The following is a 115,343-nucleotide window of genomic DNA, read 5'->3' on the forward strand; positions in this document are numbered from 1 at the left end:
AGCCCTACACGACCCTGGTCACCGCCGACTACTCGCAGATCGAGATGGGGATCGCGGCGCACCTGTCCGGCGACCCCGGGCTCATCCAGGCCTTCAACGAGGGCGAGGACCTGCACCGCTTCGTGGGCGCGCGGTGTTCTCGGTCGAGCCGGCCGACGTCACGCCCGAGATGCGCACCAAGGTCAAGGCGATGTCGTACGGCCTGGCGTACGGCCTCAGCCCGTTCGGGCTCTCGAAGCAGCTCCGCATCGAGCAGTCCGAGGCCCGGACCCTCATGAACGAGTACTTCGCCCGCTTCGGCGCGGTCCGCGACTACCTCCGCGGGGTGGTCGAGCAGGCGCGCGAGGACGGCTACACCGAGACGATCTTCGGTCGGCGTCGCCCCTTCCCGGACCTCAAGAGCCCGAACCGCGTGCTGCGGGAGAACGCCGAGCGCGCCGCGCTCAACGCGCCGATCCAGGGCTCGGCGGCCGACATCATGAAGATCGCGATGCTCGGCGTCGCCGAGGACCTCCGCGAGGGCGACCTGGCGTCGCACCTGCTCCTGCAGGTCCACGACGAGCCCATCCTCGAGGTCGCACCCGGCGAGCAGGACCGGGTCGAGGACATCCTCCGCACCCGGATGGGTGCTGCCGCCGAGCTGACCGTGCCGCTGGACGTGTCCGTCGGCGTCGGAGCGAACTGGAGGTCGCCGCGCACTGACGCGGGCCGGGGCCGGACAGGAGGCGCGCCTCCCGTCCGCCCCGTCCGGCACGTCCGCCGGTGGCATGGTCTCCGGACCGTCGTCGCGACCACCGGTCGGGTCACGGCTCGGTAGGGTCGAGAGCATGACCGAAGACCGTCCCGTCCGCCAGCCGTCCGCCGTCGACCGCGTCGCCGAGGGCTGGGTGTCCACCCTTGTCGACCTCGACCCGACCGTCGCCACGTACATCGGCGTCCCCGGGCGCACGGGCGAGTACGGCGACACGTCGCCCGCCGGCGCAGCCGCGATGGCCGACGCCGCGCGGGCCACGAAGCGCGCGCTCGACGCCGCCGAGCCGGTGGACGCCGTCGACCGCGTTACGAAGACCGACCTCGGCGCCGAGCTCGACCTCGTCCAGGAGTCCTTCGACCGCAAGCTCCACCTGCGCGACCTCAACGTCATCGCGAGCCCCGCGCAGGCCGTCCGCGAGGTCCTCGACCTCATGCCGACCGCGGGGGAGTCCGACTGGCAGGACATCGCGAGCCGGCTCCACGCCCTGCCCGACGCGCTCGAGGGCATCCGCGAGACGCTGCTCGAGGGGCACCCGCGAGGACGTCACGCCGGCGAAGCGCCAGGTCGAGCTCATCGCCGAGCAGGCCGCCCGCAACGGCGCCGAGGACGGCGTCTTCCGCCAGCTCGCCGAGGGTGCCGCGTTCGACGACGGCGCGCAGGTGCCCGACGCGCTCCGTGCCGAACTCGCCCGCGGGGCCGAGGATCGCTGCGGCGGCGTACCGGTCGTTCGGCCAGTTCCTCCAGCACGAGCTGCTGCCCCTCGCGACCCCGGTCGACGCGGTCGGCCGTGACGCCTACGAGCTGCACCTGCGCCGGTTCCTCGGCGCCGTCGTCGACCTCGACGAGACGTACGAGTGGGGCATCGAGGAGCTCGCGCGGATGCGTGACGAGCAGGAGCGCATCGCGGACCGCATCGAGTCCGGCGCGAGCGTCGCCCGTGCGATCGAGGTGCTCGACGCCGACCCGGCCCGGGTCCTGCACGGCACCGACGCGCTGCAGCGGTGGATGCAGGAGACCAGCGACGAGTCGATCCGTGAGATGGACGGCAGGTACTTCGACATCCCGGACCCGATCAAGCGCCTGGAGTGCCGGATCGCCCCCACGCAGGAGGGCGGCATCTACTACACCGGCCCGTCCGACGACTTCTCGCGCGCCGGCCGCATGTGGTGGTCCGTGCCGCAGGGCGTCACCGAGTTCGGCACCTGGCGCGAGAAGACGACGGTCTACCACGAGGGTGTCCCCGGGCACCACCTGCAGATCAGCCAGGGCGTCTACAACCGCGGCGAGCTGAACACCCGGCGCCGCCAGCTGTCCGGGTCCTCCGGCCACGTCGAGGGCTAAGGCTCTACGCCGAGCGGCTGATGGAGCAGCTCGGGTTCCTCGACGACGACGGCGACCGGCTCGAGATGCTCGACGGACAGCGGATGCGTGCCGCCCGGGTCGTCCTCGACATCGGCGTGCACCTGCAGAAGACGAACCCGGACGGCGGCGGGTGGACGTGGAGTACGCCCTCGACTTCATGCGCCAGAACGTGAACATGTCCGACGCCTTCGTCCGGTTCGAGGTCGCGCGGTACCGGGTGGCCCGGGCAGGCGCCGTCGTACAAGGTGGGGCAGCGCGTCTGGGAGTCCATCCGCGACGAGGTCGCCGCGCGCGAGGGCTCGGCGTTCGACCTCAAGGCGTTCCACCACCGTGCCCTGGCCCTCGGCAGCATCGGCCTCGACACCCTGCGCACGGCGCTGCTCGACTAGCCGGACGTGGCGGGGCCACTGGGTCCCGCCACGCCCGACACACCGGTTGTGGGCCCTCGCTCACTCCGGCTAGACTTGTGCGGCGCAATCCGCGTCACACACTCAACCGCTGCGGCGGCGTCCACGGGGGCTCGAACCCTCTGCCGCCACGGCCCGACTCATGTCCGTTCGGAGCAATCTCTACATGACAACCACTACGACCAAGGCTCCTAAGCAGGTCGCCATCAACGACATCGGTTCGGCTGATGACTTCCTGGCCGAGGTCGAGAAGACCCTGAAGTTCTTCAACGACGGTGATCTCATCTCCGGCACCGTCGTGAAGATCGACCGCGACGAGGTCCTCCTCGACGTCGGTTACAAGACCGAGGGTGTCATCCCCTCGCGCGAGCTCTCGATCAAGCACGACGTCGACCCCAACGAGGTCGTCGAGGTCGGCGACGAGGTCGAGGCCCTGGTCCTCCAGAAGGAGGACAAGGAAGGCCGCCTGATCCTGTCGAAGAAGCGTGCGCAGTACGAGCGTGCGGGGCGACGTCGAGAAGATCAAGGAGTCCGACGGCGTCGTGACCGGCACGGTCATCGAGGTCGTCAAGGGCGGGCTCATCGTCGACATCGGCCTCCGTGGGTTCCTCCCGGCCTCGCTCATCGAGCTGCGCCGCGTCCGCGACCTCACGCCGTACCTCGGCCAGGAACTCGAGGCGAAGATCCTCGAGCTCGACAAGAACCGCAACAACGTGGTCCTGTCGCGCCGCGCCCTGCCCGAGCAGACGCAGTCCGAGTCGCGCACCACCTTCCTCAACAACCTCCACAAGGGCCAGGTCCGCAAGGGCATCGTGTCGTCGATCGTCAACTTCGGTGCGTTCGTCGACCTGGGTGGCGTCGACGGTCTCGTCCACGTCTCCGAGCTCAGCTGGAAGCACATCGAGCACGCCAGCGAGGTCGTCGAGGTCGGTCAGGAAGTCACCGTCGAGATCCTCGAGGTGGACCTGGACCGCGAGCGCGTGTCGCTCTCGCTCAAGGCCACGCAGGAAGACCCGTGGCAGGTCTTCGCCCGCACCCACGCGATCGGCCAGATCGCACCGGGCAAGGTCACGAAGCTCGTGCCGTTCGGTGCGTTCGTCCGTGTCGCCGACGGCATCGAGGGCCTCGTGCACATCTCGGAGCTCTCGAACAAGCACGTCGAGCTCGCCGAGCAGGTCGTCTCGGTCAACGACGAGGTCTTCGTCAAGATCATCGACATCGACCTCGACCGTCGTCGCATCTCGCTCAGCCTCAAGCAGGCGAACGAGGGCGTCGACCCGGAGAGCACCGAGTTCGACCCGGCGCTCTACGGCATGCCGACCGAGTACGACGACAAGGGTGACTACAAGTACCCCGAGGGCTTCGACCCGGAGACGAACGAGTGGCTCGAGGGCTACGACACCCAGCGCACCGAGTGGGAGGGCCAGTACGCGGCCGCCCAGGCGCGTTGGGAAGCCCACAAGGCCCAGGTCGCGAAGACCATCGCCGACGAGGCGCAGGGTGGCTTCGACCTCCCGGCCAGCGCGTCCACCTCGGCGTCGTTCACGAGCGAGGCGACCGGCCCGGGCACCCTGGCCGACGACGCGTCGCTCGCGGCACTCCGCGAGGAAGCTCAGCTCGACCAACTGATCGAGCGGCTCGTCCGCGCCTGGAAGCCCGGCATCCCTGAGAAGGGGTGCCGGGCTTCCGGCCGTTCCGGCGGAGGTGCTCGCTACGCTGGACACCGTGCGCATCATCGGTCTCTACGGGCGGCATCGCCGCGGGCAAGTCGACGGTCTCCGCTCGGTGGGCGGAGCACGGGGCCGTCGTGGTGGACGCGGACCGGCTCGCCCGTGACGCCGTCGCTCCGGGCAGTCCGGGGCTCGAGCGGGTCGCGGAGCGCTTCGGTCCCGGCGTCATCGCGGCCGACGGGTCGCTCGACCGGCCGGCGCTCGGTGCGATCGTGTTCTCCGACCCGGCTGCGCGCAAGGACCTCGAGGCGATCACCCACCCGGAGGTCTGGCGGCTCGCGCAACAGGCGTTCGATGCCGCCGAGGCCGCCGATCCCGAGGCCGTCGTCGTGTACGACGTCCCTGCTCGCCGAGGCACGGGGAGCTGACCGCTGCAGTTCGACGCCGTCGTGGTCGTGGACGCTCCGGCAGCGCAGCGGACCGAACGGCTCGTGGCGCACCGCGGCATGCCCGCGCGACGAGGCTGAGCGCCGCGTGGCCGCGCAGGCGAGCGACGCCGAGCGCCTCGCCCTGGCCGACCACGTCGTCGACGCCACCGGCACCCTCGACGACACGCTCCGTTCGGCCGATGCGGTGTGGGAACGCCTCACCCGATGAAGCACCGGGTGCTCCTCGTCCTCGCGGCCGTCCTGCTGATCGCGATCGGCGCCGCGAGCCTCGTCGCCGCGAACGTGCTCGGCGGACAGCGTGTCGAGCAGCACGGCCGCGTGGCCGCCGCCGACCGACCGCACGGCGACGAGCACGGGCCGGAGGGGAGTTCCAATCGGTTCCGGCTCGGCACGATCAACGGCCAGCGGCTCGAACCGAACCGCGACGACTTCGCCGCCCGCACGGACGCCCAGGGCCCGCTGCTGCTCTTCCTGCCCGCGACCCGGGCCAAGCCCGCCGACTACCAACTGTTCCTCAGCACCGCGCTGCAGGACGGGTACCACGTCCTCGGACTCGACTACTGGAACCTCGGCAAGACCCTCTCCGGCACGTGCGAGGCCGATCCGCACTGCTACGGGCAGGTGCAGCGCAACCGGTTCGACGGCAGTCGTCCGTCGTCGTTCAGCTCGGTGCGGCCCTCGGGGTCGATCGTGTCCCGGTTCCGTGACGCCGTCGCCTACCTCGAGGACCACGACCCCGACGGCGGCTGGGGCCGCTTCGTGGACGACGACCGCGACATCGCGTGGAGCGACATCGTCGTCGCCGGCCACTCGCAGGGCGGCGGCGAAGCGGCCTACATCTCCCACATCCGCTCGGTCCGCGGGGCGCTGATGTTCTCGTCACCGGTGGAGTCGCTCGGCGCGGAGCACGCCGCGTGGATGGACCGGCCGGGGCGGACCCGGTCGACCGGATGTACGCCATCGACGACGTGCGGGACGTCTTCGGGCCGCGGATCCGCGGGTCGTGGACCGTGCTCGGCCTCGACGGCCAGAACGGACCCTTCCGCACCGACACCGCGCCGCCGGGCACCGACGGCGACCCGCACGCGATCCTGACCGACATCCGGGTGGGGACACCGTCGGAGTCGCACTCGCGGATCATCAAGGACTCGACACCGCTCGGACCGGACGGCACACCCCGGATGCTGCCGCTCTGGCAGTGGCTGCTCAGCCGGTTCCCCGCCGAGCCGAGCAGCGCGGCGACCCCGGCCGCCGCGACGCCCGCGCCGGCCACCGCGGCGCCCGCGCCCGCCACGACGACCGCGCCTGCCGCGCCTGCCGTGCCGGCCGCGCCGTGAGTCCTGCTCGGAGCGGACATAGGAAGGAGCAATACCCTGAGTCCGTGCAGCGAGCAGGCGAAGAACGACCCGACCTGCGCTCGATCATCAGCGCCCGTGCGGCGCAGGACGGCGGGCGCACCTACCTGGAGGACGCGCGCAGTGACCGCGTCCTGACCTACCGCGCCCTCGACGACGCCGTCACCGCGTGGTCCGCCACCTTCGACGCGATCGGCGTCGCCCCGTCCGGCGCGGTCCTCGTCGACCTGGGCGACCCCCTCGCCTTCGCCGTCGTGCACCTCGCCGCCGTCGCCTCCGGCCGCCGTGCGGTCCCCGTCGACACCGGCCAGCCGACCACCGAGCCCGGCCGTCTCGCCGACCTGATCGGCGGGGCCTCGATCGTGGTGTCGGACCGCGCGGTGGACGCGACCGTCCCCGGGGCGCCCGCCAGCGGGATCGACGCGGCCACGTTCCTCCCGGCCGGCGTCCGTGACGGCGACCTGCCGTCGGAGAGTCCGGACGCACCGGGCGAGGGATCCGTCGTGCTCTTCACCTCCGGGTCGACCGGCACGCCGAAGGGCGTCGAGCTGCCGGAGTCGCAGCTGCTGTTCGTGGCGCGCGCCGTCGCGCGGCACAACGCGCTGACGCCGGCGGATCGCGGCTTCAACTCCCTGCCCCTCTTCCACGTCAACGCCGAGGTCGTCGGCCTGCTGGCGACCCTCGTCGCCGGCGCGACGCTCGTGCTCGACCGTCGGTTCAGCCGGACCGGGTTCTGGGAGCTGTTGGCCGAGCGGCGGATCACCTGGCTCAACGCGGTGCCGGCGATCCTCGCCGTGCTGGCGAAGACCGGTCCGTTGGCGTTCCCGCCCGGCCTGCGCTTCGTGCGGAGCGCCTCCGCGCCGCTGCCGGACCCGGTCCGCGCCGCGCTCGGCGACGTGCCGCTCGTGGTGAGCTGGGGCATGACCGAGGGCGCCTCGCAGATCACCGCGACGCCGCTCGGCGCGTCGGCACGGGTCGGCACCGTCGGTGTGCCCGTCGGCTCCGAGGTGCAGGTCCGCGGCGAGGACGGCACCGTCCTGCCCGCGGGCGAGGTCGGGGCCCTGTGGGTGCGCGGCGAGGGCATCGTGCACCGGTACCTGTTCGGGCGCGCCGCCGAGCGCTTCGACGCCGACGGGTGGTTGAGCACGGGCGACGTCGGGTCCGTCGCGGAGGACGGCTGGGTCTCGCTCGCCGGCCGCTCCGACGACGTCATCAACCGGGGCGGCGAGAAGGTCTACCCGTCCGAGGTCGAGGACGTGCTGCTCGGGGACGACCGGGTGCTCGAGGCGGTGGTCGTCGGCCGTCCGCACGACGTCCTCGGCGCGGTGCCGGTCGCGTACGTCATCCCGCAGCCGACCGAGCCGGGCGAGTCGGTCGACGCGGATGCCCTCGTCGCCGACCTCACCGCGCGTGCCGAGGCCCGGCTGACGCGCTTCCGCCGTCCGGTCGAGATCGTCGTCGTGCCGGACCTGCCGCGCGCGCCGACCGGCAAGGTCCAGCGGGCGAAGGTGCGCACCATGGCGGAGCACGCGTGAGCGGCGCCACCGCCTCCGGCGAGCAGACCCCGACCCGTACCGCCGAGGGGAAGCCCCGGCACCTGTACGAGGTCGACGTCCTCCGCATCCTGACCTTCGCGTGCGTGATCGGCGTCCACACCACGAGCCACACCGTGGCCAGCGACGACGTGCCGCTGAACGCCCTGCTCGGCCTGCTGCACTTCACACGCCTGGTGTTCTTCTCGCTGACCGCGTTCGTCCTCGTCTACAGCTACACGCTCCGCCCGCGTCCGGATGGCGCAGTTCTGGCCGAAGCGGTTCCTGCTCGTCGGCGTGCCGTACCTGGCGTGGTCGTTCGTCTACGTCGGGTCGTCGTGGCTGCTCGACGCCACCCGCCGCGGTGACGTCCCCGACCTCGTGCGGACCTTCGCCGAGGGGGTGGTCACCGGCACCTCGTGGTACCACCTCTACTTCCTGCTCGTGACGATGCAGGTGTACCTGCTGCTGCCCGTGATCGCCTGGCTCGTCCGGGAGACCCGCGGGCACCACGTGACGGTCCTCGTCGTGTCGCTCGTGCTGCAGCTCGTGGTCTTCGCCGGGTACAAGTACTTCCCTGCCAGCGACGCGTGGATGCAGGGGTACCAGAAGCAGTTCTTCTTCTCGTACGTGTTCTTCATCGTGTCCGGCGCGATCGCCGCCGACCACGCCGACGGGTTCCTCCGGTTCATCCGGGTGCACCGGACCGCGGTCCTCTGGGGCTTCGCCGGCACCGGCGCGCTCACCCTCGGCGTCTGGGCGCTGCAGGTCGGCCTCGGGCAGTCGCTCTACGCCGCCGGCACCCCGCTCCAGCCGGTCCAAGTGGTCTGGAGCACCGCCGTCTTCGTCGGCTTCCTGGCGATCGGCGCGCGCTGGGCCGACCGTCGTCGTCCCGGCAGCCCCCTCGCGCGCGTGGTCGACTACGGCTCGGACCGGTCGTTCGGCATCTTCCTGAGCCACCCGTTCATGATCTGGATCCCGCTGTACGGCGACAGCTGGCTCGAGCGCGTCGTGCCGAAGCCGTGGCTCACCCTGGTGACGTACCTGCTCGTGCTCGTCCTGTCCGTCGCGGTCACGGAGCTGTTCCGCTGGACCCCGCTTAGCGTGCCGCTGACGGGGCGGCCGTCGCTGGCGTCCCGTGGGCAGCGCGAGGCGCGGGCCGGAAGCGTGCCGCGGTCGCCGGGCGTGCGGCGCCGGTCGTGCAACGGTCACCGGAGCCGGTGGAGCCGGACGACGCACCTCGTCGGCGAGACCGACGACGTGGGGCGGCGCGCGACGCGCTGAGCTCTGCCCGCCCGGCGATCCCGGGCGTACTCGGCAGGAACGGGCGTACCCGGTCGGTTCTTCCGACCCGGTACGCCCGATTGCACAAGGCACCCGCCCGTCGCGTGGGCCGTCGTGGTGCCGGACGGGAGGCGCGGGCGGCCTGGCACCGCGCCTCCCGTCCGTCACGGGGTGCGTCCGCGCGCTCAGGCGGACTGCTGCTCCGCCTTCGGGGTGCCGATCTCGAGGACGCCGTCGGTCATCGTGAGGCGCTGCGGCTTCATGAACCACGCGACCACGGCGGCGGCCCCGAGCAGGACGCAGGAGAGCGCGAAGGGGATCTGCCAACCGGTCGTGTCGATGAGGAAGCCGAACACGATCGGCGACACGACGCCCGCGACGCCGAAGCCGGTGTTCATGAAGCCGGACGCGGTGCCGGACCACTGCGGCGCGACGTCCATCGGGATCGCCCAGAGGTTCGCGTTGCAGAGCTCCAGGAAGAAGAACGACAGCGCGAGCGAGATCGTCGCGACGACGAGTCCTTGCCCGATGACGAGCGGGACGAGGCAGACGAGCGAGCCGCCCAGCCCGATGACGAGGACGAGACGGCGGGCGTTGCGGGTGTTCCCACCGCGGTGGATGAGCCGGTCGCTGAGCATGCCACCCACGGTGTCGCCGACGACCCCGGCGAGCAGCACGAGCGTCGTGAAGAGGGCGAACTGGCTGATCGGCAGGCCGAAGGTCGAACTGAGGAACGTCGGGATCCAGGGTGAGGAACACCCAGAGCACCCAGCCGTAGCCGAAGTCGACGAAGGTGACCGGCAGGATCTGCCGGGCGAGGGAGCGCCACGGGACCGGCGGCCGGGTCGCGCGGGTCTCGACCGGCGGGAGTTCGTCGAGTTCGACCTGCCGGATGCCGGCGGTGTCCTCGGGCTTGTCCCGGAACCAGACGAACCAGACGATCGCCCACGCGATGGACAGCACCGCGGTCGCGAAGAACGCCCAGCGCCAGCTGCCGGTCGCGCCGATCACCCAGGCGACCAGGAGCGGCGCCAGCGCGTTGCCGAGTCGCGCCGCGGAGTGCACGACGCCCTGCGCGAAGCCGTTCCGGTCGCGGGGGATCCAGCGGCTCATCGCCTGCGTGGCCGCCGGGAAGGCGGCCGCCTCGCTGAGGCCGAGGAGCGCCGCGCGGCGAACAGGGTCCAGAAGCCGACCGAGAAGCCGGTCCACAGGGTGGCGACGCCCCAGACGACCGTGATGACGAAGAGCGCCTTCCGCGGTCCGAACTTCTCGGCGATGGTGCCGCCGAAGACCTGGCAGGGCGTAGGGGAGTGCGAACGCGGAGACGATGAGTCCCGCGGTCGTCTCGTTGAAGCCGAAGTCCTCGGTGATGTGGGGGAGCGCGGTCGAGATGTTGGTGCGGTCGATGTACGAGATCGCGTACATGAAGCACAGCAGGACGAGCACCCGCCCGCGGATGCGGCCGCGGAACGGGGTGCCCTTCGTCGGTGCGGCGGGGGTCGCCGTCGTCATGGGGGCCTCTTCGGGGGAGTGAGAACGATTCGGGTTGCTGAACGGATCGGAGGCTATTCCGCGTCGCTATCAGCCGACTCGGAAGGTGCTTGGCGTGGACGATACGCCGAGGGCGAGCACGCGGCTCCGGTGTCGGCGGTCCCGACTACCGTTGAGGCCATGGCAGTGTCAATCGAGCCCACCCGCGCGGTCCGCCCGTTCGAGGTCATCAGCGAGTACACGCCGAGCGGTGACCAGCCCGCCGCGATCGCCGAACTCGCGGGCCGGATCAACGCGGGTGAGACCGACGTCGTACTGCTCGGCGCCACCGGTACGGGCAAGTCCGCGACCACGGCGTGGCTCATCGAGCAGGTGCAGCGCCCGACCCTCGTGCTCGCGCACAACAAGACCCTGGCGGCACAGCTCGCGAACGAGTTCCGCAGCCTGCTGCCGAACAACGCCGTCGAGTACTTCGTCTCGTACTACGACTACTACCAGCCCGAGGCGTACGTCCCGCAGACGGACACCTTCATCGAGAAGGACTCCTCGGTCAACGCCGAAGTCGAGCGGCTCCGGCACTCGACGACGAACTCGCTGCTCAGCCGACGCGACGTCATCGTGGTCTCGACGGTGTCCTGCATCTACGGCCTCGGGACGCCGGAGCAGTACATGAACGCCTCGGTGGCGCTGCACGTCGGGCAGACGATCACCCGCGACCAGCTCGTCCGCAAGTTCGTGGCGATGCAATACCAGCGCAACGACGTCGACTTCGCGCGCGGCACCTTCCGGGTCCGTGGCGACACCATCGAGATCATCCCCATGTACGAGGAGCACGCGATCCGCATCGAGATGTTCGGTGACGAGGTCGAGGCGCTGTCGTCGCTGCACCTGCTCACCGGCAACGTCATCGACGACCTGCCCGCGGTGTCGATCTTCCCCGCGTCACACTACGTGGCCGACACCGACGTGATGCACCGGGCGATCGCGGACATCAAGGTCGAACTGGCCGAGCGGCTCGCCGAGCTCGAGGGGCAGGGCAAGCTGCTCGAGGCCCAGCGCCTCCGGATGCGCACCACGTTCGACATCGAGATGATGGAGCAGATCGGTTTCTGCTCGGGCATCGAGAACTACTCGCGGCACATGGACGGCCGTGCCGCGGGCGAGGCACCGCACTGCCTCATCGACTACTTCCCGGACGACTTCCTCATCGTCATCGACGAGTCGCACGTCACCGTGCCGCAGATCGGCGCGATGTACGAGGGCGACGCCTCCCGCAAGCGGACCCTCGTCGAGCACGGGTTCCGCCTGCCGAGCGCCCTCGACAACCGACCCCTGACGTGGGAGGAGTTCCTCGACCGCGTCGGGCAGAAGGTCTACCTGTCGGCCACGCCGGGCAAGTACGAGCTCGGCGTCACCGACAGCGTGGTCGAGCAGATCATCCGTCCGACCGGCCTGGTCGACCCCGAGATCGTCGTCAAGCCGAGCGACGGCCAGATCGACGACCTGCTCGAGGAGATCAAGCAGCGCGTCGAGAAGGACGAGCGCGTCCTCGTGACGACGCTGACGAAGCGCATGGCCGAGGAGCTCACCGACTTCCTCGGGAACGCCGGGGTCCGGGTGCGCTACCTGCACTCCGACGTCGACACCCTGAAGCGCGTCGAGCTGCTCACCGAGCTCCGCCAGGGCGTCTACGACGTGCTGGTCGGCATCAACCTGCTGCGTGAGGGCCTCGACCTGCCGGAGGTCTCGCTGGTGGCGATCCTCGACGCCGACAAGGAGGGCTTCCTCCGCTCGTCGACGTCGCTCATCCAGACGATCGGTCGTGCTGCCCGCAACGTGTCGGGCCAGGTGCTCATGTACGCCGACAAGATGACCGACTCGATGAAGTTCGCGATCGAGGAGACCGACCGGCGTCGCGAGAAGCAGGTCGCGTACAACACCGAGCGCGGCATCGACCCGCAGCCCCTCCGCAAGAAGATCGCCGACATCACCGAGATCCTCGCGCGCGAGAACGACGACACGAAGGCGCTGCTCGAGGGCCGTCCGGGCGCCGACGGGCGTCGTTCGCCGACGCCGAACCTGAAGCGCGGTGGCATCGCGGGCGAGGGCGCCACCCAGCTCGAGGCGACCATCGGCGACCTGAACGACCAGATGCTGCAGGCCGCGGCCGAGTTGAAGTTCGAGCTGGCCGCGCGGCTCCGCGACGAGGTGCAGGACCTCAAGAAGGCGCTGCGCCAGATGGAGTCCGCCGGGCATGTCCAGTAGGGCCGAGCGCCGGACCGTCGTCGTCACGGGCGCCAGCGCCGGCCTGGGGTACCACGCGGCCGAGCAGCTCGCGGCGGCCGGACACCGCGTGGTGCTCGCCACCCGCGACGCCGGCCGCGCGGCTGCTGCCGAGCGGAGCATCCGTCGCCACGTGGACGGTGCCGACCTCACGCACCTGCACCTCGACCTGGCCGACCTCGACAGCGTGCGTGCGGCGTCCGAGGAACTCGCGCGGACCGAGTCGGACGGAGTCGACGCGATCGTCAACAACGCCGGCGTCGTCGGCGCGGCCGACCTGCGGACCACCGCGCAGGGGACCGAACTGCAGATCGGCACGAACCACCTCGGGCACTTCGCGTGGACGGCCCGACCCTGCCGCTGCTCGAGCGCCGCGGGGGTCGCGTCGTGCACCTCGGGTCGATCGCGCACCGGTGGGCCCGACTCGACCGGCGCGATCCGCTCGGCGCCGATCACTACTCGAGCCACCGCCAGTACGGCCGGAGCAAGCTCGCCGTCATGCTGTTCGGGTTCGAGCTGGCGGAACGCCTCGCCGACGCGGGGTCGTCGGTGTCGAGCGTCGTCGCGCACCCGGGACTCCGCTCGACATGCTCGCCCCCGAGCGTCCGGAGATCGCGCCGTCACGCTCCGAGCCGGTGTGGATGCGCCCGGTGCAGTCCCTCCCCGCGCGGCGCTCGTTCGTGCAGGGCAAGGACGCCGGTGCCGAACCGCTCGTGCACGCGGCGGTCGCTCCCGGCGTGCGGTCGGGGGGAGTACTGGGGGCCCGGGGCTGGATGCAGCTGCGCGGCCCCGCGACCGTGGTCCGCGCCGAACCGCGCGCGCACGACCGCACCGAGGCGGCCCGGCTCTGGACCGCCAGCGAGCGGGCCGCCGGCGTCGCGTTCGCTCTCGACGCACTCGTCTGACCGTCCATCACGGCCGAATGTCGGTCCCGCTTCGTAGAATCGACGACGATGACCATCACCTCTGACCGCGGTACCTCGACGTCGGGCCGGAACGCCTTCGGTGAGCCCGCAGACCTCCACATCCCCGGCGGCACGGCGCCCCACAGCACCTCGACGCTCAGCGTGCGCGGCGCCCGCGTGCACAACCTGCGGGACGTCGACCTCGAGATCCCGCGCGACTCCCTCGTCGTGTTCACCGGCCTGTCCGGTTCGGGCAAGTCCTCGCTCGCGTTCGACACGATCTTCGCCGAGGGGCAGCGCCGCTACGTCGAGTCGCTGTCCGCGTACGCGCGCCAGTTCCTCGGGCAGGTCGACCGTCCGGACGTCGACTTCATCGAGGGGCTGTCGCCCGCGGTGTCGATCGACCAGAAGTCGACGAACCGGAACCCCCGGTCGACGGTGGGCACCATCACCGAGGTCTACGACTACATGCGCCTGCTCTGGGCGCGCATCGGCGTCCCGCACTGCCCCGTCTGCGGCGAGGTGATCAGCAAGCAGAGCGTGCAGCAGATCGCCGACCAGCTCATGGAGTTCGAGTCGGGGACCCGCTTCCAGGTCCTCGCGCCGGTGATCTCGAAGAAGAAGGGCGAGTTCGTCGACCTCTTCCAAGAGCTCGCGGCGTCCGGCTACGCCCGCGCGATCGTCGACGGGGAGCGCATCCAGCTCAGCGACCCGCCCAAGCTCAAGAAGCAGGTCAAGCACGACATCTCGGTGATCGTCGACCGTCTCGTCGCGAACGACGACATCCTCGGCCGCCTCACCGACTCCCTCGAGACGGCGCTGCGCCTGACCGACGGCACGGTGGCGATCGACCTCGTCGACGCCGAGGGGCCCGGCGCCGTCCGGACCTACTCCGAGAACCTGTCCTGCCCGAACAACCACCCGCTGGCACTGACCGAGATCGAGCCCCGCACGTTCTCGTTCAACGCGCCGTTCGGTGCCTGCCCGGAGTGCTCCGGCCTCGGCACGCGCATGTCGGTCGACCCGGACCTCGTGCTCGGCGACCCCGAAGCCTCCCTCCGCGACGGCGTCCTGCTGCCGTGGACCGGCACGAGCGGGCTGTACTCGTACTTCGAGAAGCTGCTCGCCGGGCTCGGCAAGGAGCTCGGGTTCGACCTCGACACCCCGTGGAACCGGCTCGACCCGTCGGTGCAGGCCGCGATCCTCACCGGCAAGGACTTCCAGGTCTCGGTGTCGTGGCGCAACCGGTTCGGCCGCGAGATGCGGTACACGAGCGGGTTCGAGGGCGTCATGCCCTACATCGAGCGCAAGTTCGCCGAGGCCGAGTCGGACTCGCAGCGGCAGCGCTTCCAGGGGTACCTGCGCGAGGTGCCCTGCCCGGTGTGCGACGGCACGCGCCTGAAGCCCGAGGTGCTGGGGGTCACGGTCGCCGACCGCAGCATCGCCGACGTCACGAACCTCTCCCTCGACGACGCGTACGCCTTCATGGACGGCCTGTCGCTCACCGACCGCGAAGCGCACATCGCCGCCGCGGTCCTCCGCGAGATCCGTGCCCGGCTCGAGTTCCTGCTCGAGGTCGGCCTCAACTACCTGACGCTCGCGCGCGGTGCCGGCGGGCTCTCCGGTGGCGAGGCGCAGCGCATCCGTCTGGCGACCCAGATCGGTTCCGGCCTGACCGGCGTGCTCTACGTGCTCGACGAGCCGAGCATCGGCCTGCACCAGCGCGACAACCGGCGGCTCATCGACACCCTGGTGAAGCTCAAGGACCTCGGCAACACCCTCATCGTCGTCGAGCACGACGAGGACACCATCCGCACGGCCGACTGGGTGGTCGACATCGGCCCGGGCGCCGGCGTCAACGGCGGCAACGTCGTGCATTCCGGGTCGTACGAGGGGATCATCGAGAACCGCGAGTCGATCACCGGGGACTACCTCGCCGGTCGTCGCGCGATCGAGGTGCCCGCCGAGCGGCGCAAGGTCAACCTCAAGCGCACGATCAGTGTGCAGGGCGCCCGCGCGAACAACCTCAAGACGATCGACGCCGACTTCCCGCTCGGCGTCTTCACCGCGGTCACCGGGGTGAGCGGTTCGGGCAAGTCGACGCTGGTCAACGACATCCTCTACAAGGTGCTCGCCAACCAGCTCAACGGCGCTCGGCACATCGCCGGCAAGCACACCCGCGTGAAGGGCCTCGACCAGCTCGACAAGGTCGTGCACGTCGACCAGGCGCCGATCGGCCGCACCCCGCGGTCCAACCCGGCGACCTACACCGGCGTCTTCGACCGGATCCGTCAGCTGTTCGCCGAGACCACCGAGGCGAAGGCACGCGGGTACCAGCCCGGTCGCTTCAGCTTCAACGTCAAGGGCGGCCGGTGCGAGAACTGCTCCGGTGACGGCACGATCAAGATCGAGATGAACTTCCTGCCCGACGTCTACGTCGCGTGCGAGGTCTGCGGTGGCGCGCGGTACAACCGCGAGACGCTGCAGGTGCACTACAAGGGCAAGAACATCTCCGAGGTCCTCGACATGCCGATCAGCGAGGCGGCCGAGTTCTTCGAGCCGATCTCCGCGATCCACCGCTACATGGCGACCCTGGTCGACGTGGGACTCGGCTACGTCCGGCTCGGGCAGAGCGCGACGACCCTCTCCGGTGGCGAGGCGCAGCGCGTGAAGCTCGCGACCGAGCTGCAGCGCCGGTCGAACGGCCGCACGGTCTACGTGCTCGACGAGCCGACGACGGGTCTGCACTTCGAGGACGTCCGGAAGCTGCTCCTCGTGCTGCAGAGCCTGGTCGACAAGGGCAACACCGTCATCACGATCGAGCACAACCTCGACGTCATCAAGTCGGCCGACTGGCTGATCGACATGGGTCCCGAGGGTGGCTCGGGCGGTGGCACGATCCTGGCGACCGGCACCCCGGAGCACGTCGCGAACGTGCCCGAGAGCCACACCGGCGTCTTCCTGCAGGAGATCTTCGACGCGCAGGACGCCCGAGTCGGCAAGGAGCAGGCCGTCGGCGCCCGGCAGGTCTCGTCGAAGCGACAGGACGGCAAGCAGCGGCAGGGCGGCAAGCAGAAGGCGGGTGCTCGGTAGGTGGCGGACACCGTCTCGTGGCGTCCGAAGGCGGGGAGATCCCGACCGACCCGGGCGTCTACCGGTGGCGTGACGAAGCCGGTCGGGTGCTCTACGTCGGCAAGGCGAAGAACCTCCGCGCACGGCTGAGCAACTACTTCGCACCGCTGCCGACGCTGCACGAGCGCACCCGGCGCATGGTCCTGACGGCACGCAGCGTCGAGTGGACCACCGTCGGCTCCGAGATCGAGGCGCTGCAGCTTGAGTACACGTGGATCAAGGAGTTCGATCCGCCGTTCAACGTCAAGTTCCGCGACGACAAGTCGTACCCGTACATGGCGATCACCCTGGGCGAGGAGAGCCCTCGGGTGATGGTGACGCGGAACCGGAAGATCAAGGGCGCGAAGTACTTCGGGCCGTACCCGAAGATCTGGGCGGTGCACGACACCATCGACCTGATGATCAAGGTGTTCCCGATCCGCACCTGCTCGGACTCGTCGTACAAGAAGGCGATGCAGACGGGCAAGCCCTGCTTCCCCGGGCAGATCGGCAAGTGCGGCGGCCCGTGCTCGCAGAAGGTCACGATCGCCGAGCACCGGGTGCTGGTCGAGGAGTTCGTCCGCTTCATGGCGAGCTACGACCGCCGCGTGATCACGCAGCTGCGGCAGCGGATGGCCGCCTCGGCCGACGCCATGCAGTACGAGCAGGCCGCGAAGTTCCGCGACCAGGTCGGCGCGCTCGAGGCCGTGCTCGAGAAGTCGGCCGTCGTCCTCCGCGACTCCGTCGACCTCGACCTGTTCGGCATCGCCGAGGACGAGCTCGCCGCGGCCGTGCAGCTGTTCTCGGTGCGCGGTGGCCGCATCCGCGGTGTCCGCGGGTGGGTCGTCGACAAGGAACTCGACATCTCGACGGGCGACCTCGTCGAGCAGATCGTCCAGGGGCAGTACGCCACCACCGAGGAGCCCCCGCGCGAGGTGGTGGTGCCGGAGCTCCCTCGAGGACGCCGACGCGCTGCAGCAGTGGCTCAGCGAGCGTCGCGGCGGCCGCGGCACGAAGCTCAGCACCGCCCAGCGCGGCGACCGTGCGGGCCTCGCGCGCACCGCGGCCCAGAACGCGGCGCAGGCGCTCATGCTCTACAAGACCAAGCGCTCGGCCGACTACACGACGCGGTCCGCCGCCCTGGCCGACATCCAGGACGCCCTCGGCATGACCGAGGCGCCGCTCCGGATGGAGTGCTACGACATCTCGCACCTGCAGGGCACCAACGTCGTGGCGTCGATGGTGGTCTTCGAGGACGGACTGCCCCGCAAGGACCAGTACCGGCGGTACACCATTGCCGAGACCACGGACGACACGGACAGCATGTACCAGGTGCTGTCACGACGGCTGGCACGTCTCGACGAGGACGCCGCGGCGCCGGACGTCCCCGACGTCACGAGCGACGAGGTCGTCGAGGGGTCCAAGCCGACCAAGCGCTTCGCGTACCGCCCGCAGCTGCTCATCGTCGACGGGGGTCAGCCGCAGGTGCAGGCGGCGAAGCGGGCGATGGACGAGGCCGGCGTGCGCGACATCGCCCTCGTCGGCATCGCGAAGCGTCTCGAGGAGCTCTGGCTGCCGGACGACGACTTCCCGGTGATCCTGCCCCGCAACTCCGAGGCGCTGTTCCTGATCCAGCGCATCCGCGACGAGGCCCACCGGTTCGCGATCACCCACCAGCGCACCCGTCGGAAGCGCGACGTCCGCTCGCAGCTCTCCGAGATCCCGGGGCTCGGGCCGAGCCGGGTGAACGCGCTCCTGAAGCACTTCGGGTCGGTCAGCACGGCTGCGCGAGGCGACGGCGGACGAGATCGGCGAGGTCCCCGGCGTCGGTCCCGCGACCGCCGCGGCGGTCGTCACGAAGCTGCAGCAGACCCCGACGAGCGCGCCGGTCGGCCCCACCCCGGTCAGCCCGGCCGACGCGGCCGTCGCGCCCACCAGGGGCACCCGAGGCCGTCGCGAGCCCGCAGGAAGCCGAGTCCCTTCCAGAAGGTGCAGTGCGGCTCCCACAGGTGACCCCGGACGGACCGCACCTCCCGTCATGACGCAAACCGTGCCTCCCGTCCGCCACCGGGCGATACCCTTGACCGCAGCCGCGACCTCCCGCATCCGAGACCTCCCCGGGCGACGCGCCCGGGCCGCCACGACGGAGCCCACTCCCAGATGACCGACACCGCCCGATGACCGACAGCGACCTATGACCGACAGCGACCTATGACCGACAGCGACCAGGCATCGACCCGATCGCCGCAGCAGCACGACATCCTCATCGTCACCGGCATGTCCGGGGCCGGGCGTTCGACCGTCGGCAAGGCGCTCGAGGACCTCGGCTGGTACGTGGTCGACAACCTGCCGACCCAGATGCTCGCGCCGCTGACCGAGCTCGCCGACCGTGCGGGCGAGAAGATCCCGAAGATCGCCACGGTGGTCGACGTCCGCGGTGGCCGCTTCTTCACCGACCCCGAGCAGGCGGTCGAGCAGGTCCGGTCGACGACCTCGGCCCGCGTCCGCGTGCTCTTCCTCGAGGCAACCGACGCCGTGCTCGTGCGACGGTTCGAGCAGGTCCGGCGACCGCACCCGCTGCAGGGCGAGGACACGCTGCTCGACGGGATCGCCCGTGAGCGCGCTCGGCTCTCCGGCGCTGCGCGAGGCGTCCGACCTCGTCATCGACACCTCGGACCTGAACATCCACCAGCTCGCGAACGCCGTGACCGACCGGTTCGCCGACGACCACTTCGTCGGCGTCCAGGTGACGCTGATGAGCTTCGGCTTCAAGTACGGACTGCCCGCCGACGCCGACATGGTCGCCGACGTGCGGTTCCTGCCGAACCCCTACTGGGTACCGGAACTGCGCCCCCACACCGGCCTCGACAAGCCCGTCTCGGACTACGTGCTCGCCCAGCAGGAGCCCGTCCGTTCGTCGACCGCTACGCCTCCGTGCTCGAGCCGGTCTTCGAGGGGTACCAGCGCGAGAACAAAAGACACGCTACGATCGCCATCGGCTGTACCGGCGGCAAGCACCGCTCGGTCGCCATCGTCGCCGAGTTGGCGAACATCCTCCGCGGGATGCCAGGCGTCGCCGTGCTGTGAAGAACCGAGATCTCGGCCGGGAGTGACCGTCCCTCCGGCCGCTCCACACGACGTGCGCCGGGTACGCGGACCCCACCAGAAGAAACGTTAGGAATGATGCTGTGCCGTTGACTGCCGAGGTCAAGGACGAACTGGCCCGGGTCGTCGTGAACCGCAACACGGTCCGCGCCGCCGAACTGGCGACCATCCTGCGGTTCGCGGGCGGCCTGCACGTCATCTCGGGCAGGATCGCCGTCGAGGTCGAGCTCGACACCCGGATCATCGTCCACCGCGTGCGGAAGGACCTCGCCGAGCTGTACGGCGTGCGGAGCGAGGCGTCGGTGGGGTCGTCCGCGTCCGCCCGTCGTGGCACCCGGTACCTGGTGCGCGTGCTCGAGGCGGGGGAGACCCTCGCCCGGCAGACCGGCCTGATGGACGCCCGTCGCCGTCCGGTCCGCGGGCTGCCGAACCGGCTCACCACCGGCAACCGCGAGGACCTCGCCGCGATCTGGCGCGGGGCGTTCCTCGCCGCCGGCACCCTGACCGACCCCGGTCGTGCCGCTGCGCTCGAGGTCACCTGCCCCGGCAACGAGGCCGCCATGGCCCTCGTCGGAGCCGCCTCCCGTCTCGGCATCGCCGCGAAGGGCCGTGAGGTCCGCGGCGTGCACCGCGTGGTCATCCGCGACGGCGAAGGCGATCGGTCAGATGCTCACCGTGATGGGCGCCGCCCGCACCACCGCCGAGTGGGAGGAGATGCGCCAGCGCCGCGAGGTCCGTGCCACCGCCAACCGCCTGGTCAACTTCGACGACGCGAACCTCCGCCGCTCCGCCCAGGCCGCCGTCGCCGCGTGCGCGCGGGTCGAGCGTGCGCTCGAGATCCTCGGCGACGAGGTCCCCGACCACCTGCAGGTACGCCGGCTCGCTCCGTCTGCAGCACCGCGACGCGTCGCTCGACGAGCTCGGCCAGCACGCCGACCCGCCCATGACGAAGGACGCCATCGCCGGACGCATCCGCCGCCTGCTCGCGATGGCGGACAAGCGCGCGTCCGACCTCGGCATCCCCGGGACGGAAGCGAGCGTCCCCGAGGAGCTCGAGGGCGTCTGGAGACGGGTCGTCCGACCTGCTTGACGGGAGGCGCGGTGCCAGCTGGCACCGCGCCTCCCGTCCGTCTGGGTAGCGTCCGCGGGCCGCACCGACGTCTGCTCGGACGTCACGGACGACCGTCCGGACGGACCGTCACACCGCACTGGCTGGCAGGGTCCGACTGCTAGGGTCGTTACGGCGACGTTGCGGGGCGTATCGTCCACCACACGTGGGTCCGCAGGGCCTGCGCCTCCGAAAGCAGCGCCCCCTGGGCGCTCCACACCCACCAGGAGATCCATTGACCGTCAAGATCGGTATCAACGGCTTCGGCCGCATCGGCCGTAACTTCTTCCGGGCCGCACTGGCCAAGGGCAGCGACTCTCGAGATCGTGGCGGTGAACGACCTCACCGACAACGCGTCGCTCGCGAACCTGCTGAAGTTCGACTCCATCACCGGCAAGCTCCCGGCAACGGTCGAGCTCGACGGCGACAACATCGTCGTCGACGGCAAGGCGATCAAGGTCCTCGCGGAGCGCGACCCCGCCAACCTCCCCCTGGGGCGAGCTGGGCGTCGACATCGTCATCGAGTCGACCGGGTTCTTCACGAAGGCCGCCGACGCGCAGAAGCACATCGACGCCGGCGCGAAGAAGGTCATCATCTCCGCCCCGGCCTCGGGTGACGACGTCACCATCGTGCTCGGTGTGAACGAGGGCCAGTACGACCCCCGCGAACCACCACATCATCCTCGAACGCGTCCTGCACCACGAACAGCCTCGCGCCGCTCGCCAAGGTGTGCTCCTACGACAAGTTCGGCATCGAGCGTGGTCCTCATGACGACGGTGCACGCCTACACCGCCGACCAGAACCTGCAGGACGGCCCGCACAAGGACCCGCGTCGTGCCCGCGCCGCCGCCCCGCAACATCGTCCTCGACCTCCACCGGTGCGGCGAAGGCCATCGGCCCCGTCCTGCGGGAGCTCGCCGGCAAGCTCGACGGCTTCAAGCGCCCGCGTGCCGGTCCCGACCGGGTCGATCACCGACCTCACCCTCGAGACCAAGTCCGAGGTCATCGTCGACAGCGAGATCAACGCCGCCTACAAGGAGGCAGCCGAGGGTCCGCTCAAGGGCATCCTGCTCTACAGCGAGGACCCGCTGGTGTCGACCGACATCACCACGGACCCGCACTCCTCGATCTACGACTCCGGCCTGACCAAGGTCATCGGCGGCCTCGTGAAGATCACCCTGCGTGGTACGACAACGAGTGGGGCTACCCGAACCGTCTCGTCGACCTGACCGAGTACGTGGGCGAGCGGCTCTAACACATGGCCCTCCGCACCCTCGAGGACCTCGGCTATCTCGCCGGCAAGCGCGTCGTCGTCCGCTAGTGACCTGAACGTCCCGCTCAAGGACGGCACGATCACCGACGACGGCCGCGTCCGCGCATCGCCGACGACCCTCAACACCCTCATCACCGCCGGCGACACGCGTCATCGTGGATTCTCCCACCTGGGCCGCCCCGACGGCGAGCCCAAGCCGGAGTTCTCGCTCGCACCGGTGGGTCAGCTGGCTCTCCGAGCGGCTCGGCAAAGAGGTCACGTTCGTCGGCGAGACCGTCGGCGACGAGGCGACCGCGGCCGCCGAGGCCTTCCTCGAGGACGGCGACGTCCTGCTGCTCGAGAACGCCGGTTCAACCCGGAGGAGACCTCGAAGGACGCCGCCACGCGCGGTGCCTTCGCGGACCGCATCGCCGCCCTCGGGGATGCGTTCGTGTCCGACGGCTTCGGTGTCGTCCACCGCAAGCAGGCCTCGGTGTACGAGCTCGCGTCGGCCCTGCCGAGCGCGGCCGGCTCGCTCATCGAGACCGAGCTGCGGGTGCTCGAGCGACTGACGAAGGACCCGGAGCGCCCCTACACGGTGGTGCTCGGCGGTTCGAAGGTCAGCGACAAGCTCGGCGTGATCGACCACATCCTGCCCAAGGTCGACACCCTGTGCATCGGCGGCGGCATGCTCTTCACGTTCCTCGCGGCCCAGGGCCACGGGGTCGCGAAGTCGCTGCTCGAGGCAGACCAGCTCGACGTCGTGCGCGAGTACCTCTCGCGGGCGAAGGAGCTCGGCGTCACCATCGACCTGCCGACCGACGTCGTGGTGGCCTCGGCCTTCGCGGCGGACGCCGACCACGAGACCGTGCCGGCCGACGCGATCGAGTCGTCGTCGTTCGGCGCCGACGGCATCGGGCTCGACATCGGCCCGGAGACCGCGGCACGGTTCGCCTCCGCGGTGTCCGGTTCGAAGACGGTGTTCTGGAACGGCCCGATGGGCGTGTTCGAGTTCCCGCGTTCGCGGCCGGTACGAAGACCGTCGCGCAGGCGCTCACCGAGGTCGACGGCCTCGGCGTCGTCGGCGGTGGCGACTCCGCCGCTGCCGTGCGCTCGCTCGGCTTCTCGGACGACCAGTTCGGGCACATCTCGACCGGTGGCGGTGGAGCCTCGAGTTCCTCGAGGGCAAGTCGCTGCCCGGTCTCGAAGCACTGGGGTGGACCGCATGACCCGGACGCCACTCATCGCCGGCAACTGGAAGATGAACCTGGACCACCTCCAGGCCATCGCCACGGTGCAGAAGCTCGCGTGGACCCTGAAGGACGCGCGCCACGACTTCGACGACGTCGAGGTCGTGGTGTTCCCGCCCTTCACCGACCTGCGGAGCGTGCAGACGCTCATCTCGGCCGACAAGCTGCCGATCCACTTCGGTGCGCAGGACCTGTCGCAGTTCGACTCCGGTGCCTACACCGGTGACGTCTCCGGCGCGTTCCTCGCGGCACTCGACGCCCAGTACGTCATCGTCGGCCACTCCGAGCGGCGCACGCTGCACGGGGAGACCGACGAGGTCGTCGCAGCGAAGACCGCAGCGGCCGTCAAGCACGGCCTCGTGCCCGTCGTCTGCGTCGGCGAGACCGGTGCGCAGCGCGAGGAGCGCGGCGCCGGCGTCGTGCCCGTCGAGCAGTTGCAGGTCGTGCTCGACGCGGTGAAGCCGTCCGAGATCGTCGTGGCGTACGAGCCCGTCTGGGCAATCGGCTCCGGCCAGGCCGCCACCGCCGAGCAGGCCCAGGACGAATGCGCGGCCCTGCGTCGCGGCATCGCTGCGGCCTGGGGCGACGAGGCCGCTGCGGCGACCCGTGTGCTCTACGGCGGCTCGGTGAAGTCCGGCAACATCGCGGGCTTCCTCCGCGAACCCGACATCGACGGCGCGCTCGTCGGTGGCGCCTCCCTCGACGTGCAGGAGTTCGCGGCCATCGCGCGCTTCCGGCAGCACGTCGGACTCTGATCCACCGGTCACAGGCCGGTCGCCACGTGCGGCCGGCCTCGTGCCACGCCCAGCCCGGGGAACCTCGGCCGACCACCTGGCCGGTATACTCGGATGGCTGACTGACACGAAAGGTACGTCGTGGCGATTCTCTCCGTCGTGCTGCAGGTCCTGCTCGCAATCACGAGCCTCCTGCTCACGCTCCTCATCCTGCTGCACAAGGGCCGCGGTGGCGGCCTCTCCGACATGTTCGGCGGCGGCGTGACGAGCAACCTCGGGGCGTCCGGCGTCGCCGAGCGAAACCTCAACCGCATCACGGTGATCCTCGGTCTGGTCTGGATCGTCTCCATCATCGTGCTCGGTCTCATCAACAAGTTCACGGCGGGGAGCTGATCCATGGCAAGCGGAGGCAGTGCAATCCGGGGCTCGCGCGTTGGCGCAGGTCCGATGGGGGAGCAGGACCGCGGGGTCCAGGCCGAGCGGGTGGCGATCTCCTACTGGGACGCCCTCGGCAACGAGGTCGTGCGGTACTTCGCCGCCGGCCTTCCTGACGAAGAGATCCCGGAGACGGTGGATTCGCCGTCGACCGGGCTCCCGGCTGGCCGCGACAAGGAGAACCCTCCCGTGGTCTCCAAGACGGAGCCCTACAAGACGCACCTCGCGTACGTGAAGGAGCGTCGCACCGAGGAAGAGGCAGCGCAGCTCCTCGAGGACGCGCTCCAGCAGCTCCGGCAGCGTCGCGGAACCGCGAAGTAGCGGCCGACGTCACGAAGGCCCCCGCACCGTCAGGTGCGGGGCTCTCGTCGTGTGCGCGCCGCAGGCGTTCCGCCGAGATCGCACTTTGTGCGCCGACACGACGGTTCGTGGCCGCCGAAGTGCGATCTCGACGGTCAGCGCGGCTCGACTCGCGGCGCCGAGCGTGACGTTGTGCACCCGCTCGGTGCGGCCCGAGACCAGACCGCGAACGGACGGGAGGCGCGGTGCCAGCTGGCACCGCGCCTCCCGTCCGGAGAGCAGTCGCGTTTAGTAGGTCGACGCGATGAGGTTCTCGGGGACGTCACGAGCGGCGTCCTGGTCGACGAAGAACACGGTGCGCTTGCGCCCCTGGACGCCTCCGACCGGGACCTCGTCGACGGCGGCACCCGCGAGCGCGAGCCCGAGGACGGACGCCTTCTCGGCACCGGAGAGGATGACCCACACCCGCTGCGACGCGTTGATCACGGGGAAGGTGAGCGTCAGGCGCTGCGGCGGCGGCTTGGGGGAGTCGTCGACCGACAGGACGGCACGGTCGGTGACGTCGAGCTGCGGGAACTCCGGGAACAGCGACGCGGTGTGGCCGTCCGGGCCGACGCCGAGCAACGTGATGTCGAACCGCGGAGCGAGCGCACCCTCGGGAGCGGCATCCCGCAGCTCGCGCTCGTACTGCGCGGCGGCCTCGTCGATGCTGATGCCGGCGTCGGACGCGGCGATCGGGTGGATGTTCGACTCCGGGATGTCGACGTGGTCGAAGAAGTCCGTCTGCGTGCCGGTGATGTTGCGGTCGGCGTCACCCGCCGGGACCCAGCGCTCGTCGACCCACCACACGTGTACCTTCGACCAGTCGACGCTCTCGCGAGCCTGCGACTGGCCGATCGCGGCGAGGACGAGCGACGACACCGAGCCACCGCTGATCGCGATGTCCGCGCGCTCCTGCTCGTCGAGCACGTCGATGATCTTGGTGATGAAGCGTGCGGCGACCGAAGCGCCGAGGGCCTGCTTGTCCGGTGTGCACCAGCACCGCCGTTCGTTGGTCACGTGACTCCCGTGTTCGTGGCGGCCCATCGGTGCGAGGACCGCTCTTCGGTCCGACCGGCCGGTCCTGGTGCTCGGGCGAGCGGACCGGCCGGTCGTGTGGGGCTGGTTCAGCCGGCGATCGACTCGCGCAGCTGTGGTACCCCGTGCTTGACGACGTCTCCGAAGAGGACGTCCGGGTCGAGTCTACGGAGTTCCTCGGCCAGGCAGTCGCGCAGGCTGCGGCGCGGCAGCGACAGGTCGTGCGTCGGCTGCCCGGGCATCGAAGCGTCGCGACGTCCACCAGGGACCGCTCGAGCTCGATGGTGCCGGACTCGCGCACGAGCTTCACGCCGTGGATGCCGCTCGACCCGGTCGCGCGGGGCGACGTGACGACCGACACCGGCACCTCGAGCTGCAGCTGCAGCCACGCGGCGAGGAGGATCGTCGACGGGCTGTCGTACGCACCCGAGACCTCGACCGCGGTGACCGGCTCGTACGGCGGCTGGTCGAGCGCCGCGGCGAGCTGGTTCCGCCACAGGGTGAGACGGGTCCACGCGAAGTCGGTGTCGCCCGGCACGTACGAGGCACCGAGGGCCTCGATCGCGCCGTTCAGGCCCGCTGCGCGGCCGCGTCGGTGATGCGGCGCTGCGCGACCGGCCCAGCGCCGAAGCGGACGGCTGCTCGGGCGCGGTCTGCGGCCACCAGGCGACGACGGGCGCGTCCGGCAGCAGGAGGCCCGTGACCAGGCTCTCCTCGTCGGTCGCGGTCTCGCCGTACGCACGGAGGACGATGACCTCGCTCTCGCACCCGCGTCGCTGCCCACGCGGATCTGCGCGTCGAGGCGACCCGGCGACTTCCGTGTCACCGTCGTTCTTCGACACGATGATCACCCGCATCGGGTGCTCGCGCGAGGCCTCGTTCGCGGCCTCGATCGCCTCTTCCTCGTGGCCCAGGGCCGTCGAGATGATGAGGGTCAGGACGCGACCGAGGGCGACGGCGCCGGCCCTCCTCGCGGATGTGGACGAGCTTCTTCTGGATCTTCGAGACCGTGGTGTTCGGCATGTCGATCTTCGTGGACGCCCTCCAGGTCCGGCCGTCACGGGCGAGCAGGGCAATCGGCGGACGCCGGACCCCACGTGCCGGGACGGTACTGCTCGGGCTGGCCCCTGCGTGGCCCAGAACTCCTCGATCGGGTCGAGGATCTTCCAGGACAGCTCCACCTCTTGGTGCCGGGGAACAGGGGCGGGTCGCCGAGGAGCACGTCGAGGATGAGTCGCTCGTACGCCTCGGGGGACGCTTCGGTGAACGCTGCTGGCCGTAGCCGAAGTCCATCGTCACGTCGCGCACCTGGGTGCCGACGCCGGGGACCTTCGAGCCGAACCGGAGCGTGACGCCCTCGTCCGGCTGCACGCGGATGACGAGCGCGTTCTGACCGAGGGCGACTGCGTGTTGCCGTAGACGTCCTCGGGGACGCGCTTGAACACGATCGCGATCTCGGTGACGCGACGGCCGAGACGCTTGCCGGCACGCAGGTAGAACGGGACGCCCTGCCAGCGCCGGGTGGCGATGTCGAGCTTGATCGCCGCGTACGTCTCGGTGCCGGATTCGGGGTTCATGCCGGCCTCGTCGAGGAAGCCGAGCACCTTCTCGCCGCCCTGCCAGCCGCCGGCGTACTGCCCGCGGGCGGTCGACGTCGCCAGGTCGGCCGGGAGCCGCACCGCCGACAGGACCTTCTCCTTCTCGGCGCGGAGGTCCGCGGCCTTGAACGAGACGGGCTCTTCCATCGCGGTGAGCGCGAGGAGCTGCACGCAGGTGGTTCTGGATGACGTCGCGCGCCGCGCCGATGCCGTCGTAGTACGCGGCACGTCCGGCGACGCCGATGTCCTCGGCCATCGTGATCTGCACGTGGTCCACGTAGTTCGAGTTCCAGATGGGTTCGTACATCTGGTTCGCGGAACCGGAGCGTCAGCAGGTTCTGGACGGTCTCCTTGCCGAGGTAGTGGTCGATGCGGAACACGTCGTCCGGAGCGAAGACGCTCTCGACGATCGCGTTGAGCTCGCGCGCGGTGCGGAGGTCGGAGCCGAAGGGCTTCTCGACGACCACGCGGCTCCAGGACCCGTCGCGCTTCTCGGTCAGGCCGGACAGCTTCAGCTGCTCGGTGACGACCGGGAACATCTTCGGCGGGATCGACAGGTAGAACGCGTGGTTGCCGAGCGTGCCGCGCTCCGTGTCGAGGTCGTCGACGGTGCGCTTGAGCTCGCGGAACGCCTCGGGGTCGTCGAACGAACCCTGGACGAAGCGGATGCCCTGTTCGAGCTGACGCCAGACGTCCTCGTCGAACGGGGTGCGGGAGTGCTCCTTGACGGCGTCGTGGACGAGCTGGGAGAAGTCTTGGTCCTCCCAGTCACGCCGAGCGAACCCGACGAGGGGCGAACCCGGGGGCAGGAGCCCCCGGTTCGCCGGGGTCGTAGACCGCGGGCATCAGCTTCTTGCGGGACAGGTCGCCCGTCACGCCGAAGATGATGAGGGTGCTGGGTCCCGCGATCCGGTTCAGGTCGACGATCCGTCGGCAGCCGGAGCGGGTTGTGCTCCGGGGTGATTGCCACCGGTGACATGGTCGGTGAACTCCTTCGAGAGTCAGAGGGTGACGGCGGACGCGAGTGCTGCTGTGGCAGCGGCGACGTCCGACGTCGTGAGGGTCAGGACCGGTCGGCCGTGCTGCGCGAGGACACTCGCGTCGCCGGACGCCTGGGCCTGGATGAGCTGCCCGAACGTGAACGGACGGCCCGGGATCGCCAGGTCGTCGGGTTCGTCGGCCACGATCTGCAGGAACACGCCGTTCGCGGGCCCGCCCTTGTGGTACTGGCCGGTCGAGTGCAGGAACCGCGGGCCGTAGCCGAAGGTGACCGGACGGCCGGTGCGCGCCGCCAGGGCGTCGCGCAGGGCTTGAGCTCGCGGTTCGCGGTGCGGTCCACGTACGCCTGGACCGACACGTACCCCGTGGGGTCGAGTGCGGACAGGAGGCCCGACACGGCTTCCGCGAGCGTCGTCCCGACCGTCAGTCCGGGCGTCGCGCGGACGGCGATGCCGTCCTCGGAGAACGCCGGCTCCGCCGACGCGGGGCGGTCGTCGAGCAGCGCACGCGTCGCGACCTTGGCGGCCTCGACGTCGGGCTGGTCGAACGGGTCCGATGCCGAGCAGGCGCCCGGCGACGGCGACGGCGTACTCCCACACGAGGAGCTGCCCGCCGAGCGTGCCGGTGATCTCGACCTCGCCGTCGGCGACGTGGCGTTCTTCCTACGCGAGCCGACCAGGCGGATGATCTGCAGGTCGGGGAGACCGGCGGTGACCTCGGGGGAGTCCACGTCGAGGACCACCGGGAGCAGGCCGCGGCCGCTCTTGCCGGTGGACTCGGCGATCAGCTGTTCCACCCAGTCGCCGAAGCCGACGATGTGGGTGCCGTCGGGGACGATGCCGATCTTGTCGCGCAGCGGGCTGGTGCCGCCGAGGACCGCACCGAGCACGAGGCCCGGGTTCTCGTCGATGTCCACGGAGAGGAGCGCCGAGATGGCGTCGGCCTCGTCGAGGAGCTCGGCGATGTCCACGCCGGCGAGGCCGGACGGCACGAGGCCGAAGGCGGTCAGCGCCGAGTAGCGGCCGCCGACGGTCAGGTCGGCGGTGAAGACGCGGTAGCCGGCAGCCGTCGCCTCGGCCTCGAGCGGGGAGCCCGGGTCGGTGACGACGACGATGCGGCCCGCCGGGTCGAGGCCGGCGTCGCGGAAGGCCTGCTCGTACACCCGGCGCTGCGAGTCGGTCTCGAGGGTCGAACCCGACTTCGAGGACACGACGAGCACCGTGCGCGCCAGCTCGTGCTCGACGGCGGCGCGGACCTGTGCCGGGTTCGTCGAGTCGAGGACCGTGAGCGGCACGCCGGAGGTCCGGGTGATGACCTCGGGCGCGAGCGAGGACCCGCCCATGCCGGCGAGGACGACGTGGTCGATCCCCTCGGCACGCAGGCTCTCGCGCAGGGCGACCACCTCGTCGACGAGCGGGCGGGAGACCGAGACGGCCTCCACCCAGCCGAGGCGCTCGGACGCCTCGGCCTCGGCGTCGGGACCCCAGAGCTCGGGGTCCTGGGCGGTGATGCCCGAGGCCACCAGGTCGGTGACGAGGCGCAGGACCACCGAGTCGATGGCCCGCGCCGCGTCACCGCTGGCAGCGATGGAGACGGTCACTACTTGGCGCCCTCGAGTGCTGCCTTGACCGTGTCGACGAGCTCGCCCCACGAGACGTTGAACTTGTCGACGCCCTCCTTCTCGAGCAGCGCCACGACGTCGTCGTAGTCGATGCCCTGCGCGGCGAGCTGGTCGAGCACACCACTGTGCGGCGTCGAACGTGCCGGCGATGGCGTCACCGTGGATCTCACCGTGGTCGAACGTCGCGTCGAGCGTCTTGCCCGGCATGGTGTTCACGGTGTTCGGGGCGGCGAGCTCGGTCACGTAGAGCGTGTCGGGGAGCGACGGGTCCTTGACACCGGTCGAGGCCCAGAGCGGACGCTGCGTGTTCGCACCGGACTCGAGCAGGCCGAGGGCGCGCTCGGAGGCGAACGCCTCGGTCCAGACCCTGGTAGGCGAGCTGCGCGTTGGCGATGCCGGCCTTCGACTTCAGGGCCTTCGCCCTCGTCGGTGCCGACGGCGTCCAGGCGCTTGTCGATCTCGGAGTCGACACGCGACACGAAGAACGAGGCGACCGAGTGGATCTTCGAGAGGTCGTGGCCGGCGGCCTTGGCCTTCTCGAGCCCACCGAGGTAGGCGTCGATGACGGCGCGGTAGCGCTCGAGCGAGAAGATCAGGGTGACGTTCACCGAGATGCCGGCGCCGATGACCTCGGTGATCGCCTCGAGGCCCTCGATCGTGGCGGGGATCTTGATGAGGACGTTCTCGCGGCCGACCTTGTCGAACAGGAACTTCGCCTGCTCGATGGTCTTCGCGGTGTCGTGGGCGAGGCCCGGCTCGACCTCGATCGAGACACGGCCGTCGAAGCCCTTGGTCTCGTCGTAGATCGGCTTGAAGACGTCGGAGGCGTTCGCGACGTCCTGCGTGGTGATCTCGAAGATCGCGTTGGTCACGGTCGGTGCCGGCCGCGGCCAGTTCCTTGACCTGCGCGTCGTAGCGCTCGCCCTTGGCGAGGGCCGAGGCGAAGATCGTCGGGTTGGTGGTGACGCCGACGACGTTCTTCTGCTCGATGAGCTCGGTGAGCTTGCCGGTCTCGAGGAGCTCGCGGGAGAGGTCGTCGAGCCAGATGCTCACGCCGACCGCGGAGAGGGCGGCGGTGGGGGTGTTCTCAGCCATGTGTTTCTCTTCTTCTTTCATCGACTGGTCCGGTGGGACCGTGAAGTCGGGGTCTGGGGACCGGGAGGCGCGTGGCGGGGCCGAGCCGCGCCTCCCGGAAGAAGGGCCGGATCCGGCGAACCGGACCCGGCCCCAGCGGGTCAGGAAGCCGCGAGCGATTCCTTCGCGGCGGCCACGACGTGTTCCGTCGTGAAGCCGAACTCCTTGAACAGCGTCTGGTAGTCGGCCGAGGCACCGAAGTGCTCGATCGAGACGCTGCGGCCCTTGTCGCCGACGATGTCGCGCCAGCTCATGGCGATGCCGGCCTCGACCGACACGCGGGCGGTGACGGTCTTCGGGAGGACCTGGTCCTGGTAGTTCTCCGACTGCGCGCGGAACCACTCGAGGGACGGGGCGCTCACGACGCGGGCGTTGATGCCCTCGGCCTTGAGCTGCTCGCGGGCGTCGACCGCGATCTGGACCTCGGAGCCGGTCGCGATGATGATCACGTCCGGGGTGCCGTTTGGCGCCTCGGCCAGGATGTACGCGCCCTTCGAGACGTTCTTCGCCGAGGCGAAGACGTCGCCGGAGGCCTCGCCCTCGCCGCGCTCGAACACGGGGAGGTTCTGGCGGCTCAGCGCGATGCCGGCCGGGCGGTCCTTGTGCTTGAGCATCTCGAGCCAGGCGTAGGCGACCTCGTTCGCGTCGGCCGGGCGGACGATGTCCAGACCCGGGATGGCGCGGAGGGCGCTGATCTGCTCGATCGGCTGGTGCGTCGGGCCGTCCTCGCCGAGGGCGATGGAGTCGTGCGTCCACACGTAGATCGCCGGCGCCTTCCATGAGCGCGGCGAGACGGACGGCCGGGCGCATGTAGTCGCTGAAGATGAGGAAGGTGCCGCCGAAGGGGCGGGTGTTCCCGTGCAGGACGATGCCGTTGAGGATCGAGCCCATCGCGGTGCTCGCGGATGCCGAAGTGCAGCACGCGGCCGTACGGGTCGGTGCTCCACGTCTTCGTCGAGGCCTCGGCCGGACCGAAGGACTTCGCGCCCTCGATCGTGGTCAGGTTCGACTCGGCGAGGTCGGCGGAGCCGCCCCAGAACTCGGGCATGAGCGGCGCGATGGCGTTGATGACCTTGCCGGACGCGGCGCGGGTCGAGACGGCCTTCTCGGTCGGGAAGACCGGCAGCGCCTCCTCGAGGCCCTCGGGCAGCTCGCCGGAGTTGATGCGGTCGAGCATCGCCTTCTTCTCCGGGTTGGCCGCGGCCCACGCGTCGAAGGTCTTCTGCCACTCGGCGTGCTGCGCCTGGCCCTTGGCGACGGCGCCACGGGTGTACTCGAGCACCGCGGGGTCGACGTGGAAGGTCTGCTCGGGGTCGAAGCCGAGGACTTCCTTGAGGCCCTTGAGCTCCTCGGCGCCGAGGGCGGAGCCGTGGATCTTGCCGGAGTTCTGCTTGGTCGGGGACGGCCAGCCGATGATCGTCTTGAGGACGATGAGCGACGGCTTGTTCGTCACGGCCTTGGCGGCCTCGACCGCGCGGTAGAGCTCCTCGACGTCCTCGGAGTACTCGCCGGTCTTCTTCCAGTCGACGTGCTGGACGTGCCAGCCGAGCGCCTCGTAGCGAGCCGCGACGTCCTCGGAGAAGGCGATGTCGGTGTCGTCCTCGATCGAGATCTGGTTCGAGTCGTAGAAGACGACCAGGCGACCGAGCTGCTGGCGGCCGGCGAGGCTGGCGGCCTCGTTCGTGACGCCTTCCTGCATGTCGCCGTCACCGGCGATCACGTAGGTGAAGTGGTCGAAGGGCGACTCGCCGTCGGCGGCCTCCGGGTCGAACAGGCCGCGCTCGAAGCGCTGCGCGTAGCCGAAGCCGACGGAGGACGCGAGGCCCTGGCCGAGCGGGCCGGTGGTGATCTCGACGCCGTCGGTGTGGCCGTACTCCGGGTGACCCGGGTCTTCGAGCCCCACTTGCGGAGCTGCTGGAGGTCCTCGAGCTCGAGGCCGTAGCCGTGCAGGTAGAACTGCACGTACTGCAGGATCGAGGCGTGACCGGCCGACAGGATGAAGCGGTCGCGGCCGATCCAGGTGGAGTCGCTCGGGTCGCGACGCATCACCTTCTGGAAGAGCAGGTGTGCGAGCGGTGCGAGGCTCATCGCGGTGCCGGGGTGACCGTTGCCAGCGGCCTCGACCGAGTCGGCGGCGAGTACGCGGGCCGTGTCGACGGCCTTCCGGTCGATGGCGTCCCAGGTGAATTCAGCCACTTGGATGTTGACCCTTCTTGATGCGACATGTGCGAGGGCTCGTGCCATCGCACGGACATGATCGCCATCCCGGGGCCTACGTCGTGTCGCCGTCTCGCGGCCACCGACCGGCTCTTCGCGGCCGACGTCATCGGGGCACGCACTGCGGGAGGGCGTCTCCAGCATAGTGACCATGCACTCAGAAGGGGTTCAGGTGACGCGAGTTGTGCACTCGGCATCGTCGTCGCACCAGCTGGGCCGGGCGTGTCGATCGAGAGCGGGGCACCTTCGCGGCGCTTCGATCACGTAAACTGTTCGAGACCCGTGGACATTCCGGGTCAGCGCATGCCCGGACGCCGCCGCAGTCGTCCACCGAGTGTGCGAGCTGATGCGAACAGACTGAGGTTCCCTTGCCGACTGCCACCGTGACCCGGCCCGACACCGATCGACCCCGGTCGGCGCTGTCCCGCAAGGTCCGTGCGTACGTCTCCCTGACGAAGCCGCGGGTCATGGAGCTCCTCCTGGTCACCACGGCGCCGACGATGTTCCTGGCGGAACGCGGCGTGCCGGACCTCTGGCTCGGTGTTCTGGACGATGCTCGGCGGCGCGATGTCGGCCGGGTCGGCCTCGGCCTTCAACTGCTACATCGACCGTGACATCGACCGGCTGATGAAGCGGACGAGCACCCGTCCGCTGGTGACCGGTGAGCTCTCCGACCGCGAGGCCCTGGTGTTCTCGTGGGTGCTCGGCGTCCTGTCGACCGCGGTGCTGGGCTTCCTGGTGAACTGGCTCGCCGCCGCGCTGAGCGTCATCGCGATCCTCATCTACGTGTTCGTCTACACACTGTGGCTCAAGCGCCGCACCCCGCAGAACATCGTCTGGGGTGGCTCCGCCGGCTGCATGCCCGTGCTCATCGGCTGGGCGGGCGTCACCGGGTCGCTGACCTGGGCGCCGGTCATCCTCTTCATGGTGATCTTCCTCTGGACGCCGCCGCACTACTGGCCGCTCTCGATGAAGTACCGCGACGACTACGACCGCGCCGACGTCCCGATGCTCGCGGTGGTCCGTGGGCGCACCGTCGTCGGGCTGCAAGGTCGTCCTGTACGCCTGGGCGACGCTGGTCTGCTCGCTGCTGCTGATCCCGGTCGCACACATGGGGCCGCTCTACACGGTCGTCGCGCTGGCCGGCGGCATCTGGTTCGTCGTGGAGTCGCACCGCCTGTACTCGCGGGCGATCCAGCACGTCGAGCACGTGCAGCCGATGCGGGTCTTCCACAGCTCGATCACGTACCTGACGCTGCTCTTCATCGCGGTGGGCATCGACCCGCTGCTGCCGCAGGTCTTCACCTTCTAGCGCGGAGCGCTGGCGCTGGCGCTGGCGCTGGCGCTGGCGCTGGCGCGGGCGCGCAGCGCCGCGCAGCGGTCGCGCGACGGGTCAGGCGTGCATTCGTGGCCGACCGCGCACGGGGCGCGCGGCTGACCGGCGGTCGCGCACCGGCGCGGTGGACGGCACGAAGTCGACGGCCTGGAGGCGCGTGGCGGGGCCGCACCGTGCCTCCAGGCCCGCCGCTGGTCGCGTCCTGCACTGCGCTGCCGACGCATGCGCATGCTGCGACGTCGCACGCGTCGATCGACGGGTGGGGAGTCGGACGATGCGCGCGCATCCGATGCGTCCGCAACGGACGACACCCCACGAGTCGATCGACTCGTGGGGTGTCGGGCGTGGGCGGATCAGGCGGCGGTGAGCGGCTCCCGGACCGCCTGGCGACCAGCGGAGCCGCGCGTGGCGAGCACGACGACCGTGACGGTGGCGACCAGCAGTCCCGCGAGGACCATGTGCGTGCCGACCAGGCCGACCGGCAGGTGCATGCGCGCCTGGGTCAGGCCGACGGCGATCTGCACGAACTCGACGACGAGCAGGACGAGCGCCCACTTGCTCGACAGGCGCAGGCGGACCGCTCCGACGACGAGCACCAGGGTGAGCGCGAAGAGGGCGTAGGCCGGCACGGCGTGCACGTGCTGCAGGATGCCCGGATCGAAGCCGGTGCGGTGCAGGCGTCCACCGTCGACGGCCGCCGAGGCGCCGGCGTGCGGGCCGCTGCCGGTGGTGAGGATGCCGAGCAGCACGGTGACGGCTGCGGCGACGACCGTGCCGCGGACGACGCCGGTGTACCAGCCGGGCACGAGACGCGGGCCGGTGCGCGGGCCGCTCACCGAGCGGTAGACGAGGGTCGCCGTGATGCTCGTGAGGAGCGTCGACACGACGAAGTGCAGCCCGACGACGTAGGGGTTGAGGTTCGTCAACACGCTGAGACCGCCGATGACCGCCTGCACCGGGATCGCTGCGCCCTGGGCGAACGCGAGCCAGAAGAGTTCGGGGCGCGTGCGGCGCATCCGGACCACGAGCAGGAACATCGCGATGGCCACGACGACGAGCACGAAGGTGAGGAGTCGGTTGCCGAACTCGATGATCCCGTGCACGCCCATCTCCGGCGTCGACACGAGCGAATCCGCCGTGCACTTGGGCCAGGTGGGGCATCCGAGGCCGGACGCGGTGAGGCGCACGAGGCCGCCGGTGCCGATCAGGACGACCTCGACGACGAACGACGCCCAGGCGAGCACGACCACGCGCTGGTCGACGATCCGGGGAGGGACCACCACCGCGGGGTCCGGACGTCCTGGTCGACGGGGGAGACGACGCGAGTCACGAGGGTGGTGCCTTCCTGTTGTTCCGTGCAGTGAACCTGTAGGATTCGAGGGTTCAGCAGCAGTCAAGTCTAGGCAGGCGCCGGCTCCGAATGGGCCGAGATCGCCGGTGGAACCCAGGACTGCGTGGAACCATCGACGTTGCGAGGAGCAACACCGTGCCCGCCGTGCACAGAACAGCGTGTCGGCGGTCTGCGGTGGAATGGCGTCCAGACGCCACGGGTTGACACCCGAAGACGCTGCCCCGCGAGAAGGAAACGAGGAGACCATGTCCGACGTGCTCATCGACCGTCCCGAGCTCGAGGGGCTCGGCCAATACGAGTTCGGCTGGTCCGACTCCGACACGGCCGGGGCCTCTGCCCGTCGTGGCATCTCGGAAGAGGTCGTCACCGACATCTCGAACCTCAAGAACGAGCCCGAGTGGATGCTCAAGAACCGGCTGAAGGGCCTGTCGCTCTTCGGCCGCAAGCCGATGCCGACGTGGGGTGCCGACCTGACGGGCATCGACTTCGACAACATCAAGTACTTCGTCCGCTCCACCGAGAAGCAGGCGCAGTCGTGGGAGGACCTCCCCGAGGACATCCGCGCGACCTACGAGAAGCTCGGCATCCCGGAGGCCGAGCGCCAGCGCCTCGTCGCCGGTGTCGCCGCACAGTACGAGTCCGAGGTCGTGTACCACCAGATCCGCGAGGACCTGGAGCAGCAGGGCGTCATCTTCATGGACACCGACACCGCGCTCCGTGAGCACCCCGAGATCTTCGAGGAGTACTTCGGCACCGTGATCCCGGCCGGCGACAACAAGTTCGCCGCGCTGAACACGGCGGTCCTGGTCGGCGGCTCGTTCGTCTACGTCCCGAAGGGCGTCCACGTCGAGATCCCGCTGCAGGCCTACTTCCGGATCAACACCGAGAACATGGGCCAGTTCGAGCGGACGCTGATCATCGCCGACGAGGACTCCTACGTCCACTACATCGAGGGCTGCACCGCCCCGATCTACAAGTCGGACTCGCTGCACTCGGCCGTCGTCGAGATCATCGTGAAGAAGAACGCCCGCGTTCGCTACACGACGATCCAGAACTGGTCGAACAACGTCTACAACCTCGTCACCAAGCGTGCGATCGCGCACGAGGGCGCGACGATGGAGTGGATCGACGGCAACATCGGCTCCAAGGTCACGATGAAGTACCCGTCGATCTACCTCGCCGGTGAGCACGCCAAGGGCGAGACGCTCTCCGTCGCCTTCGCCGGTCCGGGTCAGCACCAGGACGCCGGCGCGAAGATGATCCACATGGCGCCGTACACGACGTCGTCGATCGTCTCGAAGTCGATCGCTCGTGGTGGTGGCCGTGCGGGCTACCGCGGCGAGGTCCGGGTCGACCCGAACGCGCACCACGCGGCGAACACCGTCCGCTGCGATGCGCTGCTGGTGGACACGATCTCGCGATCCGACACGTACCCGGCGATCGACATCCGCGTCGACGACGTCCAGCTCGGGCACGAGGCCACGGTCTCCCGCGTGAGCGAGGAGCAGCTGTTCTACCTGATGTCGCGCGGCATGCCCGAGGACGAGGCGATGGCGATGATCGTGCGCGGCTTCATCGAGCCGATCGCCCGCGAGCTCCCGATGGAGTACGCACTCGAACTCAACAAGCTCATCGAGATGAGCATGGAAGGATCCGTCGGCTAGATGTCCAGCTCCACCCCTCCCCACATCGACCAGCCGATCGCTCCGGCCGAGTCCGCGCAGCCGTCTGCGGCCACCCCGGCGCAGCACGGTGCCGGCGCGCACTCGGACGGCGGCTGGGACGCCCCCGAAGGAAAAGGACATCCCCGTCCAGACCCGTTCGGAGCGCCCGCAGTCCGGCGACATCGACGCCTTCCCGACGGTCACCGGGCGTGAGGTGAACTGGAAGTTCGCACCGCTCGCGAAGCTCCAGCCGCTCCTCGCCGGTGGGCTCGACGGCTCCGCCTACCCCTTCCTCGCCCGGCAGTCCGACGGCGCCGACGTCGAGTGGGGCCGCAGCGACGACCCCCGCGTCGGCACGGCCGGCCTGCCCGAGGACCGCGCCGCTGCGGCCGCCTGGACCGCGCGTGACGCGGTGCTCGCGATCACCGTGAAGGCGACCGAGGCGCACGAGTTCATCACGCTGACCCGTTCGGACTTCGGCACGCAGCCCCGCGCGGCGCACACGGTCATCACGGCCGAGGCGCACGCGCAGGGCATCGTCGTGCTCGACAACCGCGGCAAGGCGCTCCTCAGCGAGAACGTCGAGATCGTCGTCCGCGACGGCGCCCGCCTCACGGTGGTCAGCCTGCAGGACTGGGACGACGACGCCGTGCACGTGTCGACGCACTTCGCCGAGGTCGGCCGCGACGCCTTCCTGAAGCACGTCGTGGTCTCGCTCGGCGGCGACGTCGTGCGGGTCAACCCTCGACGCACCTCGGTGCGCAGGGCGCGGACACCGAGATGTACGGCGTGTACTTCGCCGACGCCGGGCAGTACATCGAGCAGCAGGTCTACGTGAACCACGACGCGCCGAACACGCGCGGTCGGGTCAACTACAAGGGCGCGCTGCAGGCCAGGGCGCACACACCGTCTGGATCGGCGACGTCCTCATCGGCCGCGCCGGCGACGGCACCGACTCGTACGAGCAGAACCGCAACCTCGTCCTGACCGACGGCACGCGCGCGGACAGCATCCCGAACCTCGAGATCGAGACGGGCAACATCGAGGGCGCCGGCCACGCGAGTGCCACCGGTCGCTTCGACGACGAGCAGCTGTTCTACCTGCAGTCTCGCGGCATCTCCGAGGAAGAAGCACGTCGACTGGTCGTGCTCGGCTTCCTGGTCGAGGTCATCCAGAAGATCGGCGCGCCCGAGCTCGAGGAACGCCTCATCGCCGCCGTCGAGCAGGAGCTCCTCGAAGGGCGCACGGTCCTCGCCGCGCCCGAGACGGAAGCAGCCACGGCCTGATGTCGACGAAGGTCTGCGCCGAGGCGGACATCGCGGTGGACAGCCCGATGCGCGCCGTGGTCGACGGCACCGCGGTCGCCATCGTGAAGGACTCTGCGGGCACCGTGCACGCCATCGGCGACACGTGCACCCACGGCGACATCTCCCTGGCGGAGGGGTTCGTCGAGGGCGACACGCTCGAGTGCTGGGCGCACGGCTCCCGGTTCGCCCTGGCGACCGGCAAGCCGCAGAACTTCCCGGCGTACGAGCCCGTCCCGGTCTTCCGGGTGGAGGTCCGCGACGGCGACGTCTACGTCGACGTGCAGGACCCGTCCCGGTCGACTGAGCACCTCCAACACTTCCCGCGGCTGACGCCGCACCACAGCTGCAATCGAAGGAACGCAATGTCCACTCTCGAAATCCGCGACCTGCAGGTCTCGATCGACACCGACCAGGGTGTCAAGGAGATCCTCAAGGGCGTCGACCTCACGATCAACGAGGGCGAGATCCACGCGATCATGGGGCCGAACGGCTCCGGCAAGTCCACCCTCGCGTACACGATCGCCGGCCACCCGCGCTACAACGTCGTCGGCGGCTCGATCACCCTCGACGGTGAAGACGTCCTCACGATGAGCGTCGACGAGCGTGCCCGCGCCGGCATGTTCCTCGCCATGCAGTACCCGGTCGAGATCCCCGGCGTCACGGTGTCGAACTTCCTCCGCACCGCGAAGACCGCGATCGACGGCGAGGCTCCCGCGCTCCGCAGCTGGGTGAAGGACCTCCGCCAGTCGATGGCCGACCTCAAGATGGACTCGGCCTTCGCCGAGCGCAACGTCAACGAGGGCTTCTCCGGTGGCGAGAAGAAGCGCCACGAGATCATGCAGCTCGAGCTCCTCAAGCCGAAGTTCGCCGTGCTCGACGAGACCGACTCCGGCCTCGACGTCGACGCGCTGAAGATCGTGTCCGAGGGCGTCAACCGCGCCAAGGCCGCCACGGGCCTCGGCGTCCTGCTCATCACGCACTACACGCGCATCCTCCGGTACATCAAGCCGGACTTCGTGCACGTGTTCGTCGCGGGCAAGGTCGCCGAGCAGGGCGGTCCCGAGCTCGCCGAGCGCCTCGAGAACGAGGGCTACGACCGCTACGTGCAGGCCGCGGCCGCAGCGGCGGGGAACTGATGATCACCGCACTCGCACCCGACAAGTTCGACGAGGTCGTCGAGGGCCTGAAAGAGGTGCAGGACCCGGAGCTCGGCGTCAACATCGTCGACCTCGGGCTCATCTACGACCTCGCCTGGGACGACGAGGCGACCGCTCTCGTGATCAGCATGACGCTGACGAGCGCGGGCTGCCCGCTGACCGACGTCATCGAGGGTGACACCGCGAACGCGCTCGACGGCATCGTCGACGCGTTCCGCATCAACTGGGTCTGGATGCCGCCGTGGGGTCCGGAGCGGATCACCGACGACGGGCGCGAGATGATGCGCGCGCTCGGGTTCTCGATCTAGACGCCACCACATGAACGGACGGGAGGCGCGGTGCCAGCTGGCACCGCGCCTCCCGTCCGTCTGTGCGCACCCCGCGCCGGGGGCGACGCTGCGGGTGCCGAGATCGCAAAAAGTGCCGCCTGTCCGGAGACAAAGCGGCACTTCTTGCGATCTCGGCGACTCGCACGCGGCGTGTCGTGCGACCTCGACAGCCGGCCGAGACGCCCGGCCGGGACGTCCCGGGTCAGCGGCGGCCGACGGCCTTCCACGCGAGCGGCAGGATGCCGGCGGCGATGAGGGCCTTCGCGACGCCGCCCACGATGAACGGGTACAGGCCGGCGGCGAGCACCGACTGCAGGTCGTTGGGCGCGCCGAGCTGCCCGAGCACGACGGCCAGGTAGGGCAGGCCGGTCACGAACGGGATCGCGCTCGCGAGCGTGAACGCCACCGCAGCGCGGCCGACGTGGCGGTCCCAGTTGCGGCGAGCGAGCCAGCCGACGACGCCCGCGGCCGGGATGAAGCCGATGACGTACCCGAAGCTCGGGACGGCGAGGGCCTGCAGGCCGCCCGTCATCTCGGCGAAGAACGGCGCACCGGCCAGGCCCGCGACGGCGTAGACGAGCAGCGAGAGCATGCCGCGCCGGGCGCCGAGGGTGGCGCCGACGAGCACGACGGCCAGGGTCTGCCCGGTGATCGGCACCGGCCACATCGGGACCTGCACCTGCGCCATGGCGGCGGTGAACAGCGCGCCTCCGGCGATCAGGGCGGCGTCGGTGGCCAGGCCGTGGGTGCGCAGACGGTCGGCGAGGACTGCGCGGGGAGCGAACCCGGTGGCGTTCGTCATGGATTCTCCTAGAATGGACTGCTGGTCCTCTTCAGGACCATCGGTCCCGTCAGCGTAGCGGTGCACCTCCCGCACACACCGTTGTGCAAACCCACCAACTGATTGGACGTCCACTGTGCTTGCCGTGCACGAACTCGAGATCCGCGTCGGGGCTCGCCTCCTCATGGAGGATGTCTCCTTCCGCGTCGAGAAGGGCGACAAGATCGGACTCGTCGGCCGCAACGGCGCGGGGGAAGACGACGATGACGAAGGCCCTCGCGGGCGAGACCCAGCCCACCGGCGGCAAGATCGACCGCGGAGGCGAGATCGGGTACCTCCCGCAGGACCCCCCGCTCCGGTGACCCGGAGGAGACGGCGCGGAAGCGCATCCTCGACGCTCGTGGCCTCGGTGAGCTGGTGGAGGGTATCCGCCTCGCGACGCTCGACATGGCGAGCGACGACCCCGCCGTGGCCGAGAAGGCGATGCGCCGGTACAGCCGGCTCGACGACCAGTTCAACGCGCTCGGCGGCTACGCGGCCGAGGCCGAGGCGGCGTCGATCGCGTCGAACCTCAAGCTGCCGGACCGCATCCTCGACCAGCAGCTCAAGACACTGTCCGGTGGCCAGCGCCGCCGCATCGAGCTCGCCCGGATCCTGTTCTCGGACGCCGAGACGATGATCCTCGACGAGCCGACGAACCACCTCGACGCCGACTCGGTCGTGTGGCTCCGCGAGCACCTGAAGACCTACCCCGGTGGCGTCATCATCATCTCCCACGACGTCGAGCTCGTCGACGAGGTCGTGAACCGCGTCTTCTACCTCGACGCCAACCGCCAGACCATCGACATCTACAACATGGGCTGGAAGCTGTACCAGCGGCAGCGCGTCGCCGACGAGGAGCGCCGCCGCAAGGAGCGTGCGGGCGCCGAGAAGAAGGCCGCCACGCTCAAGGACCAGGCCGCCCGCTTCGGCGCCAAGGCCTCGAAGGCCGCGGCCGCCCACCAGATGGTCGCGCGTGCCGACAAGCTGCTCGCCGGCCTCGAGGACGAGCGCGTCGCCGACCGGGTCGCGAAGATCCGCTTCCCCACCCCGGCCCCGTGCGGCCGAACGCCGCTGATGGCCGAGGGGCTGTCGAAATCGTACGGGTCGGCTCGAGATCTTCGCGGGCGTCGACCTGGCGATCGACCGCGGTTCGCGCGTGGTCATCCTCGGCTTCAACGGTGCGGGCAAGACGACGCTGCTGCGCATCCTGGCGGGTGCGGACCAGCCCGACACCGGCGAGATCCAGCCCGGCCACGGTCTGCGCATCGGCTACTACGCGCAGGAGCACGAGAACATCGACATCAACCGCACGGTGATCGAGAACATGGTCTCGGCGTCGACCGACCTCAACGAGACCGAGGCCCGTCGGGTGCTCGGGTCGTTCCTGTTCACCGGCGACGACGGCTACAAGAAGGCCGGCGTCCTGTCCGGTGGTGAGAAGACCCGCCTGTCGCTCGCGATGATCGTGGTCTCCGGTGCGAACGTCCTGCTGCTCGACGAGCCGACGAACAACCTGGACCCGGCTTCGCGCGAGGAGATCCTGAACGCCCTCGCCGGCTTCGAGGGCGCCGTCGTCCTGGTGTCCCACGACGCCGGTGCGGTCGAGGCGCTCAACCCCGAGCGCGTGCTGCTGCTGCCGGACGGCACCGAGGACCACTGGAACAAGGACTACGCGGAGCTCATCGAGCTCGCGTGACGCGCGTGGTGCGCTGGAGGCGGACAGGAGGCACGTGGCGGGCCCGCCGACCGTGCCTCCGGTCCGTCAGCGGCCGGACCGCAGCAGCTCGTCCTCGATCTCGGCGTCGGTCTTGGGCTTGGCGTCCTTGCGGCGCTGGCGCTCGAGGGCGCGCTCGCGCTCTTCCGGGTCGTCCTGGTTGAGGTTCCGGTACTCCTGCACCATCAGGTAGGCGAGGAACCCGAAGCCGCCGGCCGCGAACATGAACCACTGGATGAAGTAGCTGAGGTGCAGCCCGGTGTCGGCGGTCGGCCGGTCCCAGCCGAGCGGACGCGCCTCCGTCGGGGCCGGTGACCTCGGACGCGAGTTGCCCGTACGCACCCGTCCAGATCGGTCTGTCGACCTTCTTCGCGACGTCGGACAGCGTCACCGACTGCACCTGGTCGGTGTGGGCGGGATCGGTACGGCCCGGGATGCGTGGCTCGCTCTGCTGGAGTCGGACGATCGCCGTGACCTCGCCGGTGGGAGGAGCCGGCACGTGGTCCGGGGCGTCCTGCTCGTTGCCGGTGGGGACCCAGCCGCGGTCGACCATGAACGCGCGGCCGTCGTCGGTGACGAGGGGCGTCAGGACCTCGAACCCGGGTTGCCCGTTGTGCACGCGGTTGCGGACGAGCAGTTGGTCGTCGACGTCGTAGCGCCCGGTGGCGGTGACACGCAGCCAGGTCTGCGAGTCGTCCCAGCTGCCGGCCCGGGGGAGTGCCTGGTCGAGCGGCACCGGCGTGTGCTCGTAGTTCTGCGCGACCTGCTCGTTCTGGCGGACGGCCTCGTTGCGGCGGTCCCACTGCCACATGCCGAACAGGGTGCAGACGATCGCGAACGCCACGGCGATGGCGAAGTAGCCGAGCCACCGGCGGCTTCTGCACGAAGCGCCAGCCGACGAAGGGCTCGTCCGGGTCACGCGCCGTTCGGTCACGGTCAGCTGCCGCGGCCCGCTCGATCTTCTGGGCGTGCCGACGGCCGTACCGGGAGCCCGGGTCGAATCGGTCCGTCACCGACGCTCACCGGCCGCACGCGCACCGACGTCGTTCTTCGGGGCGTCGGCCGGGTCGCGCTCGTCGTCGAGACGGTCCACGTCCTCGTGCATGCCGGTCACCCGGACGGGGAAGGACCGGGAGCGCAGGTAGTCCGCGAGGAAGTCGCGGTGCTCGTCGCACGCCGCCCAGATCTTGACGCGGTCGGTCGCGTGGATCCGGGGTTGCGCCAGTTGGATGCGCCAGGCAGCGGTCGACACGCAGCCGGCGCGCGAGCGCCACCGGGGTCGAGCCGGGTTCGGTGAAGAGGTCGAAGGTCGCGCCCATCAGCGACGACCCCAGACACGGAGCGGTCGCCGTTGCGCTGCCACTCTTCCTGTGCGTGCTGTGCCTGTTCGCGCAGCCGGTCCTGCTCGGCGCGGTAGGCCTCGGCACGGGCGTCCTCCTGCTGTTCGCGGAGGCCCGGGTCGACGGCGTCGTACAGCTCGATCGACCCGGCGGGGGAGACCATGTCGCTCTCGGTGTGGTTGCCGGCGTTCGCGATGACCACGGCGACCCAGGGGATGACACCGGCGAGGACGATCGGGATGACGGCGAGCCAGGTGTGCCACACGGACCACACCAGCACCGCGCCGACGAAGAACACCACACGGACCGCCATCTGCCAGACGTAACGGGACAGCCGGTGTGCGCGGTCCTGCTCCGGTGAGTCCGGGAGGGACGTGATGCTGTTGGTCTGCTTCATCCGATGTTCTTTCCTCTGCCCTGGTCCAGCCTAAGCCCGACCACTGACAGATGTGGGCAGCTCCCGGGGGACAGGTGCGGGTATCGGCTCCGGTACGCTCGTCCGGGCGTGTCCGACCGGCCCCGGTCCCGGCGCGCCGAGCACCCCACCCCGAACGGAGCGACCATGAGCACCCCCCGTACCGTCCTCGTCACCGGCGGCAACCGCGGCATCGGCCACGCCCTCGCCGAACGGTTCGTCGCCGCCGGACACCGCGTCGCCGTGACCTCCCGCAGCGGGCAGGGCGGCCCCGAGGGTGCGCTCACGGTGCAGGCCGACATCACCGACACCGCCTCGGTGGACGCCGCCTTCACGCAGGTCGAGGCCGAGCTCGGGCCGATCGAGGTCCTGGTGGCGAACGCCGGCATCACGAACGACCAGCTCTTGCTCCGGATGTCCGAAGAGGACTTCACGAGCGTCATCGACACCAACCTGACCGGCACCTTCCGGGTCGTCAAGCGAGCCACCAAGGGCATGATGAAGGCGAAGTTCGGCCGCATCGTCCTGATGTCGAGCGTCGTCGGCGCCTACGGCCAGGTCGGGCAGGTCAACTACGCGTCGTCGAAGGCCGCCCTCGTCGGCATGGCCCGCTCGATCACCCGTGAGCTCGGCTCGCGCGGCATCACCGCGAACGTCGTCGCCCCCGGCTTCATCCAGACCGACATGACGGCGGCGCTGCCCGAGGAACTGCAGGCCGAGTTCAAGAAGCAGATCCCGGCCGCGCGCTACGGCACGGTCGACGACGTCGCGGACGCCACGCTGTTCCTCGCCGGCGACGCGGTGCCGGGTACATCTCCGGCGCGGTCATCCCGGTCGACGGCGGCCTCGGCAGGGGGCACTAGCCAGCGCCTGCGCGCCGTTTCGTGCCCAGTGACAGTTTTCACGGGTGCTCGCGCGCGTGGCGTGTCGCTGAGCGCGAAGAACCGGACGGTCCGCTCAGCCGCGCAGGCCCAGCGTCGCGAGCACCGCGGACAGGTCGCGGTCGACGATCGCCACGTCCGCCTGCTCGCGCACCCGCGGCTTCGCGTCGAACGCCACCGACAGCGCGGCGACGCGCATCATCCCGAGGTCGTTCGCGCCGTCGCCGACCGCCACGGTCCGCGCTGCGTCCACGCCGTCGGCCGCGGCCCACTCCCGCAGCGCCACGGCCTTGGCGTGCGCGTCGACGACGTCGCCGAGCACGCGCCCGGTGAGGACTCCGTCGGTCACCTCGAGCCGGTTCGCCCGGCAGTGGTCGAGCCCGAGTCGTTCGGCGAACGGGTCGAGGACCTCGTGGAACCCGCCGGACACCACCCCCACGGTGCCGCCGGCGGCGTGCACACCCCGGACGAGTTCGTCGGCTCCGCGCGTCACACGGACCGCGTCCTGCGCACGGCGGAAGACGTCGGCCTGGAGGCCCGCCAGGGTCGCGACACGCTGCCGGAGGCTCTCGGCGAAGTCGATCTCGCCGCGCATGGCGCGCTCCGTGACCGCCTCGACCTGTGTCCGGGTCCCGGCGCTGTCGGCCAGCAGCTCGATGACCTCGTCCTCGAGGAGCGTGGAATCGGCATCGAGGACGACGAGGAAGCGGGCACGCACCAGCGGTACCGACTGCCGGAGGGGCGGCTCGTCCGTGTGACGTGCGCCGCGCCTCCAGGCAGTGTGCTGGTGCGTGTCTACGCGTCGACGCGGACGCCCTTGCCGACCACGGTGATGCCGGATTCGGTGACGGTGAAGCCGCGGGCTTCGTCCGCCTCGCGGTCGACGCCCACCTGCGCACCCGGTGCGATGACGACGTCCTTGTCGAGGATCGCGCGGTTCACGACGGAACCGGCGCCGATCGACGCGCGCTCGAAGACGATCGAGTCGAGCACCTTCGCACCGGAGTCGATCCCGCACCACGGGCCGATCATGCTGCGTTCGACCTGCGCGCCGGAGACGAGGTAGCCGAGCGACACTGAGCGAGTCCACCGTCGAGCCGGTGTTGCCGTTCGCGTCGCGGACGAACTTCGCCGGGGGCAGGTTCGTCTGCTGGTTGAAGATCGGCCAGTCCTGGTTGTAGAGGTTGAACACCGGCACCGGGGCGATCAGGTCCATGTGAGCGTCGTAGAACGAGTCGATCGTCCCCACGTCGCGCCAGTAGTACCGGTCGCGCTCGTTCGAGCCGGGCACGTCGTTGCGCTTGAGGTCGCCACGCCGGCGTCGCCGCGGTTCACGAAGTCCGGGACGATGTCGCCGCCCATGTCGTGGTCCGAGGTCTCGATCTGTCCGTCGCGGAGGACCGCGTCGACCAGGGCGTCGGCGTTGAAGACGTAGTTGCTCATCGACGTTGAGGATCTCGCCGCGGGTCGGCGAGCTCGACGGCGTCCTCGGCTTCTCGAGGAAGGCGTCGATCTTCGTCGGGTCGTCGGCGGCGACCTGGATGACGCCGAACTGGTCGGCGAGTCCGATCGGCTGCCGTATCGCGGCGACGGTCGCGCTGCGGCCGGAGGCGATGTGCGCCTCGACCATCTGGTGGAAGTCCATCCGGTACACGTGGTCCGCGCCGACCACGACGACGATGTCGGGTCGTTCGTCACGGAGCAGGTTGAGCGACTGCAGGATCGCGTCCGCCGAGCCGGCGAACCAGCGCTTGCCGAGTCGCTGCTGCGCCGGCACCGAGGCGACGTACGAGCCGAGGATGCCCTCCATGCGCCAGGTCTCAGCGACGTGGCGGTCCAGGCTGTGGGACTTGTACTGCGTCAGGACGACGATCTTCTGCAGCCCGGAGTTCACCAGGTTCGAGAGCGCGAAGTCGATGAGACGGAAGTTCCCGCCGAACGGGACAGCGGGTTTCGCGCGGTCGGCCGTGAGCGGCATGAGCCGCTTTCCCTCGCCTCCGGCGAGCACGATGCCGAATACCTTCTTTGGTGCCATGCCGATCACAGTAGGCGTCAGCACTGGGAACCCGTTACGTTGAACGCGTGCGAGTCGATCTGCTGACCAGGAGTATCCGCCGGAGGTCTACGGCGGTGCGGGTGTCCACGTGGCCGAACTGACCGCGGCGCTGCGGTCCGGGACGGACACCGAGGTGCGGTGTCCGCGCCTTCCGGGGCGTTCCGTGACGAGGCCGACGTGTGGGCCTACCGGACCCCCGACGGCCTCGAGCAGGCCAACGGGGCGCTGCAGGCGCTCGGCACCGACGTCGCCATCGCGGCGGACGTCGAGGGTGCCGACGTCGTGCACTCGCACACCTGGTACGCGAACTCGGCGGGCCGGATCGCGCAGCTGACCTACGGCATCCCGCACGTCGTCACGGCGCTACAGCCTCGAGCCGCTCCGTCCCTGGAAGGCCGAGCAGCTCGGCGGCGGCTACCGCCTGTCGAGCTGGATGGAGCGCGAGGCGTTCGAGCAGGCCGACGGCGTGATCGCGGTGTCGAAGGCCATGCGCGCCGACATCCTCCGCTCGTACCCGTCGATCGACCCGGCGAAGGTGCACGTCGTCTACAACGGCATCGACATCGAGGAGTGGAAGCCGACCGTCGACGAGGACGCCGTGCGCGGCCTCGGGATCGACCCGTCGCGCCGCTCCGTCGTGTTCGTCGGTCGCATCACCCGGCAGAAGGGCCTGCCCTACCTGCTGCGCGCCGTCGCGTCGCTGCCGTCGGACGTCCAGATCGTCCTCTGCGCGGGTGCGCCGGACACCCCCGAGATCATGGCCGAGGTCACCGGGCTGGTCGAGTCACTGCGCGAACAGCGTGACGGCGTGGTCTGGATCGACCGGATGCTCTCCCACCAGGAGATCGTGAACGTGCTGTCCTCCGGCACGGTGTTCGTCTGCCCGTCGGTCTACGAGCCGCTCGGGATCGTCAACCTCGAGGCGATGGCGTGCGGCATCCCCGTCGTCGGCACCGGCACCGGCGGCATCCCCGAGGTCGTCGCCGACGGCCTCACCGGGCGCATCGTGCCGATCGACCAGGTGCAGGACGGCACCGGCACGCCGACCGACCCGGACCGCTTCGTGGCCGACCTGGCGGCGACCCTCGAAGAGGTCCTCGCCGACGAGGGGCTGGCGAAGCTCATGGGCCGCGCCGGACGCCTCCGCGTCGAGACCGAGTTCACCTGGGACGCGATCGCCCAGCGGACACGGCAGGTCTACGACGAGGTGCTCGGCCAGAACCCGTAGGCTTGTCGCATGCCCTCGGTCGTGCGCTTGTCAGACGTCTCCGTGGTCCGCAACGGGGCCACCATCCTCGACGAGATCTCGTGGGAGGTGCAGGACGACGAACGCTGGGTCGTGCTCGGTGCCAACGGTGCGGGCAAGACCACGCTGCTGCAGGTCGCGGGCGCCCAGACCTTCCCGACCTCGGGTGAGGTCGAGGTGCTCGGCACGGAGCTCGGCGGGGCCGACCTGTTCGAGCTCCGCCCCCGCATCGGCTTCGCGTCGACCGCCCTGGCGCGCCGGATCCCGGTGACCGAGAAGGTCATCGACGTGGTGCTCACCGCCGCGTACTCGGTCACGGGTCGCTGGAACGAGGAGTACGAGGAGCTCGACGTCCGCCGTGCGCAGCGCGTGCTCGACGAGTGGGGCCTCGGCGCCTTCACGGACCGGACGTTCGGCGAGCTGAGCGACGGCGAGCAGAAGCGCGTCCAGATCGCCCGCGCCGTGATGACGGACCCCGAGATCCTGTTCCTCGACGAGCCGGCGGCGTCGCTCGACCTCGGTGCGCGCGAGAGCCTCGTCCGCACCCTCGGCGGCTACGCCCAGAGCGACGACTCGCCCGCGATCGTCATCGTCACCCACCACGTCGAGGAGATCCCGGCCGGGTTCACCCATGCGCTGGTGCTCGCCGACGGCCACGTGCAGGCAGCGGGCCCGATCGACGAGGTCCTGACCGCCGAGACGCTGACCGAGGCGTTCGGCATCGAGCTGACCGTCACGAAGGACGCCGGCCGGTACACGGCACGCGCGGCCTGACTCCTGCTCCGTTGCGGCTCGCTGTCTGGTAACGTAGACGGCTGGCGCAAGCCGCAGACTTCGGCGCTCTTCGCGCACTTCCATCACCGCTATCCGAGGAATCTCCATGAAGACCGACACCCACCCCGAGTACCGCGCCATCGTCTTCCGCGACCTGGCTTCCGGTGAGACGTTCCTGACGCGTTCGACCGCGAACAGCGACAAGACCATCGAGCTCGACGGTGCCACCTACCCGGTCATCGACGTCGAGATCTCGTCCGCATCGCACCCGTTCTACACGGGCAAGCAGCGCATCCTCGACTCGGCCGGTCGCGTCGAGAAGTTCAACCAGCGCTTCAAGGGCTTCGGCAAGTAAGCAGCCGTTCCCTCCGCAACGGGCGGTCCTCCTTCGGGAGGGCCGCCCGTTTCGTCGTGCGGGCGCGGGTGGCGTGGCGGCGGCGCGGCGGTGTCGCCGGCGGTGGCGCGGCGGCGGGACGCGTCTGCGTTTGCACCCCCGTGCGGGAGGTTGCGCCCCGGTGTGTGCGGGTGCGACGTGCGTGCGGGGGGGTGCGACTCGTGCGGGGTCGGCGCCGCAGGTCCGGATCGCGGCATGCGTGGCACGCACGGCGCGCCCCGGGGGCTGCGGGGCACGCTGCGGGGTGCTGCACGCTGCGGGGCGCGGCTGAGCGCGGTGCATCAGCGACTGCACCCGCATGTGGACGTTGCGCCCCGGTGTGTGCGGGTGCGACGTGCGTGCCGGGGTGCGACTCGTGCGGGGCTGGTGCGCGCGGCGGCCCCGCGCGGCGGCGACGGCCCGGGTCGAACCGCGCAAACGACATCGAACCGGGTGCGTGACCCGGTTCGATGTCGTTTCCGTGGTTCGGCGCGGCCGGGTACGCGCGGCCGACGCAGCGCCACGGCAGCGCCCGCGCGTCAGCCGGCGTTGCGGTGCGGCCAGCGACCGTCGGCAGTGAAGGACGGGTCGCGCTTCTTCCGCATGTAGTCCTGGAACGAGGTGGCCTGCTCGGCGCACCAGCCGACCTGCTTGCGGTGGAGCTCCTCGGCGGAGACACCGAGCTCCTGCGGGAACTTCGCCGCGATGGCCTGCGCGACACGCCCGGCAGCGATGGCGTCCGCCCCGGCGTCGTGGGCGTCGTCGAGGGTGACGCCGTACAGCTCCGACGCGGCCTCGAGCGTGCGCTTGCCCTTCCGGAAGGTGTCGAGCGCCTTGTCGATCACGAGCGGGTCGACGACGTTGCCGATGACCGGGGAGGCGATGCCGTGGCGCTTTTGCTTCGCGGTCGAGGACGGTCAGGTCGTACGGGGCGTTGTAGATCACCAGCGGGATGCCGCGCGCGAACACGGCTTCGACCGCGGCGATGATCTCGGCCACGACCTCGCCCGCGGGACGGCCGTCGGCGCGAGCGCGCTCGGTGGTGATGCCGTGCACCGCGGCGGCGCCCTCGGGGATCTCGACGCCGGGGTCGGCGAGCCAGGCCCCTTCGACGATGGAGCGCCCGGTCATGTCGATCAGGCCGACGTGCGCGGTGACGATCCGGGCGGTCTCGACGTCGACCCCGGTAGTCTCGAGGTCGAACACCCCGAGCGCGTGCCACCAGGGGCGCCCGGCGAGGTCCTGCGGCGCGCCGGGTTCGGCGGCGGGCGTGTCGAGCGCGGTTGCGGAGTACGTCACGTCACGAGGCTAACGGCGCGCACCGACACGACCGACGCGACCCGCCCGACGGGGGCGAGCCGCGCCTCCAGGCCGGGACGGTCCCGTGCGGGGTGGGACGCAGTCGAGGGGGCAGGAATCGTCGGGCCGGGCGTCGCCACCCGACGATTTCTGCTCCCTCGACCGGGGCGCGTCGCGCAGCGCCCCGCCAGGCCGCGCCCGCCGACTACTGGACCGGCGCGCCGACGTGCAGCCAGTAGAACGACTGCGTGCCCATGGTGAGGGTGACCTCGCCCGAGGCGTCGAACGACGGGAAGGAGCCGCCACCGAACAGGTCGTAGAGCGGGCGACCGGCGTACTCCGGTGCCGAGATCGTCACCGAGGTCGGGTTGGTCGCGAACGAGAAGACGCAGAGGACGTCCTCGGCGGAGGGGCCGAACTGCTGCCCGGAGCCCTCCCACGAGCGGACGAAGGCGAGCACCGAGTCGTTCGTGGTCTCCTGCACCTGCAGCGTGCCGAGGCCGAACACCGGGTGCGCCTTCCGCACGTGGATCACGTTCCGGACCCAGTGCAGCAGCGACCGCGACTGCGCGAGCTGCGCCTCCACGTTGACCTGCGCGTAGTTGTAGACGAGGGACTGCACGACGGGCAGGTACAGCTTGCCCGGGTCGGCGGTCGAGAAGCCCGCGTTGCGGTCCGGCGTCCACTGCATCGGCGTGCGCGAGGAGTCGCGGTCCGGCAGCCAGATGTTGTCGCCCATCCCGATCTCGTCGCCGTAGTACAGGAACGGGGACCCGGGCAGCGAGAACAGCAGCGCGTGGATGGCGCTCGAGCTCGGCGCGGGAGTTGTCGAGCAGGGGAGCGAGGCGTCGGCGGATGCCGATGTTCGAGCGCATCCGCGGGTCGTAGCCGTACCAGCCGTACATCGCCTGCCGGTACTCCTCGCTGACCATCTCGAGGGTGAGCTCGTCGTGGTTCCGGAGGAAGACACCCCACGCGGCACTGGCCGGCACGTCGAGGGTCTCCGAGAGGATCGCCTTGAGCTCGGCGGCGTGCTGCGCGCGGAGCGAGTAGAAGATGCGCGGCATCACCGGGAAGTCGAACGCCATGTGGCACTCGGGCTCCTCGTCGGTGCCGAAGAACGCGGCGGTCTCGCGCGGCCACTGGTTCGCCTCGGCGAGGAGGACGCGCCCGGGGTACTCGTCGTCGACCATCGCGCGGAGCTTCTTGATGAACTCGTGGGTCTCCGGTTCGCCCTCGCCGTTGCCCTCCTCCGACTCGAAGAGGTACGGGATGGCGTCGAGCCGCAGCCCGTCGACGCCGAGGTCGAGCCAGTGCCGGACGACGTCGTACACCGCCTCCACCACCGCCGGGTTCTCGAAGTTGAGGTCGGGCTGGTGCGAGAAGAAGCGGTGGAAGAAGAACTGCCGGCGGACCGGGTCGAACGTCCAGTTCGACTCCTCGGTGTCGACGAAGATGATGCGGATGTTCTCGTACTCGGTGTCCGTGTCGCGCCAGACGTAGAAGTCGCCGTAGGGGCCGTCCGGGTCCTCGCGGGACTGCTGGAACCACTCGTGCTGGTCGCTGGTGTGGTTGATCACCATGTCGATGACGATGCGCATGTTGCGCTCGTGCGACTTCGTGACGAGCTCACGGAAGTCGTCGAGGGTGCCGAACTCGGGGAGGATCGACTTGTAGTCGGCGATGTCGTACCCGCCGTCGCGCATCGGCGACTTGAAGAACGGCGGCAGCCACAGGGCGTCGACACCGAGCCAACTGCAGGTAGTCGAGCTTGCCGATGACGCCCTGGAGATCACCGATCCCGTCGCCGTTGGAGTCGACGAAGGAGCGGATCATGCACTCGTAGAAGACCGAGCGCTTGTACCACTGCGGGTCCAGTGTCAGGCCGGGGAGCTGGATCGGGGCGGTGAACGTCACCCTGGACACGCTAGGCCGCCACGGGTCCGGTTGTCCGCAGAAAGGCCGGAGTGCAGGGCGGACGGACGGGAGGCGCGGCTCGTCCTCCACAGGCGGCTCACGTCGACGGGTCGTCCACGTTCTCCCGCGGGGTGCGGGGATCGCGCGGGTGCGCGTTCGTAGACTGACGGGGATGCAACCGCCCGTCCTCTCCCCGTACCAGTCGCTGATGGCCGCCACCCCGGTCGTGCACCGTTCCGTGCCGGTCGACGGCCGCACCACGCACTACTGGGTCTACGGCCCGGAGGACGCCGCCCGCACCGTGCTCGCCGTGCACGGGTTCCGCGGGGACCACCACGGGCTCGAGACGATCGCGGCCCACCTGCAGGGCGTCCGGGTGATCGTGCCCGACCTACCCGGGTTCGGCGTGTCGGACCCGCTGCCGGTCTCCGACATCGACTCGTACGTCGGCTGGCTCACCGGGTTCCACGCCGCGCTCGGGCTCGGACGCGACACCGTCGTCCTCGGGCACTCGTTCGGCTCGATCGTCGTCGCCGCGACGGTGGCCGCCGGCCTCGACACGCGGTTGCTCGTCCTGGTGAACCCGATCGCGGCCCCCGCCCTGCAGGGACCACGGGCGATCGGCACCGGCATCGCGATCGGCTACTACCGCGCCGGCGCCGTGCTGCCGAAGCCGCTCGGGCTCGGGCTGCTGCGGAACCCGGCGATCGTCCGGGTGATGAGCATCGCGATGCTGAAGTCGCACGACCGCGACCTCCGCCGCTGGGTGCACGACCAGCACGACCGGTTCTTCTCCGCGTTCGCGAACCGCACGAGCGTGCTCGAGGCGTTCCGCACCTCCGTCACGCACGACGTCTCCGAGTACGCCGACCGCATCACGGTGCCGGTGCTCATGATCGCGGCCGAGCACGACGACATCACCGCAGTCCCCGAGCAGCGGGCGTTGGCCGCGCGGCTGTCAAACGCCGAGCTCGTCGTGATCCCCGAGGTCGGGCACCTGGTCCACTACGAGACGCCGGACGTGGCGGCCGAGGCGGTGCTGCGGCGGATGGCAGACGCGCCCGTGCGCGCGAAGCGGGACGGGTCGGACCAAGGCGAGCCGTGCCTCCAGGCGGGCGGCGACCGACGGAGCGAGCACCGATTCGAGCACTGACGCGCGCACTGACGCTCGCACTGACGCGGCCACCGGTGACGCGACCGACGGGGGGTGCCGCGTGACGCGCCTCCGGGTCGGCATCGACTGCCGGTACGTCCGCATCGGGCGGCACGACGGCATCAGCCGGTTCACCGCCGGCGTCGTCGCGCACCTGCCGGACCGCCACGACTACACGCTGCTCGTGCACGACGAGCGCCAGCTCGAGTCCCTGCCGGAGGGCATGCCCTGGGCACTCCTGCCCGCACCGACCGAACCGGGGGAGCCGCTCGTCGCCCGGAAGGTGAACCGGCTCGGCCTCGACGCGGTGTTCTCGCTGATGCAGACCATGGGCTCCCGCGGTCGTGACTACGCGCTCGTGCTGACCCTGCACGACCTCATCTACTACCGGAACCGGACGCCCCCGCGGGAGTTCTCGTGGCCGCTCCGGCTCGGCTGGCGGGCGTTCCACCCAGCTGGGTGCCGCAGCGGGTGCTGCTGAACGGTGCCGACGGTGTCGTGACGGTGTCCGAGACCACCGCGGGCCTCATCGCGGAGCACCGACTGACGAAGCGCCCGGTGACGGTGGCCTACAACGCCGCCGACCCCGCCGCCCGTCGACCGGCAGACGGCGCCCGGGAGAAGACCCTCGTCTACATGGGGTCGTTCATGCCGTACAAGAACGTCGAGACCCTGGCGGCGGCTCTGCCGCTCCTCGGTGCCGACTGGGTGCTGCACTGCATGTCGCGCGTGTCGGACGCCGACCGTGCGCGGCTGAGCGGCCTCGCGCCGTCGGGCTCGATCGTGTTCCACGACGGTGCCACCGACGACGAGTACCTGTCGGTGCTGCGGGTCGGCGACGGCGCTGGCCACGGCGTCGTACGACGAGGGCTTCGGCATCCCCCTGGTCGAGGCGATGGGCGTCGGGACGCCGGTGGTCGTCAGCGACGTGCCGATCTTCCGCGAGATCGGGGGGCGGGGCCGCGGAGTACTTCGACCCGTCGTCGCCGTCCGCCGTCGCGGCTGCGGTGCGCCGACTGGAGGCGCGGTGGGACGCCGCCTCGGAAGCCTCGGTCGTGCAGGCGGCCCGGTTCCGATGGGACGACTCGGCGGAGCAGGTCGTGCGCGCGGTCGAGCGGGCGGTCGCGGAGCGCGCGGCGCGCTGACGCGCGGCGGGCGCCGGGCGCCGGGCTGCGGGTGGCGGCGCGGCGGCGCGGCGGACCCCGAGTTTCGGGCTCAGCGACAGGTCTCGCGGCGCGCGGCACGAGAAGTGTCGCTGGGCGCGAAAGCGACAGGGCTGCGCGGACGGACGCGGGATGAGCCGCGAAAGCGACAGAAGGGCGCCGAAGTCCGGTGGCGAACTGTCGCTTTCGCGGGGACGCGGGACGGGGCGGGACGGGACGGGCGCCGCGCGTCAGGACGCCGGCGCGGCCGACTCGAGCGTCGCGCCGGGGAACACGGCGTGGGCCTCCTGCGTGGCCTTCGCCATGATGGCGCCGAGCGCGTTCCCGGTGCCGTGCGTCTCGACCGTGATCGTCTGCGCCGCCGCCTCGTCCGAGGGGGCGTCGTCGCTCCACGAGCACCGCACGCCCGTCACCCCGCCGATGGCGTCGAGCTGGCGGGCGAGTGCCAGGCGCTTGCCGGTGGCCTCGCCGTCGGCGGAGACGCCGACCTCGAGCACGCCGAGGTCCGCCACCGCGAACACCCGCACGCCGTTGCCGCTCGCGTCGTCCGCCGCGTCGCTGAGGGCGTCGACGACGGCGGTGCGCTCGGCGTCGGACAGGGTCGGGGCCACGGCGACGGTGGACTGCACGTCGTAGCTGGCGAACGAGGTCTTCGTGGGCTCGTCGTCCCGCACGCGCTGCACGCCGTCGACCTCGCCCGCCACCGAGCCGAAGCGGTCGAGCGCGGCCTGCGGGCGGGGGAACACACCACCGACGCCGTTCTGCACGCTGCCGATGATGGTGACGAGCACGACGGCGATGACCCCGGCCGTGACGACCACGCCGATCGCGATGAGGGCCCCGCGGCCGAGGCGCTGCCGCGGCGTGCGGACGGCGACCGACTCGGTGCCCGGTCCGAAGGCGCGGTCGAGGTCGTCTGCCTCGGTGGACTGTGGCCACCCCGGCCGGCACCACCGGTGCCTGGTTCGTCGACGGTCAGTGTCAGCCCCCTCACGCGCACGGGTCTGCGAGTCCCTCGGAGCCTAGTACGGCGGGTCCGACATCGGTCCGGGGGTGACCGGATCGTGCCTCAACCGCGACGTTCGAGCGGGTTCTGGTACTCGAACGCGTACCGTCCCGGCCCGTCCGACACGTCGTCGATCGGGTCGTCGAAGCGGACGAGCTCGGCGTGGAAGCGCTCGGGGTCCCACCGGAAGGAGTGCACGGAGCCGTTCCGGATCGGCGTCTGGTGCCGGTCGGCGGTGCCCGGCGCTGCGGCGTTCACGATGCTCCGGATGACGGCGCCGTGCGTGGCGACCACCACGGAGCCGGCGTCGTAGCGCACGGCGATCTCGGCGAGGGTCTCGGTGACCCGGGCGAGGAGCGCGCTGCGGGACTCCCGCCCGGGGATGTCGTCGTGCGGGTACCGCTCGAGGACCTCGTCGTTGGTGAGCCCCTCGGCTTCGCCGTAGGAGCGCTCGGCCAGCCCGGGGCGGTCGCCGGCGCCGCGAGCCCGAGGTGGTCGGCGATGATCGAGCCGGTCTCGAAGGCGCGGGACAGCGGCGAGGCCACGACGGCGTCGAAGCGTCGGCGTTCGAGCAGGACGGCGGTCGCGGCGGCCTGGGCGCGTCCGGTCGCGTTGAGGGGGATGTCCGTCGAGCCCTGGATGCGTCGTTGCGCGTTCCAGTCGGTCTCGCCGTGCCGGACCAGGTACAGGAGCGTCGTCACCGCTCGATCATCGCAGACGGGTCGAGCCGTTCCGCCAGGGCCTGCAGCGTCTCGGTGGTGCCGGCGTCGAGCTTCACCGCTGCCCGACGGTCGCTGCGGGTCTCGCCGCGGTTCACGATGACGACCGGGAGCTTCCGCCGCGTGGCGTGGTCGACGAGCCGGACGCCGGAGTTCACGGTGAGCGAGGAGCCGACGACGACGAGCGCCTCGGCCTCGGCGACGATGGACACGGCCTCGCGGAACTTCTCGGCGGGCACGAACTCGCCGAAGAACACCACGTCGGGCTTCAGCACGCCGCCGCACACCGAGCAGTCGGGCACGCGGAACCGCTCGACGTCGGTGATCTCGACGTCGCCGTCCGGTTGGAGCTGCACCGACCCGGGCTCGTCGATCCACGGGTTCTCGCGGTCGAGCACGGTCGCGAGGTCCGCGCGGGAGAACACCTGCCCGCAGGCCAGGCACACGGCGCGGTCCATCGAGCCGTGCACCTCGACGACGCGGCGGGAGCCGGCGCGGAGATGCAGTCCGTCGACGTTCTGGGTGATGACGCCGGTGACGATGCCGTCGCGTTCGAGTCCGGCGAGCGCGCGGTGTCCGGGGTTCGGCCGTGCGGCGGCGAAGGTGCGCCAGCCGAGGTGCGATCCGGCCCAGTAGCGCTGGCGCTTCGCCGGGTCGGCGCGGAACTCCTGGAAGGTCATCGGCTTCCGCACGACCCGGCCCGCACCGCGGTAGTCGGGGATGCCGGAGTCGGTGCTCAGGCCGGCGCCGGACAGCACCGCGATCCGCTTGCCGGCGAGCAGCTCCACCGCGCGGTCGAGATCCGCGTCCGCGGTGCTGGGCTGTTCGCTCGTGGCCATCGTGTTCACGGTACCCTCAACAGCCGACCGTCCCGGTCACTTCCCAGCACGCACCGCACCCACTTCCCAGCACGCACCACACCGAAACGAGCCCCGTGCACGCCGTCCGCATCGACTCCCTCGACGACCCCCGCCTCGACGACTTCGCCCGGCTGACGGACGTCGCGCTCCGCCGGGTCAGCGAGGTCGAGGGCGGCCTCTACATCGCCGAGTCGAACACGGTCATCGAGCGCGCGGTCCGCGCCGGGCACGTGCCCCGCAGCGTACTGGTGCAGGAGAAGTGGCTCGACAGCGTGCTGCCGCTCGTCGCCGAGCACGACGGCCTCGGTGTTCGTCGGCCCCGACGCCCTGCTCGAGGACCTCACCGGCTTCCGCATGCACCGCGGCGCCCTCGCGGCGATGCAGCGCCCGGCGCTGCCGGACGTCGCGGACGTGGTGCGGGACGCGAAGCTCGTCGTGGTGCTCGAGGACATCGTCGACCACACGAACGTCGGAGCCGTGTTCCGGAGCGTCGCCGGGCTCGGTGCGGACGCCGTCCTGGTCAGCCCGCGGTGCGCCGACCCGCTGTACCGCCGGAGCGTCCGGGTCAGCATGGGCACGGTCCTGCAGGTCCCGTGGACACGCATCGGCGAGTGGCCGGCCGCGGGCGAGGAACTCCGCGCGCAGGGCTTCCACCTGGCCGCGATGGCGCTCACCGACCGCTCCGTCGACCTCGACGCGTTCGTCGCGGACGTGCCGGAGAAGGTCGCCCTGGTGATGGGCACCGAGGGGCAGGGCCTCACCGATGCGGCGGTCGCCTCGGCGGACACCACGGTCCGCATCCCGATGTCGCACGGCGTCGACTCGCTCAACGTCGCCGCGGCGAGCGCCGTGGGACTGTGGGCGGTCGCCCACGCGCAGCGGTCGCGTTAGCCGGCTGCGACTGCCTGGAGGCCCGGCTCGCCTCCGTCCCGCAGCATCCGTGCGGCGGTGCGCACGACGGCACGATCGGTCCCCACGGCCCCGACCAGGCAGATCCCGACGGGAGCGCCCTCGACGGTCAGCGCCGGCGCGCTGACGGCGGGCAGTCCGCCGACACTGGCGAGGGCCGTCATCGCCGTGGTGGCGGTCCGGGTGCGTTCGAGTGTTTCGGCGTCGGCGGCGAGCGAGGGCGCTGGTCCCGGAGCGGTGGGGAACAGGAACACGCGGCCGACGGCGGCGTGGCGGATCGTCGCGCGCAGTGCCGCGAGCCGTGCGACGGCGTCGGCGACCTGGTCGGTCGGGTTCGCGGCCGCGGCGGCGAACCGGTCACCGACGACGGCGCTGAGTGCTCCGGGGTGCGCGGCGATCCACGGCCCGTGGGCAGCGGTGGCCTCGGCGGCCTGCACGAGGCGCATCGTCTCGCGGAGCTCCTCGAGCGGTGGGATCCGGAGCTCGGTGAGCGTGACCTCGGCGAGGTCGGTGCCGACGAACGCGCGGAAGGCCTCGCGGGTGGCCGGCTCGGCGGCGTCGACGAGGTCGGTGACGACGGTCAGGACCGCGGGCGCGTCGTCGTCGGTCGACCGGGATGTCGGCACCGAGGCGTCGAGCACCCGGCCGAGCAGGGCCGGGTCGCGCGTGAGCCACCCGACGGTGTCGAACGACGGCGCGAGCGGCAGGAGTCCCTGGCGGGAGACGGCGTCGTGGGTCGTCCGGAGGCCCCACAGCCCCTGGTACGAGGCGGGGATCCGCACCGATCCCGCGGTGTCGGTGCCGAGTCCGATGTCGGCCATCCCGTGGCTGACGGCCGATGCGGAGCCGCTGGACGAGCCTCCCGGCAGTGTGGTCGGGACCGCCCCGTTGGGCGGGGTGCCGTGGTGCTCGTTCCGCCCCGTCAGGTTGTAGGCGAACTCGTCGGTCCGGGCGATCCCGCGGATCGATGCGCCGGCGTCGCGGAGCGCTGCGACGGCCGCTGCCGGGACGGTCTGGGGCGTGGACTCGACCAGGTGGGTCGGGTTGCCGGCGCCGACCGGGTGGCCGGGGACGGCGTAGAGGTCCTTCACGGCGACGGTCGTGCCGTCGAGCGGGCCGGTCCCCGTCGCGGGGAGCAGCGGGTCGCCGACCGTGCGCCAGATCGTCGGGTCGAACGCGCGGGGGCGTCCGGTGACGTGGGCGGCCGCTATGCGCCACGTGCCGTCGGTGCGTCGCCACAGCTGGGTCTGCAGGCCGTTGCCGCCCGCGGTGAAGCCGGAGACCGAGACGACGAGGGCGAGGTCGTCGTCGAGGGTCCGGACCTCGACCCGCGTGAGGGTGCGCTCGGGCACCCCGCCGCGGGCGCCGCGGAAGGCGCTGATCGTGTCGTGGCCGACGAGGAGCCCGCGGTCGTCCCCGCGCAGCGTGTCCGAGGCGCGGACGAAGGCGTCGTCGAGCGCGTCGAGGTCGTTCGCCATCAGGGCGGCCTCGTAGGCGTCGAGGGCCTCGGAGGAGCCCGTCGGGTGCGTGCTCGGCGGGGCTCATCGTGCTCCCTCGAAGTCGCTCTTGCGGATGCGGGCGTGGGCACCGGTCACGAGGTCGACCACCTGCGAGATGTTGAAGTCGGTGGCTGCGCTGAGGTAGGCGTACGCCAGGTGTGGTTCCATGCCGTAACGGGCGCCGAGGATCGCGACGGCGTGCCGGACACATGCCCGGACGGCCTCGTCGAGGTCCGGGTCGAGGCCGGTCGGCACGAGGTGCTCGTGCGTCTCGACGAGCGGCCACACGAGGTCGCCGAAGCGCGCCGCCGCCTCGCCGGCCGGCGTGAGGTCGAACCGGACGGTCGCGCGGAGGGACGCCTCCATCGCGGTGAGCGCGACCTCGCCGTCGCCCTGCGCGAAGTGCGGGTCGCCGACGTAGGCGAGCGCCCCCGGCACGAGGACCGGGAGGTGCAGCTGCGCGCCGGCCTGCAGCAGGTTCACGTCGATGTTGCCGCCGTGCCGTCCGGGCGGGACGGAGTGCAGCCGGTCGCCGGGCGTCGCGACGCCCATGATGCCGAGGAACGGGGCGAGCGGGAACCGGGCGAAGCGCTCCCGTGCCGGGGTGAGGGGGATCCGCCCCCAGGTGCCGTCGTCGTCGGTGACCACGTCGGCGAAGATGCTGACGGTGCGGCCGTCGACCGGGTACTCGCCGTGCAGGGCGCCGCGGCCGTGGCGGTTCGACACCACGCCGTAGGGCACGCGGGGCAGGGTCTCGACGACGGTCATCGTGAGGACGTCGCCCGGCTCGGCGCCCTCGACCGCGATCGGCCCGGAGACGACGTGCGGGCCGTCCTGGCCGCGTCCCGGCGGGTGTTCCGGGTGACGGCGACCGCGTCCTCGAGGACGCCGTCCGGTGCGACACCGTGACGGGCGAAGAACGCCAGCGGGTCGCTGCCCTGGTCGGGGAGGATCCCCTCGTGGCTGACCGTGTCGATCGTCACCTCGGTGCCCGCCGGGACGGTCAGGGCCGGCCGTGCGTCGCCGTTCGGCAGCCGTCCCCACGCGACCTGTTGCGCGTCGACGGGCAGGTAGTGGTCGGCGCGGATCGGGCCGGTGCCGGGCTGGAGCGTCCGGTTGGTGGTCGTGGTGTGCGTCACTGGTGGGGGGTCCTCTCAACCAGGTGGGCGACGTCGGTCAGGTGGTCCGCCATCGCTTGGCGGGCGGCGGCCTCGTCGTGCCGGCGGATCGCGTCGTGGATGCGCTCGTGCCACTCGAACGAGGATCCGCCGCCCGCGACTCGTGCTGTGCGACTTCGCGCGGACGTCCTCGACCCAGCCGCTGCTGAGCCTCGCAGAGCGACACGAACAGCGGGTTGCCCGAGGCCCGGGCTACCTGTACATGGAAGGCGACGTCCTGCGCGAGGGACTCGGCGGGACTCAGGCCGGCGTGGGTCGCCGCGAGCACGCCCTCGAGCTGCACGAGGTCGGACTCGTCGGCACGCCGGGCGGCGAGCCCGGCGATCTGCGGTTCGACGAGGGCGCGGAACTCCGACACGTGCTCGGTCTCGGACGGGTCCCGTTCGGAGCGGGCTCCGTCGACCAACCCCAGGAGCTGGTCGGCCTCGACCGGTCGCGGCAGCACGACGGTCCCGCGGCCCGGGGTGCGCGAGACGAGCCGGCGGCGCTCGAGTTCCTGCAGGGCTTCGCGCACCGTCGTGCGTGAGACGGCGAGGTCCTCGGCGAGGGTCCGCTCGGGCGGCAGCTTGTCACCGGGGGAGAGCTCGTCGCGCACCAGGCGCCCCAGGTGTGCGGCGGTCGCCGCGCCGAGGGTCCGGCCCCGGTGGAGGGCGTGTCCGCGTTCCATGTGCAGAACCCTAGGGCGAATTGGTCCCCTTGGTTCATTGGTCGGACCATCTTTTACACGGTCGTCACACGAGCGCACCCGGGCGGTGCACCCGGACGGCGCACCCGTGCGGCGGACCGGACCAGGAGCCGGGGGTCGGCACCGGCCACCAGGCGGACGCGAGCGTTGCGCGCTGCCGCCCCGCGCCTCCCGGCCGGACCCGAGCCGAGCCCCGCGGAGGGGACCCGCCGTCGGGTCGGGTCGATCGACCCACCCGGCGGCGCATGTCGGGCAATAGGCTCGGGGCAGTGACCCGGGAGGGGAGGACGAGCGTGTACCTCCCCTTCGCACGTCGCGAGGACGGCCGGTTCCCGGCCGCAGCGTCGCGGTCGTCGAGAGCCGCCGGATCGGCCCCGTGACCGTCACCCGCACCCGTGCACCCAACGCGGCCGACCCGGACGAGTACGCCTACGTCGACCCGGGCGACGCCGTGGTCTGGGCGTTCATCGCCTCCGGGGCCATCACCGTGCGCCGGTCGTCGAGCGAGACCGTCAACGGCGCCGGCACACTGAGCGTCGACCGCATGCAGCGCATCCACGAGTTCGGGGTGACCCCCGGGGTTCGTGGCGGTGTCGGTGCGGATGGAGCGGAGCGCGCTGCACCTGAGCGGCAGCGAGCTCGACGACCTCACCGACGGTGTGTTCCCCCTGACCTCCGGCGTTCCCGTGATGATCGCGTCGGTGGCGACGAGCGTGCTCCGGTCGGGCCTCGGGGACGGGCGGGACGCGGCGAGCGAGGCGGCCGCCGGACAGGCGCTCATCTCGCTCGCGAACGGGTTCGCCGTCGACGCGACCGTCCGGCAGGTCCCCTCGGAAGCGGCGGCCCTCGCGCTCCGGATCCGGGCGAAGCGGCACATCGAGTTGTTCTCGACCGACCCCGGCCTCACGGTGGGGACGGTCGCCGCGGCGATGCAGGTAGCCGCCGCGGACGCTGCAGAAGGCGTTCGAGGGGGAGGACGCGGGGCCGGGGCGGCTCATCGCGGAGTCCCGACTGCGGCGCGCGGCCGGGCTGCTCCGCGACCCGGAGCTGGTCGACCACGTGGGGGTGGAGGCCGTCGGGCGTCGGGCGGGGTTCGGCTCGGCGTCGAGCTTCAGCCGGGCGTTCCGGGCGCGCTTCGGGGTCGGGCCGCAGGAGTACCGGGCGGGGCGGGGTCGGGACGGGGAGGGCTGACCTGCTGGGCGCCCGGGCTGCTGGCGTGCTGGCTTGCTCGGCTGCTGCTTGCGTGGTGCTTGCCTGCTGGCTGGCTGCTGCTTGCGTGGTGCTTGCCTGCTGCTTGGCTGCTGCCTGGCCGCTGCTTGGCTGCTGCTTGCCTGCGGCTTGTCGGATCGCGCAGGCCGTCTTGTCGGATCGCGCAGCGCTGGTCACCGTCGTCGCGCGGGCGCGGGACGATGACCCCGCGGTGCCGCCGTCCCGGCGGCCCGGCCTCGTTGCCCGGTGAGAAGGAGCAGAGATGCCGTCGCACGCTTCCCTGGTCGGTGAGTACCTCCGCGCACGGCGCGACCTGACCCAGCCCGAGGACGTCGGGCTCCCACGCGAACCGAACCGGCGGGTCCGCGGACTCCGCCGAGAGGAAGTGGCCACCCTCGCCGGCATCAGCGCCGAGTACTACCTGCGTCTCGAGCAGGGCCGCGACCACCAGCCCTCCGACCAGGTGGTGCTCTGCCTCGGCCGCGCCCTCGCGCTCGACGAGGTCGCCGTGGCGTACCTGCGTCGGCTCGCCCGTCCGCCCTTCGGTCCGCGACAGCGGGGCCGCAACGCCGCCGACGAACCCGCGATCCAGCGCCTGCTCGCACGCCGGTCCGACATCCCGGCGTTCGTCGTCGACGACCGGCTCGACGTGGTCGCCTCGAACGCGCTCGCGGCGGCCCTCAGCCCGAGCATGCAGGTGGGTGCGAACCGGCTGCTGCGGATGTTCACCGAGGTCGACCGGGACACCTACCCGGACTGGCACCGCCGTGCGCAGGAGATGGTCGCGGTGCTGCGCATGCGTGCCGACCCGGCCGACCCGCGGATCCAGGACCTGGTCGGGCGTCTCTCCATCGGCGACGGGACGTTCGCCGACATGTGGGCGCGGCACGAGGTGCACGTCTACACGTCGGGGACCTGCATCGAACAGGTGGAACCGTTCGGGTCGATGGAGTTCGAGTGGGAGGACCTCCTGATCCCCGGACACGACGGGCTGACCGTGAACCTGCTCTACGCGCCGCCGGGGTCGCCCGGGGCGGCGGTGCTGGCGTACCTGACCGAGGTCATCGCGGTGGGGGCAGGCCGCTCGGCGCGGGTCCGCTCGAGGGGTGACGGGCGGGCTCGGGCGGCTCCGCCCGGGCGGTGACGGTCAGTCTTCGGCGGTGACGGTCGTGACCAGTCGGTCGTACGCGTGCCGGGACGCGGGCGCACCGGCGGGCCGCCAGAGCAGCAACCGCAGCGCGAAGTCGTCCGGGATGAGGAGCTCCTGGAAGGCCATCGACAGCGGTCCCACCGACGCCGGCGCGAAGCGGACCTCGCCGGTGCGTGCAGGCCGCCGGTGGTCGTGCGCCCACGTCCGCGCGAAGAGGATGCTCTGCGAGGACAGCTCGCCCACGAGCCGACGGAACCCGTCGTCCTCCTCGTGCTGCTCGAGGGAGTCCCGGAGCATGGCGGCCACCTGGGCGATGGTGTCCAGGCGGCCGGTGGCGGCCCCGTCCGCGTCGTTCCGATCCGCCTCGTCGTCGGCCTGCCGCCCGAGGAACGCGTACCGGGCGATGTTCACACCGGGGCGGAACGCTCCGGTGAGGGCCTGGGCGAGCGCGTTCGACGTCACCACGGTGAGGTGTCGGTCGGTGACCACCGCCGGGAGGCACCCGATCGCGACGACCATCTCGCGGACACCGGCAGGGGTCACGCCCTCGGCACCGTTGCGGCTCATGCGACCCACGGTAGCGCCGAGCGACGCGCGGGAGGGTGGCCCTCGGAGGACCAGTGCTCGGTGCGGCACGGGCGCGGACCGGGCTCTCGGCGCCCCGACGGTCGGCCGGGGTGGTCCCCAGCGCGGCGGCCGAGGCCCGACCCGGGCCCCCGGCAGGGGCACCCGGTCCTGAGAGGGCCACGTGCGACCGGCACGGTCGTCCCTACCCTGGCGGTCAGGAGGACTGATGACCGACTACCCGGACCCGAGGCCGAGCTGCCGTCACGGCGCATCCGCGTCTACGGGCGCGAGTTCGAGGCGAGCGCGCACGCCATCACGGACTTCCTCTCCCGTTCCGTCGTGCACTTCGACTGGATCCCGCTCCGCACCGACTCACAGTCGGTGGAGGTCACCGGGCACCGGTTGGCCGACGCCACGCTGCCGGTCGTCGTGTTCCCGGACGGGGCACGGCTCGTCGGCCCCGACCTCCGTCAGGTGGCCGATCGCCTGGGCTGGGTCCACGCACCCCGCCGCACCGAGTACGACCTGTCGATCTACGGCGCCGGGCCCGCCGGCCTCTCCGCCGCGGTCTACGCCGCGTCCGAAGGGCTGCGCGTCGTCCTGCTCGAGCGGGACGCCGTCGGAGGACAGGCTGGCTCGAGCAGCCTCATCGAGAACTACCTGGGGTTCCCGGACGGCGTCCCCGGGGCGGACCTCGCCGAGCGGGCGCGCGAGCAGGCCGTCCGGTTCGGCGCCGAGCTCCTGCTGATGCGCGAAGGGATCCGGGGCGCCTTCCACGGCCATCGGATCCACGCCGACCTGGCGGACGGCAGCCAGGTCGTCGCCCGCGCCAACATCTGCGCCACCGGCGTCGAGTGGCGCCGGCTCGGCCTCGAGCGCGAGGACGAACTCCTCGGCCGTGGGGTGTACTACGGCGCCGGGACGAGCGAGGCCGACCGGTGTTCGGGGGAGCAGGTCTTCGTCGTCGGGGGAGCGAACTCGGCGGGACAGGCCGCGATGAACCTCGCCCGCTCGGCGTCGCACGTGACGATGCTGGTCCGCGGTGACTCGCTGTCCTCGACCATGTCCGAGTACCTGAGCAGCAGGATCCGCCAGGCGCCGAACATCTCCGTGCAGACCACCAGCCGCGCCACCCGCCTCCTCGGCGACGACCGCCTGCGCTCGATCGAGGTCACCGACGACTCCGGCACCGCCGTCGAACGACCGGCCACCCGGCTCTTCATCTGCATCGGCGGGCAGCCCGACACCCACTGGGCCGCCGACACCGCCATCACCCGCGACCGCCTCGGGTACCTCGTCACCGGGCCCGACCTCGACGCCGTCCCGGGGGCGCTCGACGCATGGCCGCTGTCCCGTCGCCCGTACCACCTCGAGACCAGCGTCCCCGGGTCCTTCGCCGCGGGGACGTCCGCGCCGGCTCCGTGAAGCGCGTCGCCGCGGCCGTGGGCGAGGGCGCCAACGCCGTCACCCTCGTGCACCGCTACCTCGCCGAGACCGACTGACCCGCACCCGGAGGACCGACGATGACCGACGACACCGACCCCGCGCTCCCCACCGCCGGCCGATCCGCCGACCACCTCGACCGACCGGCCGCGTTCTTCAGCGCGCTCCTCAACGAGCACTTCGTCCTCGAGAGCGCCCGGAGCATCACCGTCAGCGAGTCCAGCAGCAGGTCCTCGCTGTACCTGACCACGCTCTCCAGCTCACTCGTGGCCTTCGGCTTCCTCGCCCACACCCCGTTCGCGCTCGGCTTCCTGGCGGCCATCATCCCGGTCATCGTCCTGCTCGGTGCCTTCACGTACGAACGCCTCGTGGAGACGTCGCTGGAGGACGTCGCAGCGCTCGCCGCGATGCAGCGGATCCGCCGCTACTACGGACGCCTGCTGCCGGAAGCGGACACGTACTTCACCATGCCCCGGGGGCGGCACGCCGCGAACGAGCTCCTCGACATCGGCCGAGCGCCGTCCTGGTACCGACTGTTCTTCACGATGTCGTCGGCGATCGCGTTCGTGAACTCCATCGTCGCCGGAGCGGGCGTCGCGATCCTGATGGACCAGCTCGGCGCCGCCGACCCGGGGTCGATCGTCTGGGGAGTGGCCGCGGCGGTGGCGCTCGCCGCGGCACACCTCGCCTACCAGCTCCGGTCGTACCGCATGATGCACCGGCTCATCGCGCAGTCGGAAGCGCTCGACGAGCGGGACTGATCGGGGCGGCGCGCTACGGGCCGCCGGGCCGCCGGGTCGGGCCGGCGGGCCTGGCTGCACGGACGGCACGTGCCGTGGCGGTCACGGCCGGGCGCGCCGACTAGGGCCGTTCCGCCAGCTCCTCGACCCAGTCGGACGGGACACGGTCAGCCGGGCCCGGCACGGACTGCCGCCGGGGGTGGCTCTGCGGGTCCGCCAGGCGCGGCCCGGGCACCGTCTGCAGGGTGACGAAGTCCCAGAACCAGTCCTCGCCCGGCTCGAAGGACTGCATGACCGCGTGTCCGGTGGCCTCGAAGTGCGCGGTCGCGTGGCGGCCGAGGGAATCGTCGGAACAGCCGATGTGGCCACACGACGCGCAGCGCCGGAGGTGGACCCACCAGGAGCCGGTCGCGTCGCACTCGACGCACCCCTTCCCGGAGGGCGGCACGGACGCGTCGATCATGTTCGCGGTGTTCGTCATGCGAGAACGATGCACCCGCCGGTCGACGCTGCACGTCGGTCGTTCGACTGCACTTAGGTCAGGACGCCCGCTGTTCGTGGAAGCGGGCGGCCAGTTCGCGCCGTGAGGAGACGCCCCACTTCGCGTAGACGTGCCGGACGTGGGTGATCACGGTGTGCGAGGAGATGAAGAGGTCCGACGCGATCTGCTGGGTCGTGAGCCCGGCCGCGACGCGCCTCCACCACCTGCTGCTCCCGCGACGTCAAGCCGTCCTGGGCAGGGTCCACGCAGACCGGTCGTGTCGGCACGCCGGCGTCACGGAGCCGGCGCCGGACGCGTTCGGCGTCCCGGGTCGCGACGGCGCCTCCGAACCAGCTGGCGGCCTCCTGCCAGGCCTCGACGGCCCCCGGCTCGCCTGCCGCTGCGGCGAGGCAACCGAGGTCCTCGAGTGCCGACGCGAGCACCAGTGGCCGTCGTACGCGTCGGAGCCGCACCACCGCCCGGCTCAGGCTCTCCGCCGACCCGCGCACGAGACCGTGCACGTGCAACGCGATCCCCGCGGCGAGGTCGTTCTCCGGGTTGGCCTCGGCACGGGCGAGGGCGACGGCCTCGATCCGGCCGACCCGGTCGTGTCGGCCCGCTCGGAGGGAGAGCCGGAGCAGGTGCACGTCGTCGGCGGGGTCGGCCGGGCTCGACATCGACGCGACCGGCTCGTCGAGGGTCTGCCACGCCTCCTCGGTCAGGGACACCGCCTCGTCGACGGCATCGAGCGTCTGCGCCTCGAGCGCCAGCAGCCAGGCGCCGGCACGGTGCAGCGACGGGTTTGCCAGCAGGTCCTCCGCGAAGTGCCGGTACCGCTGCACCGCCTGTCGGTCGGACTGCACGAGCGCGATCCGGAAGAGGACCGAACCCGCGGTGAGGTCCGCGAAGCCGCCGAGTTCCAGGTCCTGCGCGATGTCGAGCACGGCCTCGGCGACGGTCTTCGCCTCTTCGAGCTCGCCCTGGTCGAACAGCACCCGCGTCCGGAGCATCATCCACGACGCCGACGCCCGGGCCAGGCGGTTGTTCCTCGTCTCCGTCGCGTTGGCCTCGGCGATGCGGGCTGCGCGCTCCGTGTCGCCCGTCGCGTTCGCGAGGAACGCGACCCACAGCCCCTCCGGCAACCAGGCCGTCGTCGCGGCCTCCGGTGATCCGGCGATCCGGCGCATCGCCGACGTGATGAGCCGGGTGGCGTCGGCGAAGCGTGCCTCGTTGAACGCGAGGACGGACTCGCTCGCCTCGAGCGTCGCGACCGCCCGCTGATCGGGCCCGAGGCGAGCGGCTTCCCGTGCCTCCGCCAGCGTGGCCCGGAGCGCCTCGTGGTCGCCCGCGTGGGCGAGGTTGAGCGCCCGCAACGCGAGGAAACGGGTCCGCGAGTCGGCGGGCAGTCCGGGCAGGTCCAGCCCGGACTGCACGGAACGGAGCGCGTCCGCCGTCGAACCGTCCGTCTGGAGCCGTGCGATCGCGAGCCGGAGCCGCGCGTCGTCCTCGACGTCGAGGTGCCCGTCGACGCACCGGCCATGAGCCGCGGCCTCCTGGACCCGGCCGCTCTGCCAGAGCAACGGCAGGACGTCGGCGACCAGTCCGGGGAGCGCCGGGGTCCCACGTGCCACCTCGGCCGCCCGGAGTGCGAGGGCGCTCGCCTGGTCGGCGTCGGTCTCGGCGAGTTCGAGTGCCGCGGACCGGAGGAGGTCGGCTGCCTCGACGTCGCCCGGTTCGGCGACGTCCGCGACCCGGGCGGCGACCGTCAACGGCTGGACGCCCTGACGCAGCAGCGCGGTGACGCCCTGCCGGACGAGCGCGTCACCGCGCGGCCGCCGGGATCATCGACTCCGCGACCTCGCGGATGACGTCGTGCCGGAAGGAGAGCACGCGTCCCTCGTCGACGAGCACCCCGGCCGCCAGCGCCTCCTGCAACTCGGGGAGCAGCCGGTGCATGGGCTCGCCGAGGACCGCGGCGAGCGCCTGCACGTCGAAGGTCCGTCCCAGCGTCGAGCCCACCTGCACGACCTGCCGCGCCGAGGTCGAGAGCCGCCGGAGGGTCTCCCGCACAGACGCTCCGAAGGCGGCGGGCAGGGTGGGTGACGGCAGTGTCGCGACACCGCCGCGGAGGTCGACCAGGTGCTCGTCGATGAGCCCGCGCACCAGTTCGACGATCAGCAGGGGAACGTTGTCGGCGCGGCGGGCGGCGTCGAGCACGGACTGGTCCGGCACGGCGTCGAGCAGGTCGCCGATCACCACCGCGGTCGCCTCGTCGGTGAGCGGTTGCAGGTCGATCACCCGGCCTCGCGTCGAGAGTTCCTCGACGGTGTCCGCCACGGACGGGTCCTGGTCCTCGGAGCGCACCGCGACGACCCACAGCACCGGCAGGTCGGACAGCCGTCCGGTGAGAACCGGAGGACCGCGAGGAACTCGTGTCGCACCACCAGCAGGTCGTCCAGGACGACGACGACGCCGGTGGTCGACGCCGCGCGTTCCAGGTCCTCCTGCAGCTGCTGGAGGAGCCAGTACCGCGACTCGGGATCGGCGGCGACCGCCCGGAGCGCCGCGTGTCGAAGATCGGGGGGGGCCCGGTGCCGAAGGCGTCCAGGACCGGGGCGAGCGGGATGAGGTGGGCGTCCCGGTCGGTCCGCGCGACGGCGAGGCGTGCGCCCGCGGCGGTGGCCTGCGCGATCGCCTCCTGGAGGAGCCGCGACTTCCCGATGCCGGACGGCCCCCGGACGACGATGACGTCGCCCGTTCCGGCTGCGAGGCCGCGACCGCCGCGGCGATGTCGGACTGTTCGGCGGCCCGACCACGGATCGGCGGTTCACGGTGTCGTCCGGGAGCGCCGGCGGGGCGGAGGGGCCCCTCTCGCACGGCGCGGTCCTCGTTCGTCAACACGGTGTCCACCAGTTCTCCTCGGGTGGCTAGAGTCTATGGACGAGGTGTGGACCAGCGACTGGCCCTGTCACTACCCCAGCGGGGACGCCGCGGCTCGTCGGGCCGGTCGACGCCCCCGGTTCCGTGCGGGATCGGCCCCGACGGCTGCCCGGCGGCGACGGGCCGCACCCTCCGTGCCGGAGGGTGGCCCCGGCAGGACCACGACGAGCCGTTTGACGTTTGGGACCCGCAGCGCGGGTGTGCAGGCTCGTGACATGACCGCGACACGAGATGGTTCCGCGCTGCGACCGCTCCCCGGTGGTCCGCCACGGGACCGGCTTCTGGATCGTCGCCGTGACGTTCACCGCGGTGATGGCCTACTCGACGGTGCCGACGCCCCTGTACGGCCTGTACGAACGAGCGGACGGCTTCCCGCAGTTCGTCGTGACCTTCGTGTTCGCCGCCTACGCCGTCGGGGTCGTCGCGGCGTTGTACCTCGCCGGCACCTCAGTGACGTGGTGGGTCGTCGGCGGATGATCCTCGTCGCCGTCGCGGTGGAGATCGCGCGGCGGTCGTCTTCCTCCTCTGGCCCCAGCTGCCGGGCCTCCTCGTCGCAACGCCTGGTCAGCGGGGTCGGGGTCGGGCTCCTCACCGCGACCGCGACCGCACACCTCGGCGAGTTGCGGTCCCGCGCCCACCCGGAGGAGGACGCGGCGAACGCCGTGACCGTCTCCGGCGTCGCGAACCTCGGCGGACTCGGGCTCGGCCCCTCGTCGGCGGGCTCTTCGCCGAGTTCCTCCCCGCCCCGCTGGTGCTGCCCCACCTCGTCTTCCTCGTCGTCTTCGTGATCGGACTCGTGGCGATCGCGATGGTCGCCGAGATGGTGGCCCCGCCGGTCGAGCGACGCCCGTACCGGCCGCAGCGGATCGCCGTCCCGGAGAAGGCCCGAGCGACGTCCGTACGCCGGCGCCGCAGCGTTCTCCGCCTTCGCGGTCTTCGGCCTGTTCACGTCCCTCGCGCCGACGTTCCTCGTGGTGTCGCTGCACCAACTGGACCGGCTCGCCGCCGGCATCGTCTCGTTCTCGGTGTTCGCTGCCGCCTGCTTCGCACAGGTGCTCCTGCGCACCGTGACGGTCGCCCGGCAGCTCCGCGTGGTGCTCGTGGTGCTGCCGGCCGGGCTGGTGCTGCTCGCGGTCGGTGCGGTGATCGGGCCGTTCCCGCTCTTCACCGCTCGGGGGCGTCCTCGCCGGCGCAGGGGTCGGGCCGCTTCTTCCGGTGCGCACTCGCCCGCGCGGCGTCGACCGCGGACGCCGGGTCACGCGGTGTGGTCCTGGCCGCGGTGTTCCTCATCGCCTACGCGGGACTGTGCGTCCCGGTCCTGCTCGTCGGAGGCGCGCTGGTCGTCTTCCAGCCGGTCCCCGTGCTCGTCGTCTTCGTCGCCCTCGTCCTGGTCGCGGTGGTGGTCTCCGCGGTCGGGATGCTGCGGCGGTCGGACGGCCTGGCCGGCCCGCTCGAGGCCGAGGAGCGCGTCCCCGAGCCCGGCACGGGTCGTGACCCCGAGCTTCGGGAACAGCCGGTACAGGTGGCCGCTCGCCGTGCGCGGCGACAGGAAGAGCTGGTTCGCGATCTGCTTGTTCGTGAGACCGGCCGCAGCGAGGGACGCCACACGACGTTCCTGTTCGCTGAGGTCCGCCGACTCGATCGACACCGTCGGTGCACACGCGCCGCCCGCGACGCGGAGCTCGGACTGCGCCCGACGCCGCCACTGCTCGGCGCCGAGGCCCTCGAACACGCTCGCCGCGAGCCGGAACTGCGTCCGAGCGTCCAACGGGTGCATGTTCCGGCGCAGCCAGTCGCCGTACGCGAACCGGACGCGTGCGACCTCGTACGGGGCGGTGTCGACGTCGACGGTCGCGAGGGCGTCCTCGAACGCCGCCCGGACGTCGTTGCCGACGTCGAGGACGGCCCGGGCCGCGCGCAGGACCAGCGCCTGACGGGGGGAGACCCGGCGCCCGATCCGCTGCTCGGCCGTCTCCAGCAGCGCGATGCCGTGGTCGTGGAGCCGCAGGCGAGCCGCGCACTCGGCGGCGTCCAGCAGCTCGACGGGCCCGTAGCTGTCTGCGACCCATCGACTCTCCACCGGCGGCCGCGTGACCGACCGGGCGTGCGCCTCCTCGAACCGTCCCATCGCGACGTCGAGCGAGGTCCGCGCGTGGTCGGCGGTGCGTGCGACGAGCGGGGCGCCGTGCTGTCGGGCCCAGCGGGTCGCGTCCTCCGCCTTCTCGACCGCCTGTTCCGCGTCGCCCTGCACGGAGTGGACCACGGCGTGGAGCGCGTCCGCCAGCGCGACGAACGTCGAGGCGCCCCACCGATCCGCGGTCTCGTGCAGTCGCGTGAGCACAGTGCTCGCGGCGCGCAGTCGGCCGGCCTGGAAGGCGGCCACCGCGTCGCGGCAGGACCGGAAGTACCCGAGGAGGCCGGTGCCGCCGGCTCGGCCGAGCATCGCGTCGACGAGGTCTCGCCGAGGATCGGTCGCGTCGAGCAGCGACCAGGCGACGTGCAACGCGACGGCCTTCCACGGCTGGGCGTCGGCCGCCGAGGTGGGCGTCCCGGTACAGGGCCGCCCGCTCGTGTTCCGTCCGAGAGTCGTCGACGCAGTCCTCGACGAGCCGCAGCACCGGGTCGAGGTCGCGGTCGGCGGCGAGGGACAGGGCGTCGTCCCACCAGGAGTGGTCGCCGCGGAGGAAGCAGAGGACGAACAGGGTCGTGACCAGGAGGTCGTCGTCGTGGTCGGCCGTGTCGAGCGCGGCGAGGACGGCGCGTCGGCAGTCCCGGACCTCGCCCGAGCGGACGGCTCGGACGAACTCGGTCGCGGCCGTCATCGCCGGCAGTTGCTCGGCCCCCGTCCCGGCGAGACGGTCGCCTTCCGTGTCCACGACGGCGAAGTCCTCGATGAACGCCGCGACGGCCGTCGCCTCGGGCACGCAGCCGAGACCTCCGGTCGTCGGACGAGGTCAGGCGCGCGGCCTCGAACAACGCGGTGACGGCCTCGTCGGGGCGGCGGAGCCGGAAGGACTCCTCGACGAGGGCGACCAGGCGCTCGGCCAGGCGGTCGTCGTCGCCGGGCGACGTCGTTGCCAGGGCGAGGACGCGGAGACGCTCCGGAACCCCGGCGGTGGCGGCGACCGCCGCACGGGCCCGTCGGAGTTCCGCGCCGGAGGCGGTCGAGAGCAGGGACGCCCGGACGACGGGGTCACGGACGATCGGCCCGGCACCGGCGACGGTGGCGCGCAGACCGACGGTCGTGGAGGTCCCGTCCGGGGCGGACAGTTCGAGCTCCGCGTCGGGCGGGAACTCGACCGACGCGATCGAGGCGAGGAGCGCTGCCTCGCGCTCCTCACGGGAGAGTCCGTCCACGACGCGGGCCGCCCGTTCCGCCGTGGCTCCCAGTGGCGGGTAGACGACCGGGAACGGTGCCGAGCGGTCGGTGCGGGACTCGGCGGTCCACGCCCGACCCACGGTGCGGAGGAGGAGCGGGTTGCCGGCCGCGAGACGGCGGAGCATCGCGAGACGGGTGGCCGGGAGGTCGACGCTGTCCTGACGGAGCAGGTCCTCGATGGCCGCTGCCCCGAGTGGGCGGGAGCGGAACGGACCGGAGGCCGTCCCAGCCGGGGACCGTCTCCCGGTCGTCGACCGCGACGACGCACACGGTGCCCGGATCCCGCACCAGGCCCGCGAGCATCGAGTGCAGTTCGGTGCGCGCACCTTCGGCGAGCGTGTGGAAGTCGTCGACGAGCACGACGCCGACCTGACCCGACGGTACGACCGGTGCCGTCGGGGGCGCCGGCGACCGGCGACGGGATCCGCTCGGCCGCACCCCGGACGAGCGCGACCCACGGTCCGAACGACGACGCGGAGACGACGGGGTCACCGCCGGACGACCGCAATCGCACGACCTTGTGCCCGTCCGCTCGTGCCGCGGCCTCGATCCCGGCGAGGGCGTGCGTCTTTCCCGTGCCGACGGCCCCCTCGAGGATCAGGAAGCGGTCGTCCGCAGTCGATGACGGGTGGACCGCCCGACGGAGCAGGTCGTCGTCGTGGTCGTCGCCGTGCGTCGGTCGTGTGCCCGCGATGCTGATGGTCATCGTTCGCTCCTCGGTCATCGGTGGTCGTGCCGGTCGGGCGCTGCACCGATCCGGTGCGATCGGACGCTACTGACCCGGCGTCCGCCCGCACATCACCCCTCGACGGTGAGCGCATCCCCTGCCCGGAGCCGGGCCACGGCGAGTCATCCGACTCAGGCGTCGACGAGCGCGCGCCTGGGACGCCTCGGAACGCACCATCGTGATCGGGAGGAGCGGAGCCCATGACGTCGAACCACGTCGCACCACCGCAGCGTCGCGCCCGCCGGCCGACCGACGAGGACCTCCGGTGACGCCGTCGGGCGCGCGGGTCCCGATCGACGCGCAGAGCGTCGACGCGCCGCTGTCGCGGTCGGCCGTCTTCCTGACGATGACGATCGGACCGGACGACGACGACCTCGACGCGGTCCGCGACGTCATCGCGGACCTGGACGGGCTCATCAAGACCGTCGGCTTCCGTGACCTCGGTGCGCACCTGTCGTGCGTCGTCGGCATCGGTGCGACCGCGTGGGACCGGTTCGTCCCGCACGTCCGGCCACGCGAGCTCCGTCCCTTCACGCCGATCTCCGGGGGGAAGCACGGCGCCCCCGCCACGCACGGTGACCTGCTCTTCCACATCCGTGCCGAGCGGCAGGACTTCTGCTTCGAGTTCGAGCGGCTCCTGCTCGCGGCACTCGGCGACCACGCCGTCGTCCTCGACGAGGTCTCCGGGTTCCGGTACTTCGACACCCGCGACCTCCTCGGGTTCGTCGACGGCACCGCCAACCCCGTCGCGCAGGACCTCGACGCCTCCGCGCTGGTCGGGGACGCCGACCCGGCCTGGGCGGGCGGCAGCTACGTCGTCGTGCAGAAGTACCTCCACGACCTGGCGGGGGTGGAACGCGCTCGGGACCGACGCGCAGGAACGGATCATCGGGCGGTCGAAGTCCGACAACGTCGAACGCGACAGTGCGACCGAGGCGCGACCGTCGCACAAGACCCTCGCCACGATCGTCGACGACGCCGGGGTCGAACACGACATCCTGCGCGACAACATGCCGTTCGGACGACCGGGCAGCGACGAGTACGGCACGTACTTCATCGGCTACAGCAGTGAGCTCTGGGTGCTCGGAACGCATGCTGGAGCGGATGTTCGTCGGGGATCCTCCCGGCACCTACGACCGACTGCTCGACTTCTCGCGCGCGGTGACCGGAGCGACGTTCTTCGCCCCGACGCACGACCAGCTGGTCGGCCTCGAGCAACTGGGCGCGACCCCGCCGGCCACCCCCACGCCCCACCGCGACCTCGGCATCGGATCACTGAGACGACCGCAAGGACGGACACCATGAACCACCTCCTCCGAGAACTCGCACCGTTCGGCCCCGACGCCTGGGCGATGCTCGACGCCGAAGCCCGGGACCGACTCGTCCCGGCGCTCACCGCACGACGGGTCGTCGACTTCGACGGTCCGTACGGCTGGCAGCGGTCGGCCGTGGACCTCGGCCGGACCGAGACGCTCGACGGGACGCCCGGCATCAGCGCCCGTCGACGACGGGTCCTCCCGCTCTGCGAGGTCCGCGCCGAGTTCACCGTGCGGGTCGAGGAGATGGTCGACTTCTCCCGGGAGCGACCGACGTGGACCTCGGCGCACTGGACCAGGCCGCACTCCGCATCGCAGCGCTCGAGAACGAAACCGTCCTCCGCGGCTGGGCGGCCGGCGGGGTCGTCGGGATCGGAGGCGCGACGACGCAGCCCACCCAACCGCACGACGGGACCGCGGAGTCGATCCGGGTCGCGGTCACGAACGCGGTCGCGGCGCTCCGGGACGCCGGGGTCGACGGCCCGTACTCGTTCGCCTGCAGCCCGCTCGACTGGGCGGCGATCGTCGAGACCGACGACGCGGGCTCCCCGCTCCGGAAGCAGATCGAGGGGATCATCGGCGGGCACGTGGAGCGGGCTCCGGGGATCGAGGAGTCGGTGGTGATCAGCCTGCGCGGCGGCGACTTCGAGCTGACGATCGGCGAGGACCTGACCCTCGGCTACCTCCACCACGACCGTGACGACGTCTCGCTCTACGTCGAGGAGACGTTCGCGTTCAAGGTCAACACCCCGGAGGCGGCGGTGCGCGTCGTGCGGACGCTCTGACCCACACCCATCCCCACGACGCTCCGACCCACGACGCCCCCACCCGCGACGCGCCCACCGGCGACGCGCCCACCCGCGTCAGGCCGGCGGCTGCCCCGCGCTTCCCCTGCACGTCGAGGAACGCGACGGCCGCCGCGCTCTCCGGCGTCGACGGGAACAGCGGCGTGATCGTCAGCCCGCCCGTCCCGGGGACGACGAGCAGCTCCCACTCGAAGTCGAGCCGCCCGAAGGGTGGCACGTCCTGCACGAACGCGCCGTTGGTCAGGATGGCCACGTCGTACCGTCCCCAGAGCTCGGCGAACTCGGGGGAACGCGTCATCAGCCCGCCGAGCACCTCGCGCATCCGCTCGTCCCCGGGGTCCGCGCTGAACCGGAAGACGGCGACGATCTGCGCGGCTCGTGCCTGCCACTCCGCGGCCGGGTACTTCGCGCGGCACGCCTCGGAGAACACGTACTCGACGCGGTTCTGCCCGGGGCTGAGGACGCCGCCGCCGATCGCATCGCAGAGCGGCGTTCGACGCGACGATGTCGAGGTTCCGGTCGGCGACGAAGACCGGGGTGCCGTCCCACCGGCGCACGAGCCGTCGGAGCTCCTCGTCGCTCGGCCGTCGCCCGCTCCCCGGCGCCTCCGGTGCAGGGGCGCGTTCCGCGACCGCCCGCAGGTACGCGGCGCCGTCGGCGTCGAGCCGGAGGGCGCGTGCCAGTGCCGCGATCACCTGGGCGGAGGGGGACGTGCTCGCGGCCCTGCTCCAGTCGCACGTAGTACTCGGTGCTGATGCCGGCGAGCTCGCGACCTCGGCCCGCCGGAGGCCCTTCACGCGACGTCGGTCGTCCGCGGGCAGTCCGGCGTCCGAGGGGCTGACAGCCGCTCGTCGCGCCCGGAGGTACCCGCCGAGCAGCGAGGCGTCGGGCGTCACGGCGACGACGGCTGGCACGTGGGTCGGACCATGCCCCGATCCTAGACGGACGTACAGAGGCGCCGGACGCACGCGCTCGCACGATCGCGCGCGCGGACGCCCGCGCACGCACGCACCCGCGAGCACGCACGCACGCACGCGCAAGGACGCGCGCGACGGCGCCCGTACCCGCCCGACCCCCGCCTCTACCCCTGCAACTGCCGCCACGCGGTGATCTGGAAGTCACGCACCTCGAAGGACGCGAGCCCCATGAGCGAGCGTTCCGGCTTCGCCGGGGAACCGCACGTGGATCGTCTGGTCGAGCATCACGAGCGACCCGCTGGAGGCGACCCGGTCGGGCACGATGTCGAACACCTCGAAGCTCTCGAGGATCGCCGCGCACAGGCGGAGCACCGCGGTCCGCCCGCGGATCTGGCTGCAGGTGGCCGGCTGGTAGACCACGTCCGTGTCGAGGAACGGCACGAGCTGGTCGAGGTCGCGTGCGCGGAAGTTGTCGAGGAAGTCGCGCACCACGAGTTCGTTCTCCAGCGATGCCGTCATCCTGGACAGCGCGTCGTCAAGCGGGTCGAGCACGGGGTCCCCTCCGTTCGTCTCGAGGAGCACGACCAGCGCCGATCCGGTCGTGACGAGTGGGAGCAGCGGGACGACCATCGGCGCGGCGTGCACCAGGGCGGTGCCGGCGACGGCACCCGCCAGCACGGCCAGGACGACCAGCAGCTGCACCAGTCGCACGCCGGGTCGACGCGCTGCGAGCTCCTCGACGAGCGAGGTCAGCGTCCCGGTGACGAACGTCGTCGTCACGCCGGAGGCGCCCGAGACCCGTTTCGCCAGCACGGTCTGCGTGCCGAGCGCCGCCGCCGAGAGCGCGATCATCCCGCACGACCCGGCTGTCCCGACGTGCCCGCCGGTGGTCGCCCACGCCACGAGCAGGCCGAGCAGCAGGACGAGGCCGCCGCCGGCCAGAGCCCGGACGCCCGTCTCGGGTAGGCCGTGCCGGTCACCGGCGTCGGCGACACTCGGAAGGCCACGAACGCCGCGGCCGCGAAGACCGGCGAGCGCGGTCGCCGCGCCGGCGACCGTCACGAGCCAGTCGGGGCGGGTGAACATCCCGAGCAGCACGAGGTTGCCGGTCATGTTCGCCGTGAAGATGCCGCCGAGCAGCAGGAACGCGAACGCGTCCGCCGCGCCGGACCCGAAGGCGAGCAGCACGAGGGCGGCGCCCAGACGCGCGCCGGGGGCTCCCGCCTCGTGCGTGTCGCGACCGCTCGACACGGGTCAGCCCTCCCGCGCGAACGGCATCGAGTGGCCGAGTCGGACGCCGTACCGGGCGATCGCCCGTGCGACGTCGAGCCGGTCGCTCGCGTAGACGGACAGTGCGGCGTCGAGCGGGCGTCGCGCGAGCGCGTCGGCCAGCGCGAGCGCGTCACCGGCGGCCTTCGCCGCGCCCATCGCGGTGTGCGGACGCACGACGGCCGCCGCGTCGCCCGTCAACACGGCCCGGCCGGCCGTCGACGCGGTGCGACGTAGTCGACGATGGCCTGGAGGAACGGGGCCGGTTCCGCCAGGACGGCTGCGGCGAACTGCGGGGGGCAGTTCCGGACACCGCGTCGGAGTGCAGCTCGTCGCGGAGCAGGTCGGGCAGGTCACCGGGTGCCAGCGAGGTCCCGGTCGGCGGACGCCCGGACTCACGCATGATCCGCTCGAGCCGGCTCGGCCCGATCGGTCGGTACCAGACCCAGTTGTACCGGCGGAGGCCGGGTTCGGTCTCGCCGTCCGGTCCGGGCACCAGGTAGCCGAGCACGTGCGAGCCGGGCCCGGTGAAGAACGCGAAGCGCTCGAGGAGCAGGTCTGCGGCCTCGGCGCGCAGGGCCCGCTCCGGGATGAGTCCGCGCCAGTGCTGTACCCGACGTACCGGTTCGTGTGCTCGTCGGGCGCGACGAAGCGGCGGACGACGGAGTTCGCACCGTCGGCGCCGACGACGACGTCGAAGGACCGGGCGCGTCCGTCGGCGCCCACCACCTCGGCGTGGGCGTCGTCCGCTCGGACCGCTTCGACGCGGTGGTCGAGGAGGTACTCGTCGTCGTCGAGCAGGCTCCGGAGGGTCACCCAGAGGTGGTCCCACGAGACCTGCGTCTGCGGGGACCGGTCGCGGGAGACGACGTGCCGGACTGGTCGAGCGTGATCCGCTCGTGCGCCAGGACGCCGACGTCGGCCGCGCGGTCGAGGCCGAGCCGCCGGAGCGAGAACCAGGTCCTGCTGGGCGACCAGTCCGGCCCCACGGCGCTCGAGGCCCGTCGGCGAGCGCTCGAACACGGTCACCTCGTGGCCGTCCTGCTTGAGCAGGGCCGCGGCGAAGAGGCCACCGAGCGACCCGCCGACGACGGCGACCCGGCGCCGGGTCGGTGATCGGAACGGGGAGGAGGTCGTCATCGTCGTCGCCCTACTCCAGGCGCCGCTCTTCGGCCTCCTCGGCGCGTCGTTTCTCCTCCTCGTGCGCCTCCTCGACCTTCTCGATCGCTTCCTCGCGGGGCTTCTTGTCGGTCATCGTGTGTCCTCTCCGTGTTGGTCGCGGGCGATCCTGCTCGCAGCCTCTCGGAACGCCATCCCACCGGGGCGCCGGACAGCGCACCAGAGTCGCTTTGACTGCAGTTCCGTGATCCGGATCGGACCGACATCGAACGCGAGCACGACTCGTGACCGGCGGCATGTCCTCGCAGCCTCCCGGGACCGGCCCCCGGTACGCTCGGTTCCCGTGTCACGAGTCGTCCGCCGCCCCCGTTCCGCTCGTCCGGAGGCCGGTGACGTTCTCGGTCGTGGCCGTGCTCGTGCTGGCGGTGGGCTACCTCGTCGCCGCGGCCGTCGTGCCCTTCGCCCCGGCGAGCGCCTCGACCACCACGTACTCGGCGCCGACCTCCACGGTGCCGGACCTCACCTTCCCCGGCTACGGCGCCACCGCGGTCGAGGCCACCGACTTCCCGGAGAGCCTCCGACCAGTGGGGACACGAAGCCCCGGTCGATCGCCAGCATCTCGAAGGTGGTCACGGCACTCGTCGTCCTCGACGCCAAGCCGTTGCAGCCCGGCGAACCCGGACCGTCGATCGCGTTCAACGCCGAGATGCAGGGGCTCTACGCCGGTACCTCGCGGTGAACGGCGAGGTCGCTCCGATGCCCGCCGGCCTGAAGCTCTCCGAGTACCAGACGCTGCAGGTCATGCTGATGAAGTCGGCGAACAACTACGCGGGGTCGCTCGCGATCTGGGCGTTCGGGTCGCTCGGCGCCTACGACCGTGCCGCTGACGCGTGGCTCGAGCGCCAGGGTCTCGACGACACGACCATCGACGAGCCGACCGGGCTCGACGCGGACAACACCTCGACCGCGACGGACCTCGTCAAGCTCGGCCAGCTCGCGCTCGCGAACCCGGTGGTGAAGGAGGTCGTGGGGACCAAGAAGGTCACCGTGCCCGGCGCCGGCGAGATCGAGAACTCGAACAAGCTCCTCGGGCTGGACGGTGTCGAGGGCATCAAGACCGGCACCCTCGACGAAGCCGGCGCCTGCCTGCTGTTCGCGGCGACCTACGAGCGCGGCGGCAAGTCGGTGACGGTCGTCGGCACCATCCTCGGCGGGGGTCGACCACGACTCGCTCGACGTCGACGTGCAGCGCCTGCTCCGGTCGGTGGCGGACAACTTCCAGGTCGTCACGCTGACGCACGCGGGACAGACCTTCGGGACGTTCTCGACGCCGTGGCAGGACGAGGCCGACGCCGTGTCCGGGAAGGCGTCCGAGGTGCTGGTGTGGGGGAAGACGACCGTCTCGGCGAAGGCCCACCTCGACCGGATCACGCTCGGCACGAAGGGGGAGCGCGTCGGGCAGGTGCGCTTCACGGTCTCCGACCACGACCCGGTGGGCGGTCCCGCTGGTCCTCGAGCGCTCGATCGACGACCCGGGCGTGGTGGCGGTGGACCAACCCGTTCCAGGGGCGCGTGACGACCCCGCCGGCCGCACACCTCCGGCCCTGGTCTCCGGCGGACGCGCCGGTGCTGCGCGCGGCCTCGGCCGACCCGGAGCTCGCACGCCAACTCGGCGGGTCGCCGTTCGACGACGCCGCGGCGGCGGCGGCGTTCATCGCCACCCGGTACCGGGACGACGACCACGCCCGCAACTGGGCGGTGGACGACGGCACCGGCACCGTCGTCGGGGCCGTCGGCGTCACCTCCGTCGAGTACGGGCACGGCACCGCGTGGATCTCGTACTGGCTCACTCCCGCGGCACGCGGCCAGGGGCTGGCGACCCGTGCCTCGGTGTCCGCCACCGAGGACGCCTTCGCCCTCGGACTGCACCGCCTCGAGCTCGGGCACCGCACGGACAACCCCGACTCGCGCGGCGTGGCCACCCGCGCGGGCTTCGCGGCCGAGGGGATCGAGCGCGAGCGGCTCCGTTACGGCGACGAGCGCTTCGACGTCGAGACCCATGCCCGACTCGCCACGGACCGGCCCCCCGACGTCCGGCCCCTGCCGATCGCGGCCGCAGGGTCGTAGTGTCGGACGTGTGACGACGACGTTCTCCGCACTGCCCCGTCCACCCTCGGGATCGACGCCCGCGGCATCGCGGCCTTCCTCGACGCCCTCGAGTCCACCCTGGACGTGGAACCGCACGGCTCGTGCTCCTCCGCCACGGCCAGGTCGCGGCGGAGGGTTGGTGGCGGCCGTACGACCGCGACCGCGTCCACCTGCTCTACTCCCTGAGCAAGAGCTTCACCGCCGCCGCGGTGGGGATCGCCGTCCGCGAGGGTCGCATCGACCTCGACGCCACCGCCCTGTCGTACTTCCCGGAGCTCGACGCCGACGTCACCGACGAGCGCAGCCGCCGCATCCGGGTCCGGCACCTGCTGGCGATGGCGAGCGGTCACCGCGAGGAGACCATCGCCCGTGCCGAGGCCCTCGACCTCGTCGAACACCGTCCGCGGCTTCCTCCTCCTGCCGCCCGACGAGGAACCCGGCACGGTCTTCGCCTACAACCAGCCCTGCACGTACACGCTCGGCGCGATCGTCCGTCGGGTGAGCGGCGTGTCCCTCGTGGAGTACCTCCGTCCCCGGCTGCTCGACCCGCTCGGCATCGACGACCTCGCGTGGCGGCGGGACGCGTCCGGTGCCGAGTTCGAGTACAGGGGTTGCTACGCCACGACGGAGTCGGTCGCGAAGCTCGGTCAGCTGTACCTGCAGCGCGGCGTGTGGGACGGCGAGCGGATCCTCGACGAGGACTGGGTCGCCGCGGCGACGAGCACGCAGGTGGAGAACCCCGCCGAGGCGAACCCCGACCGGCGCCAGGGGTACGGCTTCCAGTTCTGGATGGCCCGTCACGGGTTCCGCGGCGACGGCGCGTACGGCCAGTTCTGCGTCGTCCTGCGCGGAGCAGGACGTCGTCCTCCGCGATCACCGGGCAGAGCCTCGACATGCAGGCGGTCCTCGACGCGGCCTGGCAGCACCTGCTGCCCGCCGTCGACGCTGCGGACGCCGACGGGGCCGGGGACGACGGCCTGGAGGCGCGACTCGCCTCCCTGGGGCTGCCCCCGGTGCGGGGTGGCCGGCTCCCCCGACCTCGCTGCCGCCGGTCCGTTCCTGGGGCCGGAGCTCGACGGCCTCATGTTCACGCACGACGCCGACCGCTGGCGGGCGACGATCGACGTCGACGGCGACACGCTCTCGGTGCCGGTCGGCGAGGGGGAGTGGGCCGTCGACGGCGCCCTCGCGGCGAGCGGCGCGGTGGACCCGGACGGCACGGTGCTGGTCGACGTCCGCTTCGTCGATACCCGCACCTCCTGCACCTGCGCGTCGACCCCGGCACCGCGACCGTCTCCGCCAGCTGGGCGACCGAGCCGCTGCACGACGGCCCGCTCACCCCTCCGTCGTCCGGCCGACTGGCCCCACCCGATCGCACCCCCGCGCCGACGTCGCACCCCCGCACACCGGGGTGCGACGTCCGTGGCAGGGTGCGACCCGAACGGCCGTCGTCAGGGAGCCGCCGCCGGCAGGTCGAGCGTGACGTCCGGAGCGTCCTCGAACCGGAGCGACACGACGACGTCGTCCGCGTCGCGGAAGCGTGCGGGCAGGTCGAGCGCGTACGACGCCGGACCGAAGTCGGCCGTGCAGGCGTTGCCACCGATCATATGTCATCGTCACGACCGGCCCCCGGTCGCCGGACTCGATGCCCGTCGGAGCGGTGGGGCAGCTGGACGACCCGTACGTCGTGACGAAGAACCGCTCGCCCGGGTCGACCCACCCCACCGCCGGACCGGTGGCGGGGGGGAGCTCGGACAGGCCGCCAGGGCCGGCGCCGTCGTACGGCTCGCCGATGACGTCGGACCCGAGCACCCGCTCAGGAGCGACACCACCACCGCGGCCGTGACCACGCCGGCGGAGGCACGGCTGCGGGACCTCGGCTGTGACGCATCGCGGGCTCAGGGGGTGTCGGACTTGTGCTCGACGACGTCCTGCAACTCGGGGCGCTTCGGGACCACGCCGTCGCCGGACGACGTGTGCTTGATGCGGCGGACGACCCAGGGCACGAGGTACTCGCGCGCCCAGCCGAGGTCCTCGGCGCGGGCCTCGCGCCACGGCCGGGCCTCGAGCGGTTCCGGGTTGAACGGCGCGAGCCCGTGCTCGACCCCGAGGGCGTCGAGCACGGCGGCGGCGACGGTGGCGTGGCCCATCGGGGAGTGGTGCAGCCGGTCGGGCGCCCACATCCGCGGGTCGCGCAGGACCCGGAGCGCCCACATGTTCGCGACGAGGGCGCCGTGCTTCAGCGCGATCGCGTGCAGGTTCTCGTTGTAGATCGCGGTCTTTCCGCGCACCATGCCGAGCACCGGGGTCATCCCGACGTCGGGGCCGGTGAAGAGCACGACGGTGGCGCCGTCGCTCCGCAGCCGTTCGACCATCCGGTCCACCCGCTCGGCGAGCTCGTCGGGGTCGGAGCCGGGCCGGATGATGTCGTTGCCGCCCGCCGACACGGTCACCAGGTCGGGGCGGAGCCGGTGAGCGCCGGCTCGACCTGCTCGTCGATGATCTGCTGCAGCAGGCGCCCGCGGATCGCGAGGTTGGCGTAGGCGAAATCGTGGGTCTGGTTCGCCAGGACCTCGGCCACCCGGTCCGCCCAGCCGCGGTTGCCGCCCGGCACCGTGGGGTCCAGGTCACCGATCCCCTCGGTGAACGAGTCACCGATCGCGACGTCCCTGGACCACGGATGACGATCTGACACGACTCGGACCATAGTCTCGTGCCATGACGAAGGCCAACACGGCAGCCGCGGGGTGGACCGCGCCGGAGGACCTGCTCGACCGCATCGCCGGCCGCGCCCCCGGCTACGACGCCGCGAACGCGTTCTGCACCGAGGACCTCGACGAACTCCGGGCGGCGGGCTACCTGCGGATCGGCGTGCCGGTCGAGCGGGGCGGGTCCGGCCTCGGGCTCGCCGCGACGAGCGCGGTGCAGCGGCGCCTCGCGCAGGCCGCACCGGCGACGGCGCTCGGGCTCGGCATGCACCAGGTGTGGGTGCAGGCGGCGCGGGCCGTCACCGCGCGGGGTGAGTCGTTCCTCCAGGCCGTCACCGACCACGCGTCGGACGACCACCTGCTCGCGTTCGGGGTGAGCGAGCCCGGCAACGACGCCGTCCTGTTCGACTCGTCGACGACGGCGGAGCCGGACGGCGACGGCGGGTACCGCTTCACCGGCACCAAGGTGTTCACCTCGCTCGCGCCCGCGTGGGACGTGCTGAGCGTCTTCGGCAAGGACGAGACCGGGCCGGAGCCCGCGGCTCGTGCACGGCTTCGTGCTCCGCGCCGACGGCGACGTCGAGCACCTGGACGACTGGGACACGCTCGGGATGCGGGCGACGCAGAGCCGCACGACGAAGCTGCACGGCGTGCGCGTGCCGGCGGAGCGGATCGTGCGGTCGCTGCCGGTCGGGCCGAACCAGGACCCGCTCGTGTTCGGGGTCTTCGCGGCGTTCGAGCTCCTCATCGCGTCGGTGTACGTCGGCATCGCCTCGCGTGCGGTGTCGCTGGCGGTGTCGGCGGTGCAGTCGCGCGCATCGCTCGACAGGACGCCCCGGTCCGAGGACCCGGACGTGCGCCGGACGATCGCGGACCTGCGCGGGGCGGTCGACGCGATCGAGCCTGCAGGTGTCCTCGCTCGCGCGCTCCGTCGACGAGCTGGACGACCTCGGTGCGCGGTGGTTCCCGCTGCTGGTGGGGACGAAGGCACGCGCCGTGGACACCGCGCAGTACGTCGTGGACGAGGCGATGCGCGTCGTCGGCGGCGGCGCGTACCGCGCGGGCGGCGAGCTCGCCCGACTCGCTCGCGACGTCCGGGCCGGGCAGTACCACCCGTCCTCGCGGGACTCGGCGGCGCGGACGATCGCGGCCTCGTGCTCGGTCCGCTCGGCTGACGCGCGGCGTTGTCGGTGGGGGCTGGCATCATCGCCGTGTGAGCAAGCAGGACCCGGACGCAACCGGCTGGTGTCCGACGCGCCCGTCGACGACCTCACGGCCACCGTGCTGCACGTCGACATGGACGCCTTCTTCGCCTCGGTCGAGCTCCTCGACCGTCCGGACCTGGTCGGTCTGCCCGTCATCGTCGGGCACGACTCGGACCGGTCCGTCGTCACCGCCGCCACCTACGAAGCCCGGAAGTACGGCGTGAACTCCGCGATGCCGATGGCCGTCGCGAAACGCCGCTGTCCCGCCGCGATCATCGTCGAGCCGCACTTCGAGAAGTACCGGGCGAAGTCCGACGCCGTGATGGCCGTCTTCGACCGCTTCACGCCCCGCGTCGAGAAGCTCGGCATCGACGAGGCGTTCCTCGACGTCGCCGGCGCGTTGCGGCTCTACGGCACCCCGTGGGAGATCGGGCGTGCCATCCGCGCGGCCGTGTTCGCCGAGACGGGGCTGCACTGCTCCGTCGGCGCCGCGTCGACGAAGTTCGTCGCGAAGCTCGCCTCCAGCCGGTCCAAGCCCGACGGACTGCTGGTGGTGCCCGCGGCCGACACGGTGGCGTTCCTGCACCCGCAGCCGGTCTCCGCGCTCTGGGGCGTCGGCGGCAAGACGCAGGAGACCCTCGAACGCCGGGGGATCCGCACCGTCGGCGACCTGGCGACCACCCCGCTCGGGTCGCTGGTCTCCGCGGTCGGTCCCGCCGGCGGGCAGCGCCTGCACGACCTCTCGTGGGGGCGGGACCCCCGCACCGTCGAGGGCGGCGTGGGTGAGAAGTCGATCGGGCACGAGGTCACGTTCGGGCACGACCTGACCGAACGCGACGACGTGGCGCGCGAACTCCTGCGCCTGGCCGACAAGGTCGCGGTGCGTCTCCGCCGCGCCGACGTGCAGGCCCGCACGGTCGCGCTCAAGGTGCGGTACACCGACTTCACCACCCTCACCCGCTCCCGGACCCTGGCCGAGCCCACCGACGTCGCGAAGCGCCTGCACCGCGAAGCCGTCGAGCTGTACGACGTGCTGCACCGGCCGGGCAACCAGATCCGCCTGATCGGTGTGCGCGGTGAGAACCTCGTGCCGGCCGCGGCGAGCAACGCGCTGTGGGACGACGACGCGCCGTGGCGCGAGACGGAGACCACGGTCGACGCGGTCGCCGCGCGCTTCGGCGCTGGGGTGCTGCGACCGGCCTCCCTGGTCCGCGGCACGCCCGAGGGCACGTCCCGCACGCTCGGCAGGACCGAGGGTGACGGTAGAATCTGCTGAAGTGAGCGCAGCCGAGTACACCGATCAGCCAGGGCCCGGGGACCAGCCCGCGTCCCTGTGGGACGACTCCGCCGCGGCCGACCAGGCGTCCTTCGGGGTCGACGCCGACGGCCCCGCCGCAGCGGCTCACGACGACGCCGTGGCCGCTGCCGAAGCCGCCGGCAACGCGGCCGTCCAGCACCTGTCACCGGCCTTCCCGGACCGCGCCGCGTGGGGCACCGCCTCGAAGCTCCGCGCCTGGCAGGTCGAAGCGCTGACGAAGTACTTCGAGAAGGAACCGCGCGACTTCCTCGCGGCGGCGACCCCCGGCGCCGGCAAGACCACGTTCGCCCTCCGGCTCGCGACCGAGCTGCTCGCCCGCGGCACCGTCGACCGGATCGTCGTCGTCGCCCCGACCGAGCACCTGAAGCGACAGTGGGCGGACTCCGCGGACCGCGTCGGCATCCGGATCGACCCGATGTTCAAGAACGGCGACGGCATGTTCGGCCGGCACTACCAGGGCGTGGCGATCACCTACGCCCAGGTCGGCATGAACCCCGAGGTCCACCAGAAGATCACCGAGGGCGGCCGCACCCTGGTCGTCCTCGACGAGGTCCACCACGGCGGCGACGCCCTGACGTGGGGCGACGGCATCGAGGAGGCCTTCTCCAAGGCCACCCGGCGGCTCTCCCTGTCGGGGACCCCGTTCCGCTCCGACACCGCGCCGATCCCGTTCGTGCAGTACGCCCCCGACGAGCAGGGCATCCGCACCTCGATCTCCGACTACAACTACGGCTACGGCCGCGCCCTGAAGGACGGCGTCGTCCGACCCGGTGCTCTTCATGGCGTACGCCGGGCAGATGCGCTGGAAGACGCGCATGGGCGACGAGATGTCGGCGTCGCTCGGCGAGCAGGTCACGAAGGACATCACCGCCCAGGCGTGGCGCACCGCGCTCTCACCCGAGGGCGAGTGGATGCCCGCCGTGCTGTCCGCCGCCGACAAGCGCCTGACCGAGGTCCGCCGCGGCGTGCCGGACGCGGGCGGGCTCGTCATCGCGACGGACACCACCACGGCCCGCGCGTACGCCCGCATCCTGCAGCAGATCACCGGCGAGCGGCCGACGGTCGTGCTCTCCGACGAGGTCGCGGCCTCGAGCCGGATCCAGGCGTTCGCCGACGACACCTCACGCTGGATGGTCGCCGTCCGCATGGTGTCCGAGGGCGTCGACGTCCCGCGGCTCTGCGTCGGCGTCTACGCCACCAGCGCCAGCACGCCGCTGTTCTTCGCCCAGGTGATCGGCCGCTTCGTGCGCGCCCGTCGTCGCGGCGAGACGGCGAGCGTGTTCCTGCCGAGCGTCCCCGGCCTGATGGCGCTTGCCGCCACCCTCGAGCTCGAGCGCGACCACGCACTCGACCGCCCCAAGGACGCCGACGACGGCATGTACAACCCCGAGGACGCGATGGTCGCCGAGGCCAACAAGGAGGACCGCGCCTCCGAGAGCCTGCTCGAGGTCCAGCCCTTCGAGGCGCTCGACTCGCAGGCGTCGTTCGACCGGGTGCTCTACGACGGCGGCGAGTTCGGCACCGGGGGAGAGGTCGGCTCGCTCGAGGAACTCGACTTCATCGGCATCCCGGGCCTCCTCGAACCCGACCAGGTGCGCGACCTCCTCCGCGCCCGTCAGGCCACGCAGGTGAAGCGTGCGAAGGGCCGGACGCCCAAGGACGGCATGCCGAAGGCCGCCGAGCCCGAGAACCGCCCGATGTACCAGACGATCAAGGAACAGCGGTCCGAGCTGCACCGGCTGGTCTCGATCTGGTCGCGGCACTCGAACGAACCGCACGGCTCGATCCACGCCGAACTCCGGCGGATCAGCGGCGGCCCGGCCGTGGCGCAGGCGAGCATCGAGCAGATCCAGAAGCGCATCGACGTGCTGCGCTCCCGGATCGGCCGGGCGCCGGTGATCGAACTCGTCGACGACCGCACCTGGTACGTCAAGCGCGACGCCGAGTCCTCGCCCGAGGCGATCATCGACCGGTTCGGCGGCGGGTACCGCCTGCGCCGGTTCTCCCTGACCGAGTCGCGCCGGACCCCGCACGGCGTCTACACGGGCGTCGAACTCGCCGAGACCGCGTGGTGGCGGCTGCGCGATCGGCCGCGCGGCGGCGCGGCCTCATGACTACACCAAGCGAATCTCCGGTAGACCGGGGAATGGCAGACTCGATCCCTCACGTCCTCGTCCTCGGCGGCGGCTCCGCTGGCTACACCACCGTCAAGCAGCTCCAGAAGCACGCGGCCACGGTGCCGATGCGCATCACGCTGGTGGACCAGAACACGTACTACACGTACCTGCCGTTCCTGCCGGAGGTCGCCGGCGGCCACATCGCCCCGAAGGACGTCACGGTGGAGCTGCGTCGTGCGCTCCGCAAGACCCGCGTGATCCAGGGCAAGGTCACCGGCATCTCCTCCGCTGACAAGACGGTCACGATCGCCACGGCCGGCGGCGACGACCGCACGCTCGGCTACGACCAGCTCGTCGTTGCGCTCGGCTCGGTCACCCGCACCTTCCCGACCCCCGGGCTCGAGGAGTTCGGTGTCGGCTTCAAGAGCGTGGAAGAGGCCGCGTACGTGCGCGCCAAGCTCCTCGACAACATCGCGAAGGCCGCTGCCACCCGCGACGAGGACGAGCGTCGCCGCCTGCTCACGAGCATCTTCGTCGGCGGTGGCTACACCGGCGTCGAGGCGATCGGTGAGCTCTTCGACGTGTCGCAGGCCGCCATCAAGACGTGACCCGTCGCTCGCCGGCGAGCACCCGCGCTGGGTCCTCATCGACGCGCTCGACCGCGTCGCCCCCGAGGTCGGCCCGGAGCTGTCGAAGTGGACCCTCGAGTCACTCCGCGCCCGTGGCATCGACGTCCGCCTGAAGACCACGATGCCCAGCTGTGAGGGCGGCGTCGTGAAGCTGTCGGATGGCGACGAGTTCGCCACCGGTTTGCTCGTCTGGACCGCCGGCGTCAAGCCGAACCCGCTCCTCGACGCGTCCGACCTGCCGCGCGGACCGAAGGGCCACCTCGCCGCGAACGCGAAGCTCCAGGTCGAGAACGAGGAGACCCACGAGGTCGTCCCTGGCGTCTGGGGCCTCGGCGACGTCGCACAGGTGCCCGACCTGACCGCCGACAAGCAGCCGGCGTACTACCCGCCGAACGCGCAGAACGCCGTCCGTCAGGCCGTCGTCGCGGCGGACAACGTGGTCGCCACGATCACCGGCAAGCCCCTCGAGGAGTACCGCCACCCGTCGATCGGCACGGTCGCGTCGTACGGTGTCGCGAAGGGTGCGGCGAACATCAAGGGCATCAAGATGACGAACCTGCTCGCGTGGCTCGCGCACCGCTCGTACCACGTGTACGCGATGCCGACCCTGAACCGGAAGGCCCGCATCATCATCGGCTGGGTCACCGGTGCCGTGTCGGGTCGCGACGCGACCTCGCTCATCAAGGAGACGGACCCGCGCCGCAACTTCGTCGAGGCGTCGAAGAGCTAGACGCGACCGTCCGACGGACTGGAGGCGCGGTGCCAGCTGGCACCGCGCCTCCAGTCCGTCCCGGGGTCCCCACCACCCCCCGCCCCCCGCCCCCGCAAAACGCAACCTCGGCGGTTGCTCGCAGCGGTATCTCTCTGCGCGCTGTCGCCGACGTTGCGTTTTGCGAGGGCAGTGGTCAAAGTGCGCGGACCTGGATCGTCTCCCACGTGCGGCGCGCGAGCCTGGGCACGTCCAGCGAGGAGGAGCGCCCATGCGAGCGATGACGTACCGCGGGCCCTACCGGGTCCGCGTCGAGGAGAAGCCCGACCCGCGGATCGAGCACCCGAACGACGCGATCGTCCGGGTGGAACGCGCGGCGATCTGCGGGTCGGACCTGCACCTGTACCACGGCATGATGCCCGACACCCGCGTCGGGCACACGTTCGGCCACGAGTTCATCGGTGTGGTCGAGCAGGTCGGCTCGTCCGTCGAGACCCTGTCGGTCGGGGACCGCGTGATGGTCCCGTTCAACATCTCGTGCGGGACCTGTTGGTTCTGCGCCCGCGGACTCTTCGCGAACTGCCACAACGTGAACCCGAACGCCACAGCAGTCGGTGGCATCTACGGGTACTCGCACACCACCGGCGGGTACGACGGCGGGCAGGCCGAGCGCGTGCGGGTGCCGTTCGCCGACGTCGGACCCCAGGTGATCCCGGACTGGCTCGACGACGAGGACGCCCTCCTCATGACGGACGCACTGAGCACCGGGTACTTCGGGGCGCAGCTGGCGTCGATCCGCGAGGGCGACACCGTCGTGGTGCTCGGTGCCGGGCCGGTCGGACTGTTCTCCGCCGCGTCCGCGTGGTTCATGGGAGCCGGCCGGGTGATCGTCGTCGACCAGCTCGAGTACCGGCTCGAGAAGGCCCGGAGCTTCGCGCACGCCGAGACGATCAACTTCGCCGAGGTCGACGACGTCGTGCTCGAGATGAAGAAGCAGACCGACTTCCTCGGCGCGGACAGCGTGATCGACGCCGTCGGAGCCGAGGCGGACGGCAACTTCACCCAGCAGGTCACCGCCTCGAAGCTCAAGCTGCAGGGCGGGTCTCCGACGGCGCTCAACTGGGCGATCGACGGGGTCCGAAAGGGCGGAACGGTCTCGGCGATCGGTGCGTACGGGCCGATCCCGAGCGCGGTGAAGTTCGGCGACGCGATGAACAAGGGCGTCACGATCCACACGAATCAGGCCCACGTGAAGCGCCAGTGGCCGCGGTTGCTCGAGCACATCCAGGCCGGGCACTTCAAGCCGAGCGACATCATCACGCACCGCATCCCCCTCGAGCACATCGCCGAGGGCTACCACGTGTTCTCGTCCAAGCTCGACGGTTGCATCAAGACCGTCGTCGTGCCGTGAGGAGGCCCGACATGTCCGACCACACCCCGTACATCGCCGATCCACCGCGACGGGTGCCGTCCGCCGAGGAACTCCGCGCCCGGATCCCCGGGTGGGGAGCGACCTCGACCCGGCGGACCGGCCGTCGGTGCCGAAGCTCTCGCGCTCGGTCGGCGCCGCGACCGGTGCGCACTGGGAGGTCCCGTCGCAGCAGCCCGGTGCTGCCGGCCGGGAGCGGTCGATCGAGCACGCGCACGTCACGCCGGTGTTCGGCACCGCGCAGCCGCTCCGAGGGGTGCCGGGAGCGGTGCGGCGCCTGGCGTACGCGAGGTTCAGCGAGGGCCGGTTGGCGCACTGGATGCTCCTCGTCGTCGGGGACCGGCTCGACGTCGGGGTGCACCGGGTGACCGACGCGCTGCACGGGCGTCCGGACCGGGTCATCCGCGAGACGGGAGTGCGCGCCGAGCGGGGAAGCACCCGGTGGCCTCGCGGTTGGGGTCGTCGCGGCGGGACTGGCGGCACCAGTTGCTCGACCCGCTCGTGGCGAACTGGGGGTGGCTCGCCGCGCTCGGTGGTGCCGTGCTGCTCGTGCGGCGGTTGCGGCGGCGCTGAGGGCTGCGCGGCGCTGGCGCCGCGCCGGGCCCGCGCCGGCGTTCGGCGGGTGGGAGGGTCTGTGCGTGTGCATCGTGCGACGTCCCACGCGTCGTTCGACGAGTGCGGTGTCGCTCCATGCACGCGCAACGGATACGGGCGCGTCCGTACGACACCGTCGACCAACAGGAAATGCCCCCCGACCGCAAGGTCAGGGGGCATCTGTTTTCTGTGTCCGAGGGGGGGACTTGAACCCCCACGCCCTAATACGGGCACTAGCACCTCAAGCTAGCGCGTCTACCAATTCCGCCACCCGGACAGGGTGTCTGGTGTCTGTTTCCCGGGTTTTCCCCGGCGTTCCTGCCGAGAGAAGACACTAGCACGGGTCTGAACGCTCGATGAACACGGACGCGCATCCCGGGCGCGTCCGCCGGAGTCCGGCTCCGCAGTGGGTGCGACGGCGACCGGTAGCGTGGGGGCATGACGAACCCGGAGGCCACGCTGACCGACCTCGAGGCCACCGCGGCGATCGCCCGAGACCTCATCCGCATCGACACGACGAACTGGGGCGAGGGCAAGTCCCGCGGCGAGACCGAGGCGGCGCACTACGTCGAGGCGAAGCTCCGGGCGCTCGGGCTCGAGCCGCAGCTGTTCGAGTCCGAGCCGGACCGGATGAGCGTCGTCGCACGGGTCCCCGGTCGCAACCGTGACAAGCCGGCGCTGGTCGTGCACGGGCACCTCGACGTGGTGCCGGCGGACCCGGCGAACTGGTCGGTGGACCCGTTCGGCGGCGAGGTCAAGGACGGCATGCTCTGGGGCCGCGGCGCCGTCGACATGAAGAACATGGACGCGATGATGCTGACGTCCCTCGGCGACGTCATCGAGCAGCACGGCGCCCCCGAACGTGACCTCGTGATCGCGTACTTCGCCGACGAGGAAGGCCGGCGGCGTCCTCGGAGCGCACCACGTCGTCACGCACCACCCCGGGAGGTGTTCGCGGGGGCGACCGCGGCGATCAGCGAGGTCGGCGGCTACTCGGTCACGCTCGGCGACCGTCGCGCGTACCTGCTGCAGACCGGTGAGAAGGCACTGCTCTGGATCACGCTGACCGCCACGGGCACGGCGGCGCACGGGTCGCACGTCATCCGCGACAACGCGGTCACGAAGCTCGCCCGGGCCGTCGCGCGGATCGGCAGCGAGGAGTGGCCGGTGCGCCTCTCGGCGACGACCGAGGCGATGGTGCGGGAGATCGCCGGCTTCCTCGGGGTCGACCCGGAGACGACCGGGCCGGACGAGGTCGCACTCGCGACGGGCTCGGCCTCGCGCTTCATCCACGCGGCGCTGCACACGACGACGAACCCCACGCAGCTGCGCGCCGGGTACAAGCACAACGTCATCCCGGACCAGGCCGAGGCGCTCGTCGACATCCGCTGCCTGCCGGGCGACGAGGACGCGGTGCTCGCACGCGTCCGCGAGCTCGCCGGCGACGACGTGACGATCACGATGACCCACCAGGACGTCGGACTCGAGCAGGACTTCGGCGGACCGCTCGTCGACGCCGTGCGCGACGTCCTCGACCGTCACGACCCGGGCGCCCCGGTCCTGCCGTACCTGCTCTCCGGCGGGACGGACAACAAGGCGCTCTCGACCCTCGGCATCGCGGGCTACGGCTTCGTGCCGCTGCAGCTGCCGGCCGGCGTGGACTTCCCGGCGATGTTCCACGGCGTCGACGAGCGGGTGCCGCTCGCGTCGCTGGCGTTCGGGCGGCGGGTCCTCGGCGACCTCCTGGCCACGTACTGATATTGTTCGTGGTCGCCTTCGTGGCGGTGTCCTGACCGACCTTCGCGCGAAAGGCCAGCCCGATGCACATCCTCGAGGCGATCTTCCTCGGCTTCGTCCAGGGGCTCACCGAGTTCCTGCCCGTCTCGTCGAGCGCCCACCTCCGGATCGTCGGGCTCTTCCTGCCCGACGCGAAGGACCCGGGCGCGGCCTTCACCGCGGTGACGCAGCTCGGCACCGAGACCGCCGTGCTCATCTACTTCTGGCGGGACATCACCCGGATCATCGGGCGGTGGTTCCGGTCGCTCTCGGGCAAGACGGTGCCGCGGAACGACCCGGACGCCCGGCTCGGCTGGCTCGTGATCATCGGCACGATCCCGATCGGCATCGCGGGGCTGCTCCTCAAGGACTCCATCGAGACCACGTTCCGGTCGCTCTGGATCGTCGCGATCGTCCTCGTGGTGTTCGGCATCGTCCTCGGCGTGGCCGACGTGCTCGGGCGCAAGGTCCGCCGCATCGAGCACATGACGTTCGGCGGCGGCATCCTGATCGGCCTGGCCCAGGTGCTCGCCCTCGTCCCCGGTGTCTCGCGGTCGGGTGCGACGGTGTCGATGGGCCTGGCCCTCGGCTACACCCGTCCGGCCGCCGCGCGGCTTCGCGTTCCTGCTCGCCGTGCCCGCGGTGTTCCTGTCCGGGCTGTACGAGGCCGCGACGAGCCTCGGCGACTCCGGCGCCCCGTTCGGCCTCGCCGACACGCTCATCGCGACCGTGGTGGCCTTCGTCGTCGGCTTCGTCGTGATCGCGGCGTTCATGAACTACATCAGCAAGCGCAGCTTCCTTCCCTTCGTGGTCTACCGGATCGCACTCGGTATCGTTCTCATCGTGTTGTTGTCGCTCGGAGTGATCCAGCCGTGAGGGCCTGGCAGGTCCCGTCCGTTCCCGAGGTCCCCGGTTCCGCGCCGCGCCCCGTCGTGCACGACACGGCGAGCGGCAGGCCCGTCGACCCGACGGGTGGCGAGGAGGCGTGCCGCGCTCTACGTCTGCGGCATCACGCCGTACGACGCCACCCACCTCGGCCACGCGGCCACCTACCTGGCGTTCGACACGCTCGGCCGAGTCTGGCGCGACGCCGGGCTCGAGGTCGAGTACGCGCAGACACCACCGACGTCGACGACCCGCTCCTCGAGCGCGCGGCTCGTGACGGTGTCGACTGGCAGGAGCTCGCCGCGTCGCAGATCGACCTGTTCCGTCGCGACATGGAAGCCCTGCGCGTCCTGCCCCCGGACGACTTCGTGGCCGTCACCGACGAGGTCGAGCGCATCGCCGAGGCCGTCGCGTTCCTGCAGGAGACCGGCTACGCGTACGCCGTCCCGACGCCCGAGTCCGAGGGCGACGACCTCTACTTCGACGTGAACCGTCCGGCCGAGGCCTGGATGCTCGGCGACGAGAGCGGCCTCGACCGCGAGACGATGCTCGCGCTGTCGGCGGAGCGCGGCGGCGACCCGGACCGCGCCGGCAAGCGCGATCCGCTCGACCCGCTGCTCTGGCGTGCGGCCCGCGCGGGGGAGCCGAGCTGGGACGGCGCCGTCGGCCCTGGACGACCCGGTTGGCACATCGAGTGCAGCGTCATCGCCGGCGACCGCCTCGGCCTGCCGATCAGCGTGCAGGGCGGCGGCAGCGACCTCGTCTTCCCGCACCACGAGATGAGCGCCGGGCACGCCGCCGCGCTCGCGCACCAGCCCCTCGCGGCCGCGTTCGTGCACACCGGGATGATCGCCTACCAGGGCGAGAAGATCTCGAAGTCGCTCGGCAACCTCGTCACCGTGCGGGGGCTGCTCGACGACGGCGCGGACCCGCGGGCGATCCGGCTCGCCCTGCTGTCGCACAAGTACTCCGACGACTGGGAGTGGTTCGACTCGGAGCTGACGAGCGCCACCACGCGCCTGGCGACGTGGGACGCATGGGCCTCCGGTGCCGACGCCGGTCACGCCGACGACGCTGCCGAGGTCGCCGCGCGCGTCCGTGCGCGGGTCGCCGACGACCTCGACACGCCCGGCGCCGTCGCGGCGGTCGACACCGCGATCGCGGGCGGGACCGCGGTCACGCCCGAGCTCGTCGACCTGGTCGACGCCCTGCTCGGCATCCGGCTGGGCTGATCGGTCCGGTGGCGACCAGGCGGGGCGCGCCGCGCCCGTCCTGACCCGACGACGGACTGGAGGCGCGGTGCCAGCTGGCACCGCGCCTCCAGTCCGTCGCCGGTCGCGTCTACTGCGGGGGCTGCGGGGGACGGAAGCCCTCACCGCCGGCGGTCCCGCCGTCCTTGCCGTCCTTGCGTTCGCGACGGCGCAGGTACTGCTCGAACTCCTGCGCGATGGCGTCGCCGGAGGCCTCGGGGGAGTCGACCGTGTCGCGGGCCTGCTCGAGCTGGCCGATGTACGAGGCCATGTCCTCGTCGTCGGCCGCGAGGGCGTCGATGCCCTCCTCCCACTCGGTGGCGTCGTCGAGCAGGGTGCCCCGCGGGACGGTGACGTCGGTGAGTTCCTCGATCTTGTCGAGGAGCGAGAGCGTGGCCTTCGGGGACGGCGAGTTGTGCACGTAGTGCGGCACCGAGGCCCAGAGGGACAGCGTGGTGAGCCCGGCCTTGTCCATGGCGTCGGCGAGGACCCCGAGGATGCCGGTCGGCCCCTCGTACGAGGACTTGTCGACGTCGAACGCGGCGCGCACCCCGGCGTTCTCGCTGGACACGAAGACCGAGATCGGGCGGGTGTGGGGCACGTCCGCGAGCATCGCGCCGACGAACACCACCGCGTCGATCGAGTACACGTCGGCGAGGTCGATGATCTCGGCGCAGAACCCGCGCCACGTGCGGGACGGCTCAGGCCGACGAGCACGTACACGTCACGCTCGGTGGGGGAGCCGGTCGCGCCGATCACGGGCCGCCCCTCGGCGCCGGGGCCGTACAGGACGATGCGGGGCCACTGCACGCCGCGGACGCCGTTGTCGTCGATGCCGACGTTCGGCCGGTTGAACTGGTAGTCGACGTAGCGCTCACCGTCGAGCTCGCGGAGCTCGTCGAGCGCGAGCGACTCGACGATGCGCCTGGCGAGACCGCTCGCCGCTTCTCCGGCGTCGTTCCAGCCCTCGAACGCGACGACGAGCAGTCGTCCGTCGCTGAAGGGGGAGTGCTGTGGCACGGACGGGACCTCCTGTGGTGGAGCGGGGCGGGAGCGGCGGAGGCCGCGCACGACCGGACATGATTCGCAGCAACAAGGATAGGGCCGCGGGCAGTCCGAGCGCCCGCCCGTCCGCGCTGAGCGGAAAGGGCCGCCACCCGCCCCGGTAGACTCGTTGCCCGTGACCGCGCATCCCTCCGCCCTCGTCCCGCCCGCAGCCGTGCTGTGGGACATGGACGGCACGATCATCGACACCGAGCCGATCTGGCAGCAGTCCCAGATCGAGCTGACGAGCGCTACGGCGTCGTCTGGACGCACGAGGACGGCCTGGCGCTCGTCGGCAGCGGCCTCGAGCGTTCGGGCGAGATCCTCCGCGACAAGGGCGTCGACATGGAGGTCGAGGAGATCATCCAGTGGATGACCGAGTACGTCATGGTGCGGCTCCGCGACGCCGAGCTGCCGTGGCGTCGGGGGGCACGGGAACTCATCGAGGAACTCCACGCCCGGGGCATCCCGACCGCGCTCGTGACGATGTCGCGCCGGAAGATGGCGCTCGTGGCCGCCGAGGCCCTGGGCGAGCGCGGCTTCCGCACCGTCGTCGCGGGTGACGACGTCGAGCGGCCGAAGCCCTTCCCGGACGCCTACCTGGCCGCCGCCGCCCAGCTCGGCGTGGACGCGACCGCCTGCGTCGCGATCGAGGACTCCGCGACCGGGGTCGCCTCCGCCGTCGCGTCCGGGGCCGTCACGGTCGCCGTCGAGCACATCGTGCCGCTGTCCGACATCACCGGCGGCGACGTGCACCTGACCACGCTGGCCGACGTCGACGTCGACCGCCTCTTCGAGCTGACCGGCCCGGCCCTCGCGGCCCGCACCCAGGAGGTCGCACGATGACCGATGCCCTGTCCGACCCCACCGACGCCCTGCCGCACACGGTCGGCGGCGCTCCGCACACACCGCCGCGTGGGCCGTTCCGCGCGGGCGACCGGGTGCAGCTCACCGGCCCGAAGGGCAAGCTCACGACGCTGTCGCTCGAGGTCGCCGGCGAGTACCACACCCACCGCGGCGTGCTCCGGCACGACGACGTCATCGGCCAGCCGGACGGATCGGTCATCCGGGCGAGCACGGGCGACGAGTACCTCGCCCTCCGGCCGCTCCTCAACGACTACGTCATGTCGATGCCCCGCGGTGCCGCCATCGTCTACCCGAAGGACGCCGCCCAGATCGTCGCGTTCGCCGACGTCTTCCCCGGCGCCCGCGTGGTCGAGGCCGGCGTCGGGTCCGGCGCGCTCTCGCTGTTCCTGCTCCGCGCGATCGGCCCGACCGGCCAGCTGCGAGTCGTTCGAACGCCGCGAGGAGTTCGCCGCGATCGCCCGCGGCAACGTCGGCACCTTCCTCGGCGCCGTGCCGGACAACTGGTCCGTCACCGTCGGCGACCTCGTCGAGGAGCTGCCGGACGCCACCGAGCCGCAGAGCGTCGACCGCGTCGTGCTCGACATGCTGGCGCCGTGGGAGTGCGTCGACGCCGCGGCCGACGCGCTCGTGCCCGGTGGCCTGGTCGTCTGCTACGTCGCGACGGTCACGCAGCTGTCCCGCACGGCCGAGGCGCTCCGGGAGACCGGCCGCTTCACCGATCCGCAGTCGAGCGAGACCCTGGTGCGCACCTGGCACGTCGAGGGGCTCGCCGTCCGTCCGGACCACCGCATGGTCGGCCACACCGGGTTCCTCGTCACGGCGCGCCGCCTCGCCGACGGGGTCGTGCTCCCCAACCTGAAGCGTCGCGCAGGCAAGGTCGAGTTCTCCGACGAGGACGTCGAGGCCTGGACCCCCGGTGCCGTCGGTGACCGGTCGGCCAGTGACAAGAAGCTCCGCAAGGTCGCGCGCCAGGCTGCGGCGCAGGCCCGCAAGGTCGCCGCCGCCGAGGCCGGCTCCGCTGCGGACGGCCCGGCTGCGGACGACCGGTAGGCTACGCGTCGTGCCCGTCCTGCATCGAACGGAAAGAGGGTCCGTGCGCACCATCCCCGCACTCCTGGTCACCATCGGCCTCGCCGCAGCACTCACCGGGTGCGCGGCCAGCGGGGCCGGCACCACGCCGTCGAGCTGCGCCGCTCCCGGTGCCGCGTCCGAGGCCGTGACCGCCACCGGGTCGTTCGGCAAGGAGCCGAAGGTCTCCGTGCCCGGCGGTCTCACCACCAAGGGCACGCAGGTCTCCGTCCTGCGGCAGGGCGACGGGCACGAGGTCGAGGACGGCACCCCCGTCCTCATCGAGTACACCCTGGTCGACGGCGCCACCGGCGAGGTCGCGCAGACCAGCGGCTACTCGGGCTCGACCGCCCCGATCACGGCGGGCGCGAGCAACTACGGCGCACTCGGTGCCGCCGTCGAGTGCGCGCACGTCGGGGACCGCCTCGCCGTCGCGCTGCCGAAGAGCGCCCTCAACTCGGCGGCCTCGGGCGACACCGGCACGTCGTCGAAGAAGACCGAGGACGCCGTCGTCGCGGTGATCGACGTCAAGCGTGCCTTCGACTCGCGCGCGACCGGCACGCCGCAGCTCGCGGGCGACCGGATGCCGGCGGTCGTGCTCGCCCCGTCCGGTGCGCCCGGCATCACGATCCCGTCGTGGAACGCCCCGACCGGCGACGAGACGCACCTGCTCCGCAAGGGCTCCGGCGCGGAGCTCACCGCGAAGGACACCGCCCTCATCAAGTACACCGCCGTGACCTGGGGCACCGACGGCACGGACGCCTCGGTCGCGGGGTCCAGCTGGACCGACGGCTCGGGTGCGCAGACCGTCCCGCTCGCCAAGGGCCAGGTGCAGGAAGGCGTCCGGAACGCCATCCTCGGGCACCGCGTCGGCGACCAGGTGCTGGCGATCGTGCACCAGCAGGGGACCGCGTACGCGTACGTGATCGACGTCCTCGGCACGGTGTCGAGCTGACCTCGTCCGACCGTCCACGGATCGCGGCGCGGGTGCACTCCGGTGCACCCGCGCCGCCGTAGGATCGGCTCGTGCCAGCGACCCGTGTGCCCCGTGTGCCTGCCGAGGAACGGCTGTTCAGCCTGGTCCTCGCGCTGCTCTCCACGGAGTCCGGGCTGACGAAGTCCGAGATCCTCGCCAACGTCCAGGGCTACCGCCAGCGGTTCAGCACCGGCGGCGACAACGCCTCGCTCGAGCGGCAGTTCGAGCGCGACAAGGACGACGTCCGCGAACTCGGCATCCCACTCGAGACGATCGAGACGCCCGGTGCCGCCGGCAACAACCAGACGCTCCGCTACCGGATCCCGAAGGGCGAGTACGACCTGCCCGACGACGTCCGCTTCACGCCGGACGAGTCCGCGCTGCTGTCGCTCGCGGCGATGGCCTGGCGTGAAGGCGCCCTGTCGGCCGACTCCCGCCGCGGGCTCCTCAAGGTGCGCTCGGCCGGCTCCGAGGACGACGACGGCGCCGGCGCGATCGGCGTCGACGCCTACGCACCCCGGCTCCGCGCCCGCGACGTCGCCTTCGAGCCGCTCCGGTCGGCGCTCGACCGTGCCGCCGCGGTCCGCTTCGACTACATCACGCCCGGTCAGCACGACGCCCGTCGGCGCGAGGTCGCCCCGCTCGCGCTCGTGCAGCACGGCGGACGGTGGATGCTGGCCGCGCACGAGTTCGTGACCGACAGCGTCAAGAACTACCTGCTCTCGCGGATCGTCGGTCCCGTCGCCCAGTACGAGGTCGGGCAGCACCCGGCACCCGCCGGGGCGGGGAGCGCGCGCTGGCCGAACTCGACCGGATCTGGGCTGCCCGCACCGCCCGCATCCGCGTCGCGCCGGGGTCGGACGCCGAACGCCGGCTCGCGCGCCGACGTGACACCGAGACCGACGACGCCGGCGTGCTCGTGCTCCACCACGTCGACCCGCAGATCCTCGCCGAGGAACTGGCCGCCTTCGGGCCCGAGGTGCAGGTGCTCGAGCCGGCCGAACTCCGCGAGCGTGTGACCGAACGACTCCGGGCCCTGGTGGCGGACCACAGCGACGAAGGGGATCCCCGTGGCTGAGCAGCAACCGCTCCAGGCGCAGGACAAGCTCGCGTTCCTCCTTGCCCTGGTGCCGTACCTCATCGACCGCGAGCGCGTCTCGGTGGCCGAGGCCGCGCGTCACTTCGGCGTGCCCGAGGCCCGGATCCGACGCGCGGTGGAGCTCATCGCGGTGTCCGGTGTGCCCGGCGAGACGATGCAGTACCAGCACGGCGACCTGTTCGACATCGCCTGGGACGACTTCGACCAGAACGACATGATCGTCCTGACGAACCTGGTCGCGATCGACGACTCCCCGCGGCTGTCCGCACGCGAGGCCTCCGCGCTCATCGCCGGCCTGCAGTACCTGTCGGCGCTGCCCGAGGCGGCTGACCGCGACGCCATCCGGGCCCTGATGGCGAAGCTGTCCCGCGGCGCCGGGGGAGCGGCGGCGAACGTCGCCGTCGGGCAGGACCTGCACGACGTCGCCCTCGCCACCATCCGCCGCGCGATGTCCGACTGCCGGGGGCTCGCGTTCGAGTACGCCGGTCCGCGCACCCAGGGCGGTCCTCGACGGGGTGGACCTGCTCCGCGTCGAGTCGATCGACACCGACTGGTACCTCCGCGCGTGGGACCTCGACCGGCAGGCGCTCCGCACGTTCCGCCTCGACCGGATGTCCGGTGTCCGCGTCGACGACCGCGCTGCCGAGAAGTCCATCGAGGACGTCGTCATCCCGGACACCCTCTTCCAGCAGGCGGCCGAGGACGTCATCGTCACAGTGGAGCTCGACTCGTCGTCGCTCCCGCTCGTGGCCGACTTCCTCGCCGACACCGCCGACGCGCCCGACGGGGACGGCCGGGTCCGCATCCGGCTCGCGGCGTCGAACGGGTTCGACGGGGTCGTCCGACTCGTCGCCGGGCTGCCGGGGCGGGCCGTCGTGCTCGACCCGCCGGCGGCCCGCGCTGCCGTCCGCGACTTCGCCGCGGCGGCCCTCGCCATCGACTGACCCGGAGGGCGCGGGAGCGCACGCGCGCGCTGCGCGTCGCGCCGGTCGCACCCCCGGACGCACGTCGCGCCCCGGTGTGCGGGGTGCGGTGTCCGCCGGAGGGTGCGATCCGCCGTGGACCGGACCAGGTCGGGCCTGGAGGCGCGTGGCGGCCCCGCCACGCGCCCTCCAGGCCGTCGGCCGGTCGCGGTTCGCTCGCGGTCCGGGCGTACTCGGGCGTTTCGGGGTAGTCGATCGCTTGGGCGTACTCGGTCGGAAGTTCCGACCGAGTACGCCCGATCCGACCAGGTACACGCCGTCCCAGCCGGGGGCCGTCGAGCATCGTCGGGCACCGGGGGCCCGAGCTCCCGACAGTCGCGGCGGACTGTCGGCCCCGGTCCCGTAGGATCGGTGCATGGCTTCGACGACCGCGCGCGGGCGAGCGAGGCGGACCGGACGTCCGAAGCAGGACACCGAGGGCCGCATGTCGCTCGGGCAGCACCTCATCGAGCTGCGCAACCGCCTGTTCAAGGCCGTCATCGCGGTGGCGATCTGCGCGGTCGGCGGGTGGTTCATCACCCCGTTCGTGCTCGATGCGCTGCGGTCGCCGGTCGCCCAGCTCGCCAAGGTCGGCGGGCACACGGCCGAGCTGAACTTCCCGATGATCACGGGCGCGTTCGACCTCAAGCTGCAGATCGCGATCACGATCGGCATCGTCATCTCGAGCCCGGTGTGGCTCTACCAGATCTGGGCGTTCATCGTCCCGGCGCTGGTGCGGCGCGAGAAGCAGTACGTCTTCGGGTTCCTCGGCACCGCGATCCCGCTGTTCTTCGCGGGCTGCTGGTTCGGGTGGTACATCCTGCCGCACGTGGTCGGCATCCTGGGCAGCTTCGTGTCGAGCCAGGACACCTCGATCGTCGACGCCAAGGCCTACTACGACTTCGTCATCAAGCTCATCGTGGCGGTCGGCATCGCGTTCGTCCTGCCGGTGTTCCTCGTGCTGCTCAACTTCGTCGGCGTGCTGTCGGCCTCGTCGATCATCAAGTCCTGGCGCGTCGCGATCCTCTGCATCCTGGTGTTCTGCGCGATCGTCACGCCGAGCGCCGACGTCATCTCGATGTTCCTGCTGGCCGTCCCGATGATCGTGCTCTACGTCGCGGCGTGTGCGGTGACCTGGTTGCACGACCGCCGGATGGCCAAGCGCCAGGCGAAGCTCGACGAAGAGTACGGCCTGCGAGCTCCGGACCCAGCCCCGCCGAGCGGTTCGCGGCGGCGAAGGTGCGCAGCCGCTCCCGCAACCTCGAGCTGTTCCGCGCCGACCTGCGCTTCGACCTCGACCTGTTCCAGATCGCCGCGGGCGACGCGCTCGACCAGGGTCGCAGCGTGCTCGTGGCGGCGCCGACGGGTGCCGGCAAGACGATCGTGGCCGAGTTCGCGATCTGGCTGGCGATGCGGCAGCCGACGGCGAAGGTGTTCTACACGACGCCGATGAAGGCTCTGAGCAACCAGAAGTACTCCGAGCTGGTCGCGGTCTACGGCGAGTCCGAGGTCGGTCTGCTCACCGGCGACACGAACGTGAACCCCCTGGCCCGGGTGGTCGTGATGACCACCGAGGTCCTCCGCAACATGATCTACGCGGACTCCGACCTGCTCGACGACCTCGCCCGGGTGGTCCTCGACGAGGTGCACTACCTCGCCGACCGCTTCCGTGGTGCCGTGTGGGAAGAGGTGATCCTGCACCTCCCGACCGAGGTCCGTCTGGTGTCCCTCAGCGCCACGGTGTCCAACGCGGAGGAGTTCGGCGACTGGTTGCAGACCGTCCGCGGCGACACCGACGTCATCGTGTCCGAGGACCGTCCGGTGCCGCTCGAGCAGCACGTCCTGGTCGGCTCGAAGATGGTCGACCTGTTCGACTCCAGCGGCGCCGCGGCGACGAACCGGGTGAACCCCGAGCTGCTCCGACTCGTCGGCGGGGCCTCGCGCAGCGAGCGCAACGGCGGCGGACACCGCGGTGGGCCGGGGGCGCGGCGGTTACCACGACCGTCGGGGTCCGCGCACCGAGAAGCTGCACCGCGAGCGCATCGCGCACATGCTCGACGAGCGGATGCTGCTGCCGGCGATCTTCTTCGTGTTCAGTCGGAACGGCTGCGACCAGGGCGTCCGCAACGTCCTGCGCTCGGGGCTCTCGCTGACCACGGTGCAGGAGTCGCAACGAGATCCGCGAGACCGCGGAGTACCACTGCCGCACCCTCCTCGACGAGGACCTCGCCGTCCTCGGCTACTGGGAGTGGCTCGAGGGGCTCGAGCGCGGTGTCGCCGCACACCACGCCGGCCTGCTCCCCGCCTTCAAGGAGGTGGTGGAGGACCTCTTCCAGCGCAAGCTGCTCAAGGTCGTCTTCGCGACGGAGACCCTGGCACTCGGCGTGAACATGCCGGCGCGCACGGTGGTGCTCGAGAAGCTCGAGAAGTTCAACGGCGAGGCCCGCGTGCCGATCACGCCGGGGGGAGTACACGCAGCTCACCGGCCGTGCCGGACGCCGCGGCATCGACGTCGAGGGGCACTCGGTCATCCAGTGGTCCGACGGACTCGACCCGCAGGCCGTGGCATCGCTCGCCAGCCGTCGGACGTACCCGCTGAACTCGTCGTTCAGGCCGACGTACAACATGGCCCGTCAACCTCATCGACCAGTTCGGGCGCCAGCGCACGCGCGAGGTCCTCGAGACGTCGTTCGCGCAGTTCCAGGCCGACCGCTCGGTCGTCGACCTGGCGCGCAAGGTCCGGTCGCAGCAGGAGTCCCTCGACGGCTACCAGCAGGCGATGCAGTGCCACCTCGGCGACTTCACCGAGTACGCGGCACTCCGGCGTGAGCTGTCCGACCTCGAGCGGACGAACGTCCCCGGCGGTCGCGAGGCCTCGCACGGCGCGCGCGCCGAACGGCAGGCGGCCATCACCGAGGTCCGGCGCCGGATGCAGCGGCACCCCCTGCCACGCCTGCCCGGACCGCGAAGCGTACGCTCGCTGGTCGGAGCGCTGGTACAAGCTCAAGCGCGCCAACGACAAGCTCGTGCAGCAGATCCGCTCCCGCACGGCGCCGTCGCGACGACGTTCGACCGGGTCACCGACGTCCTGCTCCAGCTCGGCTACCTGGTCGACACCGGCAACGGCGAGGCGACCGTCGCCGCGGGCGGCCGGCGGTTGCAGCGCATCTACGGCGAGCGGGACCTGCTCGTGGCCGAGTGCCTCGAAGCCGGGGTGTGGAAGGACCTCACCCCCGCGCAGCTCGCCGCGATGGCCGCCACGATCGTGTACCAGCCCCGCCGTGAGGACGCCCCCGGCACCGAGCACGCCCTGCCCCGCGGTGCGTTCCGTCCGGCACTCGACGAGACCCTGAACATCTGGTCACGACTCGACGACATCGAACGCGACGCCCGGCTGGCGGGCTCGCAGCCGCCGACACCGGCCGCCGCGGTCGGGATGTTCCGGTGGGCGTCCGGCTCCGCGCTCGACGACGTCCTGCGGACGCTCGACCTGCCCGCGGGGGACTTCGTGCGCTGGTCGAAGCAGGTCATCGACCTGCTCGACCAGATCCGCAACGCCGGCGACGACGACCTCGCCCAGACCGCCCGTCGGGCGACGGACGCGGTTCGCCGCGGCATCGTCGCCTACGCGGCGGTCTGACGGGAGGCCCGGTGCCCGTTCCCGAGTCCGCCGTGCGTCCGCAGGGCGCCCGCCCCACCGCCCGGCGCGGCTCCGTGGGGACGTCTCCTGCCCGTCCCGCGCAGCGTCCGTCCGACGGCATCTCCCGCCCGGGGCGGAACCCTTCGCGGCGTTGCCGCTCGTGCAGGCGTTCCCGCTCGCGGTGATCGGTGGCGTCCTGTTCGCCCTGTCGTTCCCGTCGCCGGGGTGGTGGTTCCTCGCGTACCCCGCGCTGGCGTGCATGCTGCTCGCCGCGATGGGCCAGCGCGCGCGCCGCGCCGCGTGGCTCGGGTACGTCGCCGGAGCGGCCTTCTACGTCCCGGCGATCTCGTGGGCCGGACGCTACCTGGGACCGGTCCCGTGGTTCGCGCTCGCGCTCTTCGAAGCCGTGTTCTTCGCCCTCGGCAGCGTGGCGATCGCCCTCGCCTACCGCTGGGTGGCGCGCGTGCTGCCGTCGACCGCCGGACGGGTGTGGGGCCTCCCGGCCGTCGTCGCCGCACTCTGGACCGGACGCGAGTGGTTCTCCGGAAGCTGGCCGTACGGCGGGTTCGCCTGGGGGCGTGTCGGGCTGTCGCAGTCGGAGAGCCCGTTCGCCCACCTGGCCGCCTACGTCGGCGTGCTCGGCGTGACCTTCGTGGTCGTGTACTGCACCGCCGTGGTGCTGTCCCTCGCACTCGTCGCGCCGACCCACCCCGGCGCCGTCCTGCGGCTGCCGACGCGTGTCGCGACCGCCGGGCTCCTCGTCGCCGCGGTGCTCGCCGTCCCCGCCTGGCCGACCGCGACCAGCGGCTCGCTCCGCATCGAGTCCGTGCAGGGGAACGGGCCGGCCGGCTACTTCGACCGGGCGACTCCCGGCGAGGTGCTCGAGTCGCAGGTGGCCGCCACCGACGTCGCCGCGAAGGGGGTCGACCTGGTGGTGTGGCCCGAGGGCTCCGCCGAGTTCGACCCACGTCAGCCAGCCGGTCATCGCCTCGGCACTCGACTCGGTGGTCGACTCCGTCGGTGCGCCGATCGTCGCGGGCGCCATCACGCAGACGCCGTCCGGGGTGCTGCACAACACGTCCTTCGTCTGGACGGCGAACGGGTGGCAGTCGTCCTACGACAAGAAGCGCCCCGTGCCCTTCGGCGAGTACGTGCCCGACCGCTGGTTCTTCTCCGAAGCTCGCCCCGTCGCTCATCGGCCTGCTGCAGCGCGACTACACGCCGGGCACGAAGCCGAACGTCCTGTCCGTCGCCGGGGTGAAGGCGGGCATCACGATCTGCTTCGACATCGTCGATGACGGCCTCACCCGCGACATGGCACGCGGGGGAGCGCAGGTGATCCTCGCGCAGACGAACAACGCCGACTTCTCGGGCACCGACGAGAACCTGCGCAGCTCGAGATCGCCCGGATGCGCGCGATCGAGACCGGCCGGTCGCTCGTCAACATCTCGACGGTCGGCGCATCCCAGGTCATCGACCCCACCGGGCGCACCATCGACCGCGTGCCGGAGTACACCGCGACGTCGATGATTCACCGACGTCCCGCTCGGCACGACCACCACTCCCGCGACCATCGCCTCCGGAGGGATCGCGTTGCTGCTCTCCCTCGGCGGACTCCTCACGCTCCTCGCCTGCGCCCCGTGGTCGCGCAGCACCGTTCGGAGTCGACGCCGTTCCTGACCCGCCGGTCGGCCCCACTGGGAACGCACTGTGAATGCGCCGGGCCGGGATTGATGCTGCGTGGGACAGTGTTGGAGAGGGCAGACGAGCGAGAGGAGCACACACTGGCTGATCGGAGTCTCCGCGGCATGCGGCCTCGGGAGTCAGAGTCTCCAGAGCGAAGGGGCGTCGAGCTCTCGGACCGCAAGCGCGCGGTCTACCAGACGGAGTCGGGGGAGACGTTCGATATCGTCTTCTCCGCCGACGCGGACGTCCCCCAGACCTGGTCGGAGCCCGCTCCGGACGCGAAGGCCGGCTGCTCGGCGACGACGGCATCCCCGTCGAGGTCGCCGAAGAGGACGTGAAGGCACCCAGGACCCACTGGGACATGCTGCTCGAGCGGCGCTCGCGCGAAGAGCTCGAGGAGCTCCTGCAGGAGCGTCTCCAGTTCCTCCGCGCCCGACGGGGTGCCTGACGCACGACGCTCGACGCCTGACGGCGAACACCACGACGCCCGCCCCGGTTCTCCGGGGCGGGCGTCGTCGTGCGTGCTGCGGTCCGCTAGCGGCGACCGGAGCCGTCGGTGAACCGGTGACCGGAGGCGTCGTCGGGCTTCGTGGCCTCCGGCTGCGCCGTGTCCGGCTGCGCCGCGAGGCCGAGCTGCTGCTCGGTCTCGTCGTCGGCCGCCGCCAGGTGCGCGTCGACGCTCCGGTTCGACTCCGCCAGACGCTGGTCGAGTTCGGACTCGGGGACGATGTCCGCCGCAGTGGCATCCGCACGGGGAGCCGACGCAGCTGCAGCATCGGCCGACGTGGTGTTCGCCAGGCTCTCGTTCGCGAGCTTCGAGATCCGGGAGAGGAAGTCGCCGCCCCGGCACCGGCGACGGGGACCGCTGCCGGTCCGGCCGCCCGAGAAGCCCTTGGCGATGCCGGAGAGGGCCTCGGTGGACTCGCTCGGGATCATCCAGAGCTTGTTCGCGGTGCCCTCGGCGATCTTGGGCAGCATCTGCAGGTACTGGTACGACAGCAGCTTGTCGTCCGGGTCGCCGGTGTGGATCGCCTCGAACACGGTCGCGATGGCGGAGGCTTCACCCTCGGCCCGGAGGACCTGCGCCTTCGCGTCACCCTCGGCCGCGAGGATGGCGGCCTGCCGCGCCCCTCGGCCTCGAGGATCTGCGACTGCTTCGTGCCCTCGGCCTGCAGGATGGCGGCACGACGGCTGCGCTCGGCACGCAGACTGCTGCTCCATGGCGTCCTGGATGGACACGGGCGGCTCGATGGCCTTGAGCTCGACACGGCCGACGCGGATGCCCCACTTGCCGGTCGCCTCGTCGAGGACCACGCGGAGCTGGCCGTTGATGTTGTCGCGGCTGGTCAGGGCCTCTTCGAGGTTGAGCCCACCGACGACGTTGCGGGCGTGGTCGTGGTGAGCTGCTCGACGGCGCCGAGGTAGTTCGCGATCTCGTAGGTCGCGGCGCGGGCGTCGGTGACCTGGAAGTAGACGACCGTGTCGATCGACACGACCAGGTTGTCCTCGGTGATCATGGGCTGCGGCGGGAACGAGACGACCTGTTCGCGCATGTCGAGGAGGGGACGGAGGCGGTCGATGAACGGGACCAGGAGATTCAACCCTGGGTTGAGGGTCTTGTGGTACTTCCCGAGCCGCTCGACGATGCCCGCGGTCGCCTGCGGCACGATGCGGATCGCGCGGGACAGGACGATGATCACGAAGATGACGACGACCAGGATGAGGACGAGCAGAGCGATCGTCCCGGCTGAGATGGTCACGAGGTGGGCCTTTCTCCAGGCGGACGACGGCCGTCGACCCCTCGATGGACTCGACGACCACTGGGGTGCCGAGCGGCGGTGTTCGGTCGGTGGAGTCGGAGGCGATGGGGCGCTCCACGTCTCGCCGTTCGCCAGGCGCACCTGGCCCGGAGCGGACGACGTGAAGGCGACGGCGACGGTGCCGCGCAGCCCGATGAGGGCCTCGACGTTGGTCTGGTGCAGGTCCGCGCCGCGGCCGAGGGCCGTCAGGAGGCGCGGGCGGACGAGCGACAGCAGCACGAGCGCGAGGACGGCGGCGATGATCGCGGACAGCCACCAGGGAGCGCCGAGCAGCGCGGCGATCAGTCCGCCGGCGGCCCCCGCCGCGAGCATGATGAAGATGAAGTCGAGCGTGAAGATCTCGACCACCCCGAGCAGGAGCACCAGTCCGATCCAGATGATCGTCTGGATCCAATCGATCGTGTTCACGCGATCTCCCTCCCTCGGTCGCGCGCGGCTGTTCGCTGCGTCGCGACGGCCGAGTCCCAACTCCGTTCAACATAGTCAGCTACTGGGTGTCGGTCGCCCAGGCAGTTGGTAAGGCTCGACGGCGGCCGACCCGCCGGAACGAACCTGGAGAACACGACTGTGAGCAACCCCCTCGCCCCCGAGATCCCTCGCCGGCAAGCGCGCCCTCGTCACGGGGTCGTCCCGCGGCATCCTCGGTGCGGACACTGTCGGCTACCTGGCCGAGGCCGGTGCCAAGGTCGTCGTGAACTACCGGAACAAGGCCAAGCGCGCCGAGCAGATCGCCGAGAAGATCGTCGCGGCCGGTGGCTCGGCCCTCGCCGTCGGCGCCGACCTGACCGAGCACGACTCCTTCGTCCAGGCGATGGTCGACGCCGTCGTCGCCGAGTGGGGCGGCATCGACCTGCTCGTGCTCAGCGCGTCGGGCGGCATGGAGTCCGGGCTCGGCGAGGGCGGCTACGCCCTCCGCCTCAACCGCGACGCCCAGGTCGACATGCTCCAGACCGCCGTGCCGCACATGCCGGCGGGCTCCCGAGTGGTCTTCGTCACGAGCTCACCAGGCCCACTTCGTCGAGACCGCCGAGACGATGGACGAGTACGTCCCGGTCGCGAAGAGCAAGCGCGCCGGCGAGCTTCGCCCTCCGTGAGCTCATCCCGCAAGCTCCCGAGGCCGCCGGCATCGAGTTCGTCTTCGTCGATCTCCGGCGACATGATCGAGGGCACCATCACCGCGACGCTCCTCAACCGCCTCAACCAGGGCGCCATCGAGGGGGTCGCCGGAAGCGAGGTCGGCAAGCTCTACAGCGCGTGTCGGGTATCGCGGCCGAGATCGCTCTGGCCGCCGTGGAGCGCGATCCCGGCCGACCACACCAAGCTCGTCGGCGACGTCGGCGGCTTCGCGCAGTAGCCGTCCCGGTCCGCTTGGCGTCGGTCGGGTGACTGCGAAGCCCGGTCTGAGACTGACCTCCCGGATCATCCTGCTCGACCCCGAGGACCGCGTGTTCCTGATGGACACGAAGTCGCCCTCGTCCGACGGCGCCACACCGGTGGATCACGCCCGGCGGCGGTGTCGACCGGGAAGGGCCCACCGCGACGCGGCCATCCGGGAACTCCGCGAGGAGACCGGCATCGTCATCGACGACCCGGGCCAGCCGGTGTGGTCGTGCAGGACTTCGTGGTCGAGTGGGACCTGGCCGACCACGACCGGGGCCACTCCGAGTTCTACGTCGATGCGGACACCGGGCTTCGTCCTGTCGGACGCGGAGTGGACCGCGGACGAGCGGGTGGACATCCTGCAGTCGCGCTGGTGGACCGCCGAGGAGCTCGAGGCCACGGACGAGGCCTTCGAGCCCGCCGAACTGCCCGACCTGGTGCGGCGCCACTCCGCTGCCTGAACCACGCACCGTCCGACCGGGCCGTTCCACTGCGGAACCGTCCTGTGAGAACGTCCCACACGCCACCGGTAGCCTGGCCGACACGGAACCCCGCGCTGACCACGCCGCCGACAGCCACGACCGCATCCGCGTGCGGGGCGCGTGAGAATAACCTGCGGGACGTCGACGTCGACCTCCCGAAGCGGCGGCTGACCGTCTTCACCGGTGTGTCCGGCTCCGGCAAGAGCTCGCTCGTCTTCGCGACGGTGGCGGCCGAGTCGCAACGGATGATCAACGAGACCTACAGCGCCTTCGTGCAGGGGTTCATGCCGTCGCTCGCCCGACCGGACGTCGACGTCCTCGACGGCCTGACCACCGCGATCGTCGTCGACCAGGAGCGCATCGGGGCGGACCCGCGCTCGACGGTGGGCACGGTGACCGATGCGAACGCCATGCTCCGGGTGCTGTTCAGCCGACTCGGCACGCCGCACATCGGGGGACCGAACGCGTTCTCGTTCAACCTCGCGACCGTGACCGCGGGTGGGGCGATCACCGTGCAGAAGGGGAAGGACGCCACGGCCGAGAAGGTCTCCTTCACGCGGCTCGGCGGCATGTGCGCCGACTGCGAGGGGCGCGGTTCGGTCACCGACATCGACCTCAGCCAGCTCTTCGACGACACGAAGTCCCTGGCGGACGGCGCGATCACGATCCCGGGGTACGGCACCGACGGTTGGAACGTCCGGATGTTCGCCGAGTCCGGGTACGTCGACAAGGACACCCCGATCCGCGACTTCACCGATCAGGAGCGGGCTGACTTCCTCCACCGCGAACCGACCAAGCCGAAGATCGCGGGCATCAACATGACCTACGAGGGCCTGGTGCCCCGCGTCCGCCGGTCGTTCCTGCAGAAGGACCGCGAAGCGATGCAGCCGCACATCCGCGCCTTCGTCGACCGTGCGGTGACCTTCACGACGTGTCCCGCGTGCGACGGCACCCGCCTGAACGACGTGGCCCGGTCGTCCACGATCGCCGGCAAGAACATCGCCGAGGTCTGCTCGATGCAGATCACCGACCTCGCGACCTGGCTGCACGGCCTCGACGAGCCGACCGTCGGACCACTCCTCGACGGGCTGCGCGACGCGGTGGACTCCTTCGTCGAGATCGGTCTGGGCTACCTGTCACTCGACCGGCCGACGGGCACGCTCTCCGGCGGCGAGGGCCAGCGTGTCAAGATGGTGAAGCACCTCGGGTCCTCGCTGAGCGACGTCACCTACGTGTTCGACGAACCGAGCACGGGCCTGCACCCGCACGACATCGAGCGGATGAACGGACTGCTGCTCCGGCTGCGCGACAAGGGCAACACCGTGCTGGTGGTCGAGCACAAGCCCGAGGTCATCGCGATCGCCGACCACGTCGTCGACCTCGGCCCGGTGCGGGCACCCACGGCGGGACCCTCTGCTACGAGGGGCCGGTGGACGGCCTGCGGGGGAGCGCCACCGTGACCGGGAAGCACCTCGACGACCGGGTGACCCTCAAGGCGAGCGTCCGCGACCGCACCGGGGCCATCCCGATCCGCGGTGCCGACACCCACAACCTGCAGGGGGTCGACGTCGACGTCCCGACCGGGGTGCTCACGGTCGTCACCGGCGTGGCAGGCTCCGGCAAGAGCACGCTCATCCACGGGTCGCTCGCACCGCGCGCCGACGTCGTCGCGATCGACCAGGGCGCGATCCGCGGCTCCCGGCGCAGCAACCCGGCGACCTACACCGGGCTGCTCGAACCGATCCGCAAGGCCTTCGCGAAGGCGAACGGGGTGAAGCCCGCCCTCTTCAGCGCGAACTCCGAGGGGGCCTGCCCGGCGTGCAACGGTGCCGGCGTGATCTACACCGACCTGGGGATGATGGCCGGCATCGCGACGCCGTGCTCGGAGTGCGGTGGCAAGCGGTTCGACCAGTCCGTGCTCGAGTACCGGTTGGGCGGGAAGGACATCAGCGAGGTCCTCGCGATGCCCGTGGCCGAGGCGGAGCAGTTCTTCGCCGGGGGCGAGGCGAAGATCCCGGCGGCGCACACCATCCTCGCCCGGCTGGTGGACGTCGGACTGGGCTACCTGACGATCGGACAGCCGCTCACGACGCTGTCCGGCGGCGAACGGCAGCGCCTCAAGCTGGCCACACACCTCGGCGACGACGGCGGCATCGTGGTGCTCGACGAACCCACCACGGGCCTGCACCTGGCTGACGTCGATCAGCTGCTCGGGCTGCTGGACGGCCTGGTGGACTCCGGCAAGACCGTCGTGGTCATCGAGCACCACCAGGCCGTGATGGCGCACGCCGACTGGCTCATCGACCTCGGCCCCGGTGCCGGTCACGACGGCGGACGCATCGTGTTCGAGGGCACGCCTGCCGATCTCGTCCGCGCGCGGTCGACGGTGACGGGGGAGCACCTGGCGGCGTACGTCGGCGCCTGACGCGCAGCCACGACCGGAACACGAGCCGTGCGTACGGTCTAGCGCGTTCCGAGTGACGCTCATGCTCGGCTGCCCGGCCATCGGCGAGCGTCCTCACCGAAGGAGCTCTCCATGTCCACGAACGGATACCCGCCCGCGCAGAACGCCCCCGGTCAGACCCCCGCGACGAACGGTGGCAACGGTCTGTCGATCGGCTCGCTCGTCCTCGGGATCGTCGGCGTCGTCTTCTCGTTCCTGTTCGTCTGGGTCGGCCTGATCGCCAGCATCATCGGACTCGTGCTCGGCATCATCGCCCGACGCCGCCCGACGAGCAGCCGCGGCATGGTGCTCGCCGGCATCATCCTCAGCGCGATCGGCCTCGTCCTGTCGATCGTCTTCATCATCATCGCGCTCGCGATCGTCGTGCCGGCCGTCACCAACAACTGACGCGCCCGGCAGGCGGACTGGAGGCGCGTGGCGGCATCGCCACGCGCCT

73 protein-coding genes, 1 tRNA gene and 53 pseudogenes (1 of these 127 only partly in view) are annotated in these 115,343 nt (G+C 71.5%); 83 read left to right on the plus strand and 44 right to left on the minus strand.

All coding sequences use genetic code 11. The annotated features are described in order from the left end of the window. From polA to ACZ8AI_RS10825, 10 genes and pseudogenes are all read left to right on the plus strand, one after another. Positions 1 to 685 (plus strand): annotated as a pseudogene (polA, locus tag ACZ8AI_RS10780) (DNA polymerase I); its annotated part reaches 1,938 nt to the left of the window's first position; the annotation flags it as partial. A 142-nt stretch (positions 686 to 827) separates the two neighbouring features. Then, positions 828 to 1,241 (plus strand): annotated as a pseudogene (locus ACZ8AI_RS10785) (DUF885 family protein); the annotation flags it as partial. 188 nt (positions 1,242 to 1,429) lie between these two features. After that, positions 1,430 to 2,095 carry a DUF885 domain-containing protein gene (locus tag ACZ8AI_RS10790; RefSeq protein ID WP_464858264.1) on the plus strand — a complete coding sequence of 222 codons (666 nt, stop codon included), beginning with the start codon at positions 1,430 to 1,432 and terminating at the stop codon, positions 2,093 to 2,095. A 20-nt stretch (positions 2,096 to 2,115) separates the two neighbouring features. Next, positions 2,116 to 2,505: pseudogene (locus ACZ8AI_RS10795) on the plus strand (DUF885 family protein). 184 nt (positions 2,506 to 2,689) lie between these two features. Then, positions 2,690 to 4,133: pseudogene (gene rpsA / locus ACZ8AI_RS10800) on the plus strand (30S ribosomal protein S1); the annotation flags it as partial. 725 nt (positions 4,134 to 4,858) lie between these two features. Beyond that, on the plus strand, positions 4,859 to 5,737 hold the full coding sequence (locus ACZ8AI_RS10805; RefSeq protein ID WP_464858265.1) for a BPSS1187 family protein: 879 nt from the start codon (positions 4,859 to 4,861) through the stop codon (positions 5,735 to 5,737). 11 nt (positions 5,738 to 5,748) lie between these two features. After that, on the plus strand, positions 5,749 to 5,979 hold the full coding sequence (locus ACZ8AI_RS10810) for a hypothetical protein (protein WP_464858266.1): 231 nt from the start codon (positions 5,749 to 5,751) through the stop codon (positions 5,977 to 5,979). A gap of 44 nt (positions 5,980 to 6,023) precedes the next feature. Continuing rightward, positions 6,024 to 7,532, plus strand: a complete 1,509-nt coding sequence (locus ACZ8AI_RS10815; protein ID WP_464858268.1) for a class I adenylate-forming enzyme family protein — start codon at positions 6,024 to 6,026, stop codon at positions 7,530 to 7,532. Beyond that, positions 7,529 to 7,897, plus strand: a complete 369-nt coding sequence (locus ACZ8AI_RS10820) for a hypothetical protein (protein WP_464858270.1) — start codon at positions 7,529 to 7,531, stop codon at positions 7,895 to 7,897. Before ACZ8AI_RS10815 ends, ACZ8AI_RS10820 begins: the two co-directional genes overlap by 4 nt. After that, entirely contained in the window at positions 7,788 to 8,813 is a 1,026-nt protein-coding gene (locus tag ACZ8AI_RS10825) for an acyltransferase (RefSeq protein ID WP_464858271.1), read from the plus strand. Before ACZ8AI_RS10820 ends, ACZ8AI_RS10825 begins: the two co-directional genes overlap by 110 nt. Before the next feature lie 185 nt (positions 8,814 to 8,998). Here ACZ8AI_RS10825 and ACZ8AI_RS10830 read toward each other — a convergent pair. Together ACZ8AI_RS10830 and ACZ8AI_RS10835 are read right to left on the minus strand one after the other, a co-directional pair. After that, positions 8,999 to 9,577 (minus strand): annotated as a pseudogene (locus ACZ8AI_RS10830) (MFS transporter); the annotation flags it as partial. A 43-nt stretch (positions 9,578 to 9,620) separates the two neighbouring features. Then, positions 9,621 to 10,238 (minus strand): annotated as a pseudogene (locus ACZ8AI_RS10835) (MFS transporter); the annotation flags it as partial. Between ACZ8AI_RS10835 and ACZ8AI_RS10840 the strand changes: the two are divergent. The 14 genes and pseudogenes from ACZ8AI_RS10840 (at position 10,141) to ACZ8AI_RS10905 (ending at position 24,809) form a co-directional block, all read left to right on the plus strand. Further along, positions 10,141 to 10,347, plus strand: coding sequence for a hypothetical protein (locus ACZ8AI_RS10840; protein ID WP_464858272.1), 207 nt, complete (start codon positions 10,141 to 10,143; stop codon positions 10,345 to 10,347). The pseudogene ACZ8AI_RS10835 and the gene ACZ8AI_RS10840 sit on opposite strands and share 98 nt — an antisense overlap. A gap of 149 nt (positions 10,348 to 10,496) precedes the next feature. Continuing rightward, the gene (gene uvrB / locus ACZ8AI_RS10845) at positions 10,497 to 12,569 is read left to right on the plus strand and encodes an excinuclease ABC subunit UvrB (RefSeq protein ID WP_464858496.1); all 2,073 of its coding nucleotides are present in this window, start codon (positions 10,497 to 10,499) and stop codon (positions 12,567 to 12,569) included. Continuing rightward, positions 12,559 to 12,876: pseudogene (locus ACZ8AI_RS10850) on the plus strand (SDR family NAD(P)-dependent oxidoreductase); the annotation flags it as partial. The gene uvrB and the pseudogene ACZ8AI_RS10850, both read left to right, overlap by 11 nt. A 298-nt stretch (positions 12,877 to 13,174) precedes the next feature. Beyond that, positions 13,175 to 13,492: a hypothetical protein gene (locus tag ACZ8AI_RS10855; RefSeq protein WP_464858540.1), complete on the plus strand. Its 318-nt coding sequence runs from the start codon at positions 13,175 to 13,177 to the stop codon at positions 13,490 to 13,492. Positions 13,493 to 13,540: 48 nt separating this feature from the next. Continuing rightward, positions 13,541 to 16,585, plus strand: a complete 3,045-nt coding sequence (gene uvrA, locus ACZ8AI_RS10860) for an excinuclease ABC subunit UvrA (RefSeq protein ID WP_464858273.1) — start codon at positions 13,541 to 13,543, stop codon at positions 16,583 to 16,585. Continuing rightward, positions 16,586 to 18,473, plus strand: a pseudogene (gene uvrC, locus ACZ8AI_RS10865) (excinuclease ABC subunit UvrC); the annotation flags it as partial. A 341-nt stretch (positions 18,474 to 18,814) separates the two neighbouring features. Further along, positions 18,815 to 19,716 (plus strand): annotated as a pseudogene (gene rapZ / locus ACZ8AI_RS10870) (RNase adapter RapZ). A gap of 75 nt (positions 19,717 to 19,791) precedes the next feature. Beyond that, positions 19,792 to 20,798 (plus strand): annotated as a pseudogene (gene whiA / locus ACZ8AI_RS10875) (DNA-binding protein WhiA). 350 nt (positions 20,799 to 21,148) lie between these two features. Further along, positions 21,149 to 21,433 (plus strand): glyceraldehyde 3-phosphate dehydrogenase NAD-binding domain-containing protein, encoded by a 285-nt coding sequence (locus ACZ8AI_RS10880; protein WP_464858274.1) that lies wholly within the window; start codon positions 21,149 to 21,151, stop codon positions 21,431 to 21,433. A 13-nt stretch (positions 21,434 to 21,446) separates the two neighbouring features. After that, a complete protein-coding gene (locus ACZ8AI_RS10885) occupies positions 21,447 to 22,046 on the plus strand; it encodes a hypothetical protein (RefSeq protein ID WP_464858275.1) in 600 nt (199 codons plus the stop codon). Positions 22,047 to 22,169: 123 nt separating this feature from the next. After that, positions 22,170 to 23,176: pseudogene (locus tag ACZ8AI_RS10890) on the plus strand (phosphoglycerate kinase); the annotation flags it as partial. Between the two features lie 118 nt (positions 23,177 to 23,294). Then, positions 23,295 to 24,074 (plus strand): triose-phosphate isomerase, encoded by a 780-nt coding sequence (tpiA, locus tag ACZ8AI_RS10895; RefSeq protein ID WP_464858276.1) that lies wholly within the window; start codon positions 23,295 to 23,297, stop codon positions 24,072 to 24,074. Positions 24,075 to 24,194: 120 nt separating this feature from the next. Continuing rightward, complete coding sequence (secG, locus tag ACZ8AI_RS10900) at positions 24,195 to 24,446, plus strand: preprotein translocase subunit SecG (RefSeq protein ID WP_058727797.1); 252 nt, start codon at positions 24,195 to 24,197, stop codon at positions 24,444 to 24,446. 3 nt (positions 24,447 to 24,449) lie between these two features. Then, positions 24,450 to 24,809: an RNA polymerase-binding protein RbpA gene (locus tag ACZ8AI_RS10905; protein WP_071291709.1), complete on the plus strand. Its 360-nt coding sequence runs from the start codon at positions 24,450 to 24,452 to the stop codon at positions 24,807 to 24,809. A gap of 267 nt (positions 24,810 to 25,076) precedes the next feature. On the opposite strand, the gene pgl is transcribed toward ACZ8AI_RS10905, so the two are convergent. The 10 genes and pseudogenes from pgl to tkt all read right to left on the minus strand — a co-directional run bounded on the left by pgl (position 25,077) and on the right by tkt (position 33,413). Beyond that, on the minus strand, positions 25,077 to 25,847 hold the full coding sequence (pgl, locus tag ACZ8AI_RS10910) for a 6-phosphogluconolactonase (protein ID WP_464858277.1): 771 nt from the start codon (positions 25,845 to 25,847) through the stop codon (positions 25,077 to 25,079). 212 nt (positions 25,848 to 26,059) lie between these two features. Then, positions 26,060 to 26,607, minus strand: a pseudogene (locus tag ACZ8AI_RS10915) (OpcA/G6PD domain-containing protein); the annotation flags it as partial. Further along, positions 26,537 to 26,722 (minus strand): annotated as a pseudogene (locus ACZ8AI_RS10920) (glucose-6-phosphate dehydrogenase assembly protein OpcA); the annotation flags it as partial. The pseudogenes ACZ8AI_RS10920 and ACZ8AI_RS10915, both read right to left, overlap by 71 nt. 200 nt (positions 26,723 to 26,922) lie before the next feature. Beyond that, the gene (locus ACZ8AI_RS10925) at positions 26,923 to 27,087 is read right to left on the minus strand and encodes a hypothetical protein (protein WP_464858498.1); all 165 of its coding nucleotides are present in this window, start codon (positions 27,085 to 27,087) and stop codon (positions 26,923 to 26,925) included. Between the two features lie 101 nt (positions 27,088 to 27,188). Further along, positions 27,189 to 27,610, minus strand: a pseudogene (locus ACZ8AI_RS10930) (glucose-6-phosphate dehydrogenase); the annotation flags it as partial. An 85-nt stretch (positions 27,611 to 27,695) separates the two neighbouring features. Then, positions 27,696 to 27,770: pseudogene (locus ACZ8AI_RS10935) on the minus strand (hypothetical protein); the annotation flags it as partial. Positions 27,771 to 27,858: 88 nt separating this feature from the next. Beyond that, a pseudogene (locus ACZ8AI_RS10940) lies at positions 27,859 to 28,272 on the minus strand (glucose-6-phosphate dehydrogenase); the annotation flags it as partial. Positions 28,273 to 28,464: 192 nt separating this feature from the next. Next, positions 28,465 to 30,062 (minus strand): annotated as a pseudogene (locus ACZ8AI_RS10945) (glucose-6-phosphate isomerase). Next, positions 30,062 to 31,178, minus strand: a pseudogene (gene tal, locus ACZ8AI_RS10950) (transaldolase). Before tal ends, ACZ8AI_RS10945 begins: the two co-directional pseudogenes overlap by 1 nt. Positions 31,179 to 31,318: 140 nt before the next feature. Continuing rightward, positions 31,319 to 33,413: pseudogene (tkt, locus tag ACZ8AI_RS10955) on the minus strand (transketolase). 404 nt (positions 33,414 to 33,817) lie between these two features. Between tkt and ACZ8AI_RS10960 the strand changes: the two are divergent. Further along, positions 33,818 to 34,746, plus strand: a pseudogene (locus tag ACZ8AI_RS10960) (heme o synthase). Positions 34,747 to 35,123: 377 nt separating this feature from the next. Here ACZ8AI_RS10960 and ACZ8AI_RS10965 read toward each other — a convergent pair. Beyond that, entirely contained in the window at positions 35,124 to 36,053 is a 930-nt protein-coding gene (locus tag ACZ8AI_RS10965) for a COX15/CtaA family protein (RefSeq protein ID WP_464858278.1), read from the minus strand. A 313-nt stretch (positions 36,054 to 36,366) separates the two neighbouring features. Between ACZ8AI_RS10965 and sufB the strand changes: the two genes are divergently transcribed. The 8 genes and pseudogenes from sufB (at position 36,367) to ACZ8AI_RS11005 (ending at position 40,557) form a co-directional block, all read left to right on the plus strand. After that, positions 36,367 to 37,785, plus strand: a complete 1,419-nt coding sequence (gene sufB, locus ACZ8AI_RS10970; protein ID WP_464858279.1) for a Fe-S cluster assembly protein SufB — start codon at positions 36,367 to 36,369, stop codon at positions 37,783 to 37,785. Then, the gene (locus tag ACZ8AI_RS10975; protein WP_464858280.1) at positions 37,786 to 37,998 is read left to right on the plus strand and encodes a hypothetical protein; all 213 of its coding nucleotides are present in this window, start codon (positions 37,786 to 37,788) and stop codon (positions 37,996 to 37,998) included. A gap of 328 nt (positions 37,999 to 38,326) precedes the next feature. Beyond that, a pseudogene (locus ACZ8AI_RS10980) lies at positions 38,327 to 38,772 on the plus strand (SufB/SufD family protein). Further along, a pseudogene (locus ACZ8AI_RS10985) lies at positions 38,691 to 38,882 on the plus strand (SufD family Fe-S cluster assembly protein); the annotation flags it as partial. The pseudogenes ACZ8AI_RS10980 and ACZ8AI_RS10985, both read left to right, overlap by 82 nt. Positions 38,883 to 38,930: 48 nt before the next feature. Then, positions 38,931 to 39,071 carry a hypothetical protein gene (locus ACZ8AI_RS10990; RefSeq protein WP_464858281.1) on the plus strand — a complete coding sequence of 47 codons (141 nt, stop codon included), beginning with the start codon at positions 38,931 to 38,933 and terminating at the stop codon, positions 39,069 to 39,071. Beyond that, a pseudogene (locus ACZ8AI_RS10995) lies at positions 39,071 to 39,355 on the plus strand (non-heme iron oxygenase ferredoxin subunit); the annotation flags it as partial. The gene ACZ8AI_RS10990 and the pseudogene ACZ8AI_RS10995, both read left to right, overlap by 1 nt. Before the next feature lie 99 nt (positions 39,356 to 39,454). Then, positions 39,455 to 40,228 (plus strand): Fe-S cluster assembly ATPase SufC, encoded by a 774-nt coding sequence (sufC, locus tag ACZ8AI_RS11000; protein ID WP_464858499.1) that lies wholly within the window; start codon positions 39,455 to 39,457, stop codon positions 40,226 to 40,228. Continuing rightward, positions 40,228 to 40,557, plus strand: a complete 330-nt coding sequence (locus tag ACZ8AI_RS11005; RefSeq protein WP_071293993.1) for a metal-sulfur cluster assembly factor — start codon at positions 40,228 to 40,230, stop codon at positions 40,555 to 40,557. Before sufC ends, ACZ8AI_RS11005 begins: the two co-directional genes overlap by 1 nt. A 223-nt stretch (positions 40,558 to 40,780) precedes the next feature. Here ACZ8AI_RS11005 and ACZ8AI_RS11010 read toward each other — a convergent pair whose 3' ends face one another. After that, the gene (locus ACZ8AI_RS11010; protein WP_071293992.1) at positions 40,781 to 41,380 is read right to left on the minus strand and encodes a biotin transporter BioY; all 600 of its coding nucleotides are present in this window, start codon (positions 41,378 to 41,380) and stop codon (positions 40,781 to 40,783) included. A gap of 115 nt (positions 41,381 to 41,495) precedes the next feature. Here ACZ8AI_RS11010 and ACZ8AI_RS11015 point away from each other — a divergent pair. After that, a pseudogene (locus ACZ8AI_RS11015) lies at positions 41,496 to 43,097 on the plus strand (ABC-F family ATP-binding cassette domain-containing protein). On the opposite strand, the gene ACZ8AI_RS11020 reads toward ACZ8AI_RS11015, so the two are convergent. Both ACZ8AI_RS11020 and ACZ8AI_RS11025 read right to left on the minus strand, forming a co-directional pair. Next, positions 43,081 to 44,034, minus strand: a complete 954-nt coding sequence (locus ACZ8AI_RS11020) for an SURF1 family cytochrome oxidase biogenesis protein (protein WP_464858282.1) — start codon at positions 44,032 to 44,034, stop codon at positions 43,081 to 43,083. The pseudogene ACZ8AI_RS11015 and the gene ACZ8AI_RS11020 overlap by 17 nt on opposite strands. A 191-nt stretch (positions 44,035 to 44,225) precedes the next feature. After that, positions 44,226 to 44,852 (minus strand): DUF3099 domain-containing protein, encoded by a 627-nt coding sequence (locus ACZ8AI_RS11025; protein WP_464858283.1) that lies wholly within the window; start codon positions 44,850 to 44,852, stop codon positions 44,226 to 44,228. A gap of 165 nt (positions 44,853 to 45,017) precedes the next feature. On the opposite strand from ACZ8AI_RS11025, the pseudogene fabG reads away from it, so the two are divergent. After that, positions 45,018 to 45,733, plus strand: a pseudogene (fabG, locus tag ACZ8AI_RS11030) (3-oxoacyl-ACP reductase FabG). 94 nt (positions 45,734 to 45,827) lie between these two features. On the opposite strand, the gene serB reads toward fabG, so the two are convergent. Both serB and ACZ8AI_RS11040 read right to left on the minus strand, forming a co-directional pair. Beyond that, positions 45,828 to 46,469 carry a phosphoserine phosphatase SerB gene (serB, locus tag ACZ8AI_RS11035; protein ID WP_464858284.1) on the minus strand — a complete coding sequence of 214 codons (642 nt, stop codon included), beginning with the start codon at positions 46,467 to 46,469 and terminating at the stop codon, positions 45,828 to 45,830. A 77-nt stretch (positions 46,470 to 46,546) separates the two neighbouring features. Continuing rightward, positions 46,547 to 47,786 (minus strand): annotated as a pseudogene (locus ACZ8AI_RS11040) (glucose-1-phosphate adenylyltransferase). 47 nt (positions 47,787 to 47,833) lie between these two features. Here ACZ8AI_RS11040 and glgA point away from each other — a divergent pair. The 3 genes and pseudogenes from glgA to ACZ8AI_RS11055 all read left to right on the plus strand — a co-directional run bounded on the left by glgA (position 47,834) and on the right by ACZ8AI_RS11055 (position 50,182). Next, positions 47,834 to 49,035, plus strand: a pseudogene (gene glgA / locus ACZ8AI_RS11045) (glycogen synthase). Positions 49,036 to 49,044: 9 nt separating this feature from the next. Then, positions 49,045 to 49,827, plus strand: a complete 783-nt coding sequence (locus ACZ8AI_RS11050; protein WP_464858285.1) for an ABC transporter ATP-binding protein — start codon at positions 49,045 to 49,047, stop codon at positions 49,825 to 49,827. Between the two features lie 106 nt (positions 49,828 to 49,933). Then, a complete protein-coding gene (locus tag ACZ8AI_RS11055) occupies positions 49,934 to 50,182 on the plus strand; it encodes a type B 50S ribosomal protein L31 (RefSeq protein WP_071293968.1) in 249 nt (82 codons plus the stop codon). 557 nt (positions 50,183 to 50,739) lie between these two features. Here the strand turns inward: ACZ8AI_RS11055 and ACZ8AI_RS11060 are convergent. Then, a pseudogene (locus ACZ8AI_RS11060) lies at positions 50,740 to 51,406 on the minus strand (exonuclease domain-containing protein). 298 nt (positions 51,407 to 51,704) lie between these two features. Then, a pseudogene (gene treS, locus ACZ8AI_RS11065) lies at positions 51,705 to 53,416 on the minus strand (maltose alpha-D-glucosyltransferase). Positions 53,417 to 53,588: 172 nt separating this feature from the next. Here treS and ACZ8AI_RS11070 point away from each other — a divergent pair. Beyond that, on the plus strand, positions 53,589 to 54,569 hold the full coding sequence (locus ACZ8AI_RS11070) for an alpha/beta fold hydrolase (RefSeq protein ID WP_464858286.1): 981 nt from the start codon (positions 53,589 to 53,591) through the stop codon (positions 54,567 to 54,569). Positions 54,570 to 54,630: 61 nt separating this feature from the next. After that, positions 54,631 to 55,714: pseudogene (locus tag ACZ8AI_RS11075) on the plus strand (glycosyltransferase family 4 protein). Positions 55,715 to 55,962: 248 nt separating this feature from the next. Here the strand turns inward: ACZ8AI_RS11075 and ACZ8AI_RS11080 are convergent. The 4 genes and pseudogenes from ACZ8AI_RS11080 to ACZ8AI_RS11095 all read right to left on the minus strand — a co-directional run bounded on the left by ACZ8AI_RS11080 (position 55,963) and on the right by ACZ8AI_RS11095 (position 58,296). Next, a complete protein-coding gene (locus ACZ8AI_RS11080) occupies positions 55,963 to 56,553 on the minus strand; it encodes a hypothetical protein (RefSeq protein ID WP_464858287.1) in 591 nt (196 codons plus the stop codon). Between the two features lie 248 nt (positions 56,554 to 56,801). Further along, entirely contained in the window at positions 56,802 to 57,197 is a 396-nt protein-coding gene (locus ACZ8AI_RS11085; RefSeq protein WP_464858500.1) for a histidine phosphatase family protein, read from the minus strand. A gap of 80 nt (positions 57,198 to 57,277) precedes the next feature. After that, positions 57,278 to 57,439, minus strand: a pseudogene (locus ACZ8AI_RS11090) (histidine phosphatase family protein); the annotation flags it as partial. Continuing rightward, positions 57,436 to 58,296 carry a Sir2 family NAD-dependent protein deacetylase gene (locus tag ACZ8AI_RS11095; protein ID WP_464858288.1) on the minus strand — a complete coding sequence of 287 codons (861 nt, stop codon included), beginning with the start codon at positions 58,294 to 58,296 and terminating at the stop codon, positions 57,436 to 57,438. The pseudogene ACZ8AI_RS11090 and the gene ACZ8AI_RS11095, both read right to left, overlap by 4 nt. Positions 58,297 to 58,391: 95 nt before the next feature. Here ACZ8AI_RS11095 and ACZ8AI_RS11100 point away from each other — a divergent pair. Then, positions 58,392 to 59,208 (plus strand): annotated as a pseudogene (locus tag ACZ8AI_RS11100) (TrmH family RNA methyltransferase). Here ACZ8AI_RS11100 and ACZ8AI_RS11105 read toward each other — a convergent pair. The 6 genes and pseudogenes from ACZ8AI_RS11105 to ACZ8AI_RS11130 form a co-directional block, all read right to left on the minus strand. Then, positions 59,205 to 60,437, minus strand: coding sequence for an amidase family protein (locus ACZ8AI_RS11105; protein ID WP_464858501.1), 1,233 nt, complete (start codon positions 60,435 to 60,437; stop codon positions 59,205 to 59,207). The pseudogene ACZ8AI_RS11100 and the gene ACZ8AI_RS11105 sit on opposite strands and share 4 nt — an antisense overlap. Then, a pseudogene (locus ACZ8AI_RS11110) lies at positions 60,429 to 60,722 on the minus strand (AtzH-like domain-containing protein); the annotation flags it as partial. The gene ACZ8AI_RS11105 and the pseudogene ACZ8AI_RS11110, both read right to left, overlap by 9 nt. 45 nt (positions 60,723 to 60,767) lie before the next feature. Then, positions 60,768 to 61,493, minus strand: coding sequence for an acetamidase/formamidase family protein (locus ACZ8AI_RS11115; RefSeq protein WP_464858289.1), 726 nt, complete (start codon positions 61,491 to 61,493; stop codon positions 60,768 to 60,770). Further along, the gene (locus ACZ8AI_RS11120) at positions 61,490 to 61,864 is read right to left on the minus strand and encodes a hypothetical protein (protein ID WP_464858291.1); all 375 of its coding nucleotides are present in this window, start codon (positions 61,862 to 61,864) and stop codon (positions 61,490 to 61,492) included. Before ACZ8AI_RS11120 ends, ACZ8AI_RS11115 begins: the two co-directional genes overlap by 4 nt. Beyond that, a complete protein-coding gene (locus tag ACZ8AI_RS11125) occupies positions 61,861 to 62,061 on the minus strand; it encodes an FCD domain-containing protein (RefSeq protein ID WP_464858502.1) in 201 nt (66 codons plus the stop codon). The genes ACZ8AI_RS11120 and ACZ8AI_RS11125 overlap by 4 nt, the downstream gene beginning before the upstream one ends. Before the next feature lie 32 nt (positions 62,062 to 62,093). Further along, positions 62,094 to 62,570, minus strand: a pseudogene (locus ACZ8AI_RS11130) (FadR/GntR family transcriptional regulator); the annotation flags it as partial. Between the two features lie 969 nt (positions 62,571 to 63,539). Between ACZ8AI_RS11130 and ACZ8AI_RS11135 the strand changes: the two are divergent. Together ACZ8AI_RS11135 and ACZ8AI_RS11140 are read left to right on the plus strand one after the other, a co-directional pair. After that, complete coding sequence (locus tag ACZ8AI_RS11135; protein ID WP_464858503.1) at positions 63,540 to 63,779, plus strand: helix-turn-helix domain-containing protein; 240 nt, start codon at positions 63,540 to 63,542, stop codon at positions 63,777 to 63,779. A gap of 280 nt (positions 63,780 to 64,059) precedes the next feature. Next, the gene (locus ACZ8AI_RS11140; RefSeq protein ID WP_464858293.1) at positions 64,060 to 64,941 is read left to right on the plus strand and encodes a helix-turn-helix domain-containing protein; all 882 of its coding nucleotides are present in this window, start codon (positions 64,060 to 64,062) and stop codon (positions 64,939 to 64,941) included. Between the two features lie 3 nt (positions 64,942 to 64,944). Here ACZ8AI_RS11140 and ACZ8AI_RS11145 read toward each other — a convergent pair whose 3' ends face one another. Further along, positions 64,945 to 65,514: an MmyB family transcriptional regulator gene (locus tag ACZ8AI_RS11145; protein ID WP_464858294.1), complete on the minus strand. Its 570-nt coding sequence runs from the start codon at positions 65,512 to 65,514 to the stop codon at positions 64,945 to 64,947. A 339-nt stretch (positions 65,515 to 65,853) separates the two neighbouring features. On the opposite strand from ACZ8AI_RS11145, the gene ACZ8AI_RS11150 reads away from it, so the two are divergent. Further along, the gene (locus ACZ8AI_RS11150; RefSeq protein WP_464858295.1) at positions 65,854 to 66,939 is read left to right on the plus strand and encodes an NAD(P)/FAD-dependent oxidoreductase; all 1,086 of its coding nucleotides are present in this window, start codon (positions 65,854 to 65,856) and stop codon (positions 66,937 to 66,939) included. A 98-nt stretch (positions 66,940 to 67,037) separates the two neighbouring features. Continuing rightward, positions 67,038 to 67,718 (plus strand): hypothetical protein, encoded by a 681-nt coding sequence (locus ACZ8AI_RS11155; RefSeq protein ID WP_464858296.1) that lies wholly within the window; start codon positions 67,038 to 67,040, stop codon positions 67,716 to 67,718. A 100-nt stretch (positions 67,719 to 67,818) separates the two neighbouring features. Here ACZ8AI_RS11155 and ACZ8AI_RS11160 read toward each other — a convergent pair whose 3' ends face one another. Genes ACZ8AI_RS11160 through ACZ8AI_RS11170 form a run of 3 tightly spaced genes read right to left on the minus strand, consistent with a single transcriptional unit; the run spans position 67,819 to position 70,560 of the window. After that, positions 67,819 to 68,178, minus strand: coding sequence for a UBP-type zinc finger domain-containing protein (locus ACZ8AI_RS11160; protein WP_464858297.1), 360 nt, complete (start codon positions 68,176 to 68,178; stop codon positions 67,819 to 67,821). 53 nt (positions 68,179 to 68,231) lie between these two features. Continuing rightward, entirely contained in the window at positions 68,232 to 69,947 is a 1,716-nt protein-coding gene (locus tag ACZ8AI_RS11165) for a hypothetical protein (RefSeq protein WP_464858298.1), read from the minus strand. A 52-nt stretch (positions 69,948 to 69,999) separates the two neighbouring features. Continuing rightward, positions 70,000 to 70,560: a hypothetical protein gene (locus tag ACZ8AI_RS11170; RefSeq protein WP_464858299.1), complete on the minus strand. Its 561-nt coding sequence runs from the start codon at positions 70,558 to 70,560 to the stop codon at positions 70,000 to 70,002. 816 nt (positions 70,561 to 71,376) lie between these two features. On the opposite strand from ACZ8AI_RS11170, the gene ACZ8AI_RS11175 reads away from it, so the two are divergent. Together ACZ8AI_RS11175 and ACZ8AI_RS11180 are read left to right on the plus strand one after the other, a co-directional pair. After that, positions 71,377 to 71,595, plus strand: coding sequence for a hypothetical protein (locus ACZ8AI_RS11175; protein WP_464858301.1), 219 nt, complete (start codon positions 71,377 to 71,379; stop codon positions 71,593 to 71,595). Further along, positions 71,592 to 71,906, plus strand: a complete 315-nt coding sequence (locus tag ACZ8AI_RS11180) for a hypothetical protein (RefSeq protein WP_464858303.1) — start codon at positions 71,592 to 71,594, stop codon at positions 71,904 to 71,906. The genes ACZ8AI_RS11175 and ACZ8AI_RS11180 overlap by 4 nt, the downstream gene beginning before the upstream one ends. A 467-nt stretch (positions 71,907 to 72,373) precedes the next feature. On the opposite strand, the gene ACZ8AI_RS11185 is transcribed toward ACZ8AI_RS11180, so the two are convergent. Beyond that, the gene (locus ACZ8AI_RS11185) at positions 72,374 to 73,621 is read right to left on the minus strand and encodes a helix-turn-helix transcriptional regulator (protein ID WP_464858304.1); all 1,248 of its coding nucleotides are present in this window, start codon (positions 73,619 to 73,621) and stop codon (positions 72,374 to 72,376) included. 67 nt (positions 73,622 to 73,688) lie between these two features. Here ACZ8AI_RS11185 and ACZ8AI_RS11190 point away from each other — a divergent pair, with 67 nt between their 5' ends. The 5 genes and pseudogenes from ACZ8AI_RS11190 to ACZ8AI_RS11210 all read left to right on the plus strand — a co-directional run bounded on the left by ACZ8AI_RS11190 (position 73,689) and on the right by ACZ8AI_RS11210 (position 77,325). Next, positions 73,689 to 74,102 carry a hypothetical protein gene (locus ACZ8AI_RS11190; RefSeq protein WP_464858305.1) on the plus strand — a complete coding sequence of 138 codons (414 nt, stop codon included), beginning with the start codon at positions 73,689 to 73,691 and terminating at the stop codon, positions 74,100 to 74,102. Positions 74,103 to 75,570: 1,468 nt separating this feature from the next. Continuing rightward, positions 75,571 to 76,023: pseudogene (locus tag ACZ8AI_RS11195) on the plus strand (Dyp-type peroxidase); the annotation flags it as partial. 88 nt (positions 76,024 to 76,111) lie between these two features. Then, positions 76,112 to 76,240 (plus strand): annotated as a pseudogene (locus ACZ8AI_RS11200) (Dyp-type peroxidase); the annotation flags it as partial. A gap of 88 nt (positions 76,241 to 76,328) precedes the next feature. Beyond that, a complete protein-coding gene (locus ACZ8AI_RS11205; protein WP_464858504.1) occupies positions 76,329 to 76,529 on the plus strand; it encodes a hypothetical protein in 201 nt (66 codons plus the stop codon). Continuing rightward, positions 76,496 to 77,325 (plus strand): annotated as a pseudogene (locus ACZ8AI_RS11210) (family 1 encapsulin nanocompartment shell protein). Before ACZ8AI_RS11205 ends, ACZ8AI_RS11210 begins: the two are co-directional and overlap by 34 nt. Here ACZ8AI_RS11210 and ACZ8AI_RS11215 read toward each other — a convergent pair. From ACZ8AI_RS11215 to ACZ8AI_RS11230, 4 genes and pseudogenes are all read right to left on the minus strand, one after another. Continuing rightward, on the minus strand, positions 77,282 to 77,962 hold the full coding sequence (locus ACZ8AI_RS11215) for an MmyB family transcriptional regulator (protein WP_464858505.1): 681 nt from the start codon (positions 77,960 to 77,962) through the stop codon (positions 77,282 to 77,284). The pseudogene ACZ8AI_RS11210 and the gene ACZ8AI_RS11215 sit on opposite strands and share 44 nt — an antisense overlap. 502 nt (positions 77,963 to 78,464) lie before the next feature. Then, positions 78,465 to 79,514 (minus strand): DUF1275 family protein, encoded by a 1,050-nt coding sequence (locus ACZ8AI_RS11220; RefSeq protein WP_464858306.1) that lies wholly within the window; start codon positions 79,512 to 79,514, stop codon positions 78,465 to 78,467. A gap of 151 nt (positions 79,515 to 79,665) precedes the next feature. Beyond that, complete coding sequence (locus tag ACZ8AI_RS11225; RefSeq protein WP_464858506.1) at positions 79,666 to 80,364, minus strand: FAD binding domain-containing protein; 699 nt, start codon at positions 80,362 to 80,364, stop codon at positions 79,666 to 79,668. A gap of 185 nt (positions 80,365 to 80,549) precedes the next feature. Further along, positions 80,550 to 80,672, minus strand: a pseudogene (locus tag ACZ8AI_RS11230) (NAD(P)-binding protein); the annotation flags it as partial. 322 nt (positions 80,673 to 80,994) lie between these two features. Between ACZ8AI_RS11230 and ACZ8AI_RS11235 the strand changes: the two are divergent. The 4 genes and pseudogenes from ACZ8AI_RS11235 to ACZ8AI_RS11250 form a co-directional block, all read left to right on the plus strand. Then, positions 80,995 to 81,390: a hypothetical protein gene (locus ACZ8AI_RS11235; protein ID WP_464858308.1), complete on the plus strand. Its 396-nt coding sequence runs from the start codon at positions 80,995 to 80,997 to the stop codon at positions 81,388 to 81,390. 17 nt (positions 81,391 to 81,407) lie between these two features. Next, positions 81,408 to 82,778 carry a GNAT family N-acetyltransferase gene (locus tag ACZ8AI_RS11240; RefSeq protein ID WP_464858309.1) on the plus strand — a complete coding sequence of 457 codons (1,371 nt, stop codon included), beginning with the start codon at positions 81,408 to 81,410 and terminating at the stop codon, positions 82,776 to 82,778. Between the two features lie 122 nt (positions 82,779 to 82,900). Continuing rightward, positions 82,901 to 83,119 (plus strand): annotated as a pseudogene (locus tag ACZ8AI_RS11245) (serine hydrolase); the annotation flags it as partial. Between the two features lie 49 nt (positions 83,120 to 83,168). Continuing rightward, positions 83,169 to 83,591: pseudogene (locus ACZ8AI_RS11250) on the plus strand (serine hydrolase domain-containing protein); the annotation flags it as partial. Between the two features lie 1,106 nt (positions 83,592 to 84,697). On the opposite strand, the pseudogene ACZ8AI_RS11255 reads toward ACZ8AI_RS11250, so the two are convergent. After that, positions 84,698 to 85,506: pseudogene (locus ACZ8AI_RS11255) on the minus strand (SGNH/GDSL hydrolase family protein). An 11-nt stretch (positions 85,507 to 85,517) separates the two neighbouring features. Here ACZ8AI_RS11255 and ACZ8AI_RS11260 point away from each other — a divergent pair. After that, a pseudogene (locus ACZ8AI_RS11260) lies at positions 85,518 to 85,724 on the plus strand (acyl-CoA dehydrogenase family protein); the annotation flags it as partial. On the opposite strand, the gene ACZ8AI_RS11265 reads toward ACZ8AI_RS11260, so the two are convergent. After that, positions 85,655 to 86,023 carry a hypothetical protein gene (locus tag ACZ8AI_RS11265; RefSeq protein ID WP_464858541.1) on the minus strand — a complete coding sequence of 123 codons (369 nt, stop codon included), beginning with the start codon at positions 86,021 to 86,023 and terminating at the stop codon, positions 85,655 to 85,657. The pseudogene ACZ8AI_RS11260 and the gene ACZ8AI_RS11265 sit on opposite strands and share 70 nt — an antisense overlap. Positions 86,024 to 86,752: 729 nt before the next feature. Between ACZ8AI_RS11265 and dinB the strand changes: the two genes are divergently transcribed. The 6 genes and pseudogenes from dinB to ACZ8AI_RS11295 all read left to right on the plus strand — a co-directional run bounded on the left by dinB (position 86,753) and on the right by ACZ8AI_RS11295 (position 93,487). Further along, positions 86,753 to 87,988, plus strand: a complete 1,236-nt coding sequence (dinB, locus tag ACZ8AI_RS11270) for a DNA polymerase IV (RefSeq protein WP_464858507.1) — start codon at positions 86,753 to 86,755, stop codon at positions 87,986 to 87,988. A 139-nt stretch (positions 87,989 to 88,127) separates the two neighbouring features. Continuing rightward, a pseudogene (locus ACZ8AI_RS11275) lies at positions 88,128 to 89,913 on the plus strand (DEAD/DEAH box helicase); the annotation flags it as partial. Positions 89,914 to 90,176: 263 nt separating this feature from the next. Further along, entirely contained in the window at positions 90,177 to 90,755 is a 579-nt protein-coding gene (locus tag ACZ8AI_RS11280) for an NAD(P)/FAD-dependent oxidoreductase (RefSeq protein ID WP_464858310.1), read from the plus strand. Further along, entirely contained in the window at positions 90,715 to 91,506 is a 792-nt protein-coding gene (locus ACZ8AI_RS11285) for an NAD(P)/FAD-dependent oxidoreductase (RefSeq protein ID WP_464858311.1), read from the plus strand. The genes ACZ8AI_RS11280 and ACZ8AI_RS11285 overlap by 41 nt, the downstream gene beginning before the upstream one ends. 250 nt (positions 91,507 to 91,756) lie before the next feature. After that, a complete protein-coding gene (locus tag ACZ8AI_RS11290) occupies positions 91,757 to 92,896 on the plus strand; it encodes a zinc-dependent alcohol dehydrogenase (RefSeq protein ID WP_464858312.1) in 1,140 nt (379 codons plus the stop codon). Positions 92,897 to 93,355: 459 nt separating this feature from the next. Next, positions 93,356 to 93,487, plus strand: a complete 132-nt coding sequence (locus ACZ8AI_RS11295; protein WP_464858313.1) for a hypothetical protein — start codon at positions 93,356 to 93,358, stop codon at positions 93,485 to 93,487. A gap of 211 nt (positions 93,488 to 93,698) precedes the next feature. Here the strand turns inward: ACZ8AI_RS11295 and ACZ8AI_RS11300 are convergent. Then, positions 93,699 to 93,785, minus strand: a tRNA-Leu gene (locus tag ACZ8AI_RS11300). 161 nt (positions 93,786 to 93,946) lie between these two features. On the opposite strand from ACZ8AI_RS11300, the gene ACZ8AI_RS11305 reads away from it, so the two are divergent. The 3 genes and pseudogenes from ACZ8AI_RS11305 to mshC all read left to right on the plus strand — a co-directional run bounded on the left by ACZ8AI_RS11305 (position 93,947) and on the right by mshC (position 97,401). Then, the gene (locus tag ACZ8AI_RS11305) at positions 93,947 to 95,266 is read left to right on the plus strand and encodes a M20/M25/M40 family metallo-hydrolase (protein WP_464858314.1); all 1,320 of its coding nucleotides are present in this window, start codon (positions 93,947 to 93,949) and stop codon (positions 95,264 to 95,266) included. A gap of 62 nt (positions 95,267 to 95,328) precedes the next feature. Then, positions 95,329 to 96,160, plus strand: a pseudogene (locus ACZ8AI_RS11310) (undecaprenyl-diphosphate phosphatase). After that, positions 96,157 to 97,401, plus strand: a pseudogene (gene mshC / locus ACZ8AI_RS11315) (cysteine--1-D-myo-inosityl 2-amino-2-deoxy-alpha-D-glucopyranoside ligase). Before ACZ8AI_RS11310 ends, mshC begins: the two co-directional pseudogenes overlap by 4 nt. Before the next feature lie 109 nt (positions 97,402 to 97,510). Here mshC and ACZ8AI_RS11320 read toward each other — a convergent pair. Further along, a pseudogene (locus ACZ8AI_RS11320) lies at positions 97,511 to 98,439 on the minus strand (proteasome assembly chaperone family protein). Positions 98,440 to 98,643: 204 nt separating this feature from the next. Here ACZ8AI_RS11320 and ACZ8AI_RS11325 point away from each other — a divergent pair. The 13 genes and pseudogenes from ACZ8AI_RS11325 to ACZ8AI_RS11385 all read left to right on the plus strand — a co-directional run bounded on the left by ACZ8AI_RS11325 (position 98,644) and on the right by ACZ8AI_RS11385 (position 109,209). Beyond that, positions 98,644 to 99,309 carry an HAD family hydrolase gene (locus ACZ8AI_RS11325; protein ID WP_464858315.1) on the plus strand — a complete coding sequence of 222 codons (666 nt, stop codon included), beginning with the start codon at positions 98,644 to 98,646 and terminating at the stop codon, positions 99,307 to 99,309. After that, positions 99,306 to 100,380: pseudogene (locus ACZ8AI_RS11330) on the plus strand (tRNA (adenine-N1)-methyltransferase). The gene ACZ8AI_RS11325 and the pseudogene ACZ8AI_RS11330 overlap by 4 nt, the downstream one beginning before the upstream one ends. Before the next feature lie 43 nt (positions 100,381 to 100,423). Beyond that, positions 100,424 to 101,353: an FKBP-type peptidyl-prolyl cis-trans isomerase gene (locus ACZ8AI_RS11335; RefSeq protein WP_464858316.1), complete on the plus strand. Its 930-nt coding sequence runs from the start codon at positions 100,424 to 100,426 to the stop codon at positions 101,351 to 101,353. A gap of 419 nt (positions 101,354 to 101,772) precedes the next feature. Continuing rightward, positions 101,773 to 102,048, plus strand: a pseudogene (locus ACZ8AI_RS11340) (WYL domain-containing protein); the annotation flags it as partial. Continuing rightward, a complete protein-coding gene (locus ACZ8AI_RS11345) occupies positions 102,042 to 102,452 on the plus strand; it encodes a WCX domain-containing protein (RefSeq protein ID WP_464858508.1) in 411 nt (136 codons plus the stop codon). The pseudogene ACZ8AI_RS11340 and the gene ACZ8AI_RS11345, both read left to right, overlap by 7 nt. Before the next feature lie 82 nt (positions 102,453 to 102,534). Next, positions 102,535 to 102,783: pseudogene (locus ACZ8AI_RS11350) on the plus strand (helix-turn-helix transcriptional regulator); the annotation flags it as partial. A gap of 205 nt (positions 102,784 to 102,988) precedes the next feature. Beyond that, positions 102,989 to 103,417 (plus strand): WYL domain-containing protein, encoded by a 429-nt coding sequence (locus tag ACZ8AI_RS11355; RefSeq protein ID WP_464858509.1) that lies wholly within the window; start codon positions 102,989 to 102,991, stop codon positions 103,415 to 103,417. 463 nt (positions 103,418 to 103,880) lie between these two features. Further along, positions 103,881 to 104,537, plus strand: a pseudogene (gene tatC / locus ACZ8AI_RS11360) (twin-arginine translocase subunit TatC); the annotation flags it as partial. 137 nt (positions 104,538 to 104,674) lie between these two features. Further along, positions 104,675 to 107,075, plus strand: a pseudogene (locus tag ACZ8AI_RS11365) (DEAD/DEAH box helicase). Between the two features lie 160 nt (positions 107,076 to 107,235). After that, positions 107,236 to 108,336: a hypothetical protein gene (locus ACZ8AI_RS11370; RefSeq protein WP_464858318.1), complete on the plus strand. Its 1,101-nt coding sequence runs from the start codon at positions 107,236 to 107,238 to the stop codon at positions 108,334 to 108,336. After that, on the plus strand, positions 108,333 to 108,605 hold the full coding sequence (locus tag ACZ8AI_RS11375) for a hypothetical protein (protein WP_464858319.1): 273 nt from the start codon (positions 108,333 to 108,335) through the stop codon (positions 108,603 to 108,605). The genes ACZ8AI_RS11370 and ACZ8AI_RS11375 overlap by 4 nt, the downstream gene beginning before the upstream one ends. Positions 108,606 to 108,883: 278 nt before the next feature. Further along, positions 108,884 to 109,099: an RNA polymerase-binding protein RbpA gene (locus ACZ8AI_RS11380; protein WP_464858511.1), complete on the plus strand. Its 216-nt coding sequence runs from the start codon at positions 108,884 to 108,886 to the stop codon at positions 109,097 to 109,099. Further along, positions 109,069 to 109,209, plus strand: coding sequence for an RNA polymerase-binding protein RbpA (locus ACZ8AI_RS11385; RefSeq protein ID WP_464858513.1), 141 nt, complete (start codon positions 109,069 to 109,071; stop codon positions 109,207 to 109,209). Before ACZ8AI_RS11380 ends, ACZ8AI_RS11385 begins: the two co-directional genes overlap by 31 nt. A gap of 410 nt (positions 109,210 to 109,619) precedes the next feature. Here ACZ8AI_RS11385 and ACZ8AI_RS11390 read toward each other — a convergent pair. Continuing rightward, positions 109,620 to 110,521: pseudogene (locus ACZ8AI_RS11390) on the minus strand (SPFH domain-containing protein); the annotation flags it as partial. A gap of 697 nt (positions 110,522 to 111,218) precedes the next feature. On the opposite strand from ACZ8AI_RS11390, the gene ACZ8AI_RS11395 reads away from it, so the two are divergent. The 4 genes and pseudogenes from ACZ8AI_RS11395 to ACZ8AI_RS11410 all read left to right on the plus strand — a co-directional run bounded on the left by ACZ8AI_RS11395 (position 111,219) and on the right by ACZ8AI_RS11410 (position 115,294). Continuing rightward, positions 111,219 to 111,935: an SDR family oxidoreductase gene (locus tag ACZ8AI_RS11395; protein ID WP_464858514.1), complete on the plus strand. Its 717-nt coding sequence runs from the start codon at positions 111,219 to 111,221 to the stop codon at positions 111,933 to 111,935. Positions 111,936 to 111,963: 28 nt separating this feature from the next. Continuing rightward, the gene (locus ACZ8AI_RS11400) at positions 111,964 to 112,422 is read left to right on the plus strand and encodes an NUDIX domain-containing protein (RefSeq protein WP_464858320.1); all 459 of its coding nucleotides are present in this window, start codon (positions 111,964 to 111,966) and stop codon (positions 112,420 to 112,422) included. Between the two features lie 73 nt (positions 112,423 to 112,495). Continuing rightward, positions 112,496 to 114,868 (plus strand): annotated as a pseudogene (locus ACZ8AI_RS11405) (ATP-binding cassette domain-containing protein). Between the two features lie 111 nt (positions 114,869 to 114,979). Continuing rightward, the gene (locus ACZ8AI_RS11410; protein WP_071292409.1) at positions 114,980 to 115,294 is read left to right on the plus strand and encodes a DUF4190 domain-containing protein; all 315 of its coding nucleotides are present in this window, start codon (positions 114,980 to 114,982) and stop codon (positions 115,292 to 115,294) included. Positions 115,295 to 115,343 lie beyond the last annotated feature (49 nt).

This window comes from Curtobacterium sp. AC273 (assembly GCF_979253735.1).

Coding starts and splice junctions, on each gene's coding strand:
- ACZ8AI_RS11155 (WP_464858296.1), top strand. CDS start 67,038: ATGACCGACGACACCGACCCCGCGCTCCCCACCGCCGGCCGATCCGCC.
- sufB (WP_464858279.1), top strand. CDS start 36,367: ATGTCCGACGTGCTCATCGACCGTCCCGAGCTCGAGGGGCTCGGCCAA.
- ACZ8AI_RS11280 (WP_464858310.1), top strand. CDS start 90,177: ATGGCAGACTCGATCCCTCACGTCCTCGTCCTCGGCGGCGGCTCCGCT.
- ACZ8AI_RS11115 (WP_464858289.1), bottom strand. CDS start 61,493: ATGACCGTCGTCGAGACCCTGCCCCGCGTGCCCTACGGCGTGGTGTCG.
- ACZ8AI_RS11180 (WP_464858303.1), top strand. CDS start 71,592: ATGATCCTCGTCGCCGTCGCGGTGGAGATCGCGCGGCGGTCGTCTTCC.
- ACZ8AI_RS10840 (WP_464858272.1), top strand. CDS start 10,141: ATGAGTCCCGCGGTCGTCTCGTTGAAGCCGAAGTCCTCGGTGATGTGG.
- ACZ8AI_RS11305 (WP_464858314.1), top strand. CDS start 93,947: ATGACGAACCCGGAGGCCACGCTGACCGACCTCGAGGCCACCGCGGCG.
- ACZ8AI_RS11205 (WP_464858504.1), top strand. CDS start 76,329: ATGTTCGTCGGGGATCCTCCCGGCACCTACGACCGACTGCTCGACTTC.
- ACZ8AI_RS11140 (WP_464858293.1), top strand. CDS start 64,060: ATGCCGTCGCACGCTTCCCTGGTCGGTGAGTACCTCCGCGCACGGCGC.
- ACZ8AI_RS11410 (WP_071292409.1), top strand. CDS start 114,980: ATGTCCACGAACGGATACCCGCCCGCGCAGAACGCCCCCGGTCAGACC.
- ACZ8AI_RS11010 (WP_071293992.1), bottom strand. CDS start 41,380: ATGACGAACGCCACCGGGTTCGCTCCCCGCGCAGTCCTCGCCGACCGT.
- ACZ8AI_RS10855 (WP_464858540.1), top strand. CDS start 13,175: ATGCTCGCCCCCGAGCGTCCGGAGATCGCGCCGTCACGCTCCGAGCCG.
- ACZ8AI_RS11055 (WP_071293968.1), top strand. CDS start 49,934: ATGAAGACCGACACCCACCCCGAGTACCGCGCCATCGTCTTCCGCGAC.
- ACZ8AI_RS11160 (WP_464858297.1), bottom strand. CDS start 68,178: ATGACGAACACCGCGAACATGATCGACGCGTCCGTGCCGCCCTCCGGG.
- ACZ8AI_RS11050 (WP_464858285.1), top strand. CDS start 49,045: ATGCCCTCGGTCGTGCGCTTGTCAGACGTCTCCGTGGTCCGCAACGGG.
- ACZ8AI_RS11005 (WP_071293993.1), top strand. CDS start 40,228: ATGATCACCGCACTCGCACCCGACAAGTTCGACGAGGTCGTCGAGGGC.
- uvrA (WP_464858273.1), top strand. CDS start 13,541: ATGACCATCACCTCTGACCGCGGTACCTCGACGTCGGGCCGGAACGCC.
- ACZ8AI_RS11145 (WP_464858294.1), bottom strand. CDS start 65,514: ATGAGCCGCAACGGTGCCGAGGGCGTGACCCCTGCCGGTGTCCGCGAG.
- ACZ8AI_RS10975 (WP_464858280.1), top strand. CDS start 37,786: ATGTCCAGCTCCACCCCTCCCCACATCGACCAGCCGATCGCTCCGGCC.
- ACZ8AI_RS11380 (WP_464858511.1), top strand. CDS start 108,884: ATGCGGCCTCGGGAGTCAGAGTCTCCAGAGCGAAGGGGCGTCGAGCTC.
- ACZ8AI_RS11070 (WP_464858286.1), top strand. CDS start 53,589: ATGCAACCGCCCGTCCTCTCCCCGTACCAGTCGCTGATGGCCGCCACC.
- ACZ8AI_RS11095 (WP_464858288.1), bottom strand. CDS start 58,296: ATGGCCACGAGCGAACAGCCCAGCACCGCGGACGCGGATCTCGACCGC.
- tpiA (WP_464858276.1), top strand. CDS start 23,295: ATGACCCGGACGCCACTCATCGCCGGCAACTGGAAGATGAACCTGGAC.
- ACZ8AI_RS10825 (WP_464858271.1), top strand. CDS start 7,788: ATGGCGCAGTTCTGGCCGAAGCGGTTCCTGCTCGTCGGCGTGCCGTAC.
- sufC (WP_464858499.1), top strand. CDS start 39,455: ATGTCCACTCTCGAAATCCGCGACCTGCAGGTCTCGATCGACACCGAC.
- ACZ8AI_RS11290 (WP_464858312.1), top strand. CDS start 91,757: ATGCGAGCGATGACGTACCGCGGGCCCTACCGGGTCCGCGTCGAGGAG.
- ACZ8AI_RS11240 (WP_464858309.1), top strand. CDS start 81,408: ATGCCCGCCGGCCTGAAGCTCTCCGAGTACCAGACGCTGCAGGTCATG.
- ACZ8AI_RS10905 (WP_071291709.1), top strand. CDS start 24,450: ATGGCAAGCGGAGGCAGTGCAATCCGGGGCTCGCGCGTTGGCGCAGGT.
- ACZ8AI_RS11025 (WP_464858283.1), bottom strand. CDS start 44,852: ATGAAGCAGACCAACAGCATCACGTCCCTCCCGGACTCACCGGAGCAG.